This is a genomic window from Bacillus cereus, assembly GCF_007678085.1.
GTDB lineage: Bacteria > Bacillota > Bacilli > Bacillales > Bacillaceae_G > Bacillus_A > Bacillus_A cereus_BE.
Genome location: NZ_VEDW01000001.1, coordinates 749728 through 865070, shown reverse-complemented (window position 1 = coordinate 865070; position 115343 = coordinate 749728). Strand labels below are relative to the sequence as shown.

The window sequence follows — 115343 nt, the reverse complement described above, 5'->3', positions numbered from 1 at the left end:
TCGAAGTTGAAGACGGTAACCGTGGACCTCAAGCTAAAAACGTTGTAAAGCTATAATTTAAACAATAAAAAGGTTGTTACCAGCACGGTTAACAACCTTTTTAATATATAACTAAAATTTTTTACATAAAAGGAGTGGTTATATGTATCGCAATCGAAAGAACGATGTAGCAGAAGTACCACCAGAACAAACCCCTGTCTGGGAATGTGAAGCAGAGGATTGTTTAGGATGGATGAGAAAGAACTTTTCATTTGAAGAAGAGCCTAAATGTCCTTTATGTAAAAGTAGCATGAAAAGCGGAGAACGTTTATTACCTAAATTAGGTTAATTTTTACTTAACCCCTCTTTTATAAGAGGGGTTTTTTATTATAAATTTATATTCTCTACATCCGTTCGAATTATAGAATACAGCAGTGCATCATGTTGCTTATTTCCCTGATGAATATATCCACGTAATAACCCTTCCTTATGAAACCCTATTTTAGATAACATTTTACAAGAAGTAACATTTTCAGGGTATGTAATAGCTCCAATTCTAAATAAGCCTAAATCTTGAAATCCATAATGAATAATTTCCCCGGCCGCTTCTGACGCATAACCATTTCCCCAATAACGAGGATGTAAGTCATATCCAATTTCAGATCGTTTACTCCATAATTGTAAATTATTTAATCCAATTGTACCTACTAAAGTATTTGTTTCTTTTAATACAATCCCCCATCGTATTGCCTTTTTCTCGAAATAATTTTTTGAAAAAGATTCAATCATACGTGAGGCTTGTCCAAACTCTGTAAAAGAATTCATACCGTAATAACATGTTACTTCATCCAATGAAAAAATTTCATATATTTTTTGACAATAAGATTGTTCTATTTCAACTAAACGCAAACGTTCTGTTTCTAATATAGGAAATGCCACAGGATCACTCCTTTCTTTCTACTCATTCATTATAGCAGAAAAAGTATTTATAATTAGGAAAGTCCTCAATGTCCCATTAATCAATTATTTCTAGAGAATCTTATCCTCTTTATTCAATACGAACTAAGAGGAACCCTTCTTACTTTTTCATGAATAGAAAAAATAAAGAGATGATCAAAGTGCTATAATCATCTCTTTATACAATAAAAAATTAATTATATTACCTTCATCTCCATCACTCCGCTCGCAATAATATGTCTTATAAATTCGATTCCTTGCTCACCTTTCCCTTCTAAAACAACACCCTACCCCATACATTTATGGTAAAATATAGTTGAATATTATTTTGTTATGGAGGTGTATATTTTCTATGTATATATTCATCGGCTTATCCCTCTTACTCATATTACTCATATTTTTATTCGCAAAAAAGTTCGCTCCAAATTCATTCATGATGACTAGTTTTAAAGGCAATAGCTTTAAAACTTTTTCAATCGGCATTTTAATTGCAGCCACTCTTTCACTTTCATATGGAATCTATCACGCAGCAACATATCAACCGAAACATTTAGATATCACACTTCAAAATCAAAACTTTACTGTGTTCGGTAATGTTGGAGAGGTTGGATATTTCTCAGAAGAATTACTAAAAAAAGATACAGAAGTTAAACTATATTTTGCCTCTTGGAAACAAATGCAATTAAATAATCCAGAAATAACAGTAAACTATCCTTCCGGTAAACAGGAAACATGGAAACCGAACATTACATTAATTCCTGCCAATAAATTAAAAGAGCAACATAATATTAAAGAACTCTATCAGCTCTCATCATATTCATTTAAAGAATCTGGGAACATAACATTAGCGATTACCGAGAATAATACAACTAATAAAAAAGTCTCAATTCAAGTAAAATAAATAAAATGTCCCTCCGCTATGCTGGAGGGACATTTTATTTATTTATTTATTTATTTATTTATTCTATATTAATTTGACGGTTCCTTTAATGTTTCCATTATTTCATTTGCAGTGTTCTTTCCATTTCCAATGCACGCACCAATTCCGACACCGTAATATGAAGCACCAGCTAAGTATACATTAGGATAAAGATCTATCATTTTTTCTTGTAATGTTTGAACCGCTTGATTATGTTCTAAATGATATTTCGGCATTAAGTCTTTCCAATTTGTAACTTCAACTACTTCTGGTTCACCTTTAATTCCGAGACTCTTTTCGATATCATATAAAGCGACTCGTACTAATTCTTCCTCACTATAATTTTTAATCGTTTCATATGCTGGATTGGTACTCTTATAAAACATTCTTACTAATAGTTTTTGTTTTCCAGATGTATGTTTCCACTTCCTGCTTGTCCATGTACAAGCATCACAATGTAAATCACTGTTTTCCGTTACGATAAATCCTGTGCCGTCCGCCGGTAATTGTTCATCTAATATGTCAAATCCTAAGTAAATACTTATTAAAGATGAGTTTTTAAATGTATGAAACTGCTCGTTTAACTTATTAGACTGTAATAAAGTTTGTGCGATATCATGGGGAGCTGCTAAAACAACATAATCCGCTTGGATTGATTCCTCATTTGCAAAGGAGATTTCATAGCGATTACCTTGTTTCCTTACAGCTGTCGTTACAGAACCTTTTTTAACAACCGTCTCAGTCAGCACTTCTTCTAAACGATCAATAATTGTAGATAGTCCATTTTTAAATGATACGAACTTTTTGTTTCCTGCTGTTTGAAACTGTTTTTTATTCTCTTCAAAACCTTTAATAATACTTCCATATTTATTTTTATAATCCAGTAAATACGGTAATGTCGATGCCATAGTAAGTTCATTCAATTTACCCGAATATACACCTGAAAGCACTGGGGCGATTTGTCTTTCCACTAACTCTTTCCCTAAAAAACTTTCTAGAAATACAGCAAGTGAAGTATCTTTCGTAAACTCTTTATTTTTCGTGATGAAATCTTTTAAAGCAACAATTTTCCCTTTCGTTGATACTAATGTACTGCTAAATAATGACTGGACGCTCATCGGTATCCCAAATATAGTATCAGAAGGGATTGGATGTAACGTATTATCAGAATATATGTAAGAAATACCCGTTTCGTTATACACCATTTCTTCTTCTAAATTTAAATCTTTCACAAGCGGCATAACATATTCATTACGAGCAACGATTGAATCTGCTCCTGACTCCATAATAAAATCCTTTTCTTCTACACTATGGATCTTACCACCTAAGTACTCTTCTTTTTCTACAAGGATTAAATTTAATTCTATATTATTATCCTTTTTGAATTTTTCTAAATAAAACATAGTAGAAAGTCCCGTTATACCTCCACCGATAACAACAACTGTTTTCATATGTGCTGCGCTCCTAACCGATACAATTAATAATTCCTTTCTTATTATACCCAAAAGTCCTTATATTCGACTAGCAGCTTGCGCATTCTGTAAGAAATTAGACAATATATTCGAATAAACTCCTGCTTGATCATTATGTACTAAATGACCGGCAAACGGAATAACAGCAATATGAATATTGTTATTTAATTGTTTGAACGTTGTAGCAGCTACAACTTCATCTTCTGAATCTCCCCCAGCAATACAAAGTGTAGGTACTTGAAGATTAGCTACATCACCAGTTTCGTCGAATGGGTACCAATCTTTAACTTGCCACGATTCAAGCAATGCTTTCCAATCACTTTTTTCATGAATTTGATTCATATACGTTACTACTTCTTCATTTTCCATCAGTTGCTGATGACAATTCGCTTCATACTCCTGAGACTCCTCCCAATTTTCTCTCTTAACTGGAAAGATACCTGAAAAAGTTAATGTTCTCAGTCTATCTGGATATTTTTTGGCAAATAGTAAAGCGATTAATCCTCCTAGTGAAACACCAGCTATATGACATCTATCAATTTGTAAATGCATTAACGTATCATGTAAATCCTTTACGGAACTTAAGAAATAATTCTCCAATGTCCCCCCTGACTTTCCATGCCCTCTTAAATCTGGACGAATGACTTGATAATTTTTTTCTCGAAAAAATGCTACCTGCTCTTCATATTCTACTAAACCTGTCATACCACCAGAGTGTAAAAGTACCATTGGTTCCCCTTCACCTGAAATGTGCGTATGTAATATCATATATCCCCCTCCTTAGAAACAGAACATTCTATCTATTATTAGTATATAGAATATACATTTGAATTTCCAAATAAAAAAGAACTATAACATTTTCACATCATGTCATAGTTCTTTCTATTTTAAAAACATAAAGTAATTAATCAGTTTGTCTAATTCTTGGCTTAATTCCAATACTTTTTCATGTTGAATTCCGTAATCCGATACTAAATATAAAAGTTCTTCTTTCTTTATTTCAATTACTTTTTCCAATTTCACTAATTCCATGTCGTTTTACTTCTCTCTCCAATACTAAAATGTATGTATTTTAGTATTGCCTATTTACATAATTAGTAAAAGTAAAATACGTATGTAAAATCTTACAAATATAAAAATAATATACTATCAACAAAAAAATTTAAATTGAGCCCTTTATATATCATTAAACTTCACTACATATTAATAATAAATCGGAATTTCTCTAATGTTATATCTTTATATTTTGGAGCTCTCTTAATATGATCAAAGTAACTATATGAAAATTTAAAGACATGTCCGAAATCCCAATCAAATGCACTATAGTCTTTTAGCCAAAATTGATTTTCTGTTGGTAATATATGAGCACGTTTAGATTCGATTAAAGGTAAACGATCTATAGGTGAGTGCAAGTTTATTTCAGTATTCGGCATAAGATTTTGACTAGCACGTAACACGTATACTAGTTTTAAAAGTGGTCGTATCGCTCGGTGGAATATATCTCTATGCCCTAAGTCATACATTATATTTATTGCATGAGAAAAAGTAAGTAAATGACCAATTAAATCATGGTGTGCTTCCGCTCTATAAATAATATTAAATTGCAAGAGCTCCTTTAAAATTAACTTAGATAATTGTTTCGGATTTCTTAATTCATTTACTATCTCATCATTTATATGTAATTGTTTTACTTCCTTTGTTGTAAAACCAATCCACGATCTACCTGGAATTGTTTTTCGAAACGATAATATAAGATTAGTAATCCCTTCAATCCCTTGATTATCTCCCCATTTTTGTAACTCTTTTACAGCTAATAAACTTAATGCAGCATAAATGACATTATGCCCCACCCAATGAAGTTCATCAATTGTTTGTTCCAACGATTTTATAATCATTCTTTCAGCACTTTGAAAATCCATTTCTTCTTTTTTATCGATGACTTCACCTAGATTTTGCTTGATCAGCATTAATTTTGTTTGGGAATACATATTACGAGTTATTTCTTCTTCCAGATAGTTATCTTTTATGAAAAAATAACTAGCAATTGCAGCTGCTCCGAAATGTGCATGCCAAATATCATTTGTTTGTCTTTTACATTGAGAAATAATTGAAAGGCCATCTCTTAAAACAGTTTTATTTTCCATCTTTTTATCCCTCATCACTTTATACTCATCCTAAAGATGGCGTCAATACAAATAAAATATGATTAGATTCATCACTTTTATTTAAAAAACGATGTTTCACATTTGGCGGAATACGTACAACATCACCTTCTTCTAAAAAATACTCTTTTCCTTCTAATTCCACATACACTTCCCCTTTCATAACAACAGCAATCTCTTCCTTATCTTCATGTGAATAGTGACTTTCCGTTGTATTTGCTTTTTTATTTAAATCCATCATTAACATTTCAATACGCGCTTTCATAAAATCTGGAGTTAATACATCATATACAATGTGATCATTATTTTCTCGATATACTTTTTTTCGATCTTTTTTCTTAGATATGAGTGAATCTGTATCGATTTCATTAATAAAAAGTGTAAATAGTGGTACATTTAATGCTTTCGCAATTAATTCCAATACACTTAAAGAAGGATTCGCATATCCTCGTTCAATTTGACTAATTAATGAAGTACTAATCCCGGCATAATCAGCAAATTCACGAATCGTCATATTATTTTTCTTGCGATAACTTAATACAGTTTGTCCGAGTCTATCATGTATCATTGTAAAAACTTCCTTTCGTCCATCATATTGCATGTTTCATTACATTTGTGCTGACATAGTAAACAAAGGCAAATAATCCTTTCCTAACTTCTCAGGTACTTATATACTAACCTTTGTACATTATATCGTATCAATTTCATTATAATAAACATTCTATTGGAGGGACAAACTGTGAAATCACCTATTCTTTCATATTGCATCTTATTTTTCGGCGTATTCGCCCTATCAACTTCAGCAATTTTTGTAAAATTAGCAGATGCTCCTGCGGCTATCAGTGCTTTTTATCGATTATTCTTTGCTGCACTCATTCTGTTACCGTTGTTACTTTTCAATAAAAATAATCGAAACGAGCTAAAAATAGTAACAAGAAGACAATGGGGGTTCGGATTCATATCTGGATTATTTTTAGCTGCACATTATGTACTTTGGTTTGAATCATTACTATATACTTCTGTAGCAAGTTCTACAGTAATCGTAACGTTACAACCTTTATTTTCAATGGTTGGTGGTTACTTTCTATTTAAAGAGAGATTTACAAAAGGAGCAGTTATCGGTTGCCTCATCGCAATTTCAGGAAGTATCATCATTGGATGGCAAGACTTCCAAATTAGCGGAGAAGCTTTATACGGGGACATTTTAGCATTTATTGCGGCCGGAATTATTACAGCTTACTTTTTCATTAGCCAACATGTTCGTAAAGATGTATCACTTATTCCGTATTCGGTAATTAGTTATGGAAGTAGCGCCTGTTTTCTTGGTATATTTGCTTATATGCAAAATGAATCTTTCATTCACTACTCTACACAAACTTGGCTATGCTTTATTGGCTTAGCGTTTGTTGCAACGATTTTAGGTCAAACAATATTCAATTGGTTATTAAAATGGATGAGCGCTACTGTAATCTCTATGAGCATTTTAGGAGAAACAATTGGAACTTGTATATTAGCGTACTTTATATTAAATGAGACTATTTCTATACAACAAGCACTAGGTATTTCAATTATTTTCATTGGTTTAGCATTATTTTTATTACAGCCAAAATCTAATAAAAAAGCATGACAGTATAATGTCATGCTTTTCACTATCCATTATGTACGATTAAACCATCCGGTCTAAAACGGCTCATCATAATTTCATTAATAAACTTTCCGTGAGCTTTCAAATTCCCTATCTTTACTCCCTCTTCTACAAATCCAAATTTTTCATATAGCGATTTTGCTTTCGGATTCGTTTCTAAAACACCTAGTTCCACACGCTCTAACATTAACCAATTATCAGCTAAATCAAGCATTTTTGTAAGAAGCGCTTTCCCAATACCTTTATTATGAAATTCACTATCTACTCCTATAAACAAATCACCAGAATGAGATCTACGTCCTGGACTTTGGGTTAACCCAACAAATCCAACAACTTCTCCATCATACTCTGCAACAAATTCAAATTGATTTGGCGCTAAATTTCGAATTCTATTTTCCATCGCATCTACTCGCATGCTAGGTAAGAAAACCATATAAGGTAAAACATCATCTTGTATGCATATACGATGAATGGCTCTAGCATCTTGAATTTCTACCGCCCTCACTTTGACCCCCATAATTTCTTCCCTCCATATTCATAACAATACATATTCATTCTAGATACCTACACGAAACCCCTTCTACACTGTATTTCTTTATGTTATTTTTACATATTTATTTCCGTATTTCATCCATTTCACGAACATCTCATCTACACAAAGCCAAAGCAAGTTAACTTTTTATTTTATTATATAACTCAAATAGGTTTCCAATTAGAATACCATTTATTTTCATACCGGTTATATCACAATTTTCTATTTCAATATTTTTTAAATTACTATTACTAATCGTACTACCCTCTAAATCGCATCTATTAAATAAAATAGGATGTTTATCTTCTCCAAGACTTGTATCTTTAAATTGAACCCCACCTAAAGTCACAAAATTAAATGTACTACCCGAAAGATTTAAATCGGCATATAAAGAACTTCTAAAATTTATATTTCTAAATTTTGATTGACTTACATTACAATTACTCATATTCAAATACATTATATTACTCCCAATGAATGAGCTGCTTTTTGCATTCACTTGATAATACTCTGTATTTGCTAGATTACAGTTTTCGTATTGGCTATTTTTCAAATCTTTATTTTTAATTTGGTTCTCTTCAGCTGACTTTACAGTGATTCTTTTTGCATAACAATACTCATCATCAGATTTAAAAATGATTTCATAGCCCAATTTTTTATAAAAATGATGATTACTTATTTGTCTACTAGATGTTTCGAGATCCCAAATCCGTATGCTCGGATATACCTCTTCTATTAATTTAATAACATGTGATCCAATTCCATTTCCTTGATAAACAGGATCTACAAAAATACGATCAACTCGGCCATATGACTTACCAGAGATTGTTACTATAATTCCCCCGATTATTTTTTCATCCATTATCACTTTGTAACAATCCAATTCTTCAATCGAATATTTCATCATTTCAACTGAAGAATATCCTGGTGGTTGGATGTTATAGTCAATAACATCATCTTGACCACATAACCATCGTTTTGCTTCTTCATCAAATGTTCTTCTCATTATTTCTGTTAACTTTTCGGCATCTAAAATTGTAGCTTTTTCTATAGATATTATTGTCATTTTTGTTTTCCCCTTCATTGTTAAAAACCAATAACTTTTGTGAACGAAATAGTTATTCATTTACTTTTATTTTTAAATATTTCCCCATTATTACATATAGAACACCATTTTTACTTGGATGAAATGTTTCTAATACATCCACCCAATCTAATCTTTCATATAATGAACGCGCCTTTTTATTGTTTATTTGTGTTGTTAAAACACTCGTTCTATTTGAAATCCCTTCTAATAATTCATTATGTAATCTTGTTCCAAGTCCTTCATTTTGATATTGCGGGTGCACTGCTAACTCTACAAATTCAAAACAGTCTTGCAGCCACAGATTTACTTGCTCCAAATTTAACGCTTCTCTCATTAATTGATTATAGTACTGTCCTTCTAATGAGCGATAACCATAAGTAAAACCAACGACTTCATTTTCCTTATTTATTGCTACTATACCTTTAAAATCTGCATATTCTATATGTCTATTAATTCGCTCAATCATTTCAGTAAAATTTGTTTTCTCAAATACTTCACAATATAACTGTGCCATATTATTGATTAAAACCTCATCCTTTTCAATACGTAAAAATTTCATTCTACCTCCCCCTTCTATTAAAACCGATAAATCATTTAACACATATAGTTATTTAAAAATAGAGAAATTTTAAATTAATCATCTCTTTTCTATTAAACTACGAATCTACCTATATTTTCCACAAAAAATAATATAAAAGTATAAAAAGAAGAGCATCTGTAAAATATACAGATGCTCTTCTTTTTTATTTTCAACTTTATCTATTAAATAACAAAACCTATTCTCGCTAAAGAATAAAAATTACTTAAGCCATTCGTTACAATTACTAATTAGCTGCTGTAAATCCTCTAGGAATCGACTCGCATGATATCCATCACAAACCGAATGATGTACTTGTAATGAAACTGGTAGCATAACCTTATTCTCTCCATTAAAATATTTTCCACAAGTTATGATCGGTAATAGAAAATCACCATCATTATTAATATTTAGATTAAATCCAGTAAAACTAGCCCAAGGTATGCTAGAAATTGGAAAAACATTTGGCGGAATATTATCTTTCGTGAAGAGACCATGAACATTAGTATACCACCTCATGTCCTCTTCATAGTTTTTATAGAAAATGCGAAAATCACTAGAATAATCCGTCCATATACTTGAAAAAGATTTATCATCTTTATGGAAGATTGTATAACTTGGGATCATTTCTTCCCAATATCCTAAAGCTCCTTCATCGTTAAAACATGTTCGAAATTCTTTATGATTATTTACTACTCTAGAAATTAAATATATAAAAACGGGATAAAATTTTATTTCCTTTTTATGTAATTCCTTTAATAACCTCGTGATATCAACATTCACAGTCATACTAAATGTACATTTCAACTTTAGATAATGTTCAAAATACTGCTCTCTATTCCAATTTTCTCTGTCAATTATATGAAACCTCATTTTAATAGCCTCCTAAAATGTCATTTTATTTTAGAAGGCTAACTTTCTTGTTTTCACCACACCTATTCACTCCTTACAATTTAAATTTATCCTCAAGTTTTTATTTAATTATATAACATCTGCAAAAATCTATTCACATATTTCTAGAAATACAACCACATACTATACATAAATCAAATGGAATTTGGAGGATGCCTACATGGATAATAAAAATGTAAATAAAAAAGAAAATGTTACCCAAAACGCTACACCTATTCAAAATGATAATACTGCAAATCTTAATATCGAAGAACAAGCAATGAACGGCTTATATGGAATGCCAGAAACTGCTATTGAAGATGCTGATCACACTGAAACTGAAGATTTGACTTCAAAAAATTAAGAAACTACATAGAAAAAAGCCAAGGGAAATTTCCTTGGCTTTTTTAACTATGCATCCACCTTTTGTACTTCTTCACTCTTTCTTGAAAGCTTTCCTGGCCAAAAAGCAAAGCGTCCTAGAACAACTGTAATTGCTGGCACAAGTAATGGTCTAACAATAAAGGTATCTAGTAATACGCCAATTGCTGTTACAATACCAAATTGAACGAGCACTTGAATTGGAAGTGTACCTAACACTGCAAAAGTTCCTGCTAAAATTAAACCTGCTGATGTAATGACACTACCTGTTTGTATAACACCATTTTTTACTGCATCCAAATGATTTTGTGTCTTTCTGTTCTTCCATATTTCTGAGACCATAAAGATATTATAATCTTCCCCTAAAGCAACTAAAAATACGAATGCGTATAACGGTATTGCGCCTTGAATGGCCGGCGCTCCCATACCATAATGAAGTAATAGCCACCCTGCTCCTAGTGCCGAGAAGAACGATAATACAACAGTTACAATTAAATAAATCATCGCAACAATTGATCGTAAGTAAACAAGTAATAATAAAGCTATAATACTAATCATTACTGGAATGATAACTGCTTCATCACGTTCCGTAATTTGCTTTGTATCATATAATGACGCTGTTTCTCCTCCAATCCATAGTTGATCTTCTGCATTACTAACCCCAGCGTCTTTTAATACTTTTTCTACACTGTTTTTCAATTTAGGGATTTGATCTAACGCTTCAATTGAATATGGATTTTCAGCTAAAGAAACCTCATACATTTTAATTTGCTTATTCTCTTTTCCCTCTTTTGGGTCTTTCACTGTTTTTACGAAAGAAAATTTCTCTAGTTCTTGTTTAATAGGAAGCTCTTTTCCTTTCGTGTCAACAACAACTTTTACTGGCGCTAGTTCACCAGCTGAGAAATGATCACTAATTAACGTAAACCCTTCACGGGAAGGCATATCTTTAGGAAACGATTCTAATAAGTCATATGTGTATTGAATACGTGGTACAAATGATGCCAATCCACCTAATACAAATACAGTGAGCATAATGATTGTCCACGGTCTTCGTACTACAACATCACCAAGTTTTTTACTAAAGGCACCTTTTGATTTTTTAACTTTTACTACTTTCTTTTTCTTTCTTGCTAATTCCTCATTCATCGAAGTTGTTCTCGGTATAAACGGGAAGAATGCCGCTCTACCGAAAATTAATAAAAATGCAGGAAGAATTGTTAAAGCAGCAATTCCCATTATGAATACAGCAACACTAAATGGTACTGCAAATCGATGAAAGGCACCATAATGAGCAAGTAATAATGTTCCTAATCCAAGTACAACAGTTAATGCACTCATTATAATTGCTCCGCCAGAAGCTTTAATTGCAAGTTGCAATGCCTTATATTTATTTTCTTCTTCTAACAAGTACTCCCGATATCTCGAAATTAAAAATAGACAATAATCCGTTCCAGCACCAAACAATAATACTGTCATGATTGATATCGCTTGGGCATCGACTTTAATCCATCCGTGATCAGCTAAAAATCCAAGTGTAGGACTAATAATACCGTATGCAAAGCCTACAACAAGTAAAGGTAAAATCGCTAATATTGGTGAGCGGTACAATAAGATTAATAAAACCAATACAAGTAATACAGTAGCAACTAACAATTTCACATCTGCTTGACTAAATAAACTAACTGCATCCGTTTGAATACCTACAGGTCCAGATAATCGAACATGTAAACCAGAATCACTTATTTTTTGTTTGAATGGATCTTCATCGACCTTACTATTCACTATCTTTCTTAAATCTTCAAGATTTCCTTTTAATATATCTGTTCCAGCTGACTTATTAAAGAATACTGGTGTAACAAATGATGTACCATCTTTTGATGCACTTTTTGATAATACTTGTTCCGGGATTGTATCAAATGGCGGTAATGTTGATTGTTCTTTTAAAGGACTAGCCTTTAACTCTTTATAAACGTCTTGTATGAGTTTATAATCCTGTGACTGTAATCCACCATCTCTATACCATACTACTAATAAAGGATTTCCTGCATTATTCGGAAATTCTTTTTTCATAAGTGCTTCTGCTTGCTGTGACATAGCTGTTTCAGGTAAATTTTTCGGATTCGGTTCCTTCGTACTGTTTACTTGTGGCAACGTAAATGAAAGTACTAATGTAATAAGAATCCATACCGATAAAGTTATCCATTGTGTATGCTTCCCTGCTACAAGCCTCCCTAACATATGTAACGGGTGCTTTTTCATAAAAACCCACCTTCCTTTTCTCTTCCACTATTAATTATATATACTGGTCGGTTAATTAATCAAGAATGAATAAAAATTTATGTTATAATTAACTTAACAATACATGTCAGGAGCGAATGGATTTGGAACAAAAACAACGTCCCCTCGGAAGGCCTCGTCAAAATAAAAATACAAAATCTACAAAAGAAACTATTTTAGAAGTGGCAACTCGGCTATTTCTTACTCAAAATTATCAAGTCGTTTCCATGGATGAAGTCGCAAAAGTTTGTGGTGTTACGAAAGCAACCGTCTACTATTACTATTCAACAAAAGCAGATTTATTTACCGCTACTATGATTCAAATGATGGTACGTATACGCGAGAATATGTCTCAAATCCTTTCTACAAATAAAACTTTAAAAGAAAGATTATTGGACTTCGCTAAAGTCTACTTACACGCAACAATGGATATTGATATGAAAAATTTTATGAAAGATGCAAAACTATCGTTATCTGAAGAACAATTGAAACAATTAAAAAATGCTGAAGATAGCATGTATGAAGTGCTAGAAAAAGCACTCGATAACGCGATGCAAATTGGAGAAATCCCAAAAGGAAATGCTAAGTTTGCGGCTCATGCTTTCGTATCTTTATTATCAATTGGGAACTTTAAAGATGAAAATCACAATCCTATTCTTACAAATATAGATGAATTAGCGCAAGAAATCGTTTCTTTTTATTGGAACGGATTAGGATGTTAATATTACTAAATTTCATTTAATAAAAAAGCATGTGTGAAAAAATTCAAACATGCTTTTTTTATTATTTATATACTCGTAATTAAATTATATTTTAGCACTATTTAACAAAAAAATTTCCCTTCACACCTTTACAACTTTTGAATTTGAACATTTATATTCTCCTTACTTAATCCACCATGATAACAAACTACAGATTCAATATCTAAATTTAAATACTTTTTCAAAGACTGCTGTGCTTCTTTAATATTTAAAGTTGTTGGGGTGTGAATTCCTCCTAACTTTCCATTCACACTATACATCGAGTCTCCTGCAATAAGAGTTTTACTTTGTTTCAAATATAAACTAATATGCCCCGGCGTATGCCCTGGAGTATGTAGAATTAGTATCCCACCGCAATACGAAAGTTCTTGCCCGTCAATCACAGTATTACTCACTTTTCCTTTTGGTGGATTCTCAATTTTTCCATCCTTCAATAAAGGTAAATCTCCCTCAATATATGGCTTATCTAACTCGTGCGCATAAACTTTAATATTACTTCCACAGCGTTGCAATAACTCCGGAAGACTACCTATATGATCTATATCCTGATGCGTCAAAATCACCACTTTTAACTTATCAAATGATACCCCAACCTTTTCCATCCCTACTTGTATATCTTCAAATTGTCCAGGAAAACCAGTATCTATTAAAACTGCCATTTCATCATCCCATAAAAGAATTGGGTGAATAATAAATTCTTGAAACTCAAGTTGTAACATTTCTACCCCTTTAGCAATCTCCATATAGCAACTCTCCTTTATACTGAAGTTTGAAGATATATACGATTAAACTGGAAATATAAAGCTCTACTATCTTATAATATGTTTTGTCATGCCAACAGAAAACGCCTGAAACCCTATAGATTCATAATAAGATTGCAATTTTTCCACACACATAAGTTGGGGAATAACCTTGTTTTGTTCACAGTGCTGGATTAATCGTTCTACTATTTCTTTTCCAATACCAATGTACTGATACTCTGGCAATACACAAACACCACAAATAACGCCCGTAATTACACCATCTGATATAATACGCCCCATCCCTACTAGCTTCTTATCATCAAAAGCATACATTGCATACCAACTTTGTTTACACATTTGTTCTAATTCGTTAACCGTTAATTGAAGAGAATTCCAACCTAAAGATTCATATACAGTTAATAATCCATTGAAATTTGTTGGGTGTTCTATTGTGTAATTTATACTATTATTCATGTAAATACTCCTAACTCTATCGATTGTTTATATTTTATAAAAAGGGTAATTTTATAAAATATAAACAAACTTCCATAACAACAATATAATTCCTTCTCAACATAAAATAAAAAGAAGCTAACTTCTCCTCAGTTAACTTCTTTTATATAAATCCATCATTATATTATTAACCAAAAATCATACAACTACAGACGATCAGGACAAACAACACTAATAAACTGTTTGAGAAATAACCCATATAATACTACCCCTTTATTTCATTATGTTTTAGATTTTACCATAAATTTTTTTACAGCATAATAACTGAAAAAGACATTGTATTCATTAGTTAAATATACTAGGTAATATTTAATTTTAATCATAGACTACTTTATAGATACTTATCCTATTACGATAGTTCACATAACTTCAAAAGAATAAGTGCATATATAAGATCACAATTTATCTAAGGCTTCTTTACTTATTTTTCAACTGTGCTAATTGATAACTTACGATTTCCTCAAATAAATGTAATACCTTCACAAAAAGAGTATTCACTACTATTACTCTAATCATTCAAAACTCTCCCTGTAATGTATTTAAGCTCTATCCTCATTTATATTAATATCTTTCTTATTCGAAAATAGATTTTTAAAAATCCCTACCCCTACAATTAATAGAACAATTCCAATTAATTTATTTATTTGTAAGGGAACCCTCTCTATTCCAAATAATCCAAATGTATCAATGCATAGAGCAACAACTAATTGAGTAATAAGACTAATGAGCACCGTATACGCTGGTCCTAAACTCTTGATTGCACCCATGATACAAATAATTAAACCGATGCCAAACAATCCACTTACATAAAACAAGTAATTTGTAGTATACACTTTAATGCTAATACTGTTTTCTGCAATAATATAAAATAGAATAGAACTTATGAGACCTATTCCAAGAACACATGTTGTTGTTAACCACTGTCCTACACTTTCATTTACCTTTGCGTTAAGAACAGATTGTACGCTAATTAATATTCCTGCTACTATAGCTAAACTAAATCCAATCATACTCCCTCTCCCCTTTTCATTGCTCATATATATTATTTTTAGCAACTTCCTTCATTCTCAAAAAATCTTTAATTACAATAACTCCATTGTTCTTTTCAATTAATTTCTCTTTATAAAATTTTTGTAAAACCCGAATTACATGCCTATAACTTACACCTATAAAATCCGCAATACTTGATACAGAAGTCGCATCCAAATCTTCTTTATACATATTCCCGTTACTGTCAGTGGAAATAGAAAGTAAATAACTTGCTACACGTACTTCTACTGGATAAAGTAAATTAAGAGCTGTAAAACGAGTCGATATTTTTAATGTGTTCGCAATGTTTTCAAGTAAGAAATTCATTAATTTAGGATGTTGTAATAACTTATTTCTAATAACCATATGAGAAATAGAGATTGCTACAACTTCTGAACAAGCTTCAACAGCATTATGCGCTTTACTATTTTGTATGAATTCAATATCACCAACAACCGCCAATGGATTAATAAAACGAAGGATCAGTTTCTTTCCCTCTGGTGTAATCGTGTAAACTTTTACTTTACCTTTAACAACAAAATATAAACGATCCATTTCATCATCTATATTGCAAATAAGCTCACCTTTTTCATAATGATTTAATTGAAAATAAGCTGTATCTATTTCTGAAAAAGCCTCAAGCTTTTTATTTGTTTTTAAATAAGGAATAATTAAATCTGATCTATTCTCCACTTTCGTTTCCCCCTTTTATTTACATATTAAATACAACAATACCTATAATCATTACTATTGTTCCCACAATATGATATCTCTCCATCTGTATCTTTTTCATTTGAAATAATCCTTTCATCTCAATAAAAGTTGCTGTTAACAATTGTGCAACCATAAGTGTACCTGCTGTCAATGTAACTCCTAGTGAATATATCGCCAGCGTTTCCGCACAAATAATTAATACACCAAATGCACCCGCTGCTAAATATATTTTTTTCACACGCTTTAAATCCGTTACTTTCTCTTCTTTCTTTAACAAAAATATTGTTGTTGCAATAAGGAATCCAATAAAATGCGTAATAATACTCGTCGACCATATACCAATATGTGAACTAAGTTTCGCATTAAATGTGCCTTGAAGTGTAATAAATACGCCAGCAAATACAGCAAATACAATGCCTTTCAAAAAATCATCTCCTAATCTTTTATTTCTGACTTAATTAAAAGCTATAATCCTATATAAGCAAAAGGACAAATGTCACAACAACTAAGAAAATAACTGCGAATGCCCACAAAAAAACACACCTCAAAATATTTGAGATGCGCTTTTATTTTTTATTTATATATATAATTTTAGTAATTACAACTACGCTACATTAACAGATTTCTTCTTCAAAACAAACTTTCCAAATAAGAAACGCACAAGCGGCCCCATAATAATTAATTGTAATGGATACGCCATAATGAAATTTTTAATAAAAATCTTGAAATACATTGAAACGAATGATTCACCATGTAACCCATTATGAAAATACGTTATAGCCATTCCATAAAATGACATGAAGAAAACCATTCCAATAACCATAGCTGTCGCCATCGCAATAATAATATTTACTTTTTTCGATTTATCAAATGGTAACGTGAAGACAAGTTTTTTCGCACAAGGTCCAACGATACATATTTCAATTAATAGCGCAATAATAAATCCAATTAGTAGTTCTAATGCAATCTCCTTAATATAAATTGGTCCTCCTGATCCATTCATTAGTAAATTGTAAAACGTCATTACGATAACCATCCCAAGGCACATCATCATACCAAATTGGAGATTTTCCTTTCTTGTTGTTGGCAAAATTCATCATCCTTTCTCTTTGAGTCTTTGTCATTATATCGATATTGGAAACCTCTTCGTAAGTGAACATTTTGTGAACAAATTTAAAACGTTTTCATATATTTTCTTTACTTTCAACTCAAATTCTTACTTTTACTTATAAAGGTTTTATATATTCCAATGTTGAATTACTAAATTTAAACATTACTACTTGGAGGAGAACCATGAATGAACAAGGATTTTTCGTATATCATATCGTAACAAGGAAAAAAGTGAAGATCGGACAAAGCATTCAATTTAATAAAAATCAAACTAATACGCTATTCCACTTCTTTTTTGAAAGAGAACATTTGAATTCTAGTGGTGAGGATTCTATACAAATTTTAAAAGAACATTATAAAAATGAAGAATTACATATAAAGAATGAAAATGCTACAGTAGTTATGAATTACATGGATCAAACAATTAGAGCCATTAGAGAAACGATTGTGGAAATGGTTAGGCTGCAAGAATATCCTGATTATCCATCAAGGTTGTCTTGTTTATATGCCGCTAAAAGCTATGAAGATGCTTTAAAATGGAAAGCATTATTTGATTCTTACAATCGAGAAGTTTTGCAGATTGTTAAACTACGAGTAATCGGAAGTTCTTTTGAAGGTGACGGGAATCTTTTACCGACAGAAGATGCTATTCCTTTTTCTCAAAAAATGGAACAAGCTAGAGAATATTGGAAAGGAAATGTGAATAACGAACTCCCTGAACTACTCATTAATGGCGAAATTGAAGTAGTTGAAATTATTGATGACTTTTCCTCAATTCATGTTTAATTTCTAACTAAATCAAATAGGATGGAGATTACAATGATGAAAAAAGTGTACTTCAATCATGATGGTGGTGTAGATGATTTAATTTCACTATTTTTATTACTTCAGATGGATAATGTCAAACTTGCAGGTGTTTCAGTTATCCCTGCTGATTGCTATTTGGAACCAGCAATGTCTGCAAGTCGCAAAATTATTGATCGCTTCAGCAAAGAATATATTGAAGTAGCCGCATCAAATTCCCGTGCGAAAAATCCATTTCCAAAAGACTGGCGGATGCATGCATTTTATGTAGATGCTTTACCAATTTTAAATGAGGCTGGAAAAGTTATAACACCTGTAGCAGCAAAGCCTGCACATCATCACTTAATAGAAACGCTTCTACAAACAGAAGGAAAAACAACTTTATTATTTACGGGACCCCTAACTGACCTTGCTCGTGCATTATATGAAGCTCCCATAGTCGAAGATAAAATTGAACGTCTCGTTTGGATGGGGGGTACATTTCTTACCGCAGGCAATGTGCATGAACCAGAGCATGATGGAACAGCTGAGTGGAATTCATTTTGGGACCCTGAAGCAGTAGCTCGTGTATGGGAATCAAAAATTGAAATCGACTTAGTGACACTAGAAAGTACAAACCAAGTTCCATTAACTATAGACATACGTGAACGTTGGGCAAAAGAACGAAAGTATATTGGTTTAGATTTCCTTGGCCAATGCTATGCGATGGTTCCTCCCCTCGTTCACTTTTCAACGAACTCTACTTACTACTTGTGGGATGTACTAACAACTGCGCTTGTCGGAAACACTAACCTCGCAAAAACTCAAACGATTAATAGTATCGTTCATACATACGGACCAAGCCAGGGGCGTACAGTGGAATTTGATGGTGGGCGACCTGTAAATGTAGTATATGATGTAAACCACAATGGATTTTTCAACTATATAACTGAATTAGCAAAGAAAGGTTCTACTTGAACCACTATCTATACGAAAAATAAATAGAATGACACCCCTCCAGATAATGATTCCCCATTTAGAATTTGGTTGAAACTACATATTTAACTATTGAAAAGAGTATTGAATTAAATTTCAATACTCTTTTTGTGCAAATTAATTATATTGGATTCATGTCGTGTCTTATTGATTATTCATTTCATAACCATTTACAAAAAACGTTATTGTTTCTAGTTCATCTTCATTTAATTCTCTATCTATGTCTCGTTTATACGCTTCCTTTATCTTTCCTTCATCGCCTTTATGTATTTCAGTATAAGTTCCTACTGTTTTTAACATACGAATCTCTTGTAAAAACTCCTCTCGATTTATCGCTTCCCCATGAGAGAGAATATATGTCTCAGCATCAAATTTTTCTAATTCATCTATTAATGCAAACGTTCTTTTCGTCGTATAGTTCCACTTCGAAGAAAAAATATCTGCATATATACAGTCTCCTAAAAACAATATCTTTTCTTCTTTTATGTACATAACAACTGAATCATGTGCATGATCTCCGCCCACATGTTTTAACACGCAGGTCACCTCGCCAAGGTCTAATTCAATTTGATCCTGGAACGTTAAGGTTGGAAGAATAATTTTAATATTTCTCGCTTTTTCTTCAAACTCTTTTTTGATGCAATCCGCACAAAATGCAATTTCCGTACCCTCTTTTACGCGTGCGTCCAACGCTTCATCTGTCCATTCATAAGATACTATTGCCTGCATTTCTTTTTTCGTTTCAGCGTGTGAAATAGTTAATGCATTCTGTAATACAGATAATCCAAAAATATGATCCCAATGCCAATGCGTTAGTGCTACAAAATCAGGATTCGATACGTTTTTTTCTTTTAACATTTCTAAAAATAATTGTGCATGTTCCTCTGAATTCCCTGCATCGATCATTAACGTTTTTTCTTGTCCAACAACCATTCCTAATATAGGTCTATCTGTTTCAGAAACTGGTGTCATATACCAAAATGAGTTTCCTATTTTTTTAATTTGTTGCATCATTTGTTCCTCCATTTACTATTACTCTCTTGAATTATTATCTGTAGAACCTTTATCAAGCACATAGGGTGAAATTATATTGCTTTCTTTAAAACGTAATAACTTTTTCTATCCATTTAAATAAGTATCCCAATCATAGTCTTCAATCTTATAAAAACTACCTTTATCATTCCTTTCATATGCACATAAAGGTGGTTCCTCAAGAAATTTCAAAATAGTATCATCTATATTCAATATGACTTCAATTGAAATAATTTGAAAGTTTTTAGGATCATTCACATAGTCATCACTTTCATAGCCACTTAAAATTGACCAACCAGAGTCACCTTTTTCTCTTGAATCTTCTTTAAGCATAAAGTTAAATTCTCTTTTTTCAAGTACATCATTACTAACAATTACCTTCGTATCAAAATAAAAATCCCAATCTTTTGAAGATGAATCGTTATATTCCGTATCACATATATTTTCAATCCCAAATGAAATTTTATCACCTATTTTTAAATCTAAGCGATATGGTTCATTGCTCAGTTCCCCTACAAACTTCTTCTCATTTCTTTCAATGATTTCAACCCACATTCTTTCACCATTAAATCCATCTTCTTCCTCATTTTTAGATACAAAAATTAGCTTTACCAAATCTCCAACCTTTAATTTCTCCAAAACTTCTGAGCTAGGAAGGTAGAATGTATAGGGCGCTTCTTTATTTAATTCATAAACATTATCTAAGTACCAAGTCATTTTTTCCTCTCCTTAAAGGCTTTTCACATTCATATTTTTAAAATAATACTATTTTTTCTTCCGGCAGACTACTACCATAGAATAGCAATCTTCCCCTAACTCATTGCCTTCCCAATCATTATATATATGTAATAATTCAAAGCCATTCGCTACTAATAATCTTTCTAACTCCTGCGGGTACGTATAACGCAGATCTATCGTTGTTTTTATTTCCTCTACTAGAGCATCGCCCTCATAAAACCTTCTTGTTGTTATGTAATGCTGTATTTGCTGAATTGAATCGTATATCATTTCAGTATATAAATCACATTTTCTTCCCTTTTCATCACTAATAGTTGTCCAATATTCTTCTGTAGATGGCTGTATTAATTCTTCTTTTGAAGGAAAACGTGTATCGAATATGAATATACCATTTTCAGCTAATACGTGATGAATAGATGTTAATAATTGACCTTGATCTGTATTTGTAAGGAAATGCTGGAATCCGTGCCCCACCATAAATGCTAACGGAATTGTTTCATTCATGCTTAATTGTAAACAGTCTTGTTGTAACCATTTTACCTTCTTACAATCCGTGGTTTTTGTCTTTGCTTCAGCAAGCATGCCTTCATGTATATCTACACCAATCATTTGATATCCATTTTCTATAAATGGAATTGTAACCCTTCCTGTACCACAGGCAAGATCTAGAATCCATTCATTTTGTATATTTAGTTTTTGTGCCCATGATAGTAAAAACGGAAAATCTGACAGACTTTTATTTTCTATATCATATCGTTTTGGATTTTCGTATTCAGATAGACTCCATTTTGTTTGCAAACGTATTCCCCATTTCATTTTCCACTTATATTTAATATATAAATTATAACGAATTATTAGTTTTTTCTCTATAATCAAACACAATTACTTGGACTAATCTAACTTTCCTTTTCGTAAGCTAAAAATAAGTGGACGAATCGGAGTGTGATACGATGGAACGATTATGGATTCCTATGATAGTTACATTTTTTTCATTCGGTGGATTACTATTAGGTGGTGCGGTCGGCATTGCTACCCGTCAGCTAATTGAAGAAAAAATGCATCGTTTATACGCATTATGCGGCGGAATTTTACTTGGACTTTTATCACTTGAAATTATTCCTGAAACATTTGCAAGCTATGAAATAATCGGCCCTATACTCGGTATAGCTATCGGTATTTTAGTTATGAGCCTATTAGATAACTATTGTCATCATCCAATGATACGTAAAAAAGATCAACAAGCGTGGCAAACTTTCCTTTTTCTTTCTTTTGCTATATTTATTCATAATTTGCCGAGTGGCTTTGCTTTAGGTGCAGCTTTTATTAATCATGCTGACTCTGCCATTCCTTTTTTAATAGCAATTGTCGTTCACCATATTCCTGAAGGATTAGCTTTAATTATCCCCTTTCTCTTTACAAAGCATAAATATATTTCATTTTTACTAACGACTTTATTACTTTCACTTATTCTCGGTACCGGTACTGTTTTTGGCATTTTGATGGAAGGCAAAGCCATACATTTACAAGGGCTTATTATGGGAAGTGCTATCGGTTCACTTGGCTATGTTACAATTCATGAAATGCTTTGGAAAGCAAAGAAGCAGCTCTCTTTCCTTACATTTTTCATGTGGGCAACTAGTGGATTTTTACTAATAATAATGTTTACTCTATTTGCTGGACACCACTAAATGAAACGAAAAAAGATAGCTGAAAACGATGTGTCTTCAGCTATCTTTTTTATTTTTGTATATCTCTATAGAAAGAAAAATCAGGCACAGTAGTAGATTTTACTTGTTTCTCTTCCTTTACTTCTTTATCCTTGCTCTTAGGTATTTTTACATTTCCTAATTTAATCGCATCTTGCATACTATTACTAATTAGATTGCCTGACAAGATCGTCATACTATAGAAAGCAATTGGTATAAGTACTATCCATGTATGTGTAGTTAAATGGCGGAAGTTTTGACCAATTAGGCCAGTCCATTCTTTTGTTACACTATCTGCATCTAATCCAAATAATATCGTTCCTCCAAAAAATAACTTAAGTAATCCAAGATGCAAAAGAAGCAATAGTACACTCACAAATTGTTGGGCTACTAATAAAAGAAATGATGGTAACATATGCGGCCATATATGTCGCTTCAACCTATGCCACTTACTTCCGCCGAGCACAGTAGTTGCCAACATAAATTCTTCTTTTTTAATACGTTTTACTTCTTGTGCTACATACAACATAACCGTTGGTACAGCAAGACATACAAGAACTATAATTTGAAATGTCACACGCAAATACAACGGCACAACTTCTGCTCCACTATCAAACGTTAAAACTTCATTTAACATAAAATAAGAAATCATAACCATCGGTACAATGCTAAAAGGATCAAAAAAGGATGAAATAACTGGAAAAGAACGTTTACTATACATACCAAGAAGTAAACCAATTCCCCCTCCAACTATAACTCGTAAAATCGCTATAATTATACTCGCTCCAACTGTCCATTTTGCACCTTCTATTATTAATTGAACAAGATCGCGGCCTTTCACATCACTTCCAAACCAAAATTTACTTGATGGTGAAAATGGAGCTGCCTTTAGTTCCCCTTTTTCGTTATACATCATCGTAAGTTCACGAATATTCCCATCAAAAAACACCGTATATCCAATACTAATAATCATTAGTACACTTAAAAAAGTAATACCTATCCAAAATCTCACATCTCTTTTCACAACTTGCCACATGTTACACACGCTCCTTTATCACATTTTGTAAGAGCGTATGTAATATGCGAAATAGTATAAAAAGCGGTACGTATAATATAACTAGACTCACTGTAAATATTTCTAATTTCGAATTTTCTTTTACAAAAACAAACATACCATATGTATTGAAAATCCATTCGATAATATATAAGTTTGAAAGCATAAATAAAATATTTGTTTTCGCATAATAGATTGTTGTTAACAAAACATTTCTTGAAATATGATGTGTCAAAATATGCCGTAAGCTTAACCCTTTACTCTTAGCAAACAAACTATATTCTTTCTCTAATTCTTCTTTAAATCGTAATAACAATAGTTTAATAAACAATAATGTTGTTGGTATTGTAAGACATATAATCGGTAACAAACGTATTTTTTCTTCCCCTAATCCAGCTAGTTTGACCGGCATAAATCCTGTTTTTTGAAAAAGAATTACGACAAGAAGTTGTGATAATAAAATAAGTAATATATCTGGTATACTCTCAAGCGTAAGAAAAACCCCGTTCCATATTCTTTGTTTCATATGAGAACGCTGCAATACCCAAACGACAATTATATATGCTATAAGCAAAGATAGTAAAAACGCTGATAGAAATACAATCATCGTTTCAATGTAATGAATCCATATTTGCGGAAATAATTTTCTTGAGTCCCGAAATCCATATGTAATTTCACCTGGTTGAAGTAACTTCCCTCCAAGAAATACAATCGTGTTCCAAAAACCGATTAAATCAATTTGCAATCCCTTAAATAAACGTGGCAGTGCACCTAGGCAGATTATGCATAAAACTGCAGCTACTAGTTGTAAACAAGTAACCCCACACCATTTAGCAACTCGCATCAACATAAAGATTTCCCCTTACCCCTCGATAGAATATTCAGAAACAAAAAAACAGATATATTACATCTCTTCAGCTATACCTTGAACCTGCTTCTTCCCACTAGGTAAAATAGCTTGATATAAACAAGTAACAAAAAATAATAAACCAAATAAAATAATATATAACGTATCTGCACGAATCCATTTCGGGAACAACATCGCTATCGCACCGAGGGATAACAGCTGGAATCCTGTCGTTAATGGACTAAGTAAACTTTGAACACGTCCCATGAATGATTCTTCTACAATTTCATACATCCACCCCATTATTGCAACATTAATAAACGGTAAAAAGAAAGTTGCAAAAGCTATACATACATAAAAAGACCATACGTGGTTTACAAAGTAACACATACCGAAAAAGACTCCTGAGCCCGCCATACCAAAGACAATAATAGGCTTGGGTGCATATTTCTTCCCTACACTTGTCGCTACTATACTTCCAATTAGTAATGAAATCCCTCCAACTACACCGCCCACCATCGCTAAACTTTCATACGTTGCTGGTGCTAATTTATATTTTAAAATGTAAGTTGTGGATACGCTTAAAATACCATTTAATAGTCCAAACACGATAAATCCTAAAAGTAATTTTTTTAAAGTATCATTTTGATATATATACTTGATCCCTTCTTGAAACTCTGTTACTAACATCTTCAAATTAACTTCTTTCCATTTTGTTATACCGTTTGGCAAACGTACTTTTTCTGGAATAGATATCGTTTGAATTAAAATACCACTCATAATAAAAGTGAGCGTATTTACTAAAATACTCCCGTATATTCCAAAAGTCCAGTACACCATCGTTGCAATTCCTACACCAAACAAAGCATACAAACTATTCACCATTTGATTCACACCTGCTGCTGCACCGTATTGGTCGGATTCAACTACTCCCTGTATCATCGACTGTTCTGATGGAGAGAAAAATTGTATACATGCATTTTCTAAAAATAAAAATATAAAGACGAGTATAATCATCCCGTAATAAAGCGAAATTAGAATTCCGATATTACAGAGCGAACAACATATGTTACTTACCGTGCATATACGCTGTCTATCAAAACGATCCACTACTGTCCCTACTAATAGAAAAAAGATTAATGCAGGTAATGCCATCATAATTTGTGTCATCGTTGCGTAAACTGGTTGTTCTCCGTATTGATCTAGCAAATAAAACATTAAAGAAACTCCAGCAATCATAGAACCGAGTCGCTCTAAAATATTTGCTAGAAAAAAACGTGCATACACTTTATTGCGAAATAACTGTAGCATTTCTTTCATACTTCGTATCCTTTCTCTCGACAAAATAGTCTTGTTTTAGTCATTTCTTGGAAGTTACATTATATTTTTCGACCATTATCCAATCTTTTCCTTCTGCATAGAGAACATTATAAAAAAGACACTTGTTTTTTATACAAGTGTCTTTTTTATTTAACTTCGCTTTTTGTAATGATATATCTCGCAACTTTTTTAATTCTCTATAGTTTGGATACACTTTATTTATTTTACAAATGTATCGGACATCCACTCATAAAACTTTTCCTTCTCTTCAAATTGCGGATAATGCGCGGATTTTTCAAAAGTAATAAATTCTTTTTTCCCTGCTTCAATCGTATTAAAATATGTTTTTGCCGCCTGTAATGAAGTGTTATAATCATATTTCCCCATAAGAAAATAAAACGGTATCTTCATTTTAGTCACCTTATTAGGCAATGGATTCTTTAAATCCTTTTCTAATAAGACCGTTTGAGAATGTGTTAATCCAACGTTATAACGAATTACGTCTAACAAGTTATATTCATTACTGAGTAACATTCCGATGTTATCACCATCTGGATTTTCAATGCCTCTTGATGTTCCACCATATTTCGCAACATAATTTCTTGGAGTGTATGTATCACCATTTTTAATTTTTTCAGTCAACCCATTTAAATAGGAAAGCTCATCTGTATTCCGGGCATTTTGTGCCCGTTCAATCACATAATTTAAACTATCCATTTCACTTTCTGCTGTATCACTCATTTGCCCAATGCCAACATAAGCTTCATATTTTTCAGGAGCTTTATTGGCAGCTTGCATTCCAATATATGTACCGTAAGAATGACCAACCAATATTACTTTTTCTTTACCTAGACGTTTTGAAATATAATCTGTCATGGCTAATACATCTTCTACTAGAAGATCTGATGTAAGATTCGAATAGTCTTCAAAGAAATGATACGACTTCCCGCTCGCTCTTTGATCGTAATTAACAACTATGAATTTCTCTTCCAATAAGTTTTGGTATTTTTGCGCATATGGTATTTCTGAAGTACCTGGTCCACCATGTACAAAAAGAATTACCGGATTGTTCTTATCTTTGCCGCGTATCATAATTTCATGACCACTTCCATTTATCTCTACTTGCTCTAATGTACTTATACTGTTTTTTCCTTTTATTTGCGAGGTCCATGTAGGAAATATCAGTGCTACGATTAATAATAGTATAGTGATGACACCAATGAGTTTAATTAATTTTTTTATCTTCTTCATAAGTAGTTTCCTTTCTTTTAAATTTATAAAAACATCAATTTAGTTCAGTAAAACTATCTCAAAAAAATATAAATGTACAACAATTTCACCTTGATCTTTTGCACATTCTAAATATCCCATATACTTCTTAACTTTCTGCTATAAAACCCCTTAATATTTTCTTAATTTTCAATATAAAATTCATAGAAAGACTCAATTACAATGTATTAAAAATAAAGAAAAAAGCCCTTGTTTTCTCAACAAAGACTCTGTTCTTAAACTATTTAGCTACCTCTTCTTTCGGCATTACCATACCTTTATAAAGTTGAACTGTTATCCAGTAATAGATGAAATAAATGACTAAGAAAATCCCAATTGGCACCCACACCTTTACAAACGGATCAACTAATATGAAGCTAAATAAGTTTAGCCCTACTAATACGTGGGAAATCCCAATGATTGCCGGGAAGATAAATAAATATGAAATTTCTTTATATATACTTTTCGTTAACATACTACGTCTCACACCGATTTTTCGTAACATTTCATAACGTCGTACGTCACGAGAAGCACCTGTTAATATTTTGAACATAAGCGAACTTGCCATCATTGCTAAAAAGGCAATTCCGAGGAAAAATCCCATAAACATTGTTCCACTCATGAAACTGTTCATAAATTGATAAATTGTCATTTTCGTAAATAAGTCTACTTTTGTACCTGTCGTTTTTTCAATTTGTTCTTTTTGTCTCTTGTCTATTTCAATTAACAACGGTTTATATTTTTTCATATCATCTACTTTTGCTAATGTTACACTATGTTCTGTTCCTTGAATCCCTTTATAATGCTCTTCATCTGCAATTCTTACTGGTTTTCCATTAAATTGATTATGTGTAATTTGTATTTCTCGTACAATCGCATCTTCCCAATCCCTTGGCATATGAGGAAACTTATTCGCTACTTCAGGAGCTTCCAAAGCAGTATAAACCGGTTCCGTTAAAGGTTCAGCAACACGTTTACGAGCAGGCTCTTTTAAAGTTTTTGTATCAAAGTGATCGGAAACAAGTGGTGGTTTCGCAGTTAAGTCGTTACGTAAATAATAAACTGCTTCTCCATCTACTTTATACTTATACTTGCTTTCTTCCACAATTTCCATTTCTTTTAACGCTGCTTCATCTTGATCATTTGGATCATGAATTACGACATCATATACACGTGAGAAGTCTGTCATAATACCTACATTTTTTTGAAACGCCATACCTGCTGTCATTGCACCTGCGCCTAATGCAATTAACATCGCTACCGTACCTAATACTCTCGATAAGCTATTTACTCGAAAGCGTAGCTGTGCATATGTAAAACTATTTAAACCCGTTTCATTTCGTTTTTTATTCCCTTTAATTTTCATCACAAAAAATGGGAGCAATGAACTAAAGATAAAATATGTTCCAAGCGTTGTAACAATTGTCGCTATTATAAAGCCTAATTCAGCATATATTTTTACATTGATCATAAAGTAGTATCCTATACTTACTAGCAGTACACCAAGTACAGTCATTATAATAATACGAGTTTTACTTTTCTTCACTTCATCTAGTGTTTCATCTTCACGAATTAACTCTAGTTCTGTTTTACGTAATAATCGGATGCTATTCATTAAACCAGTAATAAAAAATAGTATTAAGAAGAAAATAGCTGTAACTAAGATTGCTGGTGTATATATAGATGAATAACTACCTTTTGCAGAAATCTCCATACCATTCATTAAAAAGTTTCCTGCTACACTAGCAAGTAACATCCCTACTAAAATACCGATAATAATGCTGACAATACCCATACCGAACGTTTCAATAAATAATAACTGCGCTACTTTTTTCTTTTTCGCGCCGAGCATCATATACATACCGAGTTCTTTCCTTCTTAATGTGAGTAAGAACGAATTAGCATATATAATATAAAATATAGTAATGAAAGATAATAGTATTGCCCCTACCCAAAATACGAGTCTAATACTACTAATAAGACTATTATCTTTCGTAAATTCACTATTCATCGCCATCGTTTGGAACATGTAAAAAATACTAATACTAATAACGAGACCAATAAGTAAAACCATATAATCTTTTAACATCTTTTTCATACTATGACGTGATAATTTAAATAACATAGTCTCGCCCCCTTACTTAGACTCAGCAGCTGAGCCCATATGAGCGAGCACACCTAAAATATCTTGATAGAAATTTTCTCGCGTTCCTTGACGCTTTAGCTCTTTATATAAAAGACCATCTTGAATAAATAATATACGCTCACAATAACTCGCACTAAATGCATCATGCGTTACCATTAAAATACTTACATTGTGATTTTCATGTAAATCTTGCATCGCTTCTAATAAGCTTTTTGCATTTTTACTATCAAGCGCTCCTGTCGGTTCATCTGCTAATACGATTGCTGGATTATGTACTAAAGCTCGTGCTGCCGCTGTTCTTTGCTTTTGTCCCCCAGAAACAGCAGTTGGATATTTCGTTAAAATTTCAGTAATCCCTAACTTCTTTGCAACCTCATTCACCTTTCCAGTAATCTCACTTGAAGGTACGCCTTGCAAAGAAAGTGGTAAAGCGATATTTTCATAAATTGATAAGTTTTCAAGTAAGTTAAAATCTTGAAAAATGAAACCTAATTTTTGAGAGCGAAAATCTGACAATGCATTCCCCTTCATAGAAGTAATATTTGTACCAGCTATTGTCACACTCCCACCTGTCGCTTGATCCAGTGTACTAATTACATTAAGTAGTGTCGTTTTTCCAGATCCAGAAGGACCCATAATCCCAACAAATTCCCCTTCTTTAATATTTAATGATACGCCCCTTAATGCTTTTGACTGATTTTCATTTCTTTTCCCATACGTTTTTTCTACACTTTCTACAGTAACTACGTTTGTTGTCATCTCTTTCACTCCATCCCTTTTGTATAAAATTAATTTCTCACATATTTCTTATCTTTTTCTCATGTAAATTCTTAAGAGTTTTTAAATTTTTCAAACAAAAAGAGTTACACGGGGAACATGAACCTTTTTCCTACTTCATATTCTCATTTTTCTACAAATTGTTCCTTCGATTTCGCTTACATTTACCTTACATTTTTGTAAGGTAAAAAAGAAAACACACCATTTTGAATTGGTGTGTTTTCTTTTTAAACTCTATTTCTTATTTTTTATTTCCTCTTTTACACTTTCCACAAACCCATCTAGTTCAATCACTTCTGACTGCTCTTCACCATATTTACGTACATTTACAGCTTTACTTTCCATTTCCTTATCCCCAATAACAAGAATATAAGGAACTTTTTGCATTTGTGCTTCTCTTATTTTATATCCTAACTTTTCATCCCGTACATCTCGTTCTACACGAACGCCAGCTTGTTCTAATTTATCTGCAACTTCATCTGCATATTGTACATGGACTGCATTCGAAACTGGAATGACTTTCACTTGAACTGGTGCCACCCATGCCGGGAACGCACCTCCAAAGTGCTCAATTAATATGGCTAAGAAACGATCTAAAGATCCTAATACTGCCCTGTGAATGACAACTGGTCTTTTCTTTTCATTCTTCTCATCTATATAATTTAAATCAAACTTCTCTGGCATTTGGAAATCTAGCTGGATTGTTCCGCACTGATGACTTCTATTTAAAGCATCTTTTATATGAAAATCAATTTTTGGTCCGTAAAATGCACCGTCACCTTCATTTAGTCTATATTTATAATTCAATGAATGTAATACATTTTCTAATGACGCCTCTGCTTGCTCCCATAACTTATCATCCCCCATTGAATCTTCTGGACGAGTAGAAAGCTCTACTTCATATTCGAATCCGAAAGTTTTATAAACGTAATCAATTTGCGCCATTACGGATTTAATTTCATCTTCAATTTGTTCTGGTGTAACAAATAAATGAGCATCATCTTGGCAGAAAGTACGAACTCTTAATAATCCGTTTAATGCTCCGCTAAATTCATGTCGGTGTACTTGGCCGAACTCACACATACGAATTGGCAATTCGCGATAAGAGTGTAATTTATTTTTGAACATTAACATATGTCCTGGGCAGTTCATCGGTTTTAATGCGAAGCTTTTATTATCTACTTCAGAAAAATACATGTTGTCTTTGTAATGTCCCCAGTGTCCTGATTTCTCCCATAATTCTTGGTTCATCATAAAAGGAGTACGTACTTCTTGATACTTATACTCTTTTTGAATTTCTCTTAAAAATGCTTCTAATTCATTTCGGATAATCTGTCCTTTCGGTAAATAAAATGGCATTCCCGGAGCCTCTTCTGAAAACATAAATAACTCTAGCTCACTACCTAATTTACGATGATTTCTTTTTGCTGCTTCTTCAACGAAATGTAAATACTCTTCTAATTTTTTTTGAGAAGAGTACGCAACACCATATATACGCTGAAGCACTTGATTGTTACTATCACCTCGCCAATATGCACCAGAAACGTGAGTTAATTGGAAAGCTTTCAAATAGCCTGTTGACGGTAAATGTGGTCCTCTACATAAATCTACAAATTCACCTTGTTTATATAGTGTTACACTTTCCCCACTAGGAATTGCTTCTAACAATTCTAATTTCAGGTGATCATTCATTTCTTGAAACAGTTTTTTTGCCTCTTCCCGTGAGACCTCAACTCGCTCTATTTTTACATCTTCATTTATAATCTTTTTCATTTCTTTTTCGATTTTCGGTAAATCTTCTACGTTCACACTACTCGGAAGATCCATATCATAATAAAATCCATTTTCAATAACAGGCCCTACACCAAGGTTTACATTACCATACATTCTCTTTACAGCTTGCGCTAAAATATGTGCCGCAGAATGTCTAGCAATTTCTACCACTTCATTAGAATCTATAGTAATGATTTCTACTTCCGCATTGCCTTCAATAATTCGGCGTAAATCATATAACTGATCATTTACTTTCCCTGCGACTGCTTTCTTTTTCAAACTACTGCTAATGGATCCAGCAATTTCTTCTAAAGTAATTCCTTTTACAAATTCTTTAACGCTACCATCTGGAAATTTAATTTCAATCATTTGTTCTTTCATTTTTCATCTCTCCATTTCATAATAAAAAGCACACTCATCCCTAAAATAGGGACGAGCGTGCTTTTACCCGTGGTTCCACCCAGATTCCCATCGTAAACAAACAATGGCTTCTTTTACGGTAACGTCGTTTACACGGCACTAGATACTGTATTTCCCTAGTGCAGCTCTAAGGTGGTAAGTTATTTTTCTGCGTTAGGAAGTTCTCAGCTTTCCTTCCTTCTCTGTATAACCGGGTAAAATAACTCGTGTCCTTTTCTTCGCTTATTATGAAATTGAATGCAAAAAAGCACATTCATCCCTAAAAATTAGGGACGAATATGCTTATATTCGTGGTTCCACCCAGATTCCCATCACAAAAAACATAATGGCTTCTTTTGCGATAACGTCGCTTACACGGCACTAGATACTTAATTTCCCTAGTGCAGCTCTAAGGTGGTAAGTTATTTTTCTGCGTTAGGAAGTTCTCAGCTTTCCTTCCCTCTCTGTATAACCGGGTAAAATAACTCGTGTCCTTTTCTTTGCTTTTATAAGTACATCCATTAATTGTTATTTACTATATCCTATTCATTTTATTTTTGCAAGTGTTTAAAAAAGTTTTTTTATTTAATAAAAAAAGAAACCAAAAATAGATTTTTGGTTTCCCCTTCTCACTTTTACCAATCTTGTGGTTCGTAATTTAAGTCTGAAAATAGACGTCGTTTCTCTTTCTTCGATAAATCTCTCCACTGTCCAACAGGTAAATTATTCAATTCGATATTCATAATTCTCGTACGTTTTAACGTGTATACTTGATAACCTAAAGCTTCACACATACGACGAATTTGACGATTTAACCCTTGTGTTAAAATAATTTTGAACTCATATTTTGATAACTGTGTGATCTCACAAGGAAGCGTTTTTGTTCCTAAAATTTTCACACCAGCTGCCATTTTTTCTAAGAAATCAGGTGTAATTGGCTTATCTACTGAAACAATATATTCTTTCTCATGTTTGTTTTCAGCACGTAAAATTTCATTAACGATATCACCATCATTCGTTAACAAAATTAAACCGTCTGAGTCTTTATCAAGACGCCCAATATGACTAATTCGTAAAGGATGATTCACTAAATCGATAATGTTACCTTTTACAGCTTTTTCACTCGTACATGTAATACCTACTGGTTTATTTAAAGCAATATATACGTGATCTCGAGCAATACGAAGTTGCTCTCCATTTACGCGCACATCATCACCTGGATTTACTTGGTCACCAATTTTTGCAACCTTACCGTTAATAATTACTCTTCTCTCATTAATTAATTTATCTGCTCCACGTCGAGACGCTTTTCCAGCTTCACTAATAAATTTATTGATACGCAAATTAGGCACATCCTTTTCTAAACAAAATTTCAAGCTCACACTGCTTCTACCGTACAATACAAAAGGGTAAGCCTTCTATTATAACTTAAATATATTAACATGAAAGGGTATATAACGTCTTCTATTAATTGCTCTTTTATAAGAAAATATCTTTATTATACATTCATTTATGCACGTTTTGAACACTTAATATACAAGCCACTCTTCCTTACATACAGCTTGTTTACCTCTTATATCTTCTAAATCTTCATGGATATTAGCTAGTTTATACAGCTCTGGGAAAATCTCTTCTACATAATTTTGATGCGCCATTTCATTTTTCCAATAAGTTAACACTATGTAACGATTTTCATTTTTTAAAGACTTCCCAATAACTCCAGCTAGCATCCCTTTTGCTTTTTCCATTCCTTTATTCCAAATTGTTTCTTGTTTATGTAAAAAACACTTTTCCTTTCCTACCTTTACATCACATATAGCAACTCTAACAAATAATCCTTCTGTAACAACATCTTTCAAAGGCATATCAGTTATATCATACAACGTTTGAAACAGTTCAATTTCACATGAAAGAAACGTATCCTCTTGATTGCTATTTACATAAATTGTATCGTGAGCACCATTCATAAATGATTGATATGCTCTTCTATCTTCCCATAAAGTAAATACACACGCCTCATTTTCATTCCAACCACCAAATTGTCCATGAAATCCATCTAGATGTTGTATATCTTGCCATTTTTCTTGTGCTTTTGAAAATAACTCTTTTTTCTCTTCTTCCACTCTACAGTAGATTGTTTTTAATAACATTTTCAATTCCCCCTTAGGCTATAATTTATCTTCCACTTACAACTTTTAGTTTACATAATAATTTTATGATCTCTTTAGTGCTCCTTATCCACATATAAAATGAATCATATTTATCACTACATCTATCAAACCATCTATCTGATTTTATTTCAAATAATTCAGAATAAAAAAAGATGTAACTCATAATGAATTACATCTTTAGCTAGTCTCCCTTATTCATCTTTTTCTCAAATAAATAATACGTTAGTTCTCCCGGATAATGTAATACAGTTACATTTCTCTCCCCTTTTTTAAAACTAACAGTATGCCCGTTTTCCCCTAAGTTCTCCCATCCACTGGCCTTTGTAATAGGCATTACACTTATATATTTATAATCCTCTTCCTTTTCATCGTTAATATGGATTGCTGAAATTGGTACTGGAAAATCTTCAATTTTAGATTCTTTGTCTAAATATATTAGTGTAAATAAACCAACTAATAACACAGCCGTTGAAATATTTGAAACTAGTTTTCTTCTATTCATTTTCACTAAAAACCCTCTTTTCTCACATATTACTTTCATCATTTTACTAATCTTGATTATTTATGTATAGAAAAAATATAATTAAAATCAATTCCAAACTATTTTCTCTATCATTAAAAATATTATTGTTGTATATTACAATTAAAAGATTTTTATTTTTGGAGGTATTACCCGTTGAAGAAATTATTTTTTAATAAATGGACAATAGTTATTTCTATTTTTATTATTACCTGTACGATTTTCTACGCAACTAAAGATAAAAATAATAACGCAAAAACTACCGTAGAAACAGTTGATACAAAAAGTTTTAAAACTAAATTACAACCAAAAATTGATGAATTAACTACAAATTATAATGACATCATCGAAAAAGATTGGTTGCCTGCCTGGGAAGAAATTAACACGAACGGAGATTCAGTAGACAGAGATAAACTATTAGTCACAATGACTGCTATTTCCAAACAATACGAAAAAATTATGAACGAAATAGACACTGTGAAAATTAAAGAAAACATATCGGAAGTACAAATACAAGAACAACTAATTTATTTCACAACTGAATTTAAGACTGCTTCTAAATTTATGAAAAACGCAGCAGATTTAATTATCGATGGAGCAAATAACTCTACTCCATCCAATGAAACAATTGAAAATACTAAACATGCTTTAGGACTTGCAGACCAACATATTGTTCTCTCTTTATCTACGTTAAATGAAGTTGAAGTTAAGTTAAGACTTGCAAAAAAATAAAACTGGTTACTATTTTAAAATAAAAAAAGATTGCATTTCACATTTTGTCTGTCTATAATGTTTTTATTGATTTACAATCAATGTTCTTATAAATTTTATAATTCGGATGAACCATTCAGGAGAAGATCTATTGATCTACCGACGGGGCAAAAAGTTGTAAAACCAACTTTGAAACTCTCAGGTCTTGGTTACAAGTAGAACTGCATGGGGACGAATCTCTGGAGAGACTCCCTCTCGCTTTATATAGCGCGGAGGAAAACGAGCACCGAAGGAGCAAATCCGCTACTATAGCGGATAATCTCTCAGGTAAAAGGACAGAGACAAGCGAAAGAAAAAGCCGATTTGTATCGGTTTATTTTTCTATCCCTTGTTTCTCCAGAGACCATTTCATTTACTTGAAGTGGTTTTTATTTTTTCTAAAAAAGGAGAATACAGATGGAGACAGTAAGTAAAGTATTAGAACAAATCAATCACTATGTGTGGGGATTACCAACATTGCTGTTACTCGTTGGTACTGGTATCATTCTCACAGTGCGTTTAAAAGGTTTACAATTTAGTAAACTATTATACGCTCACAAACTAGCATTTAAAAAATCAGAAGATACATCTTCCTCTGGAGATATTAGCCACTTCCAAGCACTTATGACAGCTATGGCGGCAACGATTGGTATGGGAAATATAGCCGGTGTTGCAACTGCTGTGACAATCGGTGGACCCGGTGCAATCTTTTGGATGTGGATTACTGCTTTGTTCGGTATGGCAACAAAATATGCTGAAGCAATTCTTGCAGTGAAATACCGTGTTAGTAATGAAAATGGTGAATATTCAGGTGGACCAATGTATTATTTAGAACGTGGTTTAGGTAAGAAATGGCTTGCGGTTTTATTTGCGATATTCGGTACAACTGCTTCTTTCGGTATCGGTAATATGGTGCAATCTAACTCAGTAGCAGAGGCAATGCGAATTAATTTCGCTTTCCCTCCTGCTTTAACTGGTATATTAATGTCGTTTTTAATCGCCATTGTTATTTTAGGTGGTGTGAAAAAAATCGGGAAAGTGACAGGATACATCGTTCCTATTAAAGCTTTCTTTTATATCATTGCTGGTCTTATTATTATTTTCTATCACTACGATCAAATTCCAGAAGCATTCTCACTTATTTTTTCTGGTGCATTTAATGGTACTGCAGCTGCTGGTGGCTTTATCGGTGCAACAGTTGCATCAGCTATTCAAATCGGAATGGCGCGCGGTGTGTTTGCAAACGAAGCTGGTTTAGGTAGTGCGCCTATTGCCGCGGCAGCTGCAAAAACAGATTCCCCTGCAAAGCAAGCTTTAGTTTCAATGACTGGTACTTTTCTAGATACGTTTATTGTATGTACCATTACAGGACTTGTATTAATTACTACAGGTGCATGGAAGTCAGGAAAAACCGGTGTTGAAGCTACAACATTAGCATTCCAATCTGTATTTGGTACTGCAGGTAGTATGATTCTCGGTATCGCCATTATATTATTTGCCTACTCTACTATTTTAGGATGGTCGTATTACGGTGAGAAATGTGTTGCTTATTTATTTGGAGAAGGTGCTGTTAAATATTATAAAGCAATCTTTATCGTCATGATTGCTATTGGTGCGAATTTAAAATTAGGCATCGTATGGACATTTGCGGATATTGCAAATGGACTTATGGCGATTCCAAACTTAATTGGTCTTATTGGGTTAAGTGGTATTGTTGTTGCTGAAACAAATCGCTTTTTACAAGCAGAGAAATTGAAAGAAAATAATAAAAAACAGGCAAGTTAATCTATGAAAGTAGGAATGACTCATACATGATGAGCATTCCTTTTTTCATCCCCTCTTTTACTTAATTACTATCATTAAAAATATATTTATATCAATGTTTACTCCTTTTTATTCCTCCAAAAGTTTTTCACATAAATGTCATAAATCGTATGGTCTAACTATATAGTTGAAAAGGAATGCGGCATTAAAGTGTCGCTGAAAAACTCATCCAAGAAAAGGGAGGAAAAATCTTTTGAAAAACAAAATCATTGTTTTCCTATCTGTTTTGTCATTTATTATTGGTGGTTTCTTCTTTAACACAAATACTTCAAGCGCTGAAACATCATCTACTGATTACGTTCCTAACCAATTAATCGTTAAGTTCAAGCAAAATGCATCTTTAAGTAATGTGCAATCTTTTCATAAATCTGTCGGAGCTAATGTCGTATCTAAAGATGATAAGTTAGGTTTTGAAGTCGTTCAATTTTCAAAAGGTACTGTAAAAGAAAAAATAAAGAGTTATAAAAATAATCCAGATGTGGAGTATGCAGAACCGAATTATTACGTTCACGCCTTTTGGGCTCCAAACGACCCATATTTTAAAAATCAATATGGATTACAAAAGATTCAAGCTCCACAAGCTTGGGATAGCCAACGAAGTGATCCTGGTGTAAAAGTAGCCATTATTGATACAGGAGTTCAAGGCTCACACCCGGATTTGGCTTCGAAAGTAATTTACGGGCATGATTATGTTGATAACGACAATACATCTGATGATGGTAATGGTCATGGTACACATTGCGCTGGAATTACTGGAGCACTTACGAATAACAGCGTCGGAATTGCTGGTGTTGCCCCACAAACTTCCATTTATGCTGTTCGCGTATTAGATAATCAAGGAAGTGGTACTCTCGATGCTGTAGCGCAAGGTATTCGAGAAGCTGCTGATTCGGGTGCAAAAGTAATTAGTTTAAGTTTAGGAGCTCCAAATGGTGGTACTGCATTACAACAAGCCGTTCAATATGCATGGAATAAAGGCTCTGTTATAGTTGCAGCTGCTGGAAATGCTGGAAATACAAAAGCTAATTACCCTGCTTATTACAGCGAAGTGATTGCAGTTGCTTCTACAGATCAATCAGATAAGAAATCTTCATTTTCTACTTATGGTAGCTGGGTAGATGTTGCAGCACCAGGTTCAAATATATATTCCACATATAAAGGAAGCACGTATCAATCATTAAGTGGTACATCTATGGCAACACCTCATGTCGCAGGAGTTGCTGCTCTTTTAGCAAATCAAGGATATAGCAATACACAAATTCGTCAAATTATTGAGTCTACTACAGATAAAATTAGTGGTACAGGTACGTACTGGAAAAACGGTAGAGTCAATGCATATAAGGCTGTACAATATGCGAAGCAATTACAAGAAAATAAAGCTTCTTAAGAAATAAAGTAAAACTTTAATCAGTCGATCTACCATTAATGCGGAATAAAATAGAAGGAGAGACTTCTACAACTAAAGCCTCTCCTTCTTATAAACTATATTACTCTCCCTGCTTTTTAACCATATGTAAATACAGCACAAAATCAGTCATTGTTGATGAATGACCAAGTTGACGAATCATTGCTGTTATATTTCCTCTATGATATGTCCCATGATTTACGACATGTTGTACTAACTCAAAAATTGAAGTTTCTAATTTCCCTACATATGGATTCTCGATAACAAATACAGCATTCACGTCTTGTATTGTAATTAAAAAGTCTTTATATTGTTTTACCATGTTTTCAAACATTTTTTCTAATTCATGTAACGATTTAGTTTCGATTTGTTTTCGTAAGCTTTCTCGGTCTTGTATTGCTTCATTCATACTTTTACCATGCAATATATGCAACCACACTTGATCTGTAATATAAATATGCGCAAAAGTATCCTTAATTGATGGGAATACGCTCTGTATCTGTTCCGTAAAAATCGTCTCATAGTTTGGTAATTCTTTTAGTCGATTGAACAATTGTATATTAGCCCAAGCATGGTAATTAACCTGTTTTAACATGTACTCTTTCAATCGAAATCGCCCCCCTATTATATGAAATGAATGGTTTGTTTCTTCATTTCTGATTCTCTATCAGCTTTTGCAATTCCTTTTTCTTCAATTTCTTGTTTATTTATAGTTTTATATTTTACATACGTATGAAATTCCGTTTGAAATGGAAACGGTGTAATCCGAATTGTTTCCTTATTCACCCATTCAGCTTGAATAGGTTTCTCCTCCTTACTATTAAACATTTCTGTTCCTTCAAAACCATCTTTAAACAAATCAATTTCATCTTTCTTTTCTACCCCTGGTTTATTCATACAGACATATAAAGAAAGTTCATCGCAAAACTTTAATAATCTATAATGTTTATCGAACATCGCAAATTGTTCTTTTGTTAGTGTTTTCAATATTCTTTTTTGTCGTTCCAATTCCCCTGTATAAAATGACATCATCTCTTCATCTTCCTCATTTAATGGAAATGATAAAAAATGTTTACTACAAAGTAATGCGCCGTATGGATTGGAATCTTCAATTTCATTCAAACCAATCGTATAAAAGACAAAGCGTAATGAACTTGGACAATCCATAAATGTATATGGGATATTTTTAGCGTCATTCAAAATTGGTACTTTATCAAGTTCTATCCATCCTCTATCATGCTCATATATTGCATCAATTGTCTCTTTTAAATATGTGTCATTTTCAAAAAAAACTTCTTTTATATACTTTGCAATCTCTCCAGCTAAAAAACCATGATCATGTTGACGAATTAATATACTTTCTTTCTCATCCTTTTCACGAAAAATCATACGTATACTCCCCCTCATCCTCATTTTACAGCGTTTTCTATGCATCAATTCATAATTAATCCCTAAATATTAGCAGGGATTCAGTTTCTTACAACGAAATTAACATAACTATATAGCATTCTTTCTAACAATATAAATAGCTTTATCTTTACTATCTATTATACTAAATCATTCATTCTAAAAAAATTTTTTATGAGGTGAAAACATGAACAAAACAGAATTAATTAAAAATGTAGCACAATCAGCTGATATTTCTCAAAAGGATGCTTCTGCAGCTGTACAATCTGTATTTGACACAATTGCTACTGCATTACAGTCTGGCGATAAAGTTCAATTAATCGGCTTTGGAACTTTTGAAGTACGCGAAAGATCTGCTCGTACAGGACGTAACCCGCAAACTGGCGAAGAAATTCAAATCGCTGCTGGTAAAGTTCCTGCATTTAAAGCAGGTAAAGAGTTAAAAGAAGCTGTGAAATAAACAAGAAACCAGCCATTTTATAGGCTGGTTTCTTGTTTATTTCAGTAATTCCTTTATATTCTCAGCATGATACACTTCACAAATATAAAATATACATTTGCAGTTACTTACAATTTGATATTTTCTAGTTGGATACACATTCGCCGTAACAGAGCATCCATCAAACAATTCAATAATATTTCCAGATGGCTGATATCCTTCATATAATACATTTCTTCTTACTTCCATCTTTTCTATAAGTTTTTCAACTGGAATGTTTCCACTCTCTAATTCATTCTTAATTGAATTTGGTAAAAACGAAGTGTCCGCAAAAATGAGATTTTCAGATAATACTTTTCCTTTATAACTAACATGAGATACACGGTAAAGAAATGTTCCGTTTTTATCAAAGAAATTCTTTGCTTCTTTCGGGATATACTGTCTATCAATTGCCTCTTGTTCGAGAACATCAAACTGGACTGTATCATTCAAAAGCTTTTCTAAAGCATGAATAGATGATGTATCTCTAGAAAATAAAATACTTTTAATTGCTTGTACATTATAAGTGAATTCATTTGTTCTATTTTCTGCTACTAACATGAGTAACACCTCTTCTATAAAATATTTTATTAAACCTATTTATAATTTAAAAGCGCTACTGCGTCTAACTGTGTGATTTTAGTCACTTCTTTACTAAATATTGCAATGGAAGCCAAATAATCTATACTTGGTCTTATATCTTCCATCATTGTATGTTCTACTAACTCTTCTCTATCCTTAAAAACCAACAAATTTGGAGGATCATTTGGAGCTGACACGGTAATATCCATTGGTGCAATCATTAGTCCTTCACCTGTTGCTTTTAACACTGCTTCTTTTCGAGTCCAATATGTTAAAAAACCTTCAATTTTCTGTTCATCTCGTAATTTCATAATTTGCGCTATTTCAATGTCCGTTAATACACCCTCTGCCATTTTCATAACATCTACATTTGGATTTATTTGTTCAACATCAACGCCTACAGGTGCAGATTTTGTAAATGCAACAACAACCCACTCACCCGAATGAGAAACAGATAACTGCGGCATGCCTTCTGGTAATTGTGGTCTGCCATGTTGTAACTTACATACTGGGCACATTCGATCAATCGGTACTTGAACTGGCGACATAGAAAGTATCTTTCCAAGAACTAATCTACTAATTACACAACCTATTATAAATCGTGCACGATCTGCCGAATGGTGATATGAATTTGCTTTCTCTCGTTCAACGTCATTTAGTAAATTGTAATGCCATGATTGTAAATCTGAAATTCTTCCCCACCATATTTGACAATCATTCTCATTAAGAGTTGGTATAGAATCTACAACTTTACTTTCTATCATGTAAACTCTCCTTTATACAACGAATATCAATTGTTATTCATTGACAAGTGCTTTCTCTTTTTTTGATACGGATAACATTTTTTCTTTCTTCTTTGACATTACCTCTTTATCAGAAATACGTAAAGAAAATAGTAATGCTACGAGTAAAAACATTGCTGATCCAATTAATGCAGCTTGATATGGTAAGAAATCTGACTGTGTATTATTCTGTATTTCATTACTTCCAAACCCAGATAATATGCTAGCTAAAACAGCAACTCCTATCGCTGAACCTAATCGATTTTGCACATTAAATATAGTCGTCGCTCTCCCCATAGAAGGTGGCGTAATATTGTTAAATGCAGAAAATTGGACTGCTCCAACAGACTGACCTAAGAAAATACCTATGCCAAACAATAATGCCCGTATTTGCCATGGATTCGTATCATGATTTACAAAACTTAATAAAACGAAGATAATCGCCGTACAAATTAAGCCAATAGAAATTACTTTACGAGCTCCTAATTTCTTATATGACCATGGTACAATCTGTGACGATATCATTAACCCAATCGCCTCCGGGAATGTCGTAAGACCTGATTCCAATGCGGAAACTCCTATTACATTTTGATACATAAGCGGAAAAATAAATAACATTCCTAGTAAACCAGCTGATGAAAACAATGAAATAAGACTCATTTTTCTAAAGACTGGCTCTTTTAATAAGCGTAAATCTAACATCGGTTGCTTTACTCGAAGTTCTACAATGATAAACAATATAATGAATACAATCCCAACTATTCCAGTACTTATAATCTCTGGAGAACCCCAGCCTTTTGAGGGTCCTTGACTAAGTGCATAGATAAGCATCGCAAATCCTGGTGCTGAAAGTACAAAACCGAGAGAATCAAAGCGACCAGCTGATTTTTCAATATGCTCTTTTAAAAATAGTAGACCGAATAGTAACACTACGATTCCAAATGGTAAATTAATATAAAATGCCCAGCGCCAAGACATTTGGTCTACAAAGAAACCGCCAATAATTGGTCCTACTGCTGGTGCCACAGCAATTGGTAACACAATAAACCGAGAAATTTTCGGTCTTTCCTCTGGTGAAAATGTTCGAAATAACATCGCCATCCCAACTGGTGTTAAAAGCCCCCCACCAGCACCTTGCATAACACGAAAAATATTCAATGAAGTAATATCGTTCGCTACTCCGCATAATGCTGACGCAGTTGTAAATACGAAAAGAGCAATTAAAAATACCCTTTTCGTACCGATACGATCTCCTAACCAACCGGAAATTGGAAGGAAAACAGCTAGGCTAACTAAATACCCAACATTAACTGTCCCCATCGCGGATGGCGGCACTTGTAGTTCTTTACTTATCGTTTGTAGTGCTACGTTCACAATTGTTGCATCCATCGCAGCCATAAACATCGCTGTTATATATACGACACTTACAACTACTTTCGGATTTATTTTTGCCTTCATTATCGTTTTCCTACTAATATTTTTTCGCCAACTTGATTACTTTTTGGATTCAAATCTGTCCAGTTATTCTCAACATATTGTAAGCAATCATGCCTACTAGCTTCTTCATGTACGATATTCCATCCAATAGGTACATCAAGAAAGACAGGCCAGAGAGAATACTGGCCCTCCTCATTTTTTAATACTTTATATTTGTAATTATCATTTTCAAACGGATTCGTCATACTGTACTTACCCCTTTCTTATTCTGCAAATATTTCGCTAATACTTGTCCAATTTCTGTAAGCGGACCTGGCTGACATAAATCTTTATGTCTACAATCAATATCGTGTTGCACTATTTCCCCGTCTAAATAATTTAGCCACGTATTTGGAGAAATAGGATCAAACCATTCTGGTATAACAGTAGATCTAAAGAATAATATATCTCCGTTATAAACTTTCGGTACATATTTCCCTAACAACCCTACCGAATTTACATACGTTTCTTTCAAATTTAAAATCGTCTCTTCTTCAAGACTTGCTAATGCACTTCCATCTTTACGGAGTATTTCTACTGCACTTTCCATCGTAAGTGGTTTACCATCCATGTTATCTGGATCATATCCACCTAAAGCAAGTAATGCGATTAACGCTTCTTCTTCAGTAGGTGCTTCCGTATTCGGTAAGAAATGACCTGGATAAGAATCCAGCATAACGAGTAATTCTACTTCTTCTCCTTCATTTTGTAGTTGCGACGCCATTGCATGAACAACATTTCCCCCGAGCGACCAGCCAAGTAAACGATATGGTCCGTGGGGCTGTACTTCACGAACGTGTTTTAAATAATCCTTCGCCATTTCCTCCAAACTTTTTGGAAGTTCTTCATTTTTAGCGATTCCACGTGCTTGGACACCGTAGATTGGATAATCTGTTCCTAAAGATTTCATAAGTCCGGCATAGCACCAACTTAATCCACCTGCTGGATGTACACAAAATAGTGGTAATTGGTCTCCGCTTGCTCGTAATGGAAGCAACACATCAAGTGCACTTTGACCATTTCCCATTTCAAGTCTCTCAGCTAATCCCGCAACGGTTGGTGCTGCAAATAAAGTTCCAATATTTAATTCCACTCCAAGCGCTTCTTTAATTCGGCTCATAAGCTGCACCGCAAGAAGTGAATGACCACCTAAATCAAAGAATCCGTCATCAATTCCAATTTGAGGTACACTTAAAATCTCTGTAAATAAGTCACATAACATTTCTTCTTGCGGTGTTCTTGGTCCACGACTAGAAGATGATGCAATAAATTCTGGAACTGGCAATGCCTTTCTATCTAATTTACCGTTTGGAGTTAAAGGCAACTCATTTACTACTACAAAAGCATATGGAACCATGTAATCTGGTAAACTACATCCAGCATACTGACGCATTTCATTCGTATCAATCATTTCATTATTAGATGCGACGATATAAGAAACTAACCGTTTATCCCCTGGTTGATCTTCCCGTACAATAACGGCTACTTGCTGAACTTTAGGGTGTTTCATTATGACCGCTTCTATTTCCCCTAATTCAATTCGGAATCCACGAATTTTTATTTGGTGATCTGCACGCCCTATATAATCTAGCGTCCCATCTTTACGCCAACGCGCTAAGTCTCCAGTACGATACATTCTTGTACCTGGCTTACCAAATGGATCTGCGATAAACCGTTCTGCAGTTAAGCCTGCTCTTCCTAAATATCCACGAGCAAGCCCTGCACCTGCAACATACATTTCTCCAACTACTCCAGGTGGCACTGGTTGTAAATAGTTGTCTAACACATACACCTTAAGATCAGGTATACTACACCCAATTAAACTGTTTGCTCGTAAAGAGACGATTGTTTCATCTAATTCAATATAACTAACATGTACTGTCGTCTCCGTAATACCGTACATATTTATAAGCTTTGGTGCGTTATGAGAATGTCGACTATACCAATCTTCTAATCGACTTAGCTCAAGTGCTTCTCCTCCAAAAACAACATATCGTAAAGATAATTTTTGGCCAATCTCTTCATTTTCACGATCTGCTTGCATCAATTGATAGAACGCTGATGGAGTTTGGTTTAAAACAGTAACCTTTTCTTTAACAAGAAGTTGTAAAAATTCTTTCGGCGACCGACTTACAGTATGCGGTACTACGACTAGACGTCCTCCATATAATAAAGGCCCCCAAATTTCCCAAACCGAGAAATCAAAAGCGTATGAATGGAACATCGTCCAAACATCGTCTGCGTCAAATTGGAACCAATGATCAGTTGCTCCTAAAAGTCTTACTACGTTTTGATGAGGTATCATAACGCCTTTCGGTCTACCTGTTGAACCTGACGTATAAATAACGTAAGCAATATGTGATGGAGTTAACGGCTTCACACGCTCCATTTCATCAATATTATCTTCACTATATTTCTCAATTTCTTTTATTACTTTTTCATCATCAACTAAAATTTTCAGTTCTTCATCACATTCAACTTCCACATCTGAATTTGTTAAAACACATGATGGTTTCGCATCGTGGAGCATAAATGAAATACGATCAGACGGGTAATCTGGATCTAATGGAAGATAACCTGCCCCTGCTTTAAGAACCGCGAGTAAACTCACAACCATATTTAAAGATCTCGGCATTGCTAAAGCAACGAGTTGATCAGGACCAATTCCTTTTGCTATTAACAAACGAGCTATTTTATTCGCTTTTTTATTTAACTTTTCATAAGTTAACTTTTCATCTTCAAAGACGACAGCAATAGAATTCGGACTTATATGAGCCTGCTTTTCAAATAATTGTGGCAATGTCATTTCTGGTACAATTTGAAAACCACCATTCCACTTTTCTAACATTGTATTTTTCTCTGCTAAAGTTAATATTTCTAATGTGCCAATTGATTGATCAGGATTTTCCGCTGCATCATCTAATAATAGAATGTATCGTTCAACTAATTTTTGAATCGTTTCACGTTTATATAAATCCGTACTAAACTCTAGTAACCCGTTTAAGCCGTCTGGAGTACCATCAACTCCGTTACTCTCGCTAATTTCAAAGGTTAAATCAAATTTCGCAGAACCAACGCTTTGAATTTCAAGGTTCGCTTCTATATCCGGAGCATCAAAAGTTGCTTCTGGCGTATTTTGAAAAGCTAACATAACTTGAAACAGCGGATGACTATTTCGAGTACGTACTGGATTTAACACTTCAACGAGTCGTTCAAATGGAACATCTTGATTTTCATAAGCTGCCAGATTTGACTGCTTCACTCTATTCAATAATTCTTTAAAGCTTGGATCTCCAGATGTATTTGTACGCAACACTAATGTATTTACAAATAGACCGACTATGTCAGAGAGTGCATCATCGTTTCTACCAGCAATCGGACTACCGATTGGTATATCTGTCCCCGCACCTAACCTTGTAAATAGCGCACTAAGTCCTGCTTGCAACACCATAAACAAACTAACCCCGTTTTTCCGTGCAAGCTCTACTAACCTACTATGCATACCCGCATCTATTTGAAAGTGAATTGTTTCTCCTTGGTAACTCGTTTCAATTGGACGCTGGTAATCTGTAGGTAACTCAAGTTGATCTGGTAAACCTTCTAGCTCTTTCTTCCAGAAATCTAATTGTGTTGAAATAAGACTTTCTGGTGTAGTTTCATTACCGAGCAGTTGCTGTTGCCAAAGTGCATAATCTGCGTATTGAATTGGAAGTGTTTCCAGCTGTGCTCTGTCACCTTGACATCGCGCTTTATATGCCGCTGTAAAATCTCTCGTTAACGGTTGTAATGACCAGCCATCCCCTACAATATGGTGCAATAGAATTAGTAATACATGTTCGTTTTCATTCACTGTAAATAGTTGCAAACGAACTGCTGGTTCAACATCGAGGTTAAAGCTATATCTTACCGCCTCTGCAAGCACATTTTCTAATTCCTCTTTACATGTTTTTATTTTAATCATTTCTAGATTTAAATTTTCCATATTTAAAATTTTCTGATAGGAACTACCTAATACGTTAGGGAAAATTGTTCTTAGTGTTTCATGTTTCTCGACTACATCATAAAAAGCACCTTGCAATGCTTCCTCGTTCAACTTTCCATACAAACGAATGACTAACGGGATATTATATGTAGGGCTTGGACCTTCTAAACAATTTAAGAACCATAACCTACGCTGTGCAAATGAAAGTGGAACTTCACTTGGTCTACTTACTTTCTGAATAGATGGGCGTGCATTTTTTGCTCCATCCAGTTGCTTCCCTAGTTCAGCGACAGTTGGCGACTCGAATAGTTTTCCAATTCCTAATTCGATACTTAACGTTTCACGAATTCTTGCCATTAAACGAGATGCAAGAAGCGAATGGCCTCCCATTTCAAAGAAATTATCATCAATGCTAATACGAGAAACACCAAGTACTTCTGCAAATAAATCACATAATATTTCTTCTTTCGGATTTCTAGCAACTCTCTCCTTATTCATTTCATTAAAATCAGGAGCTGGTAATTTCTTTCTATCAACTTTTCCATTTGGTGTTAATGGTAATTCTTCTAACAACACAAACGCTGATGGTACCATATAATTCGCTAAACTTTCTGAAACATAAGAACGAATTTCGGAAAGATTAATCGTTTCCTTCTCTTCGGCAACGATATACGCAATGATTCGTTTATCATTTGGGCGGTCTTCTCGTACCATTACTACTGCTTGCTTAATATTTTCATGTCGTTGTAATACCATTTCAATTTCAGCTAATTCAATTCGGAAACCACGAATTTTAATTTGATGATCTGCGCGGCTCACATATTCTAACACACCATCATTGCGCCATTTTACTAGATCACCTGTACGGTACATGCGCTGCCCTCGTTCTCCATAAGGATTTGCAACAAAACGTTCAGCCGTTAACTCTGTTTTTCCTAAATATCCGCTTGCAAGCCCTTCCCCTGCAATATATAATTCACCAATTACTCCAGGTGGTACTGGTTGTAAACCTGCATCTAATACATATACAGCTGTACTCCAAATCGGTTTTCCGATAGGAGGTATACCACTTTCTCTTTCATCGATGTTCATGACAGTAGACCAAATCGTCGTTTCAGTTGGTCCATATAAGTTTGTAATAGTACAACTTAATTCTTTTAATGTTTTTGCTAAATGAGATGGAAGTGCTTCACCACCAACAAGCACTTTTAGCCCTTGTAGCTTCTCTGGATATTCCGTTACTAACGCCTGCCAAAGCGTCGGTGTAGCTTGCATAATTGTCGCTCTTTCTTCTTGCAACAATGCCGTTAACGCAGAAGGTTCTTGAATTACTTCTTTTTGTGCGATTGTTAAACTTGCCCCACTAATAAGAGGTAAATAAATTTCGAGAGCTGAAATATCAAACGCAAATGTTGTAACTGCTACTAAATGGTCGTTTTCATGTAATGAAAACATATCATCCATAGCCAATAAAAAATTACTTAAAGCTTTCATAGGAACAATTACACCTTTTGGATTGCCGGTTGAGCCTGAAGTGTAAATTGTATAAGCTGGGTTTAAAAGTGATTCATCATTTCTAAATGGTAGATTCATATGAGAATATGCTTTTAATACTATTTTTGTTTCTTCGCTATCTAATTCGATTTTTTTTATATCATTTTCTATAACTAATGAAGATGAATGTGTGATGATACACACTGGTTTTGCATCATTTACAACATAATTGATTCGTTCAGCTGGATATTCAGGATCTATCGGTAAATACGCTGCACCAGCCTTTAAAACTGCTAGCATACTAACTACCATTTCTATTGATCTTGGAAATACTAAAGCTACAAACTGATTTGGACCTATTCCTTCTTCTACTAAATAGTGCGCTAGTTCATTTGCTCGTTCATTTAGCTCATTATACGTAAAGTCTACTCCGTTACACGTAACCGCTATTTTACTTGGATTTTTTTGTACTTGTTTTTCAAATAATATAGGTAAAGGGATTAACTCTTCAGCTTCTTTAGTTTCATTCCATTCGAATAAAAATTTTTGATTTTCTTCAGGAAGAGTAATGTTTATGCTTCCAATCGATGCATCTTTTTCATAATCATTTATCACTAATTCTAATACATTCATAAATCTTTCTTTATGCACTGCTAGTTCCGCGCCATTATATACTTCTGGGTTCGCATCAAAATGAATCATTAACTCATTTTCATCGAAACGTTTATATACATTTATCGATAAATCATCGACAGGTCCTGCTGATAAATTATGTGTAATACCACGATTCCCAGCAAAATTAAGTCCATAATCAAAAGGCATAACATTCACTAACGGTCCAAATAATCTTTGGTTTTCACCTAGTAATTTTAAGTCTCTTCTTAATTCCTCATGACGGTATTTATGATGACGACGTACATCTCGAATTTCTTTTGAAACTTGCTGTAATAATTCCGCAAGAGTTATATTTGGATTTACAGTGAGACGAAGTGGTACTAAATTCATTATCATACTCGGTGTATGAATAGATGTAGAACCTAGACGCCCCATCATCGGTAAACCTAATACAATATCATTTTCTCCTGTTAACTTATGCATATAAATACTTGTTACAGCGACAATGAATTCCGGCCAACTTGTTAACGAAATATTGATATCTTCTAGTAAAGTTTTCGTGCTAGAACTAGATAAATACGCTGTTTCTCGTAAAAATCCATTTGATGTTCTCGGCGCTCTTTCTGCTAAGCTTACAACTTCTGGTTCATCTGCAAACTTCTCTAACCAAAAAATACGATCTTCCTGAAATTGTTTCGACTCACGATATTCAATATCTTCTTGTACAATCTTTGAAAGAGAACCAAATGGCTTCTCTTTCTTATTTGTTTCTTCTATAAGTGTTGTATACTCTTTCGCTACCTGTTGGCTAAGAAGTGAAAATCCATAGCCATCCATCACAATGTGATGAATGCGCTGATACCAAAAGAAACGATTATTTTCAACTTGAATAAGTGCTTCAGTAAATAATGTATCTTTTTTCAAATCGACTGGCATAGATAAATCATTTTTCATCCATACTTTAGCAGCTTCTTCAGAATTTTCTTCTTTACGAACGTCAATAAAATGCATTTGAAACTGTAATTCTTCAATAACTTGCCATGGACCAATTTCATCCTCTTCGAAGCGAACATGCAGCGCTTCTGCTTCCATTACAACTTTACGTACTGCTAATTCAAAAATATCTTGATTAATATTTCCGTTTATTTCAACATACTCCCCAGTATTATAAATCGGATTAAGCGGATCTAATTGCTGCGCAAACCACATACCAGTCTGCGCAGATGATAACGAATAACGAACCTTTTGACTATTAGGCATTCTTTACTACCCCTTTATTATGTAGTCTATATTAAAGTACATGTTCTGTTTGCGGAGATAATAAGCGGTACCAATCAACAACGGTTGGGTTCTCTGCTAAATCCGCAAAAGTGATTTCTTTCCCTTCGCGACGCCACTTCTCTACTAAACTCATAATTCTTACCGAATCAAGTCCTCTATTTAATAAATCTTCATCAGTCTCAACACTTTCTACTGGTTCACGAAGTAATTGTGCAACTAGTTCATGTACTTCCTGTAAAGTAATTCCTTCAATCTCATCACCTTTAACACTTTGTAAATCTTTTAACAGTAAATTGGTTGATGTCGTTACTGCACATCTATTAGATGCATACTCTAACGCTTGTTTATGATGCTCTAATGAAAAATCAGCAACTGCATCTGCTACAAAGAACGGTTCTATACCATCCATAAACGCTTCACAAGCTGTTAAAAGGCAGCCAATATGCGCATAAATACCGCAAATTATTAGTTGATCTCTTCCCTGTTCATTTAAAATTTCTAATAGATTTGTCTTTTTAAATGCACTATATCTCCATTTTGTTAAGAATATATCATCCTCATTAGGAGTAAGTTCATCGACAATCTTCTTTTTATCTGGTCCAGCAGGAATACCGTCACCCCAGAAGTCTTGTAATAATCCTCGTTGTTCTAGTGTTTGTCCACCTGGCTGTGCTGTATAAACAACTGGTATACCAAGTTCCTTACATTTTTCTCTTATTACCTTAATATTTGAAATGAGTTCTACTTTTGGTGATTCTTTATCGCTATATGCATCAAGAAAATATTCTTGCATGTCGTGGATTAGAAGAACCGCACGTTTTGGATCTGGCGTCCAGTTCACTTTATTTTTTGGTAGTTCGGATTCAACTGGCATTTTGTATACTGAAATAGATGGGATAGCCATCTAATCACTTCCTTCCAATTTTTATATTTTTATCGTTTTACCGTAATAAGTTTTTCAGCAATGACTTTACGTAATTCTTTTTTGCTTACTTTTCCAACACCTGTTTGCGGGAATGAATCAATAAATTCAATTCGATCTGGAATCTTATATGCTGCTATACCACGTTCCCTTAAAAACAATTTTAATTCACTTACTGCCGGAGCTTGTCCGCGTGCTATTACAAATGCACAAGTCCGTTCTCCTAAATAATCATCAGGCATAGATACAATTGCTGCATCATGTACTGCATCATGTGCTAATAGATGGTTTTCAACTTCTTCCGCAGCAACTTTCTCACCACCACGGTTAATTTGATCTTTATCTCTTCCTTCTACAATGATGTAACCTTGTTTATTTACTTTCACAAGATCACCTGTGCGATAAAATCCATCCTTTGTAAATGATCGTGCATTATGCTCTTCTGCTTTATAATAACCACGAATTGTATAGGGCCCTCGTGTTAATAAACTACCTACTTCACCGGGTTTTACATCGTTATCATTCTCATCAACGACCCTTACCTCATCGAATGTAGACATCGGTCTCCCTTGCGTATGAATAATGATTTCTTCAGGATCATTTAATCTTGTGTAATTTACTAACCCTTCTGCCATACCGAACACTTGCTGTAACGTACATCCAAATGTAGGGCGTATACGCTTTGCAACCTCAGCACTAAATTTCGCTCCACCTACTTGAATCACTTCTAGGCTCGATAAATCATTATTACGAGAGGATGCAGCATCAAGCCATATCATTGCTAATGGTGGAACGAGAGCAGTAATCGTAACTTTTTCTTTTTCAATAAGTGCAAATGCCTCATCTGGACTACCTCCAGTTGCCAGCACAACTTTTCCACCCGCATAGAAAGTCCCAAATGTACCTGGAGAACTCATTGGGTAATTGTGCGCTACTGGTAGAACTGCCATATAGACGCTTTCTGCATTCAAATTACAAATTTCAGCGCTAACACGTAAACTATAAATATAGTCATCATGTGTTCTAGGAATTAATTTAGAAAGTCCTGTTGTCCCTCCTGATAATTGGAGAAACGCCACATCACTTGGCTGAACTTCTGGTAATGGAACGGGATCTATATACAGATCATTTATGTTTAGGAACTCTTCTTCTTCTCCCACTACAACTACATGTTGTAAAGTTGGCACTTTCTCTTTCACTTCTCTTGCTAGTTTTCGATAATCAAAGCCGAGAGCCTTATCTGAAATAACGTAAGCACTCGCCTCACCAAACTCACAAAAATAACTAATTTCACTGCTTCGATGTGAAGGTAGTGCAAAGACAGGAAGTGCTCCAATTCGAAATAGTGCAAAACATATTTCGAAAAACTCGATAACGTTAGGTAATTGGATTACAACTCGATCTTCTGGCTTTATTCCTAAATTCAGTAAACCTGACGCTAAGCGATCTACTTTTTTATCAAGCTCACTATACGTTATATGCGTATTACCACTTACAACTGCAATTTGATCTCCATATTTTTCAGCACGCTCTCTTAATAACGAACCAAATGTTTCTCCAAGCCAACATCCTTCTTCTCGATAACGATTTACAAATTCTTCTGGCCATTCCGTTAAACCTGTTACCATTCTTTCTTCCCCCTATTTTTCATTTAGCGAATTATCTTTTAGTCCTAAAGCCTTCAGCATTGTTTGGAACTTAGCTGATGTTTCTGCCAACTCATCTTCTGGCTTTGACTCAGCAACAACCCCCGCTCCTGCAAATAAACGAAGTGTATTTTCTTGCACTTCAGCACAGCGAATTGTAACAATCCATTCACCATCTCCATTTAAATCGCTCCATCCTAGCATTCCTGTAAAGAATTCACGGTCAAATGGCTCAATTTTTTGAATCGCCTCTCTTGCTTCTTCCATCGGCGTTCCGCATACTGCTGGCGTAGGATGAAGAGCAATTGCTAATTCTAAAGAAGTAGTATTTGGATCCTTTAGTTCCCCTTTCACTTCAGTAGATAAATGCCACATCGCTTCACTATGAATAACGGATGGCTTTTCTGGAACATGTAATGTATGACAGTACGGACGAAGTGCTGCGGCAACCGCTTCCACTACTACCGCATGTTCATGTAAATCTTTTGGAGAAGAAAGTAATTCCTCTACCCTTCTTTTATCTTCTACTGGGTCTTCACTACGAGGCCTTGATCCAGCTAACGGATTAGAAATAACTTGCATACCATTACGTGAAACGAGTAATTCAGGGCTTGCTCCAATTAATGTCTTACCATCCTCGTTTTTCTCTTTCGGTAAATTCACAGCAAATGTATAACCGTGCTTATTATGCTCAGCTAATTCTCGAAGCAGTTTTTGCTTATCAATCTTTTCGGAAGATTTAACATCTAATGATCTGGATAGAACGATTTTCTTTAAATCACCGTCTTGTATTTTTTGAATTCCTTGCTTCACACCATTCATATAGACTCCAGGATCTGGTACAGGCGTCATTTCAAAAGTTAAGTTCTCGTTTGTTTCAAACTGATTTGTTGTTTCCAATTGTAAACGCTCAGAAATTCTGCTATCTTCTGGTATGATAAGTTGAACTTCTTTTCTACGATCAAATGGCAAGGCACCAACAACGATGGGATTCGGATTTCCAGCTTGTTTTGCATTACTTAATAACGCCAGTACTAGTTCTGGAAGACTTTCAATTTCACGATGCTTTACTGTAGTAAACTTTCCTTCTGTCAATATCGTTCGCGTTGGTGAAGCGAAAAAGAATGAAGATTCAGTCTTATAATCTTCTAGTAATTTTTCTGACAGTTCCTTTACAGCCGTAAATTCATTCATAGTATAGTAACCCCCTGAATTTTTTATTAAATGCCTAATGTAGCTCCGCCATCGACACATAAATTATGCATTGTAATATGGCTCGCTTTATCTGAAGCTAAAAACAATACCGCTTCAGCAACTTCTGAAGGCTGTGCAATTTTTTGTAACGGGATACCGAGTCTATATGTACTTTGAGAACCAGCAATTATATTTTTAGCTCCATTCTCATCAGCCCATAGTAACCTTTGCATTTCAGTTTCAGTAGAACCTGGAGAAACTAAGTTACAGCGAATGTTATACGCTGCAAGTTCTAACCCTAAACATTTCATAAACATCGTCGTTGCAGCTTTTGATGCAGCATACGCAGCCATCTCCATTCTCGGAGTATTTGCTGCATTTGAACCAACTGTTACAATTGCCCCAGACTTTCTTTGCATCATACGTTTACTTACTGCACGGGACATATAGAAAACGCCTGTAGAATTTACAGAGAATGTTTTATTCCAATCTTCATCACTTAAAGAGTGAATCGCTCCCATACGTAAAATCCCTGCAACATTTACTAATATATCTATTGGTGCTATATCATTTTCAATACGGTTTACTATATCTTCAACAGCGTTACTATCACTCACATCCAAACGAAACATTTTCATACGTGTTTCATTTAAGAGTTCGTTTAGCCCTTCTTCATTTTGATCAACAGCAATAACTGTAGCTCCTCTTTCTAAAAACATTTTGGCAACAACACTACCTATGCCTCGGGCTGCACCTGTTACTAAAACCGTTTTTCCAACAAATTCCCCTAAGTTCATTTCCTCTATCCTTTCATTTGAAAATTAATCTAATTAAACAAATAATGATAATGATTATCATTATTGATGTAAAAAATAATACACTTACTAAACTAATTGGTCAAGTGTACTTTTCATTAAAATATTATTCATTGATAATGTTTTTCATTTAATATTCTTACAACGAAATGATAATCTTTCTCAATAAACTTGTCAACCTATTTTTATTTTTCAGATAAAGAACTTTAGTGATTCTCAATACAATTACATCTAAAAGCATTAATAAGTACTTATCTTACACATTTAATTTATACTCCCCTTTTTAAACTTATAGAAGACTAACAGTAGATACCTTCATTTACATATCATTATCAAAAACTCAAGTATATATTTTCTCAATATTTTTCTGAAAATACCGAGAAAATATATCTTGCAATAACTGCTGTATGTCTTGTTTATTATTTAAGATTTAATACGTATTTCGAATATAATTTTTCTTTTTTAATATTCCAATATAATCCAAATGAGTATTTCACTCAATTTTTTGTTTCACAAAACTCCAAAGATTATATAACCTCGTTACAATAATTCATAAAAAAAAGCACCCTATTTAATAGGGTGCTTTTTCGTATTTATAGTGTGATAGAAGATTTATATTTTTATGCTACGCTGCGATACTCTTCTTCTTGTTCTTTTTTCTGCTTAGGTGCTTGAATTAAAATTGCGATAATAAATGATACGACACATAGTACGCCGATCACCATGAATGTTGGTTTGAATCCACCTAGAAGTGCACCGATAAAGGAACCTGCAAGTGCTCCAAATCCAAATCCTTGATACACAATTCCGTAGTTCTTACTATGGTTTTTCATACCGTAGAAATCACCAACGATAGCTGGGAAAATAGTGATATTTCCACCAAAGCAAAACGCTACACTTGCTACACATACGAAGTAGATACCATAATTTAAATCTACAAAACTTAAAACTAGGACTGAACTCGCCATAACAACAAAAGTACCAGTAACGATTTTTAAACGGCCAATTTTATCTGATAACGGTCCTAAAATAATACGACCTAATGTGTTGAAGATTGCAACCATAGCCACCGCATTAGCTGCTGTTGCTGCGCTAAGCCCTACAAGTTGAACACCAATGTCTTTTACCATACCAATTAAGTATAAGCCACTCATACATGATGTAAATAACATTATAAATAATAAGTATACTTGTTTTGTGCCTAACATTTCTTTCGTTGTATATTCATAAGTTTTTGTTTCATGAACTGCACCCTGTTCAGCAGCTTGATGGATTAAACAAGCTCCAAGAACAATCATAGCTGTAACAATTAAACCCCAGTATATAAATGCTTGTGATACACCAACTGATTCAATTAACTGTGCGTTAACATATTTAAAGATTAAGCTACCCGAACCATATGCAGAGACAGAAATCCCAGCAATTAAACCTTTACGCTTTGGAAACCACTTTATTAAATTGGATAATGAAGTAATATATGCTGTTCCATCTGCATAACCTACTACAACTCCTGCTAGTACATACAGCAATATTAATGAGGAAGCTTGTGAACTAAGTACTAATCCAAGTCCTAATGCTAGTCCAGCTATCATAATAAGTTTACGAAGTCCCCATTTTTCTTGCAATTTACTCGCAAATAAAGTAGAAAATGCTAAGGAAAGACTAGTAATTGAGAAAGTTATAGCAACTGCGTTAAGACTCCAACCGTATTTACTAACTAAAGGCTGATTGAATAAACTCCATGTATATATCGTTCCAAGCCCCATTTGTACGATGACTGTACCAAGGACAACAAGCCATGGATTAACATTTGATTTTTTCATACCTTTCCGCCTCCTCTTTCTATTTCAATGCTTTTCGCTAAGTTTTCTTTTTTTATGTTCATATTGACCACCTCTTTTGATTTAACACCTTCATTGTATAAGATGTTTCCGTTCATGTAAGCACTTACAAGATAGAGCGTCAAAAATATGGAATCAGTTACAGAAAACGAAGGACGAAATACAAAAAACTAATTACTAAATACGTAAATAGCTATTATTATGTTTTGCATCCATATGACTTACAGTTGTTTTATCACCCTCTTTTATAAAATAAAAAATATTTTATTGATAAACAAAACTAAATATTCACTAATATATCTATACGTGGTTTAATATATATAATAAAAAAATATTTCTGTTTTTAATGAGGAGGTACTATGAAAGCAAACGTAGGGGATACTATACTTTTTCAACGAAATAATTTAAAGATTACAGGATCTGTACTAAAACTTTATACTGAATCGGTCTTAGTTGAAATTACAAATGTAAGCGGTGGTACTTTTGAGTTTGATCGAACAATTGTAAATCATAAAAACTATAAAGTTTTAAATGCGAATACATAAAACAACACAAAATAGCCCCTGCTCATCAGCAGCGGCTATTTTATATGAAAATACTTCATTAGTTTATATATCCTAAAACACTTACAATCTTACTCGCTTTTAAATTATTAATGTGATAATAAATTTCTAATCCTCTTCGCTCAGCTCGTAACACTTTACCTTTCATTTTTGATAAATGTTGTGAAACAGTCGATTGTGGAATATTCAGTAATTCTGTTAATTGTGTTACATTACAAGTTTTTCTCGTACTTAATTCATTTACAATTTGTAAGCGGATTGGGTGCGCCATAATTTTTAAAATATCTACATCTTCTTCTGAAACTAAACTTTTTCTCATTTCACTCGTATATGTTGTCATAAGACATTCCCCTTTTATATGAATTCCTCTTATTTAGTTCTATTTCCAAAATATTTAAAACTCCGATGTGAAACCTTTATATAAAAATAATAGAATTTTAAATTTTTAAAAACAGAACGAAATACAATTCACTTTATTTATTTGGTACATATACATAATACAATGTTAATATGTGCTCTATGTGAAGTTAGCATAAATTTATAATGAAGATTTTTCAAACAATTCACATCTAACTATATACTTCCTCAAAACACTATCCAGTGATTTTAACATATTTTAGGCACTTGTATATACTATCTACAAAATAAATGTTGTTTAGGAGGAGTTCAAATGCCAATAATATTACAAGAAGAAGTTGAAGAAGCGAGCGAAACATATGTCAGTCATATCATGTTAGTCAGTGGGTTAGCTCTATTTTTAGTAGATGGTGTTATATCGGCAATTTCGGCCTTTAAAACTTATAATCGCTCGGAAAATACACCGCCTTCTCCAGATAACTTGTGGGTGAATTGTCTAATTCTGAATAACAAATAAATGCCACCTCTATAAAGAGATGGCATTTGTGTTTTATAAGTTCTATACTAGAAAATCGCAAACAATACTTTGAGCATGAATTATAATTGAACTTACTTCACCACAAACCTCGTCTGACTACATCCATCCTTCTGCTTCGTTACTTCTAATACAGCTGGCATTGCGTTTTTCAGCTCTTGTACGTGTGAAATGACACCGATAAATCGGCCTGATTTTTGCAAGTCTATTAAGGCGTCAACTGCTTTTGTTAATGACTCCTCATCTAGTGAACCGAATCCTTCGTCGATAAACATCGTTTCGATGGAAATACCACCTTCATACGCTTGAATGACGTCTGCCATTCCGAGCGCTAAGCAAAGCGATGCATTAAATTTCTCACCGCCAGATAATGTTTTTACATCACGTGTTTGGCCAGTGTATGCGTCGTATACATCTAAGCCTAATCCACTTTGACGATTTCTCTTTTCAACTCGCTCACTTCGTTTTAAATAAAATTGTCCATTTGATAATTTACGTAATCGTTCGTTCGCAATTTGAACAATTTGTTCTAAATACTCAATTAAGATGTAACGTTCAAATGATATACGGCTTTCGTTATCACCTTTCATTACTTCATATAAATCAACAAGTTCTCGGAAAGCTTTTTCTTCCTCATGAATTTGCTCATCGATACGTCTAATATTTTCATGTAAATCATAAATATATGCTACCGCATTTTGCGCACGTTGACGTTTTTCTTTAATGATATCAAGATTAATTTCTAAATCTTTTATATGTTCACCTAACGCTGTAATGTCCATATACTCTTTATCTTTTAATTCAGCATGTAACTCTTCAATTTGTTTTGCAAGTACTTCAAGAGATGAATAATAACTTTGAATTTCTTTTTGTAATGTATCCATCTCGATATCACTTAATTTAGCTTCTTTATACGTAGTTTGATCTGTAAATCCGCTCTGCTCAAGCTCTTTCATAAAGCGCGTAAAAGTCTCTTCTTTCTTCAATTTTGCACTTTCAAATTGATTAGAAGCACCTTTCTGTTCTGCTTGAATACGTATATTTTCATTTTGCCAATGTTGATACGCTTCCTGCACTTTCTTCCATTCGTCCTCCATTAACTTGAGTTCATGCATAGCTTGGTCAAACTGTACTTTCCAAGCTTGGACTGTTTGTAAGCTTTCAGGAATATTTTTCTTATCATGTTCATATGACGTACGAAGCTGCATACACTCTATTTCTGTACGGTGCTGCTCTGCTTCTACCTCACGCTTTTGTTTCTGAAGTACATCTACTTTTTCTTCTACGTTTTTTATATTCACAGCAGTTTGCTTACGCGTTTCTTCGCTTTCTTTTAGTGTATTCACTTCAGTTGCTAATTGTTTTCCCTTTTGAACAAGCGCACTATATGTTTCAGCTAATTCTTCCGAGCGATAGCCTCGCTTCTTAACCTCTTCTATTACCTGTTCATATTGAAGATGATAGAAATTCCATTTCTCCTCTAATTGAACATGTAATTTTTCAGCACTATTCTTCTTGTCTCTTAAATCATTTAACTCTTGTTCATCGATCGCATCACTTTGCTCTGTAGCTTTTTTCGGATGGTTCGTACTACCGCATACTGGACAAGATTCGCCATCATGAAGATGAAGAGCTAATATACCAGCTTGCTCACTTAACCAGCGGCGTTCCATATTTTCATATGCATTTACTGCCAATTGCATCTTATTATATGCCGCTTCTTTTTCTTGCTCGAATTTTTGTTTTTCTTGCCAAACATCATATGCTTGCTTTAAAACTTTTGCATCTTCTCGCATATTCGTTAGTTCTTCTACTTTAGCTACATATTGCTCAAGTGCTCGTTCTAATCGCTGTAATTCACCAGACATTAACTGCTTTTGATTTGTATGCACTTCTAATTGTTGCTCTAAGTTTTGCATACTTTCTTTTAATTTTACTACTTGAACTTCTGCATTTTGCAAATTCAACTGTTTCTCAGCTAATGATGCAATAATTGGTTGTAACTCTTCTAATCTTTGAACGAGTTTTTTTGCATTTTCTCTCTCAGGTTCTTTATTCTTTACTGCTTCATATTTCACCTGAGCGAGTTCAAAGCTACTCGTTATATTTTCTTTTTTGGCGATTATTTGTTTTAACAAACTTTCAATCTTCTGCTCATTTTGCATTGCTTCTTCGTACCATTGTTCAAATGGTAATAAGCGCTTCGCTTGTTCCGCACGTTTAAAAGATGTTTCTTTCATTTCAATTACTGGACGGTTTTCTTGTAAAGTATTATATTTCTCATTCTTTTGTTGTAAATCTATAAATTTCTCATTTACAGATTTCGCTGCATGAAAACGTGTTTCAGCATCCTTTAATTGCTTCGTTTGAACATCTTGTTCTAGTTGTAATTGCTTAACTTCGGCCTTATACGCAGCTGTTTCTTGTTCTAATGCTTCTACTACTTGATGCGTGTTTACATGTTCTTGTTCCACTAATGTCTCTAATAATGATCCATCGCGGATTGGTAATTTAAAAACATTACGGAAGTATAACTCTCGCTCTTTCTGCTTTTCTTGTAAGACGTCTTTCCATTGTTTTCGTTTTTGATCAAGTAACTCACGCATTAACTTATAACGATCTGTTTTGAAAATACGACGTAAAATTTCTTCTTTGTTTTCTGTCTCAGATGTTAATAGTTTACGAAATTCCCCTTGCGGTAACATAACAATTTGACTAAATTGATGTTTACTTAAACCAATTAAATCTTCCACTTTTTTATTTACATCCGTTACATGGAAACGGTCAACAGATGGAACCTTCTCTTCATCAATCACTTCATATAATTCTACTGCATGTCCCGTAATCGTCTTGTTCCCTTGTTTTTTATGTCCAAGTTGGCGTTTTATTTCATAACGCTTCCCTTTTAGTTGAAAGGTTAGTTCTACACTTGTATACATATTGTCATCCGCAAATTGACTGCGAAGCATACTTGTATCACTACGTTCTTCTCCACTTGCCTCACCGTATAACACATAACAAATCGCATCAAAAATCGTTGTCTTTCCAGCACCTGTATTACCAGAAATGGCGAAGATACGATGATCTCCAAGATCGTTAAAATCGATTACTTCTTTCTGTTTATATGGGCCAAATGCTGTCATAATTAGCTGAATCGGTCTCATCCTCGTTCACCTTCCCGTTCTTGCACTGTTTGTAGTACTTCTACAAATAGACGTTCTTTCTCTTCTGATAAATCTAAGCCTTTCATTTCTTTATAAAAAGCCTTTAATAACGATAAATCATCCGTTTTATGTCTTGAAACAGTTACTTCATTTGACTCTGTGAACTCTCGTCTTTGAATCGATCTTTCAACATGCATTGCATTTGGATATACAGAGCGTATTTTTTCCATTGGCTGCAAGACAGGATTTTCATCTAATAATTTTACAAATACGTAATCTTCACTTATTGGATGTTGTAACAAATCATCTATTTTCGCTTCTACTGTTCGCATTTTACGGCGTGGTGTAAGTAACCTTTTTTCAATTGTTACTTCCCCTTGCTCGTCCAACTCCACAATATAATATCCTTTTTTATGTTTTTCTTCAGAAATAGAATATGCAAGTGGAGAACCTGAATATCGAATTGTCTCATTACGTACGAAATGCGCTTGATGTAAATGTCCAAGCGCTGTGTAATGAAACTTATCAAAATAATGACTATTTACGTATTCAGCACCACCAATTGAAAGTGGTCGTTCTGCGTCACTTGTATTCTCCTCTGCTTCACCCGCAGAAGTTACAAATGCATGACCAACAAATACGTGTCTTGCTTCTTTATCCATCGTTTCAGAAAGCTCATTCATAAAAATACGCATTGCATCATCATGAGAACGTACGTCTTCATTTTTCAATATATGTCTCACTATGCTTGGATCCGCATATGGAACAAGATGGAAGTGAACCTCACCATGTTCATCATTTAATATAATTGGTTCATATGGAAATTGAAATTGTCCCACAATATATAATCCTTGTTTCTTCATTAAACTACTGCCAAAATGAATACGATCTGGACTATCATGGTTTCCTGCAACTGCAATAACTGGCGTTTGTAAATCAATCACTATTTTTTGTAAAACATCATTTAATAAGTCTACTGCTTCTGTAGGTGGAATTGCTCGGTCGTATAAATCTCCTGCAATAATTACGGCATCTGGTTTTTCTTCCTCAACAGCTTGCACAAACTGATCTAATACAATCTTTTGATCTTCAGTCATATACACGCCATGAACGAGCTTTCCTAAATGCCAATCCGCTGTATGAAATAACTTCATATTTCCCTGCTCCTTTTAATTTACTGAATTTAGTGAAACGAGTTGATAGTTTAATGTAGTTCTTCCGTTCTCCCACTCTAACTTTTGTATCATTGCACTACCAATTCTTTCTTCATTTGATTTATATAAAGGTAATATTTCTTGAACTGTAAATAAGTGATAACCATCTAATTTTAATTGAAATATGTTTTCTTCTATATGTAACCTTACTTCTTTTTCATTTGAAATAATTTTTGTGTGCATCTCAAATTTCATGATAGATACAACCCCTTTTTCTAATCTCTACATTATTAATAGTATATTGGCTATGCAAGATTGACAAGTAAATACACGGTGAAGTGCTTACTTTTCTATCGCTATATGTTTTTTATTTTTTTTATATAATACGGTATGTGAAATTTTAATCGTTTCAAAAATAAAAATGTCTCATGTGACATCCTTATTTTTGTATAAAGTCTTTCATTACATAATATAAAACTGTAATTAAAACAATCGCTACAAAAAATGAAAATACTGCGACAATGTACCCATCTTTATTTAATAGAATGCAAAAAGAAATAGATATGATAAAAATCGGAAATACAAGTCGTACTTTATCCTTCACTTCCTCTGTCGTATCTGTATGATGAAAATACTGCGTTATCCCTATCATTAAAGAAGACAAAATAATCACCGACAATAGTAAAGGTCCTGGCATTCCGATTTCTCCTTTCTCTATTTCTAATAAAAAGCAATTTTTCTTTCATCATAATACTCTTTTTGAAGTGATTATGCACAGTTTACACATATATAATAGCGTGTTTATCATGATAACTTCAAATAATTACAATTACAGTAATGTTGTAATATTCATTTTCAACCTCCAAAATCCTGCAAATATAACTCGTCAAAATATGCAGTGACCAAATTAACATGTACCGCCAACTTTAGACAAAATTTATAAAGGACATTTCAATACGTATCAAGAATTAAGAATAAGAAGATATGTAAGGGAGGATGAATTATGACTGAACACGTTTTATTTTCTGTTAGTGAAAACGGCGTTGCATCAATTACTTTAAACCGCCCAAAAGCACTTAATTCTTTATCTTATGACATGCTACAACCAATTGGGCAAAAACTGAAAGAGTGGGAACAAGATGAGCGAATTGCGCTTATCATATTAAAAGGAGCTGGCACAAAAGGTTTTTGTGCAGGCGGCGACATTAAAACTCTTTATGAAGCGCGTTCGAATGAAGCTGCATTGCAGCATGCGGAACGTTTTTTTGAAGAAGAGTATAAAATTGATACATATATTTATCAATATAAAAAACCGATCATCGCTTGTTTAGATGGAATTGTAATGGGTGGTGGTGTCGGTCTTACAAATGGCGCGAAATATCGAATTGTAACTGAGCGTACGAAATGGGCAATGCCAGAGATGAATATCGGCTTCTTCCCAGACGTCGGTGCTGCTTATTTCTTAAATAAAGCTCCAGGATTCGCTGGCCGATATGTTGCTTTAACAGCATCTATTTTAAAAGCTTCTGACGTATTATTTATAAACGCTGCTGATTACTTTATGACATCTGATTCATTACCAAATTTCATTACTGAACTTGAAAGTGTAAATTGGCATAAAGAAGATGATGTACATACTAATATAAAAGAAGTTATTCGTACATTTGCAACTGCTCCAAACTTAGAAAGCGAGCTTGCTCCTTCATTAGAAGAAATTAATTCATATTTTGCATTTGATACAATTGAAGAAATCATCCATTCATTAGAAAAAGATCAAAGTTCCTTTGCTTTAAAAACGAAAGAAACGTTATTATCAAAATCGCCTGTTTCATTAAAAGTAACATTAAAACAGTTTATTGATGGACAAGATAAGTCCGTTGAAGAATGTTTCGCTACCGACCTTGTACTTGCTAAAAATTTCATGAGACATGCAGATTTCTTCGAAGGAGTACGCTCTGTTGTCGTTGATAAAGATCAAAATCCGAATTATAAATATAAGCTGTTAAGTGATGTTTCAGAAGAAGATGTAAATCGATTCTTTAACTTACTTAACGCATAAAGTGAAAATTTAATAAGTGGGAAACATCCCCATTCATACGGGATAAACTTGAGGCTAAATATTCGTGTAATGACACGGCTATTTAGCCTCTTTACCATTTAATAATTTTTAATAAAATTTAATTTTATTAAATCAAAATATGTGCTACACTATTTTTAATCAAATATTCTAAAAATAAAAAGGAGGAGCGACTATGATTGAAAATTTTTTCCTTTTCATCATTATGTCTATTTGTCTTATTATTTTACCCGGTCCAGATACAGCAATGGCCACGAAAAACACATTAGTTGCCGGTAAGATGGGTGGAGTAAAAACAGTGTTCGGCACATGTATTGCACTTTTGATTCATACGTTAGCAGCAGTTATCGGACTTTCCGCACTTATTGTAAAGTCAGCTCTTTTATTTTCTATTTTCAAGTACGTTGGAGCTCTATATTTAATTTATATTGGTATTAAAGCCCTTTTAGCAGTAAGAAATAAAGAAGGCGTTGATACAACCGATATATCTCTAAATAGTGAAGACGAACACACTTCTTGTTTTCGTCAAGGGTTTCTTACGAATTTATTAAACCCTAAAGTCGCAGTCTTCTTTTTAACTTTTTTACCGCAATTTTTGGATCCAAATCATAATACGTTTATCCAACTACTCGTAATGGGCCTTACTTATCTCGTTTTAACAGTTATTTGGTTCGCTTTTTATATATTTTTAATTGATAAAATTAGCGCTTTTATGAAAAAACCGAAGACGCAACGTTATATTCAAGGGTTAACGGGAATCGTCTTAATTGGTTTTGGTATTAAACTAGCTTTTGAAAAAAGTAATTAACAAGATGAAAACCACCACTAGGAATAGTGGTGGTTTTCATTTAATAAATGATTTGGCTGCTTACTTTATATTAAAACCAGCGCTCAGTTACAACTTTTTTACGTGTATAGAATTGAACGCCATCTGTACCATTTGTACCTAAATCACCAAAGAATGAAGCTTTATTTCCTGCAAATGCGAAGAATGCCATTGGTGCTGGAACGTTTACGTTTACACCGATCATACCAGCATCGATGTTATCACGGAACGTTTGTGCATGCTTACCATTTGACGTATAAATAACCGCGCCATTTGCAAATTTAGATTGATTTGTTATTTTAATACCTTCTTCTAAATCTTTAACACGTACAATACTTAATACTGGAGCAAAAATCTCATCTTGCCAAATTTTCATTTCTTGATTTACACCATCAAAGATTGTCGCACCTACAAAGTAACCTTCTCCAACTTCTTCCTTAATTTTGCGACCATCTACTAATAAAGTAGCTCCATCTGCTACACCGCTATTAATATAGCCTAATACACGCTCTTTATGAGATTCACGAATTAATGGTCCAACATAATTATCTTCGTGGAAACCGTCACCTACTTTTAACTTCTTCGTCTCAGCTACTAGTACGTCGATGAATTCATCAGCAATTTCATCTACTACCGCTACTACTGAACATGCCATGCAGCGCTCTCCACTACTTGCAAATGCAGACCCAATTACACCTTGCACTGTTTTCTCAAGATTGCAATCTGGCATTACAATCGCATGGTTTTTCGCACCAGCTAACGCTTGTACACGTTTTCCATGTTTCGTACCTGTTTCATATACGTAACGAGCTACCGGCTCAGAGCCAACGAACGAAACAGCTTGAATATCTTTATTTTCTAAAATACTATTTACAACATCTTTTCCGCCTTGTACTAAATTTAATACTCCTTTTGGAAAACCAGCTTCATAGAATAACTCTACAAGTCGCTCTGCTAAAAGTGGCGTTCTTTCAGATGTTTTTAATACGAATGTATTACCGCAAGCAATTGCAAGTGGGAACATCCATAATGGAATCATCATTGGGAAGTTAAATGGCGTAATACCAGCAACAACTCCAATTGGATAGCGCCAAATCGATCCGTCAATGCCGCTAGCGATATTCGGTAGAGCTTGTCCCATCATTAAATTTGGTGCTGATGTTGCAAGTTCTACTGCTTCAATACCACGCTGTACCTCACCAGTTGCATCCGTTAATGTTTTACCATTTTCAAGCGTAATGATTTTAGCAAGCTCTTCTTTGTTTTCTTGTAAAAGCTGTAAATATTTATACAATTGTCTTGAACGATTTGGAACTGGTACTTTAGACCATGTTTCGTATGCTGCTTTTGCCGCTTCAACAGCTTTTTCAACATCTTCTTTCGGAGATAGCGGAACGTAAGCGATAATTTTTCCAGTCGCCGGATTTGGAACTGCTTCTACTTCTGTACCAGTAGATTCTACCCACTCACCATTAATATGATTTTTTACTCGTTTAATTTCAGTTGTAATCATTATATTCTCTCCTTTTTTATGATGTTTATAAGTCTATTATTTTTGATTAGAAATTAATTGTTCACTAACTTTCTTATATAAAGCAGCCATATCGTTTTCACCATACCCAGCTTCACTTGCTTCTTCATATACATTCAATAGCATTTCGCTTACCGGTAAGTGAATTTCGCTTTCTTTCGCTAAATCTACTGCAAATCCTAAATCTTTCTTTAATAAATTCACAGTAAATCCTGGCTCGTAGTTTTCTGATGCAATGAAACTTTTATAATTGCGCTCATAAATTCTACTTTGACCGTAACTTACATTTAAAATATCAAACATTTTATCTAAATCCATATTATTCTTTTTCGCCAATGTTAAAGCTTCACTCACACCAGCTGTATAAAAACCAATTAACAGGTTATTAATTAATTTAACAGTTGTACCACTATCAATTTGCTCACTAACATGGAAAATGTTCGCGCCTAGTACGCCCATGATAGATTCCGTTTTCTCATATACCCCTTTTGATCCACCAACCATAAACGTTAATGTACGGTTTTCGGCTCCAATTACACCACCACTAACAGGTGCTGCTAAAAAGTCTACTTTCTTTTCCTTTGCAGCTTCCTCTAACTGTTTGTTTAATTGTGGAGATACAGTACTTGTATCAATTAAAACTACATTCGAGTGACTATTTTCAAATAATCCTTCTTCTCCAAAATATACCGCTTCAACAGCTCGAGGTGAAGGTAAACTTGTAAAAATCACATCACATGTTTCTGCTAGCTTTGAGATTGATAAACCTATAATTCCTCCTTCACTTTCAAAGGAAGCTTCAGCCTCTTTATTTAAATCCACACCATATACTGTGTAACTTGATTTAACTAAATTTTTAGACATCGGAAGACCCATGTTACCTAAACCGATAAAACCAATCTTTTTCATATCGCTTTCCTCCTATTTACACAATATACTTTCCACGATTTATTATAGCTTTCGCAATTTCTCTCTTTTTTGTAAATACGTTCGTGTATAAAGGCACTAATAATTGACGAATTTCAGTTAAAATCACATGTCTATCTTGTTCTTCTGTGACAGCCGCTGAAAGTATAGAAACCGCTGCTTCTTCTACTTTGCGATAGCCTTCTTCACAAATAACGTCAGTTATCATTTGTTTCGTGCGCTCTTTCTCTTCACCATTTTTACTAATTGCTTTACTTGTACGTAAAAATGCTGATTCCATGACGTAGACGTCCGTTAACATATTTGATAATACACGTGAATATTCTTGTTCTTGATCAATTTTTAAATCCGGAGTTTTAGAGAGCGTTTTCAAAGATTGTTTCAACAATTTTTTCGCTAATAAAATGTAACGATGGTTTCTTTCAACATTTGCTACATCCACTTCTACTTCAGTATCTTCAATTTGTTCCATTTGCTTCATTAACATTTTAGCAACTGTTAATCTATTAATTTCGTTCGTTCCTTCAAAAATACGACTAATTCTAGCATCACGATATAATCGTTCTACTTCGTACTCTTGCATATAACCGTAACCACCATGAATTTGTACAGCTTCATCTACGATATGCCCAAGTGTTTCAGAAGCATTTACTTTATTAAGTGCACATTCAATTGCAAATTGAGACATCTTCTTCATAAGATCCTCATCACTCTCATGAATTGCTTCATCAATTACACCTGCTGTACGGTAGGCTGCACTTTCTGCTCCATATGTAGCAATGATCATATTTGCAATTTTCTCTTGAATCATCGTAAAGTCTACTAATTCCGTTTGGAACTGTTTTCTCTCTTTTCCATATTGAACCGACAAACCAATTGCTTGTTTTGCTGTTCCAATATTTCCAAAAGCAAGCTTTAATCTAGCGAAGTTTAAAATATTTAGAGCAACATGATGCCCTTTCCCAACTTCCCCTAAAACATTTTCAGCAGGTATGACAACATCTTCTAAAATAAGGGTAGCCGTTGAAGAACCTTTAATCCCCATTTTCTTTTCTTCTAGTCCAATAGATACACCTTCACATGTTCTTTCGACAATAAACGCTGTCATTCCTTTATTTGTCTTCGCAAAAACAACGTATACATCTGCCATATGAGCATTTGTAATCCACTGCTTTTCACCATTTAACTTCCAAGCAGTACCATCTTCATTTAATACTGCGCTCGTTTTTGCACTTAAAGCATCAGAACCAGCATTTGGTTCAGTTAAAGCATAAGCCCCAATCCATTCTCCAGACGCAATTTTTGGCAAATATTTTTCTTTTTGTTCTTTCGTTCCGTAATATATGTAAGGCAATGTACCTACACCTGCGTGTATATTAAATGAAACGCTAAATGCACCAGCGTATCCCATTTTTTCTGCTACAAGCCCTGAAACTGCCTTCCCTAACTCAAATCCGCCATACTCTTCTGGGACCTCGATACTTAATAATCCAAGTTCTCCAGCTTTCTCAAATAGTTGACGAGATACTTTATAGTTATGTTGTTCAATATTCTCCATTTGTGGAACAATTTCTTGTTTAACGAATTGTTCTGTCGTTTTTGCGATTAAATCTTCATCTCCTGAAAAATCTTCTGGCGTAAAGAAACTATGATTCACATCTTTATTAAGTGAAAAAAATTCATCCCACGGTAACTTCGTTTTCTCCATCTGAATCCCCCTATCATTTCGGCCTTACTTGCTACTACTTATGCACGTCTACGATGAGTGGAATATCTTATTTTTGAAAACAGAAGGCGATGAATTTTCACATCAAGCAGTTCGTTTTGCCAAAGATGTATTCTCATCGCCTTAGTTGTTTTATCTATTGATCCTCTGATAATACTGTTTTTGCAATTCCAGTATCTAGTTCTTCAAAGTCATGATATGAAATTGTTTCATATAACTCACTTCTCGTTTGCATATCTGAAAGTGCATCTTTTTGAGAACCTGTTTCTTTAATTAAAGTAAACACATTTTCATACGCTTTCGCTGCAACACGAAGTGAAGTTACAGGATAAATAACCATTTGGAAGCCCATATTCGCAAATTCCTCTGCACTATAATACGGCGTTTTCCCAAATTCAGTCATATTCGCAAGTAAAGGCGCATTTACTTTACTATTAAATAGACGGAACTCTTCTTCTGATTGAAGTGCTTCAGGGAATATCGCATCTGCACCTGCTTTTACATAAGCGTTCGCTCTATCGATTGCTTCATCTAAGCCTTCTACACCGCGAGCATCTGTGCGCGCTACAATATATAAGCTTGGTGCAACTTCTTTAATCGCTTTAATCTTTTGAACTAACTCTTCTGTCGTAACGAGTTTCTTACCATTTAAATGACCACATTTCTTTGGTAATTGTTGATCTTCAATTTGAACAGCTGCAACTTTCGCTTCTACCATTTCTACCGCTGTTCTCGCTACGTTCAATACACCGCCAAATCCTGTATCAATATCAACAAGTACTGGTAAGTCTGTAGCTCTTACTAGATCCCTTGCTCTCTCTGCTACTTCAGTAGACGTCACGATTCCTAAATCAGGTAGTCCTTTACTTGCAGTATAAGCAGCTCCTGATAAATAAAGAGCTGAGAATCCTGTATTTCTTGCAACTAAAGCTGCCATTGCGTCATGAGCACCTGGAATTTGCAAAATTTCATTTGCTTCTACTAAAGCTCGGAAGCGATTCGCAAGCTCCTCTTGTGTTGACTGTTTATTCACAACCCAAGCCATTCTAAATTCCCCCTATCATTAAATTAAGAATAGATCTACAAATTCGTTTACATTCATACTTTCTAGCTTCTCTTCATTTAAACAAGCTTCATGAATTTGTTCTTGTTGCTTATTAGAATAATGCCCTGCCATATTTGCAGTGAATTTTTGAACAACTTTTGGAATTGCTTCGTCTCTACGGAAACGGTGACCAAGTGGATATTCACATTCCACGTTTTCTGTTACAGTGCCATCTTTGAAATGAACTTGAACAGCGTTGGCGATTGAGCGCTTGTTCGGGTCAAGATAGTCTAAACTGTACTGTTTGTTTTCAACAACAACCATCTTATTACGTAATTCATCTACACGTGGATCATTTGCTACTACATCCTCGTAATCGTCCGCAACGATATCTCCTTTTAATAAACCAATTGCCGTAATGTACTGTAAACAATGATCACGATCAGCTGGGTTATTTAATGGACCTTCTTTATCAATAATACGAATTGCTGATTCATGCGTTGTAATTGTAATACGGTCAATTTCATCTAATCTTTCTTTAATTTCCGGATGCAATTTTACAGCACATTCTGCAGCTGTTTGTGCATGGAATTCTGCTGGATATGAAACTTTAAATAATACATTTTCCATTACATAAGACTCTAGTGGTCTAGCTAATTTTAATTCTTGTTTATTGAATAATACATCTTGGAATCCCCAACCTGGTGCAGATAAAGCTGTTGGATAACCCATTTCACCTTTTAGAGCAGTCATCGCAAGATGAACACCGCGGCTTGTTGCATCACCAGCTGCCCATGATTTACGTGATCCCGTATTTGGAGCATGACGATATGTACGAAGACTAGAATTATCAATCCACGCATGTGATAACGCATTAAAGATTTCTTCACGTGTTCCGCCAAGCATTTTTGCAACTACAGCAGTTGTTGCTACTTTTACGTATAATACGTGGTCAAGACCAACACGGTTTAAGCTGTTTTCTAAAGCAAGTACACCTTGAATTTCATGTGCTTTAATCATCATTTCTAATACTTCACGTACTTTTAACGGCTCTTTTCCTTCTGAAATACGAACACGGCTAATATAATCTGCCACAGCTAAAATTCCGCCTAAGTTATCAGATGGATGTCCCCACTCTGCTGCAAGCCAAGTATCGTTATAGTCTAACCAACGGATCATACATCCGATATTAAATGCACCTTTCACTGGATCAAGTACATATGACGTACCTGGTACACGTGTACCATTTGGCACGATTGTTCCTGGTACAACTGGTCCTAATAATTTCGTACACTCTGGATATTGTAGTGCTAAAATTCCGCATCCAAGCGTATCAAGTAATACGTAACGAGCAGTACTGAATGCTTCTGCGCTAGTTACCTCTTTATTTAATACATAATCCGCAATTTCTTCTAATAATGCATCTTTTTGTTTAATTTCATTTGTTTTAATCATGCTATTCTTCCCTTTCTGTCGAAAATTCGTTATTATTAATGATGGGTGTCGGTCAAACACCCATCCGGCGGGCGGCGCTAACAACTCCCCAGTTGTTCTTATTTACTAAGTACATGTCGCTCGCCAATGTAATTTACACGTGGACGGAACAATCGATTGTTCGTATGTTGTTCAATTACGTGAGCACATAGTCCTACTGTTCTAGAGCTAAAGAAGATTGGTGTATACAGTTGAATTGGAATACCAAGCATCCAATATACTGGAGCAGCGTAATAATCAAGATTCGGATAAATTCCTTTTTCCTTCTCCATAATTTTTTCTCCAGCTTCACACATTTCATATAGTGTATAATCACCTTTTACATCACATAACTGCTTTAAAGCTTCCTTCATCATAAGTGCTCTTGGATCCATCTTCTTCATATACACTCGATGTCCAAAGCCCATAATTTTTTCTTTGTTATATAGTTTCTTCTGTAACAACTCCTCAAACTTCTCAACATTACCAGCTTCTAAAAGCATGTACATAACTGCTTCGTTCGCACCGCCGTGTAAGCTGCCTTTTAAAGATGCAACCGCACCTGTTAAAGCACCATATAAGTCGGATTGCGTTGATGCGATTACTCGCGCTGTAAATGTAGAGTTTGGCATTTCATGTTCACTATATAAAACAAGGGAACGATCAAAGATCTTTTCCTCAAGTTCAGTTGGTTTTTTACCTGTTAACATATAGAAGAAATTCGCACTATATGTTAATTCTTTAAGTGGTTCGATTGGCTCTTCATTATTTAAAATATGATAGCTATTTGCTACAATGTTTGGTACTTTACTCAATAATTTGTACCCGCGGCTTTTATTTACTTCTAATGAACGGTTTTCAATATCATTATCGTAACCAGCTAATGCGGACACACCTGTACGCAATCCATCCATAGGATGTGTTTCTTTCGGCAATGCTTTTAATACGTTAAATACACCTTCTGGTACTGCGTATTCTTCTTTTAATTTCTTTTCAAGTGTTACTTTTTCATCCTCATTTGGTAGATGTTCTTCCAATAAAAGGTGCACAATGTCTAAATACTCTTTTGTTTTTGAGAGTTCGATTAAATCATACCCTTGAATTACAATTTCACCTTTCACTGTGTCAAGAAACGATATCTTAGTCTCCGCTGCCACTATACCATCTAATCCCGGGGAAAATTTTTCTTCAGCTTTCATCATTATTTCCTCCAATCCTAATAGATCTTCGTGCACATAACTGTAAGCCTTTACAATACTATGAAACTACATTTCTATTTCAATGTATCAGAGTTTTTAGAAGATTTCAATTTATTTTATAATGATAAGTTTCCTATACTTTTACCGATGTAACAATACAATTTTTCAAAAATAATTTTCATATTTTATAAAGAAAGGACAGACTTCTTTTCGATTTTTATTAAAACAAAATATAAGGATGGTTCAAAAAACCCACTAAATATATCATTCTCTCAATTTTCTTAAGAAAATAAAAAAAACGAGTTGTACACATATACAACTCGTTTCTACATGATATTTATTTCACTATCTCTTCAATATAATTTTCATATAAAACTTATTTATTTTTAAAAAAGTTATTATTTTACATAATTAAATTAAATTTCTTTCATTTTCTCGAAGTAACCTTCAACTAAATGATAGTTTTGAAAGTACCAAAGTTCATCAACATCCACAAAAAATAGACTGATTTCTTACTCAACTGACACAATTTCCCCATCTGGTTTCTTAGAAATTATCCCTAAAGAATATCCATGCTGCATTGAATTACAATCATGTTATATTCGTAATTCTTCCTTAAACCATTGTAGATCGTCATGTTCAATTTGAATTTCCATATTGTTACTCCCGTTTACGCAAATTCTTTTTTATCTAATCGCTGTTTTACAAAAAAGACAAAAATAATTAAAGCAAGTAATCCTGAACTTGCACTACCTGCAAATAAAATACGGTAACCAAACATTTGCGAAACAACTCCAAGTAAAATCGCACCAAGTCCAATCCCTAAATCAAATGCGGTAAAGAATGAAGCGTTAGCAACTCCTCTTTTACTCGGATCAACAATTGTAAGCATCGCTGCTTGCAATGCGGGCTGTGCTGAACCGAATCCAACACCGTATAATGCAGCTGCGATAACCACACCCATTAAACTATTTGAACTCGTTAATACAACTATCGCTATAATAGTAATACATAGTGCCGGGAGTATAATAAATACTTCTCCATACTTATCTAATAGTTTTCCTGAAATTGGCCTTACAATTGTTAAAGCAATTGCATATACAAGAAAGAATGTCCCAGGATTCACATCAATTGAAGATGCAAATAGCGGTAAAAACGTCGTAATCCCTCCATATGCAAATGATAAAAAGAAAACAACAATCGTAATGGATAGAACGGACTTTTCAAACAGTTGTATTTTTCCTTTTTCTTTTTGTGGTGTGAATGGCATTTTCGTCATGAACGATAATAAGACTGCCATAAAGGATAAAAGGGTTGCTAACAAGAATAAGCCGTGAAATGAATAATGTTGTACAACCGATAATCCAATCATCGGGCCGATCGCCATTGCAATTGTCATAGCCATCCCGTACCATCCCATACCTTCACCACGGCGTGAATCTGGAATAATATCAGTTATCGCTGTTCCAACGGCTGTTGTAGAAACAGCCCATGTTACCCCGTGAATAACACGTAAAACGACTAAAAGGGTAATAGTTGACGCTAAATTGTAGGAATACATCGTTAATCCAAAAAAGATAAGTCCGAAAATAATAAAAGATCTTCTACCGTATTGATCTAACATTCCTCCGATAATCGGTCGTATTACAACTGCTGCTATTGTAAACATCCCCATCATAAGTCCAACTTGCGATTCATTACCACCTATCTCTTTAATAAAAAGAGGGAGCGTTGGTACAAGTAAATAAAATCCTGTAAATAAAAATAACATTGCGAAAGTCATTTGAATAAATGATTTCGTCCATAATCGTTCCATTAAAATTCCTCCATAAACACGTAAGTTATTGCAATTAACACCTCCATTTTACATTTTCTCAGTCCTTTTTCCCTCCGTAAATAGACGTATCTTTTTATAATAAATGGTCCACCATCAATCTAAATTGGTCTTACGACTTTATATGTGTGTTTTAGCCTAAAGTCCTATCTATATGTACCTTTATATGTGTGAATAGAATATACTATTTGATTATTGAAACTTAGAAATGATTGTTACTATGTGGGTATTACCAAGAATAACTGCAGCGATTCCATCCGTTCCCTCCATACACGTTCCAGCGGTCCATACGGCAAGTTCGGATGTTGGCATTGAACCTCCCAGCAACTTGGCAACAATATCAAATTCCCAGTCAAGTTACTCTCTCATTTTGGCATCGTGGCGCACATCCAAGTAGTACTACCTTTTACACCCCAGTTATACTCCATTGCCTCAGGCTCAAGTCTTTTATCATTTTCCATCAATTTATTTTCAAAAATTCTACGGTACCTTTAACATTTAAATTCATCATTGCATAGCTGCTGCATTATAACGAAAATAATACTTCAAATAAAAAATATTTAGTAATTTCACATTACAACTATTTAATCCTAATCCCCTATAAACTGCTTACAATAAAATTTTCTGTAGGAAATCAATAATTAACATGTTAATTTTCTAATTTAAACGAATAAAAAAGCACTTAAGATTGTAATTTTTTACAAATCTTAAGTGCTTTTTAATATTTTTATAAAATCTTCTTATTGCCCATTATTAGCAGGAGCTTCTCCTACATTCCCGCCAGTATCTGGTTGTGTGGTCGCTGGTGGAGTTGTATTCCCTTGACCTCCTCCGTTATTTGCTGGAGGCGTTGTATTTCCTTGACCTCCTCCGTTATTTGCTGGAGGTGTCGTATTTCCTTGACCTCCTCCGTTATTTGCTGGAGGTGTCGTATTTCCTTGACCCTCTCCGTTATTTGCTGGAGGCGTTGTATTTCCTTGACCTCCTCCGTTATTTGCTGGAGGTGTCGTTCCTTGGCCATTTCCGTTATTTTGTTTCTTTTCTTCTTCTTGTTTCTTTTGCTCTTCTAGTTTCTTTTGTTCTTCTTGCTTCTTAAGTTCCTCTTGTTGCTTTTGTTCTTCTTGTTTTTTAAGCTCTTCTTGTTTCTTTAATTCTTCTTGCTTTTTCTCTTCTTCAGTCTTTTGCTGTTGATCTTGTTTAGGTTGTTCTGTTGTATCCTGTACGCTCGTATTTGGAGAAGAATCACGTTTTTCCCCTTTTATACGTAGCTCACTACCTTCTTGAATAACACTACTTGGCATTTTAAAGCGTGATTTGTCAGTAGCCATCTCGCTCATCATTTCTTTAAAGATTAATTGTGCAATTTTCGTATTTTTACTACTAATATACTCGTCTTTACCATCTTTCATATATCCAGTCCATACTGCCATCGTATATTGCGGCGTATAACCTGCAAACCAACTATCACGAGTTGCACTTTCTGGAATTTTATATTGAGCTAATTGTTTTGAAGCATAGTTTGTTGTACCTGTTTTACCAGCTACATCTAAAGAACCTATATTTGCTGCTGTACCAGTACCTGACTGCACTACTGAACGAAGCATATCAGTAATCATATATGCTGTAGAGTCAGCTATAACTTGTTTTGGTTTTTGCTCAAAACTTTGTGACTTACCATCTGGATAAACTACTTTCTTAACAAAATGCGGTTTTGCATACTTTCCACCATTACCAAATGTCGCATAAGCACCCGCCATTTCAGTTGGTGATACTTCGTTTGTACCTATAGCTGTTGATTCTGCCGGCGGTTTATTAAATGTAATACCTAATTTCTCAGAGAACTCCTTTGATTTACTAAGTCCTACTTCTTTTGCAGTTTTAACTGCTGGAACGTTACGTGACATTTTTAACGCTTCACGCATCGTAATTGGGCCTAAATGAGTTCTGTCCGCATTTCGAAGTTCTTGTCCAGTTGAATATTTAAATGGAGAATCATCAATTTGATGATACGTAGCCCATTTTAAGTATTCGATTGCAGGACCGTAATCAAAGATTGGCTTCATAGTTGAACCAGCTGCACGATCTAATTCAATTGCCATATTATGCCCTTTAAATACTGCTTTATTTTCACCGCGACCACTACCTATAGCACGAACCTCACCTGTTTTCGTATCCATAAATGTGAAAGCACCTTGGAATTTATCATTTGGATAATTAATAATATTTGTATTCAAAATATTATCAGCTAATTTCTGTGCTTTTGGATCCAAAGTTGTATGAATTTCTAAACCATCAGATCCAATATTAGCATCGGGCAATTCTTTTTCTACTTCTTTTACAACTGCATCCATAAATGCAGGGTATGGCATTGCTTGAAGTTCAGTTGCAGGTTTAAGACCATCTGTTACTGAAACTTTCGATGCTTCTTCCATTTCTGCTTTTGTTATATAACCATGTCGATTCATTAATCCTAGTACAACATTTCTTCTTTCTGTTGCCCTTTGAACATTTTCCTTTTTTGTTGGATCATAGTTATTCGGCGCTTTCGGTAAACCTGCAAGCATCGCAACTTCTGGTAATGTTAATTCTTTCAATTCTTTATCATAGTAGTTTTGTGCTGCTGTTGCGATACCATATGAACGGTTTCCTAAGTTAATTTTATTTAAATACATTTCTAAAATTTCATGTTTAGAATATTGTTGTTCTAGCTTATACGCTAAATATATTTCCTGAACTTTACGTTTTGATGTTTTTTCCATCGATAAGAAGTAGTTTTTAATAACCTGTTGCGTTATTGTACTTCCACCTTGAGAACCGTAATCTCCTTTAAGACTCACCAAAACTGCACGGGCAGTACCTTTAAAGTCTACTCCGCTATGCTCATAAAAACGTGCATCTTCTGTTGCTAAAAATGCATTTTCTACTAATTTAGGAATTTGATCATACGTAACATTCGTCCGTTTCTCTTTCCCGTATTCATATACCAAATCGCCATTTTTATCATAAATTTTTGAGGATAACGGATTAACAAGTTTTGCTTTCTCAAGTTTAGGCGCGTCCTTAATCATTACAAAGAAGGTAGCAACCCCCGCCACTAAACCAACAATACCAAGTAATAAACAAGTAATTAAAAACTTACGAAAGAATGAAGTTTTACCTTTTGGTTTTTGTGTTTTAGATGCTGGCTGTTTTTTCTTTTTAACTTGTCGTCGCTCCTCTCGAGAACGATAATTTTCTGACATGTTACTTTCTCCTGCCTTTCAATTCTCCCGTTGATTTACTTAAAAATATTGAGGTCACTTTCTAAAATGAATTTAATTAAGAAAGTATATTGACCTGGAGCATTCAATATTTTCCTAATTCACAGATTATAAATTTTAGAATACTTCTTATACAAACTATTTTCACTTCTAATTTTCCTAATAATGCTGCCCCTTTAAGCATAGGATGTAAAAAGTGAATTTTTCATACCTCGTATAAATAATATACCTTTTTTTCAAATGGTCAATATTTTCTTATTTATAAATCAAAGGTGAAATAAAAATAGCACAACGATATGTACTTCGTGTGAACTTCCTTATAATTACGTATAACTAACATTTAATATATTGCATATAAGTATAATACCTCTTTAATTATAAGGATTTCAACACTACAACCTCAACATCTACAAGAAATAATAAAAAATGAAAAGTGAGGAGTTGCGTAATAATGGAGCTATCTCCCTTGATTTCAAAAAATATAGTTGCTGTTGGTTATAATCCTTTTTCTATGATTTTACGCATTCAATTAAAGAATGGAATGTATGATTTCTTCAACGTGCCTGAAAATATTTACACCGGTTTATTAAGCGCACAATCTAAAACTAATTATCACAATACTTATATTAAAAATTCTTACCGCTATACTAAAATTTAAACTTAAACATTATGAAAAAAAGAAAGGAGGTAACCCCCCTTTCTTTTTAAAATCATTTCACGACTTAGCTATCTTCTATCCCTCTTATTCATTTGATCATACGCTTGAATTTGTTTTTTTAATCTCCGGTCTGCTTTTTTATCATGTACAACTAATATCGCATGTATAACTCCTGGAACCCAAAATATTAATGTTAATATGAAGTTAATGATTGCTTGAAATGGTTTTCCGCAAAATAATACGGCTACAGGTGGTAGTAGAATTGCCAATAAATACATCATCTCTGGAAAACTCCTTGTTTTGTATTTTTTATCTCTCTTCTTTTCATACGCTCACAAAACCAATTATTTTTATATTTCATACATTCTAATTAAGCATGAAAAACTTTTCTACTCTTATATATTCTATTCAAATGCCTAAAAACCTACTACTTCAATCTTACCACGTATGTAAAATTGAAATTCCCCTTCCTTTATCAAATGTGTATTTTCATATTTTTATTTTTTCTAACCTTTCTTCTTTCTCTATTATAGTTAATCCAATCGCAGAAATAGCAGTTCCTATCGCTTGTATCCAAACACCAATGAGTGCTATTATTCTCTCATTTTTCTTATCAACCGTACTGTCTGCCTTTTCTATTTCATTATTTGATATATTAATAATACCTTGATATGCTTGAAGTCCAGCACCTAAACTTTGCAGAGAATTACCTAATATTATAATTCTCTGTATTGCTTTCATCTGAAGCAAAGCTGCTTCTACTCCTAAAAAAGCTCCAATCGATTGTAAACTGTTCCCGACAATTATGAGATAATCATTCTCTTTCAATTGTTCATTTATATTAAAATATGTTCCTATTACATTTGATATATTCCCTAATGCTAATAACTCAATGCCCATTTTATCGAGCATTTCACTTTTATTCTCCAAACACATATTTTGGTTTTCTCTTTCATCTTCATCTCCGATATCATTACTCGCTATAATTTGCAATATATACCCGAGGGCTTGTAATGAGCTTCCTACAATTACAAGATCCGATTCAACTTTCTCTTCTCCAATAAATCCTCTTGTCGTCCCAATAGCCGCTGTAAGATTTCCTCCTACTTGAAACCATGCTCCTGTCACTTTTAAACCACTTGGATTCATTCTTATCACCTATTTAGAAATTTTCTAGTGCTTTCGACATATACAAATAGCATCCTTAATCTCATATTTATTTTCTATGTGTAATTTTGTGCATTCTAAAATGTGTTAATCATACAAAAAAGCACCTTTAAGGTACCTTTTTAGACAAAGCGTGTAACACTTAAAATATGCCAATTCAATAAATATTTACATACATTCTAGGCATGTCAATGAAGCTCCATTTTTATCTATTGTTATATTTAATATATATTTAATTGCATTACGTGACCACATTTCAGGTGTGGGTGATTCATTTACATACTGTGGTGCACATGAATACAGCATTGGGGTACTAATACTTCCGCCGGGATCTAAAGCAACAACAGCCATACCGTAGGGCAATTCAAGTGCCATAGATTTCGTGATACCTTCAATTGCAAACTTTGAGGCACAATATGGCGCCAGCTCAGCTTCTCCCTCCCGGCCCCAACTAGAACTCATATTAATAATCATACCTTCTTTCCTAGCTACCATCGCTGGGACAAATGCCCTAATTACATTTACTACACCATTTACGTTTACATTCATTACATTTTCGAATTCTTGAGCTGTTACTTTCCACAGTGGCGCATTTTTATTAACAATTGATGCATTATTTATTAACAAATCAGGTGCTCTATGTCTATGCAGTACATGATTTGCCCAACTACTTACTTGCTGGGAGTCTGAAACATCAATTATTTGAAAATCATGTATATTACCGTAATATTTTTTCAATTCTTCAATTTTATCTTTTGAACGCCCACAGCCATATATAGTCCATCCCAATTCATGAAATCGATCAACCATTGCACGACCTAACCCTTGCGTCACTCCTGTAATCATTACAATTTTTCCAATTTCGTTTCGCTTCAAATATCTCTCCTCCTTTACAACATTTTACACTCTTCCTTTTCATTCAGCCATTTACTAAAGTATCAACTCATTTCATACTTTAGAAGGAATTTTTATGTAAATAAAAAGAGTAACCGTAACAGTTACTCTTTTTTATATATCAAAAAAATCATTATTTATTTCGTTATTACTTTTAAATTTCAGCTTCTCTTTTCCGCATTTCCCACACCGATACACATAAGCTACACCTAGCTTACCCCTTTTAAAATCTTCATTATCCTGCATCTTAATTAAACTATACTTATGTTTACAGTGAGATTCATCTAAAAAACTTTCAACCCATTTTTTCAACATAGAACTGTTCACCTCTATGAAAGAATTTTCATTTATTCTTATTACATACTTTTATATAAATTCTCAATCTCATGTTGCAACTTTTTAAATTGCTCAAAATGCATAGTGATAGATTGACTGTTACCATAATCAACACTATGCTTCACAAATAAAACACCAGTGTCATGAAAAATTGCTTCCAGTTCTTTTCTGATGGATACTTTCATTATATGTGCTGTTTTAATGGCAGATAAAATTGCAATCTCATTAAACTTTAATTTTATTTCATTTGGACAAAATGCTTCTTCAACCAAAATAACTTCATTGCTATAAATAAGCGCAACAAGATTACTTGATTTTGCATCTGTTAAATCTACTTTTTTTATAACATTATTCATTACATTTTACCTCCCTTTATTTCACATATATCAATTATACAATTTTTTCAAAAAATTAATCGACCTTACATTAATTTTAACATACTTTTAATGCAGGATTAAGCTACACTTCAAACGTTTTACTATCCCACAATTTTTGCTACATGAACCATTTGGACTATAAGACCATATAGTAGTGTTAACAAATGATTGTAAAGCGGGTGAAAACTATGCCCTCAGTTGTAGGGAATTTAGTTGTACAAAATAGTAACGGTTCATTTAACTTAGGTGATTTCTACAACGTTTCTCCGAAAGAAAATACGAAGGCTTATAATGGATCTGGTGCTTCAAACGTTGGTTTTGTTGTTAATACTTTTAATGGCGTGAGCGCGACTAATACGTTTGATTCTGACCTTGCAGATCAAAACCAAGTGGGTACAGCCTAATCCTATTTTTTCATCGTTCTGTTTAGGAATTTTAAATCTGTCTATACTATAATCAGGCTGTTACACAGCTATTATTGATTTTTGGAGTACCCTATCTTTTTCTCCCTTTCCCTGGGGCTAAGCAGCTAGTATGAAGCTAGCTGCTTTTTCGTTTCATTTTTTATATCCCTCATCTAACATAACGCAAAGGAAGCAAAAATTAAAATTTCAGCTTCCTTTACGTTATTTCAATAATATCCGAAGTATTAAATACGTAAGTTTTATAAAATGCGTCAGTACATATTACAATGCTCTTTAGCGGGTTTATATGCACAACTGTCATATAGCTTGTAAGTATGTATCCATCTTCAAAATATGTCACCAATATTTCTTTCTCAGACAATAATGACGTTAATAATTTATCAGAAATTCTCTCTTTTGCTTCGTTTGTTACGAGCGGTTTTTGTACTTTAAACTTCTCTCCAACAACCTTTCGCATACTTAACAACTGTTCCGACATTACTGTAAATGGAACCCATTCTCTTTCTACTTTCTGCACCTTTACATCATTCATTTCTTTATCTCCTTGATGATTTATCCATTCAATTTCACACATAATATTTCTCAATTATTCTTTCATAATTGTTAGGCTCATATTTATCTCGCATTAACAAGCAGTAGGGCTCCCTCCTCAATATTCGGCACACGAGAAGAAGGTAAGACGAAAATCAACTGCCCGTAAACGCTTAATTGGTGAAAGCTAATAATTAGCGGAAGATGAACATCCTGCTAATTAAAGTTTCACTTTATTTCTTACTCGTATACTATCTGCACCTATAAGAACATTCGTTCTAATTATACACGAACTTACGTTCTTTTTAAATGATTTATATTATATTTTTATCCATCATTTATTTTTTCTTCATCAAATGAGCTTTTCACTTCTTATTTAATAGGACGTTCACATATCAACAAAAAAGCGACTTCATACAAAGTGAAGTCGCTTTTTTCTAATAACGTATATTCCTATATTTATTTTTCTATCCTCACAAGAGTTCTTTCCGGAATACAAATCTCATCTATATTAAAATGATTTATTTTTAATTTTAATTCTCACACTCGTTCCTTATCTTCATCACCAACCCAACAACTGAATAATTCAAAATAGTCCCCATCATTTAAATAGCCTTCCATAATCGAGCATAAAGCTAATAGTTTTTTTTTAGCTTCTTTCTTCTCCTTTTCAGTTTGCCACTCATCAAGTTCAATGCCCCAACTCGTTGAAACTTCATACGTGTAACTTGTTTGGAATTGAAACTCTTGTACAATTTCAAGCATACTTTCATCTGAAAAACACGATCCAAAAACAATTACATCATTAGAATCTGGATCTGTTAACGGAATTTCTACATTGCAGCCTATATAACTTGCTAAACTCATTTTTACCCCTCCAATATTCGTATAAAATATTTTATACGAATATTTATCTACTCAAATATAAAATCCCTGCCTAAACCAAAAAGTTTTAATTTTCAAGTTTATTAACCATCTATAAATGAAAGCATATATTATAAAGAACGAACTCACAAAATTTCTATGAAAAGAGAGCAATGTAAACACTCTCTTTTCGTACATACGATATAAGACTATCTATAAATAATTACCCATAATTATTAAATATATTTTGGTTGTACTATTATATGTAACTCCCTCTCTGTTACTGCTTTTTTGGGATTACGAAAATACTCTAATTCGTATTTTAATACTTCATAGTCAACCATCCCAATCTTAATCCCTTTCGTTTCTTTTAAAATGGCTAATAAGTTACTTATATTTTCATCATGTGATTCAAAAATTTTTCCTCCGTCTTCTCTTTGAAAAATTACTTTCATATTTTCTCCTCCTACGTAATATATTTATCTATTAAATAATTCGTTTAAAAGAATTATTTTTTATCCTAAAAATTTCATACTAAAAAGAACATCCTTTTTTAGTGGAATGTTCTGCTTTTCACTTCATTTAGCATCAATATTTTTTCAATAATATTGTATGTTTCATTATGCAAATTATGTTTATCCACTTCAATATAGTAAAACTTAAATTAATTAGGATGTTGTTTATCCCCCACTAAAAATTAGCCCACGCCACTCAAACTACCCGCAAATAGTGGGATGAAATTAATAAATTCACTTTATATTTAATAAAATTAAGCAAACAAAACATTATAATATCAACATTATATGAACCATTAATCATTCCAATTTTTAAAAATACATAAATTCCCATTGTAATTCTTAATATTTATATGTAATATTGTATTGTCTTACTATCTATTTATAACTCACACACTAACTAGAAAAGGGAACCTATATAGGTTCCCTTTTCTAGTTACAGTCATTATTTCTTTTCTAGAAATTCAAATGTATTTTTAAATTCTTTATCATTCACCTTAATATCAGCATCTTTCAATAAATCATTGACTACTTGTTGTTTCCATTTCCCTGTCGTATCTTGTAGTCTTTGCTGTTCTAAGTCTTTACGAATGCTATCTTTCACTTCATCAAATGGCTTCAATTCTTTTTTATCTGTCACTTTAATAATATGATAACCGTAAGTTGTCTTTACCGGATCACTTACTTGTCCTGCATCTAATTTATATGCAGCTTCCTCAAATTCTTTCACCGTTTGCCCTGGAGCAAAACCAGTTATTTCCCCGCCTTGTTCTTTTGAACCAGTATCCTCTGAATATTGCTTCGCTAAAGCCGCAAATTCTTCACCGTTACTTACTTTCTCTTTCACTTCTTTAGCAGTCTTTTCATCTTTCACTAAAATGTGACTTACTTTCATTTCTGGTTTATAGTTATCTTTTACATCTTTTTCTGTGACAGTCGCTTTAATCGCTTTCTCAAATGCAATTTCTGGCTTCATTTTTTCTTTTAATTCATCTTCATTTTTCAATCCAACTTGCTCTAAAGTCGATTTGAAGTTGTCACCCATTTTATCTTTTGCTTCTTCTACTTGTTTTTTTGCTTCCTCATCTGAAACTTTATATTTATCTAGCAATGCCTTACTTAACACCATTTGATATAAAGTACTTTCCCCATATTTTTGTCTTAACTCTTTACTTAACTCTTTCTCTGTAACATTTCCTACTTTTGATGTTACTACGTTGCCTGAGGAGCCACATGCAGATAATGCCAGTACTACGCATGAAATAATCGTTCCTAAAAATAGCTTTTTCTTTTTCAATCCCAAATACCTCACTTTTATTATTATATAAGAATAACTATACAATGTTGTTGTGTAAACAATGTGTTTTCCACATGTAATTCATTTCATTTGAATAAACTAAGTATCATATTCCTTTTGTTCAAATATTAAAGGTCATCTTACTATGTATCTGTAATATGACCTTTTACGTATTCTTAAAAACATGCAACTACTTATTGCGAATTAATAGTTACATGTTCTTCAAGTATCCAATTATTTTGCCCGATATCTACCGCATTTTTCGCTCTGCCCCACACCCGAAAAGATTTTGATCCATCAATATTCCCTTTATAATTTATACATTCAGGCTCTGCATAGTAGTTAACTCCATACCCAACGGGATATTTTGAAGATACATAAAACCATTTCACATCAAAATGTTTTACATAGACCCACTGTTTATCATTGCCTAAGCAAATCATATCTTTCTCTGCGCCTTCCCAATAACCATGTAAGACTACATATGGAGTTTTTGGAGTGATTGTACCTGTAAACTGAGGATTCGCAGGATTTTCATATACGTTTATACTATATCCATCAGGATATTTTGAAACTGCAATACCTATACCATTTGAATGCTCTGCATCCTCATTACCGGATTGAATAGATTGATTTACTTGATCCAAACCTATAAACCAAGAAAGCGACTTACTTCCTATTAATTGATTTAAATCACATTTCCCAATACCAAGAACATTTCCCGAATCAGTATATTGCCAAATATCACACGGATATGCTGGTTTATTCCCTCCATAACGAGGAATCCAAACAAAATCTACTTCAATATTACGTGCTCCAAATGATACATACGTATGATGCCCCACATATAACCCTACCTTTTTCGCACCTAGACGGCGTAATTCGTCTATAAACGCTTGTGTTCCTCCTTGCATATCCATCATCGTTTGAATTTCTACGTCTACCACCCAAAACTTAGCAGATTTATCGCCACGATTCCAAAAATCTTGTGCCTCTTTCCTTGCATCAGCAATAGATATAAAGCGACAAAATGCATAATTACCAAATGGGATACTACGTTTCTTCATTTCATTCACATAATTTCGATACATAAAATCTACCGTATTCGAACCATCTTGAACTCTAGCAATAACTAAATCTAGCTGAGATGCTGCAATATCCCACTCAATAGTTCCATTCCATTTTGAAATATCGATAATATACCCCAATACAATTCATCTCCTTTTTATTATCATATTTAAAGCTTGTTTTATTGAAAGTCCCTTATACCTATTACTAGCTGCCTATAATATAAATAAAGAAAATCTATATTGTTTTTCAAAACATATAATCTTTTAATTAATTTTCTACTAATTTTTTATAATCTGATCACACCATAAAACTCCATATCATTATCAACTCAACTAAAAATTTCATATTATATATTCATACGCCTTTACAAACTAAATAAAAAACGCAGTATACAATACTGCGTTTTAGGAGATGATTTCATGGAAAAAAAACCTATCGTGGTCAAAGTTCCACCAAACTCAAAACTAAAAATTACATTTTTCGGCCCTTGTAACGAGGTAATTACAAATGTTTCTATAATTAATCAACTTTCCACACCTAAGTGTCAAACTATTACGCAATATCCAGACTATAAGAAATACGAAACTGAAGTGCGATCATTATCCGGTTGTTAATCTGTTCTATTCATAATCCTAGCTATTTAGTTAGCTAAACAACTTCGGTAAAAGACTAAAATTACTCATTTCATGATATTTCATTGATAATCTATTGATTTTTTACACGTTTTTATTAACCGAGCATATATTATCGTATGGAGATTATCCACTCATAAAACCTATCTTTCTTTAGAGCGTACCATTTGTGTATGCTCTTTTTTTATTTATCCCTCATCCTCTACATATAAACCTGTTCACTTTTATATTTCATTAGTGGTAAACCCACCTGCTACTTATAAGCAATCTAATCAATGTGTACTGAACAATACTCCTGTATTTATTGTACTTTCACTTCTCTGTTACATTAGTGTATTCATTCAAGCATGATTCATCTAATATATTTCCCTTCTAAATTGACCATAGATGTATTAAAATCTTTATATACTCAAGGAGGTCAAATATGTTCAAGTTACATCCAATACTACTCATCTTAGGATTTATTTTATTTTTATATAGTGTAATCGCCTTAATGTTATTCCTTTCCATTCAATAGCATTCCCTACACAAACCAATGTTAAATATGTAATTTCTATATAGTAAAGAAAAAGCCCGTTATTATACGGACATAAATTAAGATATTTTTTCTATTCCGTTAGACTGCTAGCAAATGTAATACCAAAGAACTTTTACAACCATCTTACTCGTTTCGTTGTACGCTTTTTATTACTTGCAGAATATCTAATACTCATAATAAGCTAGCACTTTCAACTTTACTTCCTAGCATGTGAAATTCTCATGAGATAAACTATAAGTTTAGAAAAACAATAATAATCCCCCACCATTTGGTAAAGGGGATTAACTAAACCTACTGAAAAGTATTTTATTCTATTCGTTATTTAATTGGAGAAGGAAATCTTGCAGCTTCAAAATGAACAGTATTCAAACCATTAACATTTTGAACAATTACTCCAGCAACACTGCTCTCAGCAAAAACTTCAACTGAATCTCCTGCTTCTAATTGAAGAATAGACGTTACTGAAACATCATTATTAAAAAACACCCCGGTCCCAAAGAAATCATTATCTATTGCTATTGCTGGATTTCCATTCACACGAATTTCAACTCTAGCTCTGTAATTTACATTAAAATCATTTGGAGAGAATGTTATATTCCCTAATACACTATATACCCCTTTCGTCTTTGGAATAAAAATAGATGTTGCTGGATTATATTCATTCGCTAAATCAAACTGTTCATTTTGAAATAATACTTTAACAGGAGTATTTTCCGGAACAGGTTGATTCATTGAATTTACAGCTCTAAATGCAGACGCTCTTACAAGCTTTTCTTTTGTATCATCACAACAATGCACTTTTACATACTTTCTATCACATTGACTATTTTCTCTAAAGCAATCATGACTTTTCTTTTTGTAATCTTTACAATACTTACAGTAATAATAAGACGTAGTAAGTCCCCCTTTAAACTTATTATTGCATACTATGCTACATAGATTAGAATAGCTTGGACAAACAGTTACTATTTTCAATAGAATAAAACATCCCCACCATTTTGGTGAGGATTAACCTATATATTCGGTATACTGGACTTTATTTAATTGGAGAAGGGAATCTTGCAGCTTCAAAATGTGAACCGTCTTCTGAAGGACTTAAAACTCCATCTACGCTACTTTGTGCATAAATCTCAACTTGATCCCCTTCATTCAATTCAATAATCGTCGAAACACTTACTACATTTCCAAAACTTATTGGACCAAAAAAGTCATTATCTATAGCTATTGCTGCGTTTCCATTCACACGAATTTCTACACGAGCTCTATAATTTAAGCTAGGATCGTTTGGAAAGAAACCAATCGTTCCAATAATAGAGTAAACTCCCCTAGTCTTCGGAATAAAAATAGACGTTACTGGATTATACTCATTTGCTAAATCAAATTGTTTATTTTGAAACAATACCTTTACAAAAGTATTGGCAGGAACCGTTTGATTCACCGTATTTCTAGCCCTAAATGCTGATGCCCTAACAAGGTTATCCTTGTTGTCATTACACTTACTCGTGTACTTACAACAATCATGCTGTTTCTTTTTATATTCTTTACAATACTTACAGTAGTAATAACAAGACATACTAGTTCCCCTTTCATGCTTATTACTATATATTATGTAAGGGGGATTCTTAATGTTTGGACGAGCTATTGTTTTAGTCCAAAATTTGCGCCTATTTATATATACGTGGGCGGAAAACATATCAATAAAACTTCAACCTAGATGTATAATGCTTAATTCAAATTTCATAAGTTCTTCTCTTATCTAGTTTACTTTTATGGCCCAAAGCTTATCATCCAACCTAGCATAAATCCAAATACAGAAAACAGCAGCATAAAAATAAATAAACTACATGCCCACAATGCATATTTTCGACTTTTGCTTTTTGTGATCATACCTATGACTGAGCACACCACTCCAATACCAACTATTTGCAGAAAACCTTTACCTATAAATGTTTCTTGAATAAGCAATATAATGTTCAAATACAATAACGCTAGAAAGGCAATAATTAATGAAATAGTCCCCATCCACGTTTCCTGTTTATAAATATGATTCTTTCTTTTTTTTAAGAATGCCAATTCCATAACCTCGCTTCACCTACTTTCAATTTTCTAACTTTTTCGTGGCTCATCAATTTTTCAATTTCTACTTTAGGCCCAGTTACAACCGCCCCGTATGTTTTCACCCCATTTTTTTCAAGGAAAGAAATACGCTTTGACAACTCTAATACTTTCGCTCTAGATAGCTTCACTGCTAAATTTTCATGCTTCTGTAATGACTTTAACACATCAATAAATTGTGCCTCATGAGGTGAATCACTTACAAAAGCACCACTTGGCCTTGAAATTATATCTGCTGGAAAACCAATCGGAGCTACATACATCCCATCATCATTCATTTGCTTCTCTTCTAACCCTGTATTAACGGCATACCAAACGATATCAATAGTAGGAAACATATTTGTTACCTCTTGTACACTTAATAATTCTCTAAAAGACACAAATGCTTCTACAACAGATTCTTGCGGCAGACCCTTTAATACCTGCGCTTCTTCGCTACTATTATAGGACGCATTATAATTATTAGGATGAGACAACACTTCGTTATCTACATATGGGACTTCTGGAATTTTTTCATCTGTTGTATATTCACGGCTTACTTTCGTTGCACTACTAAATACATAATCTGTTTTCTCTTCTCCTATTCGAATATCTTTCTTTCCTACCCTTTTATACAAATCAAAATGTAATTGCAAACTAAGCGGTAACAACGTTTGCTCCATGTCCCTATCTTTCAAAAATACATTTGGTTCTGTTACACTTAACGTTTGATTTACTACATTCCGTATCTCCATTGCGTTTGTAGGTGCCACTGTATAATATAAGAGTGTAGATATATATATAATAGGTTGAATAAGCAATAAAAAAGTAAATACAATTAATACATTCGTAATACGTGCTCTTTTTTTACCTATTTTCAATACTTGCTCCTGTTTTCCATCAGGAAGTGAAGCCGGTCTTTGATGAAGAGCTTCTTGTAACAATTCTTTATAATCATCTTGTTCAGAATGAGATTTATCATTTGTCATTTTGACTCTTTTCCTCCTTTAACAATTCTTTTAATCTCTTTCTCCCACGAAATATGTGACTTTTATACGTATTTAACTTTAAGTCTAGTACAGAAGCACCCTCTTCGTACGTTAATTGATGTACGTCACATAATAAAATAGCTTGTGCCTCTACCACTGGTAAAGTATGAATAATCTGAATTAACTTTTCATAACTATTTTTTGCGACTACATACTCTTCTGTAGATTCCCCTGCTTGTATTGTCTCTAATTCCTCCGTTCCTACAAAGGTTATTTTTTTCTCTTTCCTAACAAAATCAATAAACGTATGATATGCGACTTTAAAAAGCCATGATTTTACCTTTTGGTTTTCATAGTCTTCTAAATAAAGATATGCTCGATAAAAAGTCTCCTGCACCAAGTCCTCCGCTACATGATGGCTACGAGAAAGGGAAAATAAATACCGATACAAATCGTTTATATAAACCTTATATATTTCTTCAATCTCCATCCCCCTCCTCCTTTCATATATAACACGAATAAACAAATTATAAAGTTGCATTATTTTTCCTTTTTATTTTTTTATTTATAAAAAGGAAACATCATTTATACATTTTAATAACTATTTACAATTATAAACGAAATATATGATGTTACGACTGTAAATATCCTTCAAAAATAGTCAAAGGTGGTTCTGATCTTCTCTTGTTCTTGTAGGTTGATAATCATAGGACAATCGTACTTTACGATATAACCACAGATAGCACTTGGTTCGAGTAAATAAATGTTCATGTATCCTTACATAAATAGCCACTAACCATCATTTGTCATGATAAGATATTTCTCATACTTTCTTTAGTCGGTATCTTCTCATCAAAAAACTTAACTTGTAGTATGTACAGAGATTATCTCATTCGTTATTTACAAATTGTAGGTGGGGACTATTTGAAGCTTACATATACACAATTTCATCCCTCTCAATTGTTCCCACCATTTACGGGCAATAAGACTCTACCAAAAAAATTCGGCATATGCGAGAAAGTTAGGTAGGAGCCATGTTGTCCGTATATGTCCGATTGGTGAGGGCTAATAATAGGTTTGGAATACTTGCCCTACTGATTAAACTTTCAATTTATAGATTAAATACAGTTCCATATGGGATAGTAAGAAAAGAACTTCCATACGGTGTGATTTGATGCACTGGATAAAAATAATCCATGGATGAATAATACGGTTGAATACCTTGTTGCTGCATTTGCATTTGTTGTTGCATTTGTAACGCTTGTTGAACAGCTTGAACTGTACTTTGTGCTCCACTAAACGTTATTGATGTACCATACGCTGGTCGCATACCAACTTGATTAGCAAAATACGAATAAAACATTATTTTCATCTCACTTCCGTAAAAGTAATTACAATTTATGTTATGATTCTTTATTTCAGTGGGTGCGGAGAGTTAATCTATTAGCCTTGATTAGGGTTAAAGATTTTTATTATCTGTGACACTTTCATATTTCATTTACAATGATAATTACTTTTTAAATTCGAATACTTTTGAAATGATGGAAATGAATGTTCGAGATTACTAAAAGTAGATTACTTTTCTATACACCCTCCACAAAATAAAAACACCCTAAACGGGTGCTTTATTTTTCACTATTTTTATTCATTAACAATAATTCAATTGTCCTCGTATTTCACCATTAGGATGTTGTACTGTATGAACATTAATATATATGTTTCCAGAGATGATTTCATTTACAAGGTTACCTAATGTTTGACCCGCTAACGGCCCAATCAAATCATCTTGAGTAATCATTCCTGTGAGAGTCGCACACTCTATTGAAACTGGATTTGTTATAGGTCCAAATAAAAAAGCTACAACAGGACCGTTAATTCCTTTTGCTCCAAGATGCAGATGTGCAACTACTACATTTTCTATATCAAATAAATCAAACTTAAATTTTAGACTAAGCTTGTCCGGACTTAATTTAAAGAAAGCCTCTCCTCGAGCATCTGTTTCTACTGGTGGAACTTCATTTCTACCACGTAACTTTGCAAAGAACATATTTACCACTCCTACGTTTTTATATACTCCTAATATATTCTTGCCCTTCATATATGGTGTTAATAAATGAGCAGTTAGTCAAATTAAATTTTTTTATACCATAGGTTAAATTATCAATTCTATCAAATTCATTAATCCGACTATTACGAATTGCAATTCCGTTCATATACTATATTAGATTACTCGAAAGGAGGCGTAAGTATGGAAAGTTGTGTTTTGTTCGTTAATGGACAACCTCTTTTAGTGGTCTCAGTCGCTGGAATCGAAATTGCTAGATTAGAGCTTTCTCTTCAAGTAGCATTGACCTTAATAGCATTAGGAATTCCAATCTGTGCATAAACGTTAGGTATGTATTCAAAAGAGAGCTTAGGCTCTCTTTTTTTATATCTTTCTTTCACAATAAAAAAAGACGCCATTAAAATCACGGCATCGCGTAAAATAATTGCTATTTGTTTAATCATTACTTCACTAGCAACCCTAATTCATGTAGAATTTCTGAGAACGAATAGCCATATGCAAAACCTACAATACGAACCCCTGGAATCCATCTATGTTCTAAATTTTCATTGTATGTTTTCTTATAATACTTTAATTTAGAATCTATACTGTATTTGTCGTTAATAATTACTTCATCGCTATGAAATCCATCCATCTCAATCTGAACAGCTACGTACTCTGCTCCTTCAATAAAGGCTTTATTATAACACTTTTCTAATTCTTCTAATGTCATCCCCATTATTAACCTCCTATCCAAATGGGTGTTTTGTTCGATAAAAAGAGCATCTAGATTAGTAGATGCGAAGATATATAAAAGGTAATCTCTTTAAGTATTTAATATATTGTAAGCTGGTTGCTTGTCCTATAACATATTATATGATTTTTATATAAAAATGGTTCATCAAAAAAATAAGGTGAAAATTAACCTTTTTCATTTTAGGAATTTTTTACTTTATTAAAAATTATTTAAGCTATTCTATTAATCGCTCCCTTCCAACTCCTCACCTTCTTCACGTATTTGTCCAATTAATGAAATTACAGAACCTACCGCTTGTATCCAACTTCCTGCAATATCTATTAGCTGTCCTTCTTTCTCTTCATCTGATTCGCTATTAACTTGAGTGTCTAAATTTTCTTCCATATCATTTGATCTACCTTCTTTACTATACTGACGCACTTCTCTTTTACTTTTTAGTTCGTAAACCCCTCCAATCGCCTGCATTGAATTCCCTATAGCTTGCAATAAGTTTCCTACAATATTTAAAGATTCATCTTTATCTGAAGTATCCTCGAATTCATCTGCTAATGCTGTAAGTCCTCCTAAAGCCTGCGTCCAATTCCCAGCAATCACTAATTTAATTTTCGTTTCCTCTTTAAACTCGATAACCAATCCAGATATTACAGTAACATTACCAATTGATTGAATTTCATTTCCGATTTTTTCAAGAGATATTTCCCCTTGACCATCAGCTTCTAAAGCATTTCCGACTGCTTGTAATACATTCCCATACACATTTAAATCTTTCCTTATATTACTGCTTATAAAATCAAAGGGTGTACTTCCAATAGCGGAAGTTATTGTACCTATAGCTGCTATCAATGCACCAAATATTTCTTTTAGTTGGTTCTCCATTTATAACCTATCCCAACATTAAGTAATTATTTTCATCCTATTCAATTACACATCTACTCGTTAAAAATTCAAACTGTCTCTTAGCGTTTTTCTTCCTTTATTGGTGATCTTATACAAGTAAATCTCCTTATTAATCACACTCATATGTTGAGCGTAACTCTGTATTATTTTTATACATCTTGCTAACACTGCCTTGTTAATTACTATACATTTGTAAGGTATTAATATCCCCACTTTCTTTCTACAAAATAAAAAAGCAACTTTTAAGCTGCTTTACATTCGTTTTATCACCAAGAGAAATGATATATATATTCTCCCGTTACACTTTGATTTATTCCAATAATTCTTGCAAACCTCATCAAGTCCGCTCCTTGAAGAAAATACATTGTGAGCATAACTGGTACTTGTGACCACATAAACTGATAAAGCTCCTCGATTCTCAAGTTGGTCGAAACGATTAAATCATTTACAGGTCCTTGATTCCATACAGAAGTTCTAACTGAAATAAACGGAAGATCTTTCCCATTAACCACTATTCGTGCCATACTTTGAGTTATATCCACATCAATTCCCTCCATCATTACAAAAATCGGACCTGTATTTTTACTCCTATGGTTATAAATATTCTTGACTTTCATAAATGACTAAGGCAAACCTCTATTTTTCGCTTCTATTCGAATAAAATTATTTCATACAGTAAACAGGTAAATGAAAATTTAGTGTTACTCTCCATCAACTTCCGTAACATTAAGATATTTTATAACCTTGTTACTATTCACAAACTAGTATGCAAAATTGCATATCTTGTTATCTCAATATTACTTTATTAACTACAATTCAATAGAAATCCTTTTCAATCACCTGATAAATCAACGTTTGTAATTTAATTCCTTATTTAAAATTTCACCATTTATTTTTAAACACTATATTCAAATAATTATATTGGAATTTCTTGTTGTATACACATCTATCTTTTTCGGGTATTATATACGAGAAGGGTAAGGTAAGAGTTACTCTTTGCCATTTTAGGAAAGGTCCTGTTGGAAACAACAGGACCTTTTTTCGTATAATTGCAATAACTATTTTATTATTTATCAAAAACATTATGCTTACGTAACACATATCTGGAAATCAATGAATATGCATGCGCTTTATAAAGAAAATAAAAAAGCACATTATTCGTCATTTTAACGATAGCGCGCTTCATTCATCTTCATTATTTTGGTTCTTTGGTTTTTCGTTCTCTTCTTCCAAGGCTTTATCAACTGCTTTTAACAAACCATCCAATGCTTCTTGCGTATTATTATCATCTAGTGGATGCAGATCGTTTAGTCGTTTTGAGCCCATTGCAAGTTACCTCCCTTTAGAAAGTATTTCATGCTTACTCGTCCTTAAAAATGCAGGAATTCCCTTTCCAATATCGAATTGGTAATGTTTAGAAAGGGGGTGTAACATGGCGGAAATTAAAGTGGGACTTACACAATTTTTAGACTTCACACTGAAAAGTAGTGCAGCTAAAACAAATTTTGTAAAGAATCTAAAATCTCAACCTGAATATCACCCGGTTTTTGATTACTGGAAACAATTACGAGAAACTGTTATTAAATTTCATAAAAATGAACTACCTTTTGACTGTTTTGAAACATTAGTACAAACTGTTGACCAGAAGAAAAAGCAAAACTACATTGATGTTATAAAGCAGTACAAAAAATTTATTAAAAACAAAGACATTTCTTGGTTTGATCCAGGTAAATCACATTGGTTATCAGATAATTTAATCGTCCGCTCATCACCTGAACTCGGTTTGCTCATTAATGATGTGCCGCATCTTATTAAACTGTTTTTCAAAGGAAAAAAAGAGCGAATTGATAAATATAACATCAACTCCACACTGACATTACTAAATGAATCAACATTTTCAAATGAATATAAAGATGTGAATTATACAGTCCTTAACATCCAAAAGAACAGAATGTATACGAATAACTCTATTAATAATGATCATTTAATAGCTCTTGAATCAGAAGCCCACCAACTTTCCTATTTATGGAATAAGGTATAAAAGAGTATAGGTATCTCTTTCAATACCTTATTCATGCGTAATTTGGGCACAATTTTCACAAATCCAATTCGTTTCTTTTAAGTGTAGCTCACCTTCTTGTTTCTCACAAACAATGCAAGGTGGGCGTTTTTTGAACACAGTTTCTTTACCTATTTCAGCATCCTAATTCTCCCCCTCTGAAAGAATAATATAATGGTCTTTTTTTACCACATCTGCATCCTCTCTTGTTAGTCACGCTTCTTTCACCCACATTACTTTATTTGATTGTGATTATTACCGGAACTTAGATAACACCGCCCTAATCTCTTCTCTCACAACTTCACGAATAAGTTCTTATAACAATTCCTCTAAATTCATACATGCATCCCCTACATCATTTTTTGAATTTCCTGCTTGTTGTTTAATTCACTCATAAAATTTATGAATAATGATCATCCACCGTTTACCTTCTCTAAGTACCGGAAAGAGATTGCTTGTTTTATCCGACATTACATTACAGACGCTTCATAAACATCTCATAAAAATATGTGAGGAAAAGAACGTTATAGCAATGGCTATCATGAATACAATTTAATTTACCCTGTTTATAATAGTAACCTTATAATTCAGAAGTTTGACACAGCTCATGAAAAAGCTTATAAAGAAAAGTGAGGTTCCTAATATTCGTTTCTAGGTTTTAATGTGTATATCTCAATAATCTTAAATGAACGATTAGGACATAAAGAGTGGGATCACACTAGATACCTACTTACATGGTATATCAGAACTTCAAGAAACTTCGGTGAATCAATTTGCAAACGAATTATTCGGAAAGAAAACTCAGGTTAGAATTTCGTTAGAAGTTTTCATTTCATAGCAAATACACCAACTAAACAACCAAAAATATTGATAGTGAAAAAGGAGAAACAAACATGAAAGAAATCAAATCAGAACAGGAATTCAAAGACATCATCGCAAGTGAGGAGCCAGTAGTTGTTAAGTTCTTTACTACATGGTGCCCAGATTGCGTGCGTATGGACAACTTTATCGGAGATGTAATGGAAGAGTTCAATAAGTTTGAATGGTATTCTATTAATAAAGATGAGTTCCCAAGTATCGCTGAAGAGTATCAAGTAATGGGTATTCCAAGTTTACTTGTATATCAAAATGGCGAGAAGCTAGGCCACTTACATAGTGCTAATGCAAAAACTGAAGAGCAAGTTACTGAGTTTTTAGAAGCATACTAAGATTAAAACCCTCTGAAAAATATTTTTTAGAGGGTTTTTATTTTACCTAATCATCTTTCAGCAGTGTAGTATACAGGTTCATCATAATTCATATGTCCTTTCCCCTACCCCCTCGATTAAAATCGCGTTCACACCCTAACTTTGCACTTTACAACATATTTTTCCTTCACGAAACTTTGTTATCCCCTTCTTAAAAACCTAAAAAACGTCAACAATGTTTGTATAGACCCACACGAGTTTCGTTTGATACTCTATTTATAGAAAGAAATTCCTTGTAGAAAGGTGAGTGATTAAAATGGATACTCTTTCTCATAAAGAAGCTGATAAAGGTGCGATTGTCAGCATTATGGCCTACATATTTTTATCCTCTATGAAAATCATCATCAGTTATATTACCCTCTCTAGCGCATTACGTGCTGATGGTTTAAATAACTTAACGGATATCGGTGCTTCTTTAGCGATATTAATTGGTCTAAAAATCTCTCGTAAACCTCGTGACCCAGATCATCCTTATGGACACTCGCGCGCAGAACAAATTGCATCACTTGTTGCTTCTTTTATTATGGCAACAGTCGGTTTAGAAGTTGTTATTAGTGCCATACAATCTTTTTTAAATCCGAAACAAGCAGCGCCTAATGTACTTGCTGCATGGGTAGCCTTATTTTCTGCTGTCGTTATGTACTTTGTGTATTTGTATACGAAAAAGATTGCAGCGCGCACAAAAAGTAAATCATTAGAAGCTGCTGCAAAGGATAATTTATCAGATGCTCTCGTAAGTATTGGTACAGTCGTAGGTATTGTCGGTTCACAGTTCCAAATGCCTATTTTAGACCCTATTGCAGCTTTAATTGTCGGCCTAATTATTTGTAAAACTGCATGGGAGATTTTCGTAGAAGCTTCTCATATGTTAACTGATGGAATCGATCCAGATAAGATGGAAGAGTATGCTGATGCTATTGAGCATATTGGTGGTGTAGAAAACATCGTAGATATTCGCGCTCGTATGTACGGGAATCAAACGTACGTTGATATTACAATTGAGGTAGATGCTCGTATGGATGTTGGTGAAAGTCATTGTATTACTGACAACATCGAGGCTATGCTTCGGAAGAAGTTTGGCATTTACCATGCACACATTCATGTTGAACCAATGGAAAAAGAACCTATTATGACATAGGTTCTTTTTTAATGAACGTTTTATGAAATATAACACATAAAACGAGCCAGCTACCGCCAGCTGCCCATCCTGCTAATATGTCAGATGGATAGTGAACGCCAAGATATATTCGGCTAACTGAAATAGATAATACAACAAAGCTCGCTATAAAAATAATCAACAATTTTTTATGCAATGTAATACGTTCTTCAGTAATTGTGACGTATGCAATAAATCCTAAGAAAGCAGTAGCATTCATCGTATGACCGCTCGGAAAACTATATCCAGTTGCCGTAACAAGTTGCGTTACATCCGGTCTTGCTCGTTCGTACCATAGTTTAAGCATACTGTTTAAATAACGAGATCCATAATAATTAACTGTTAGAAGTAATGCACTAAGCAACTTTTTTCTAACGAGAAAATACATTACAAGAATGATGAGTAACGGAAAATATATTCTTTTGGAACCGATAAAAGACACCCAAGTAAAGTAAGCTGTCAAGTAATCGTTTCGAAAACTTTGAATAAAATGCGCGACTATATTGTCAAATTTCTCAATACAAGCGGTATGATACGAAAGTGATAATACGACAAAACAAATGAGTAGCGTAAAACTTAACAAGTATAAATGTCGATATCGTTTCACATACATAACCTCACTATGCAAAAAAATGGAGCGGTTGTTTTAGTTTTCCTCTCCATTTCTTTTTTATGCATAGTTTATTAAAAAATATAATTGTTAATTTTTTCTTTCATTTCCGGAATATCTTCATTCGTTACTGTAAAGCGAATCACTTTCTCGTCAAGATCAAGCGCTTCTGCAAATAAACCTGCTAATCCGCGAGATTTTCTGTCTACTTCCATAATAATCTCTAGTCGATCGTAAGCGCTTGGCAAGATTAATAATTCTAGTTCATCTAATTTCCCATAATACTCTCCGGAAACAGGAACAAACTCAAATTCTTGTGCAAATGGAACTTGCTTACGTAAGCGATACGGTAATTCTTCACATTCTATATGACGCGCTTTAAAACCTAATTGTTGTACACTCTCTAACACACTATTTAATAGTCCATTGGGCAACACTTGAATGTAATCACGATCACTTGGATCTATACTGCGTTGAATTTCAAGGCCTGTATGCACCCAAACTGTTTTCATTCCAAGTGTAAGCGGCGTTTCAACTGGCATTATAAATGAAAATGGAATTTCTTTTTTTTCATTCGGCTCAACAGTAAAAGGTTCTGTTAAACGAACTCGCTCTAAATCATATGTTGCTGTTACTTTTTTATCATCCACTTCTCGTACATACGATGTTGATAACGTTAAGTAAATGCTTTCAATTTGTTGGCTAACTGAACCACCAGTTATATGAACCTTTCCTAGTATCTCTTCTCCAACAATATACTTATCTTTTTCAAGAACTGTATCTACTTTTGCATTCCCAATACCAACGCTTGCTAAAAACTTTTGAAACATGGATCCTCCATCCTTTCTAAAGAAAAAGCTATATCTTTTTTTAACTCTTGTACATTCTCATAGTACGGCGTTTTTATTTGTAACATTCGCATAAGCATTTCACGATTATAACTTTCCAAAGTTAATTCGTCATACCATGGTTTTTCATGTTTTTCATTAGATTCATAGCCTGCATATAATAAAAATAACGAGAAATGACCAAGCGCATAAAAATCACTACGAAAGTGAACTTCTCGCATCAAAGCTTGTTCACCTTCATAAGTTGTAGCTCGTTCATCACCCTCACCCTTTAATTTAGCTAATCCAAAATCAATAATACTAATTTCATTTTCTTTCATTAATATATTAGGAATGCGTAAATCTCGGTGAATAATACCTTTACTATGAAACACCGATACAATTTCTAATATTTCATATAAAATTTTTAAAACTTCACGTTCTGTATATACATGCCCATCTGAGAAAATATAATCTTCAAAATTTTCACCAGGCATATATTCCATCACAAAAAAGCTTTTTTTCTCCCATACGAAATGATCATATAAACTAGGAATTGCATGATGATTTAATGTTTGTAAAATCATTTTCTCTTGTTCAAATGATTTTCTACCAGATTCATATCGTTGTTTACTTTGTCTTAATTGTTTTAAGACTTTATATCTATTTATTTGTAAGTCATTAACGACATATGTAACCCCATAACTGCCCATTCCAATTACTGATTCAATTTTATAACGTTCTGCAACGATTGTATTTTTTCGCAGTGGTCTATCAAATAAAGCTAGTATACGACGCAATTTCATCAGCTACTTGAAAAGAAGCTACGGCTTTTACGCTTTCTTTTATAATGCTGATGCCCATAACCAGATGAACGTCGTTTATAATCGCTACTTGAATAAGAGCGACCTCTATGACGATAATCACTACTAGAATACGAACGATATTTTTTCCTACCTAATAAAGAATCAATAATTTTTTTGAACATCCCTTCACCTCTTGAGTAAAATTTTATTTTAATTATACCAATAATTGCCGTCTATATTTGTGACAAGTTTGTAAAGAGTAAAAAACGACGAGTTAAGCCCGTCGTTACTTTCACTCATCCTCTTCATCAAACACTTCATCAATCATACATTTCTCCAATAAGTACTCGAATGTAATGTCTGCGAGATCTTCAATTTCTTCTCGTTTTGGGACGTATCCTCTTTCAATTAGTTGCTCATAAAAAAACTCCGCAATCTCTTCTGTATCAATTACGACTTCAATTTCCTTCATGAGCATCACTCCTTTATTTCTGTTTTATGAAAAAATCTCAAAAATATGTATATGAGATTAGAAAAATAGTTTTTCTTTTTTATAGGTCATATCCTTTGGACGAGATGCATACGATGGTAGTACAAGCTATCAAAAAGGGGGCTTTTATTATGGAATACCAAAATGAGGTAAAGCAAGAAGTAGGGCAAACAAAAGAAGAGTTCATGCATGAAGATCAATGGGCAGACTCTCTTATTAAATGGCTTTTTATTTTTTTAATAATTGTAGGCATACCTTATACTGCATATGTTGTTGTTCAATTCATTCTCTCTTTCTAGTTAACTATTTTTTCTCTGTCAATTTAACTAAATAATTATGAACAACATCCATAACAATTTTGTACTCTTCATCTTTAAATGTATCGAATAACAATTGATAATCGTTATAAATATCAAGTAATCCATCAATGATTTCTTGACGATTTGTCTTAACACTCACTTTTTTCGAGTTGTTAATTGACTTTAATTTTCCTAAATCTAATTTATTCATACCAGCTTTATCTTGTTTCATTTTCTTCAAAATTGCATTTGCCGTTTGAGCGTTGGCAAGTAACGTTAAATCTGACTCATCCGCTTCTAGCCATTCACCATCCGTAATTCGTGACAATTCGTATATTGTATCTTCCCATGCGTCATTTTTATATCTCCATACTTCTGTACGAAAACCAACAATTCGAAACACATCTTTATCGTATCCTGTTACTTGCACGAGATCACCAAATGTGAAATTATAATTTAATTCAATCCACTCAGTTTCACCTTTTTTCATATCTTGCTCTGAAACGTGCTGCAACGTTTGCTCTACGTAAAACCCATCGTGATTATTGACTTCGTAAACGTAAACTCCATCTAAAACCTTCATATTTGTGATTTTACCAACGGTTCCATATAGCGTAATCACGACTATGTCCCCTACGTTATATTTAGGTTGCTTTTTCCTTGCCATCTATATCTCTCCTTTTTTTGACGTCGTGATTTTGATAACAGTATATGCAACCTACATAAAAACGCTTATCACAGAAGCGTATATTCATAAATTTTTTCAATAAAAAATATCACCATATGAAAATTTATTTACAACGTAAAAAAAGCTAGCAAATAGACTAGCTTCACGTCAAAATTTTCATATAGTTTTTATCTCTCTTGTATGTATAAATCCCAAGCTTCATCAAATATAGACATACTTTCTAGCATTCCGCTTAATTCTAAGTATGAACTAATTTCATCATAGTCTTCAGATTGCTTCGGAAAGCTTAAATCATCGTACATTGCCTCTGCTAAATTCGAAATTTCATTACTAAATAAAGCGGCACGATGCTTCATCATATAGTGGTAAAATGTCTTTTTCAAAAATATTCCCTACCTTTCTAACTTGGATACATTATACAAGGCAAAAAAGAAAAAAACCAGCATAAAAGCTGGTTAAAAGTCGAAATAATTTCTTTTTAATAGACGTGGTCTTCCCATTAATTCTTCATATGTTAGTTGTTTTGGTAAATCTTTCGTATAAATTAGAAACAATTGGTCTTCTATTTCTTTCACTGTTTGATCTGCTTGATAGTCCATACCACATGAGGAACAAGAAATACATGGTGTCTCTTGGATTTCAATGGCTTTCGTACCATCTGGTAATTCCCAATATACAGTATTCAAGCTTTCTTTCGCTTCTGTACTGTCACACCACATACAATTCATACTGCATCACCCTCAGTTTTTTTGTCGTTTTCTTCTAATTTAGCCATTTGTGCTTGATATTTTTTATCTTTTAATTGGTCGCGCTTATCACGTTTATCTTTTAATGATGCATGAGTGTCATTATCTTCATAGTCTTTACGACGGCTCATACGCTGTAAGTCGTCTGGAACGAGGTTAAATTTCTTATCACTCATAAGACCTGCGATACCAACATCTGAACGTTTTTCTTCATAGTTTGGATAGATTTCTTTAAAGTACCCTTCTGCTCTTCCAGGGATGTAGCTTTCTGGCTCTGGATACGTTGTAATAACACCTTCAAAGTTACGAAGTACAACTTTATCTGCACTTTGTGAGATTAAATAGTTTGGCTGAAGGGCAATCTTGCCGCCTCCTCCTGGTGCATCAACAACGAATGTTGGTACTGCATAACCAGACGTATGTCCGCGTAAACCTTCAATAATTTCAAGACCTTTAGATACTGGTGCACGGAAGTGACCAATACCTTCAGATAAGTCACATTGATAAATGTAGTATGGGCGTACACGGATTTTTACTAAATCATGCATAAGTTTTTTCATAATTGGAACGCTGTCGTTAATACCAGCTAAAATTACAGCTTGGTTTCCGACTGGAACACCAGCATTCGCTAACATTTCACAAGCCTTTTTCGACTCTTCAGTAATTTCAATAGAAGTATTGAAATGTGTATTTAACCATACTGGATGGTATTTTTTAATAATGTTACATAAGTTTTCTGTAATACGCTGCGGGAACACTACTGGTGCTCTCGTTCCGATACGAATAATCTCAACGTGCGGAATCTCGCGTAAATTTTTTAATACATATTCTAAAATTTTATCGTTAATAAGAAGACCATCACCACCAGAGATTAATACATCTCGTACTTGTGGTGTATCACGAATGTAAGCAATTGCATCATCTAATTGTTTCTTCGGCACACCCATTCCAATTTGTCCACTAAAACGACGGCGTGTACAGTAACGACAATACATAGAACATTGATTCGTTACTAAGAATAATACGCGGTCAGGATAACGATGTGTTAAGCCTGGAACTGGTGAATCTTCATCTTCATGAAGCGGATCTTCTAAATCATATTTTGTTTTATATAACTCTTCCGAAATCGGTACAGATTGCATCCGAATCGGACAGCGTGGATCATCAGGATTCATTAGCCAAGCATAGTACGGTGTAATATTTAACGGGATCGTTTTTGTTGAAATTTTAACGCCTTCTTCTTCTTCAGGTGTTAAATTAATCACTTTCTTTAAATCATCCAAAGTTTTGATCGTATTCGTTAATTGCCAAACCCAATCATTCCATTGTTCTTCAGTAACATCCTTCCACAACTCGATATCCTTCCAGTGACGATTTGGTTTGTATACATCATGTAACATTGCTATTCCCCCTTTTTATACGCTCATCCTTTATATAAGCAATAGTTATGCCAACTTTACTTTATTGATAAGTAAATGTACGGAAAACCCTATTGCATAAGCGAAAAAATATTTTTGAGCACTGTATGAAATCCATACATACTATCATATTCATTACTTTTTATATATGTAAACGCTCTTTTATTGGTGCAAACACACAAAAACCGCCAATTATTCGGCGGTTTTGTCGTACTTACTCAGTTTATATTGAAGCGTCTGACGAGGGATACCTAACATTTTTGCAGCTTGTAATATATTCCCTTCCGTTTCAATTAACGCTTGATCTATTAATTCTTTTTCCGTTTGATGAAGTGCTTCTCTAAGTGGCAATATACTCTTCCTCTTCGGAAGATTCTCTTTCCGAAATATACGTGGTAAACAATTAGCTGTTAATGTATTTCCTTCTGTAATTATGACAGCGTGTTCAATCGTATGTTTTAGCTCCCGAACATTTCCAGGCCATTGGTAAGCTTGAAGTCTTTCTTTCGCTTCCTTATCCATTTGAAGTACACCTTTTTTATAACTTTTATTATATTCGTTCAAAAAATAAGTCGCTAATAATAATACATCCTCAGTTCTTTCACGCAGCGGCGGAATATATAATGAAAAGACATTTAATCGATAATATAAATCAGTGCGAATTTTATTCTCTCTTAAACATACTTCTGGTGGCTGATTCATTGCTGTAATAACGCGAACATCTACTTTTCTCGTCTTATTGTCGCCAATTCGACGAATAACACCATCTTCTAATACACGTAGCATTTTCGCTTGTAAATCGAGAGGCATTGAATTCAGTTCGTCTAAAAACAATGTCCCACCATCTACAAGTTCAAATAATCCCGCTCGTTCAATTGCTCCAGTATAGCTACCTTTCGTCGTTCCGAACAATAAACTTTCTAATAGCGACTCTGGCAAAGCTGCGCAGTTTTGTGCAATAAATGGCTTGTTCTTTCTTTTAGAAGCTTCATGAATCGCTTGTACAAATAGCTCTTTCCCTGTTCCTGTTTCCCCATATATTAAAACATTTGCATCAGTTGGCGCTACTTTTTGTGCTAATTCCTTCGTCTGTTTAAACCGAGCATCGTCCGTCACGATCGTCTCAAATGCAACATGCTTTTTGATTGCTTTTTTTCTAGATGACCGCTTTATTTTCGACTGCAAATCGACAATTGTATCCGTAAGTTTTTGAACTGTGGAATAATCCTTAGCAATTTCAACAGCCCCAGCAATATTTCCATCTATAAAAATAGGTAACGTCGTATTTACTGTACAAATATCTTCCCCATTTAAATTTTGATAATGTTGCACTTGATGAACGATTGGCTTTTTTGTATCTAACACTTTCATCAACGTACTTGTTTCCCTAGATAAAGAAGGAAACGCTTCTAATAAATGTTTACCTAACACTTTTTCAATTTTTGACCCATCGTGTTTTGCAGCTACGGTATTATAAAAAATTGTAATACCATTTTCATCTACTGCATGTATTGCCTCATCAATACTGCCCAAAATCGCTTCAATGACTTCTTGTGTCGAAACTGCTAGCAATGTCATCCCCCCTTTTGCCGAAAATCCAGCAATCACGTGCCGAATTTCCGGCATACCTATATGCGATTATAAGCATGACGATTCCGTTCTATTTTTATACCGTACTATTTAGACAAATCTTTCACCCATATATTCATATCTTCCAGCTTATCGAAAATGTAGCAATTGTTCGCCAGTCTTCCTGTATACGTATAACCTAACTGATGAAAGGCCGCATTCATTCCGAAGGAAAGTGATCGAGCAATTGTATAGGAACAGAAAATCGACTTTTCTTGCAGTTCTTCTTCTAACTTAATTAGTAAACTTTTCATAAATCCATGCTTACGATATTCGGGTAACGTAGCACAATTCGTTAATTCTGCATTCCCTTCTTTTATATTCATTTCTGCAGATGCTGTACTAATTATTTTCCCCTCGAATTCATACACATAGTATATTGTATCGTCTTCTTTCATCGTTTGTTTTACATAACTTGCTTCGTTTAAAGGAGTCGGATAAACTTCAAATACTTTTCCAAAGACAACGGCTAATTCTTCCGCATCCTCTTCTGTCGCTTTTCTTAATAAAAATTTCTCTGGGACTATTTTTTCCTTTACTTCTTTTGCTTTAACACCGCTTAATATGGTATCTTCCTCAGCCCAATGAATACTATTTCGTCTTTCATCATTAATAAATTTCACGAAGAAGTATGCATCGTGACCTTGAAAATAATGCGGTATTGTTGCTTCCAATAAAAAACCGAAAGAGAGCCATGTAGAAACATGCTCTCCCTTTCCTTTAATAATACATTTAGTGAAAGAATGCTTCTCTGCTAATTCGTCAATTGTTTGGATAATCCTCTCAATATTTCCTGTGTAGTGGTCTACTCGAATACGTTTATTAAAATAGTCTAAAACGCCTTCAACTGTATAGCTATTCGTCTGCTCTCTAAAAGATTCATAGTATTTCATTTTTTCACCTCACACCAATCTAGTAATGTACATGCAATAATTTTTGCGGCAGCTATCATTTTATCAACTTCTATATATTCGTTTGGATAATGTGCTACTTTCGTTTCTCCTGGGCCAAATACTATCGTTGGTACACCTGCGATTTGTGTAAATAAACCTCCATCAGTCCCCCAAGGAGATGCTTCAATAATCGGTTTGTTCCCTTCGATTTCAACAAAGTTCTGCTCGAGTGTCGTAATTAACTCATGATTTTCTTCTAGTTCACCAGGAACCCATCTCGCACCAAACCATTCTACTTCTACGGGATTTTCAACAAACCAATTGTCCACATCATTTAATTCAGTGATCCAATTCCCAAACTCTTCTTTTGCTGCCTCTATAGTCTCATTCGGCGCAATACCGCATCTTCCTTCTAAAATTAACGAATCAGGAACAGAACTTGGCCAGCTCCCGCCTTCAATTTTCCCAATATTAATTGGAATTGGAATTGGGATTCCCTTAAATAATGGGTCTGTAATTCGGTCATTTCTCTTCTCTTCCAGCTTTCTCAAATGATTTATAACAAACATACTTTTTTCAATTGCACTTACTCCTTCATAACGCGTTCCACCGTGTGCTGCTTTCCCTTTCACATGTAGGCGAAACCACATAGAACCTTGTTGTTTCGGGAAAAACTTCATATTTGTCGGCTCTGGAATAATAACACCATCTGCCTTATATCCTCTTAATATAGTCGCTAATGTTCCTGCCCCGCCACTTTCTTCTTCTATTACACTTTGAAAATAAATATCTCCTTTTAATTCAATACCAGATTCAATAATTGCTTCCATCGCAAGCATAAGTGCGACATTGCCGCCTTTCATATCCGTTGTTCCACGACCATATATACGATTTCCTATTTTCTCACCACTATAAGGATGATGGTCCCATTGATTCACATCTCCTTCTGGTACAACATCAATATGGCCGTTTAATATCATAGATTTCCCGTCGCCGCTTCCTTTAAGGATCGCTACAATGTTCGGACTATCTGAAAAACTTGTACGCGGTGATACAAAATAAGGATGATCTTTCATTTTAGAAAATGAAGGTTCCCAAATATCAAGATCTAAACCTAGCTCACGCAATTTTTCAATCACAATTGCCTGTGCACCACTTTCATCACCAGATACGCTCTTTTCTTGAATTAATCGTTTTAAAAATTTTACGCTTTCTTCTTCTTGACTCTCAATATAATCACAAATTTGTTTTTTTAATTGCTCCATATATTACATCTCCCCTCATTCAATTACTAGTAAGTTAGAGCCAATTTCAAACTCCGCTTCCGTATGTTGTTTTATATCTTCCACTGTGTATGGCCTCATTAATTCTTGTAAAATAAGTCCACTCGGCGTCACTTCCATAACCGCCATATCCGTAATAATTAAATCTACACATTTCTTTGAAGTTAATGGTAATGTACACTCCGAAACAATTTTTGCATTTCCGTATTTATCGACATGATTCATGACAACAACGACACGCTTCGCTTTTTGTGCTAAATCCATCGCTCCCCCAATACCTGGAACGCGTTTTCCTGGTACGATCCAGTTCGCTAAATCACCATTCTCACTCACTTGTAATGAACCAAGAATCGTAATATCTAGTAAACCTTTCCGAATCATCCCAAACGCTGTACAGCTATCAAAATAACTCGCTCCAGTAATAAGTGATGTCGGTAAACCTGCTGCGTTACATAAATTTTCGTCTTCATTTCCTTTGCTTGGTGTAGGACCCATACCTACAATTCCATTTTCCGCATGAAACATAACGTTTATATCGTCAGGCAAATGGTTTGGCACAAGTGATGGTATACCAATACCTAAATTTACAATCATGCCATTTTGTATTTCTTTCGCCGCACGTCTAGCAATTTTATCTCTCACTTCTACGCCCATACCCATTTCCAATTCACTCCTTCCGACGGTACGATATAATTTACAAATACTCCTGGGACAACAATTTCTTCTGGATCTAAACTTCCAAGTGGAACAATTTCTTCTGCTTCTACAATCGTTATATCCCCGGCCATAGCAACGTGAGGATTCATGTTACGAGCGCTCTTATCAAACACAAGGTTACCAAATGGATCCGCTTTTTTCGCATATACAATCGCAACCTCAGCAGTTAATGCTGTTTCTACTAAATATGTCTTACCATTCATTTCAACAGTACGTTTTCCTTCTTCTACAATCGTATCAACACCCACATCAACTAATACACCACCAAGTCCTACACCACCGGCACGAATCCGCTCTGCTAATGTTCCTTGGGGAGAAAACTCAATTTGTAATCTTCCTTCGTTTAGCTGTCTTCCTGCATTTGGATTTGAACCAATATGAGAAGTAATTAATGATTTTACTCTTTCATTTGTAACAAGACGACCGATTCCTACATCAGGAAATCCCGTGTCATTCCCTATTAAATTTAAATTTGTAACTCCTTTTTCTAAAATCGCCTGTATTAAAGATGGAGGGGATCCGATCCCCCCAAATCCCCCAAACATTAATGTCATATCATCGTGGAACAAAGAAATTACTTCCTCTATCTCTTTTAATTTACCGAATGTATTTGTAATAGTTGTCATGCGATACTATGCCCTCCTTTTTGCATCATTTCTTCTACACTTTTTGCAAAAATTGAAAGTAATTCATCTAACTCGGAATATGTAGTTGTCATTGGCGGTGCTACAAGCAGTGCACTATCTTCTTTTCCTGCTTGCCCTGAAACAGCTTGGTATAAAAGAAGACCATTTTTAGCTGCAACCGAAATAAGTTCCGACGCTTTTGTAAACGGTTGCAATTCTACTCCAATCAGCAATCCTTTTCCGCGCACATCAGCAATGATTGTCGATTGTTGCTGAACTTTCTGTAGTCCTCTTATTAAATACTCTCCCTTTTCTGCTGTTTTCTCAGGTAAATTATGTTTCTCCATATATTCAATAACAGCTAGAGCTGTTGCTGCAGATAATGGATTTGCACTTAACGTATGCCCACTCATTACAGAACGAGACCCACGTAAAATTGGCTCCATAACACGGTCACTTACGATAGTCGCTGCCATCGGTGTATATCCAGCTCCTAAACCTTTACCAAGGGTCATAATATCTGGTTCTACACCCCAATGTTCCATCGCAAACCATGCGCCAGTACGACCAAGCCCAGTCATTACTTCATCAGCAATAAATAAAATATCGTAATGGCTACAAATATCTTTAATGACTTTATAATATTCTTTCGGCGGAACGACTGCGCCACCAGCTGCTCCGATAATTGGTTCAGCGATAAAAGCAGCGATATGTTCTGCACCAATTCTTTCAATTGATCTTTCTAGTTCAGTCGCACAAGCAAGCTGACAAGTTGGGTATACTTTTTGCACCGGACACCTAAAACAATATGGAGCTGGAATAGTTGGATAATCTTCCAAAATTGACACGAAACGTTGTCTGCGCAGTGGATGCCCAGACATTGATAAGGCTCCCATTGTAATACCGTGATAACTCATCCATCGTGACAAAATTTTATGCTTCCCTTGAATACCTCGCTCTTGAAAATGCTGAATTGCAATTTTCATAGCCGTTTCATTTGCTTCCGTACCACTATTCACAAAAAAGCTCCAGTTCAAATCTCCTACACTTAAATCACTTAATTTCTTAGCTAATTTTTCAGCTGGTTCACTCGTAAACTGTGATCTATAAACGAAAGCAATCTCCTCTGCTTGCTTTTTTATAACGTCCGCAATCTCCTTTACGCCATGCCCAATACCTGCCGTAATTGCCCCTGACGAGCCATCAAAATATTTATTTCCATTTTGATCATACAAATACACACCTTTTCCATGTGAAATCATTGGATACGGCTGACCAACAAGTGGTTTAATTAAGTAATCGCGCATAGCGCTCCCCCATTTCTCCAATTTGTATATATATATGAAGAAAATTGACGTTTCTTTCATAAAAAAGAACCCTCTGCGAAAGCAGTGATTTTATCAAAAAACTATTATAAAATATACAAATGAGTGCTAAATATTATTTTAAAAACAGAAAATTCAGAACTTAAAACAAAGACCAACCCTTATCTATACGCTCAAGTAACCCTCCCTTATATAAAATTAATGCTGCACTACATATTTTCTTAACATAATGTCAGCTTCCCTCAAATGCCGACATTGTGTAAACTTCGACGAAACTCCCTTTAAACTCCTTCCTATTCTCCTACTTTATATTGCATATTTTCAAACAAATATCGACAATTAATCCAACTAAATGCATAGCAATTATTTTTAAACAAACCAATATTCCACATACATTCCCCTCTGTTTTATACAATAAAAAAAGAACCGATTAACCACATTAATCAGTTCGGCACGACGCTCTTTTATCGGTTAATACCACCACTTGCTAACGTAAATAGAAAAAATAATGTTACAAATTCAAAATTCATCCTACAACTTAAAGCACAAATTCATCCATAACTCCATTCACAATTCCTTTCGGGATATCCCTATCCCAAGATTTCATTCCTTTCCACATTTTCAAACTACCTTTCCTTTATAATTTATGTAGGACAATTATCACTTTGTATGTGTATTTGCCCATAATTAAAAAAATCCCTAGTTTTCTAAGGATTTTGGGACATGTTTTCGATAAGTCAATTGATACGTTCTTAAGTTTTTTATATCGAAATATACATTGTAATCGTTACATCATCACCAATAAGGATGATCAATTGCTGTTTCCTCTAGAAATATATAACGCTCGTTTTCCTAAACGACACTTATCCATAAGCAATACTTTTTATTCACTTTCAACTTTCCTCCTTTAAAAAACAATTTTTTCGCATAACCTCTTTCTTGCTAAGCATATAGTTTTAATGATGACAAAGGAGGAATGTTTATGTCTCAATCTGAAATCGAAAAATATGGACAAGAAGCTGCACGTTACGAACAGCTCGCACGTTACTATCAATTTCATAATCCGAAAAAATATGTAGAACTATATATGAAATACTACGATGCGCTTACGAAACTTGTACAGGCATATGAAAAAAGAGATTCACAAGAAGCTGCTTTACCGTCACACATACGTTTTTTTCACTCTGCTTCAAATACACCTGCGGTTGACATTTTAGTAAACGGGCAAAAAGTTATTAAAAACATTTCTTTTAAACAATTTAGTCCCTATTTAACATTAATGCAAGGTAAATACCGTATTGATATTGTCCCTGTTGGAAATGAAACTCCCATTTTTTCAGCTTTAGTACCAATAATGGGGAATCACACTTATACTTTTGCCGCAATAAATAGTGACAATCATCTACAATTACAACCTATGCTTGATAATACACATCTACCAACTGGTCAAGCAAAAATACGTGTTGCACATTTTTCTCCAGATACCCCTGTTGTAAATTTAGATTTAAAAGGTGGAGATCATTTATTTGAAAATGTTCTCTTTAAACAAATAACAGATTTTTTAGAAGTTAGCCCTGGTACAGCAGATATTGAAGTTTCACTCGCAGATAATCCAAGCGTCTTGCTAACTATACCGAATTTCAAAGTCGAACCGAATATTATTTATACAATCTCACTTTTAGGTTATTCAACGAAAGATCCTAAATTAGAAGCCGTTATACTTACAAATTAAAACAGTCTACACCATTCATTTGGTGTAGACTGTTTATTTTTGAAATACAATTTGAAATTCTGTCCATTCGTTATCTGAACGGCACATGATGGATCCATTATGTTTTTCTACAATTTGTTTACATACAAACAATCCAATACCAGTTCCTAACTTTTTAGTAGTTACAAACGGTTCAAAAATCGTTTCTACATTTTCAGCTGGAATCATTGGCCCATTATTTTTTATCACAATTCGAATTGATTGATCTTCTTCAAATACATCAATGATAATTTTCCGTTCTTCTTTCATTGATTCAAGAGCGTCAATTGAGTTCATTAATATATTTAAAAATACTTGTCTCACTTCACTCCGATAACCAGTAAGCGGAATTGGATACGGCAAATTCTTTTCAATTGAAACATTTGCATTGACCAAACTCGGATATAAGAACTGTATAATATCTTGAAACAAATCATTAAGCCAAAATCGTTCTGATTCATTCCACATTTCTTTTTTCGATACGAGTAAAAATTGCGAAATACGAAAATTTAATTGGTCTAATTCATGCGAAATGATATCTAAATACGATAAACTAGGATGATCTGCCTTTAATAATTTGACAAATCCCATAATTGAAGTGAGCGGGTTACGAAATTCATGTACAAAACTAGCTGACATTTGCCCTAAAATCGTTAGCCTTTCTTTATGTGTTTCGTTAATATATTGCTGTTTTTCCTCTAAATTTCTTGAGATAATTTCCGAGTATTTTAAAACAGTATAATATATTAATTTGTCAAAACAAGTATGTATTTGGGCCATAATTGGTTTCAATTCACGTGCGCTTACATCTAATTCACACATCGCTTCGAAAAGTTCATTTCTTCCCACATTTGCATTATAAACAAAATCACCTATATTCGCATCTGCTCCTGCACGTTCAATAGCAATTTTCTCGCATAATGGCTGAAGATAATCTATATCTTTTTCTTCCATAGTAAGTTCGATAATTAACTCTAATAAATCCTCTCCATTTTGAACTGCTTCTAGTCTAAATGGATCTTTATCGGAAATTATCATTTTGTTTTTCCAGTTCTCAACGAATTGGTGCCTGTTGTTTTTCAAGTGCGAACAAAATACTTCTTTAATATCCTTATCGATTGGAAAAACCTCCATTCCCTCCATTTCCATGCGACGAACACCCTTTATATTTTGAATATTAACACAAAAATCGCAATTCGTTAATAGATTATTGTCACATTTTGTTAATATGTGTTGATAA

The 115343-nt window shown here is 33.7% G+C and carries 117 protein-coding genes, 4 pseudogenes, 1 riboswitch and 2 other annotated features (1 of these 124 running past the window's edge); of the genes and pseudogenes, 28 read left to right on the top strand and 93 right to left on the bottom strand.

The window, feature by feature from the left end; all coding sequences use genetic code 11:
- Both cspD and FS742_RS04335 read left to right on the top strand, forming a co-directional pair.
- Positions 1 to 56, top strand: the final stretch of a protein-coding gene (cspD, locus tag FS742_RS04340) for a cold-shock protein CspD (RefSeq protein WP_000176365.1). Its footprint begins 148 nt before the window's first position; only the last 56 of its 204 coding nucleotides appear in the window; its start codon lies off the left edge, out of view; the stop codon is at positions 54 to 56.
- Positions 57 to 142: 86 nt separating this feature from the next.
- On the top strand, positions 143 to 328 hold the full coding sequence (locus tag FS742_RS04335; protein WP_000286198.1) for a cold-shock protein: 186 nt from the start codon (positions 143 to 145) through the stop codon (positions 326 to 328).
- 38 nt (positions 329 to 366) lie between these two features.
- Here the strand turns inward: FS742_RS04335 and FS742_RS04330 are convergent, their stop codons facing one another.
- Positions 367 to 918, bottom strand: coding sequence for a GNAT family N-acetyltransferase (locus FS742_RS04330; RefSeq protein ID WP_144611338.1), 552 nt, complete (start codon positions 916 to 918; stop codon positions 367 to 369).
- Positions 919 to 1288: 370 nt separating this feature from the next.
- Here FS742_RS04330 and FS742_RS04325 point away from each other — a divergent pair, with 370 nt between their 5' ends.
- Entirely contained in the window at positions 1289 to 1837 is a 549-nt protein-coding gene (locus tag FS742_RS04325) for a hypothetical protein (RefSeq protein WP_144611337.1), read from the top strand.
- 68 nt (positions 1838 to 1905) lie between these two features.
- Here the strand turns inward: FS742_RS04325 and FS742_RS04320 are convergent, their stop codons facing one another.
- From FS742_RS04320 to FS742_RS04300, 5 genes are all read right to left on the bottom strand, one after another.
- On the bottom strand, positions 1906 to 3306 hold the full coding sequence (locus tag FS742_RS04320) for a protoporphyrinogen oxidase (RefSeq protein ID WP_144611336.1): 1401 nt from the start codon (positions 3304 to 3306) through the stop codon (positions 1906 to 1908).
- Between the two features lie 60 nt (positions 3307 to 3366).
- Positions 3367 to 4095 (bottom strand): alpha/beta fold hydrolase, encoded by a 729-nt coding sequence (locus tag FS742_RS04315; protein ID WP_144611335.1) that lies wholly within the window; start codon positions 4093 to 4095, stop codon positions 3367 to 3369.
- Between the two features lie 114 nt (positions 4096 to 4209).
- The gene (locus tag FS742_RS04310) at positions 4210 to 4359 is read right to left on the bottom strand and encodes an aspartyl-phosphate phosphatase Spo0E family protein (RefSeq protein ID WP_144611334.1); all 150 of its coding nucleotides are present in this window, start codon (positions 4357 to 4359) and stop codon (positions 4210 to 4212) included.
- A 164-nt stretch (positions 4360 to 4523) separates the two neighbouring features.
- Positions 4524 to 5471 carry a hypothetical protein gene (locus tag FS742_RS04305; protein ID WP_144611333.1) on the bottom strand — a complete coding sequence of 316 codons (948 nt, stop codon included), beginning with the start codon at positions 5469 to 5471 and terminating at the stop codon, positions 4524 to 4526.
- 25 nt (positions 5472 to 5496) lie between these two features.
- Entirely contained in the window at positions 5497 to 6057 is a 561-nt protein-coding gene (locus FS742_RS04300; RefSeq protein ID WP_144611332.1) for a helix-turn-helix domain-containing protein, read from the bottom strand.
- 171 nt (positions 6058 to 6228) lie between these two features.
- Here FS742_RS04300 and FS742_RS04295 point away from each other — a divergent pair, with 171 nt between their 5' ends.
- Positions 6229 to 7116, top strand: a complete 888-nt coding sequence (locus FS742_RS04295) for a DMT family transporter (RefSeq protein ID WP_144611331.1) — start codon at positions 6229 to 6231, stop codon at positions 7114 to 7116.
- Between the two features lie 22 nt (positions 7117 to 7138).
- Here FS742_RS04295 and FS742_RS04290 read toward each other — a convergent pair whose 3' ends face one another.
- From FS742_RS04290 to catA, 4 genes are all read right to left on the bottom strand, one after another.
- Positions 7139 to 7651, bottom strand: a complete 513-nt coding sequence (locus tag FS742_RS04290) for a GNAT family N-acetyltransferase (RefSeq protein ID WP_144611330.1) — start codon at positions 7649 to 7651, stop codon at positions 7139 to 7141.
- Positions 7652 to 7805: 154 nt separating this feature from the next.
- Positions 7806 to 8750, bottom strand: coding sequence for a GNAT family N-acetyltransferase (locus FS742_RS04285; RefSeq protein ID WP_144611329.1), 945 nt, complete (start codon positions 8748 to 8750; stop codon positions 7806 to 7808).
- A gap of 34 nt (positions 8751 to 8784) precedes the next feature.
- Positions 8785 to 9312, bottom strand: coding sequence for a GNAT family N-acetyltransferase (locus FS742_RS04280; RefSeq protein ID WP_144611328.1), 528 nt, complete (start codon positions 9310 to 9312; stop codon positions 8785 to 8787).
- A gap of 240 nt (positions 9313 to 9552) precedes the next feature.
- On the bottom strand, positions 9553 to 10203 hold the full coding sequence (gene catA / locus FS742_RS04275) for a type A chloramphenicol O-acetyltransferase (RefSeq protein ID WP_144611327.1): 651 nt from the start codon (positions 10201 to 10203) through the stop codon (positions 9553 to 9555).
- Between the two features lie 199 nt (positions 10204 to 10402).
- On the opposite strand from catA, the gene FS742_RS04270 reads away from it, so the two are divergent.
- Complete coding sequence (locus tag FS742_RS04270; protein WP_144611326.1) at positions 10403 to 10585, top strand: DUF4021 domain-containing protein; 183 nt, start codon at positions 10403 to 10405, stop codon at positions 10583 to 10585.
- A 47-nt stretch (positions 10586 to 10632) separates the two neighbouring features.
- On the opposite strand, the gene FS742_RS04265 is transcribed toward FS742_RS04270, so the two are convergent.
- Positions 10633 to 12864, bottom strand: a complete 2232-nt coding sequence (locus FS742_RS04265) for an MMPL family transporter (RefSeq protein WP_144611325.1) — start codon at positions 12862 to 12864, stop codon at positions 10633 to 10635.
- Between the two features lie 116 nt (positions 12865 to 12980).
- Between FS742_RS04265 and FS742_RS04260 the strand changes: the two genes are divergently transcribed.
- Complete coding sequence (locus tag FS742_RS04260) at positions 12981 to 13604, top strand: TetR/AcrR family transcriptional regulator (protein ID WP_087956643.1); 624 nt, start codon at positions 12981 to 12983, stop codon at positions 13602 to 13604.
- Positions 13605 to 13732: 128 nt separating this feature from the next.
- Here the strand turns inward: FS742_RS04260 and FS742_RS04255 are convergent, their stop codons facing one another.
- The 6 genes from FS742_RS04255 to FS742_RS04230 all read right to left on the bottom strand — a co-directional run bounded on the left by FS742_RS04255 (position 13733) and on the right by FS742_RS04230 (position 17732).
- The gene (locus tag FS742_RS04255) at positions 13733 to 14386 is read right to left on the bottom strand and encodes an MBL fold metallo-hydrolase (protein WP_144611324.1); all 654 of its coding nucleotides are present in this window, start codon (positions 14384 to 14386) and stop codon (positions 13733 to 13735) included.
- Between the two features lie 66 nt (positions 14387 to 14452).
- The gene (locus tag FS742_RS04250) at positions 14453 to 14860 is read right to left on the bottom strand and encodes a GNAT family N-acetyltransferase (RefSeq protein WP_087956437.1); all 408 of its coding nucleotides are present in this window, start codon (positions 14858 to 14860) and stop codon (positions 14453 to 14455) included.
- 578 nt (positions 14861 to 15438) lie between these two features.
- Complete coding sequence (locus tag FS742_RS04245) at positions 15439 to 15909, bottom strand: DMT family transporter (protein ID WP_144611323.1); 471 nt, start codon at positions 15907 to 15909, stop codon at positions 15439 to 15441.
- A gap of 16 nt (positions 15910 to 15925) precedes the next feature.
- Positions 15926 to 16621 (bottom strand): Crp/Fnr family transcriptional regulator, encoded by a 696-nt coding sequence (locus tag FS742_RS04240; protein WP_144611322.1) that lies wholly within the window; start codon positions 16619 to 16621, stop codon positions 15926 to 15928.
- Positions 16622 to 16640: 19 nt separating this feature from the next.
- Positions 16641 to 17066, bottom strand: coding sequence for a DMT family transporter (locus tag FS742_RS04235; RefSeq protein ID WP_144611321.1), 426 nt, complete (start codon positions 17064 to 17066; stop codon positions 16641 to 16643).
- A 180-nt stretch (positions 17067 to 17246) separates the two neighbouring features.
- Entirely contained in the window at positions 17247 to 17732 is a 486-nt protein-coding gene (locus FS742_RS04230) for a DUF2798 domain-containing protein (RefSeq protein ID WP_097840969.1), read from the bottom strand.
- Positions 17733 to 17935: 203 nt separating this feature from the next.
- Here FS742_RS04230 and FS742_RS04225 point away from each other — a divergent pair, with 203 nt between their 5' ends.
- Positions 17936 to 18538, top strand: coding sequence for a DUF2441 domain-containing protein (locus FS742_RS04225; protein ID WP_144611320.1), 603 nt, complete (start codon positions 17936 to 17938; stop codon positions 18536 to 18538).
- Between the two features lie 33 nt (positions 18539 to 18571).
- Complete coding sequence (locus FS742_RS04220; RefSeq protein WP_144611319.1) at positions 18572 to 19513, top strand: nucleoside hydrolase; 942 nt, start codon at positions 18572 to 18574, stop codon at positions 19511 to 19513.
- A gap of 162 nt (positions 19514 to 19675) precedes the next feature.
- Here the strand turns inward: FS742_RS04220 and FS742_RS04215 are convergent, their stop codons facing one another.
- The 3 genes from FS742_RS04215 to FS742_RS04205 form a co-directional block, all read right to left on the bottom strand.
- Positions 19676 to 20542, bottom strand: coding sequence for an MBL fold metallo-hydrolase (locus FS742_RS04215; protein WP_048552522.1), 867 nt, complete (start codon positions 20540 to 20542; stop codon positions 19676 to 19678).
- Between the two features lie 108 nt (positions 20543 to 20650).
- The gene (locus FS742_RS04210) at positions 20651 to 21280 is read right to left on the bottom strand and encodes an immunity protein Imm33 domain-containing protein (protein WP_144611318.1); all 630 of its coding nucleotides are present in this window, start codon (positions 21278 to 21280) and stop codon (positions 20651 to 20653) included.
- 48 nt (positions 21281 to 21328) lie between these two features.
- A complete protein-coding gene (locus FS742_RS04205; protein WP_144611317.1) occupies positions 21329 to 22117 on the bottom strand; it encodes a class I SAM-dependent methyltransferase in 789 nt (262 codons plus the stop codon).
- A 134-nt stretch (positions 22118 to 22251) separates the two neighbouring features.
- On the opposite strand from FS742_RS04205, the gene FS742_RS04200 reads away from it, so the two are divergent.
- Positions 22252 to 22989 carry a ZIP family metal transporter gene (locus FS742_RS04200; RefSeq protein ID WP_087956427.1) on the top strand — a complete coding sequence of 246 codons (738 nt, stop codon included), beginning with the start codon at positions 22252 to 22254 and terminating at the stop codon, positions 22987 to 22989.
- Between the two features lie 49 nt (positions 22990 to 23038).
- Here FS742_RS04200 and FS742_RS04195 read toward each other — a convergent pair whose 3' ends face one another.
- The 10 genes from FS742_RS04195 to FS742_RS04150 all read right to left on the bottom strand — a co-directional run bounded on the left by FS742_RS04195 (position 23039) and on the right by FS742_RS04150 (position 35307).
- Positions 23039 to 24043: an ABC transporter permease subunit gene (locus tag FS742_RS04195; RefSeq protein WP_087956426.1), complete on the bottom strand. Its 1005-nt coding sequence runs from the start codon at positions 24041 to 24043 to the stop codon at positions 23039 to 23041.
- Between the two features lies 1 nt (position 24044).
- Entirely contained in the window at positions 24045 to 24911 is an 867-nt protein-coding gene (locus tag FS742_RS04190; protein WP_144611316.1) for an ABC transporter permease subunit, read from the bottom strand.
- A gap of 54 nt (positions 24912 to 24965) precedes the next feature.
- Positions 24966 to 26228, bottom strand: coding sequence for an MFS transporter (locus tag FS742_RS04185; protein WP_253621554.1), 1263 nt, complete (start codon positions 26226 to 26228; stop codon positions 24966 to 24968).
- Positions 26229 to 26447: 219 nt separating this feature from the next.
- Positions 26448 to 27479, bottom strand: coding sequence for an alpha/beta fold hydrolase (locus tag FS742_RS04180; protein WP_087956424.1), 1032 nt, complete (start codon positions 27477 to 27479; stop codon positions 26448 to 26450).
- Positions 27480 to 27738: 259 nt separating this feature from the next.
- Entirely contained in the window at positions 27739 to 29622 is a 1884-nt protein-coding gene (locus FS742_RS04175) for an FtsX-like permease family protein (RefSeq protein ID WP_144611315.1), read from the bottom strand.
- Positions 29623 to 29634: 12 nt separating this feature from the next.
- On the bottom strand, positions 29635 to 30402 hold the full coding sequence (locus tag FS742_RS04170) for an ABC transporter ATP-binding protein (protein WP_144611314.1): 768 nt from the start codon (positions 30400 to 30402) through the stop codon (positions 29635 to 29637).
- A 252-nt stretch (positions 30403 to 30654) separates the two neighbouring features.
- Positions 30655 to 32574 carry a threonine--tRNA ligase gene (gene thrS, locus FS742_RS04165; protein WP_144611313.1) on the bottom strand — a complete coding sequence of 640 codons (1920 nt, stop codon included), beginning with the start codon at positions 32572 to 32574 and terminating at the stop codon, positions 30655 to 30657.
- A gap of 44 nt (positions 32575 to 32618) precedes the next feature.
- Positions 32619 to 32841: a binding site (T-box leader), on the bottom strand.
- Positions 32842 to 32878: 37 nt separating this feature from the next.
- Positions 32879 to 33102 (bottom strand) — a binding site (T-box leader).
- Positions 33103 to 33227: 125 nt separating this feature from the next.
- A complete protein-coding gene (locus FS742_RS04160; RefSeq protein WP_016087950.1) occupies positions 33228 to 33935 on the bottom strand; it encodes a pseudouridine synthase in 708 nt (235 codons plus the stop codon).
- Positions 33936 to 34121: 186 nt separating this feature from the next.
- Positions 34122 to 34742, bottom strand: a complete 621-nt coding sequence (locus tag FS742_RS04155; protein ID WP_144611312.1) for a YdbC family protein — start codon at positions 34740 to 34742, stop codon at positions 34122 to 34124.
- Positions 34743 to 34944: 202 nt separating this feature from the next.
- Complete coding sequence (locus FS742_RS04150; protein ID WP_142286510.1) at positions 34945 to 35307, bottom strand: hypothetical protein; 363 nt, start codon at positions 35305 to 35307, stop codon at positions 34945 to 34947.
- A gap of 132 nt (positions 35308 to 35439) precedes the next feature.
- Between FS742_RS04150 and FS742_RS04145 the strand changes: the two genes are divergently transcribed.
- From FS742_RS04145 to FS742_RS04135, 3 genes are all read left to right on the top strand, one after another.
- Positions 35440 to 36015: a hypothetical protein gene (locus tag FS742_RS04145; RefSeq protein ID WP_087956418.1), complete on the top strand. Its 576-nt coding sequence runs from the start codon at positions 35440 to 35442 to the stop codon at positions 36013 to 36015.
- A gap of 208 nt (positions 36016 to 36223) precedes the next feature.
- Positions 36224 to 36343, top strand: a riboswitch (glycine riboswitch).
- Between the two features lie 107 nt (positions 36344 to 36450).
- Positions 36451 to 37818 (top strand): alanine/glycine:cation symporter family protein, encoded by a 1368-nt coding sequence (locus FS742_RS04140; RefSeq protein ID WP_144611311.1) that lies wholly within the window; start codon positions 36451 to 36453, stop codon positions 37816 to 37818.
- A gap of 232 nt (positions 37819 to 38050) precedes the next feature.
- Entirely contained in the window at positions 38051 to 39244 is a 1194-nt protein-coding gene (locus tag FS742_RS04135) for a S8 family peptidase (RefSeq protein WP_144611310.1), read from the top strand.
- A 100-nt stretch (positions 39245 to 39344) separates the two neighbouring features.
- On the opposite strand, the gene FS742_RS04130 is transcribed toward FS742_RS04135, so the two are convergent.
- Together FS742_RS04130 and FS742_RS04125 are read right to left on the bottom strand one after the other, a co-directional pair.
- On the bottom strand, positions 39345 to 39869 hold the full coding sequence (locus FS742_RS04130; RefSeq protein ID WP_144611309.1) for a DinB family protein: 525 nt from the start codon (positions 39867 to 39869) through the stop codon (positions 39345 to 39347).
- A gap of 17 nt (positions 39870 to 39886) precedes the next feature.
- Entirely contained in the window at positions 39887 to 40651 is a 765-nt protein-coding gene (locus tag FS742_RS04125) for a DUF3891 family protein (protein ID WP_144611308.1), read from the bottom strand.
- Positions 40652 to 40856: 205 nt separating this feature from the next.
- Here FS742_RS04125 and FS742_RS04120 point away from each other — a divergent pair, with 205 nt between their 5' ends.
- Entirely contained in the window at positions 40857 to 41129 is a 273-nt protein-coding gene (locus FS742_RS04120) for an HU family DNA-binding protein (RefSeq protein ID WP_001043907.1), read from the top strand.
- A 36-nt stretch (positions 41130 to 41165) separates the two neighbouring features.
- Here the strand turns inward: FS742_RS04120 and FS742_RS04115 are convergent, their stop codons facing one another.
- The 10 genes from FS742_RS04115 to FS742_RS04070 form a co-directional block, all read right to left on the bottom strand.
- Positions 41166 to 41708 carry a chorismate pyruvate-lyase family protein gene (locus FS742_RS04115; protein ID WP_144611307.1) on the bottom strand — a complete coding sequence of 181 codons (543 nt, stop codon included), beginning with the start codon at positions 41706 to 41708 and terminating at the stop codon, positions 41166 to 41168.
- 35 nt (positions 41709 to 41743) lie between these two features.
- Complete coding sequence (gene sfp / locus FS742_RS04110; RefSeq protein WP_144611306.1) at positions 41744 to 42493, bottom strand: 4'-phosphopantetheinyl transferase Sfp; 750 nt, start codon at positions 42491 to 42493, stop codon at positions 41744 to 41746.
- Between the two features lie 33 nt (positions 42494 to 42526).
- The gene (locus FS742_RS04105) at positions 42527 to 43969 is read right to left on the bottom strand and encodes an MDR family MFS transporter (protein ID WP_144611305.1); all 1443 of its coding nucleotides are present in this window, start codon (positions 43967 to 43969) and stop codon (positions 42527 to 42529) included.
- Positions 43969 to 44193, bottom strand: a complete 225-nt coding sequence (locus FS742_RS04100) for an MbtH family protein (protein ID WP_144611304.1) — start codon at positions 44191 to 44193, stop codon at positions 43969 to 43971. The genes FS742_RS04105 and FS742_RS04100 overlap by 1 nt, the downstream gene beginning before the upstream one ends.
- Positions 44190 to 51338: a non-ribosomal peptide synthetase DhbF gene (dhbF, locus tag FS742_RS04095; RefSeq protein ID WP_144611303.1), complete on the bottom strand. Its 7149-nt coding sequence runs from the start codon at positions 51336 to 51338 to the stop codon at positions 44190 to 44192. The genes FS742_RS04100 and dhbF overlap by 4 nt, the downstream gene beginning before the upstream one ends.
- 31 nt (positions 51339 to 51369) lie before the next feature.
- Entirely contained in the window at positions 51370 to 52263 is an 894-nt protein-coding gene (gene dhbB / locus FS742_RS04090; protein WP_087956408.1) for an isochorismatase, read from the bottom strand.
- 29 nt (positions 52264 to 52292) lie between these two features.
- Positions 52293 to 53909, bottom strand: a complete 1617-nt coding sequence (locus FS742_RS04085) for a (2,3-dihydroxybenzoyl)adenylate synthase (RefSeq protein WP_087956407.1) — start codon at positions 53907 to 53909, stop codon at positions 52293 to 52295.
- Between the two features lie 12 nt (positions 53910 to 53921).
- Positions 53922 to 55121 carry an isochorismate synthase DhbC gene (dhbC, locus tag FS742_RS04080; RefSeq protein WP_144611302.1) on the bottom strand — a complete coding sequence of 400 codons (1200 nt, stop codon included), beginning with the start codon at positions 55119 to 55121 and terminating at the stop codon, positions 53922 to 53924.
- Positions 55122 to 55147: 26 nt separating this feature from the next.
- Positions 55148 to 55918, bottom strand: coding sequence for a 2,3-dihydro-2,3-dihydroxybenzoate dehydrogenase (gene dhbA / locus FS742_RS04075; protein ID WP_087956405.1), 771 nt, complete (start codon positions 55916 to 55918; stop codon positions 55148 to 55150).
- 638 nt (positions 55919 to 56556) lie between these two features.
- The gene (locus FS742_RS04070) at positions 56557 to 57759 is read right to left on the bottom strand and encodes an L-lactate MFS transporter (protein WP_087956404.1); all 1203 of its coding nucleotides are present in this window, start codon (positions 57757 to 57759) and stop codon (positions 56557 to 56559) included.
- Positions 57760 to 58136: 377 nt separating this feature from the next.
- Here FS742_RS04070 and FS742_RS04065 point away from each other — a divergent pair, with 377 nt between their 5' ends.
- A complete protein-coding gene (locus FS742_RS04065) occupies positions 58137 to 58322 on the top strand; it encodes a YkvS family protein (protein ID WP_000646792.1) in 186 nt (61 codons plus the stop codon).
- A gap of 58 nt (positions 58323 to 58380) precedes the next feature.
- Here the strand turns inward: FS742_RS04065 and FS742_RS04060 are convergent, their stop codons facing one another.
- Complete coding sequence (locus FS742_RS04060) at positions 58381 to 58680, bottom strand: ArsR/SmtB family transcription factor (RefSeq protein ID WP_000214798.1); 300 nt, start codon at positions 58678 to 58680, stop codon at positions 58381 to 58383.
- 330 nt (positions 58681 to 59010) lie between these two features.
- Between FS742_RS04060 and FS742_RS04055 the strand changes: the two genes are divergently transcribed.
- The gene (locus tag FS742_RS04055) at positions 59011 to 59214 is read left to right on the top strand and encodes a hypothetical protein (protein ID WP_087956402.1); all 204 of its coding nucleotides are present in this window, start codon (positions 59011 to 59013) and stop codon (positions 59212 to 59214) included.
- A 92-nt stretch (positions 59215 to 59306) separates the two neighbouring features.
- Here the strand turns inward: FS742_RS04055 and FS742_RS04050 are convergent, their stop codons facing one another.
- The 4 genes from FS742_RS04050 to FS742_RS04035 all read right to left on the bottom strand — a co-directional run bounded on the left by FS742_RS04050 (position 59307) and on the right by FS742_RS04035 (position 64247).
- Positions 59307 to 62396, bottom strand: coding sequence for an AAA family ATPase (locus FS742_RS04050; RefSeq protein ID WP_144611301.1), 3090 nt, complete (start codon positions 62394 to 62396; stop codon positions 59307 to 59309).
- Positions 62393 to 63550 carry an exonuclease SbcCD subunit D gene (locus tag FS742_RS04045; protein ID WP_144611300.1) on the bottom strand — a complete coding sequence of 386 codons (1158 nt, stop codon included), beginning with the start codon at positions 63548 to 63550 and terminating at the stop codon, positions 62393 to 62395. Before FS742_RS04045 ends, FS742_RS04050 begins: the two co-directional genes overlap by 4 nt.
- A 15-nt stretch (positions 63551 to 63565) precedes the next feature.
- Entirely contained in the window at positions 63566 to 63805 is a 240-nt protein-coding gene (locus FS742_RS04040; protein WP_087956399.1) for a DUF2584 domain-containing protein, read from the bottom strand.
- Positions 63806 to 63989: 184 nt separating this feature from the next.
- Complete coding sequence (locus FS742_RS04035) at positions 63990 to 64247, bottom strand: hypothetical protein (protein WP_001119409.1); 258 nt, start codon at positions 64245 to 64247, stop codon at positions 63990 to 63992.
- A gap of 306 nt (positions 64248 to 64553) precedes the next feature.
- On the opposite strand from FS742_RS04035, the gene FS742_RS04030 reads away from it, so the two are divergent.
- Positions 64554 to 65609 carry an enoyl-CoA hydratase/isomerase family protein gene (locus FS742_RS04030; protein WP_144611299.1) on the top strand — a complete coding sequence of 352 codons (1056 nt, stop codon included), beginning with the start codon at positions 64554 to 64556 and terminating at the stop codon, positions 65607 to 65609.
- A 193-nt stretch (positions 65610 to 65802) separates the two neighbouring features.
- Positions 65803 to 66435: a LysE family translocator gene (locus tag FS742_RS04025; RefSeq protein WP_144611298.1), complete on the top strand. Its 633-nt coding sequence runs from the start codon at positions 65803 to 65805 to the stop codon at positions 66433 to 66435.
- 70 nt (positions 66436 to 66505) lie between these two features.
- Here FS742_RS04025 and FS742_RS04020 read toward each other — a convergent pair whose 3' ends face one another.
- From FS742_RS04020 to FS742_RS03985, 8 genes and pseudogenes are all read right to left on the bottom strand, one after another.
- Entirely contained in the window at positions 66506 to 67966 is a 1461-nt protein-coding gene (locus tag FS742_RS04020) for a CoA-acylating methylmalonate-semialdehyde dehydrogenase (RefSeq protein ID WP_144611297.1), read from the bottom strand.
- 36 nt (positions 67967 to 68002) lie between these two features.
- Positions 68003 to 68893, bottom strand: coding sequence for an NAD(P)-dependent oxidoreductase (locus FS742_RS04015; RefSeq protein WP_144611296.1), 891 nt, complete (start codon positions 68891 to 68893; stop codon positions 68003 to 68005).
- 16 nt (positions 68894 to 68909) lie between these two features.
- Positions 68910 to 70619: an acyl-CoA dehydrogenase family protein gene (locus tag FS742_RS04010; protein WP_144611295.1), complete on the bottom strand. Its 1710-nt coding sequence runs from the start codon at positions 70617 to 70619 to the stop codon at positions 68910 to 68912.
- 154 nt (positions 70620 to 70773) lie between these two features.
- Positions 70774 to 71682 (bottom strand): methylisocitrate lyase, encoded by a 909-nt coding sequence (gene prpB, locus FS742_RS04005; RefSeq protein ID WP_144611294.1) that lies wholly within the window; start codon positions 71680 to 71682, stop codon positions 70774 to 70776.
- An 18-nt stretch (positions 71683 to 71700) separates the two neighbouring features.
- Positions 71701 to 73137 (bottom strand): 2-methylcitrate dehydratase, encoded by a 1437-nt coding sequence (gene prpD, locus FS742_RS04000; protein WP_144611293.1) that lies wholly within the window; start codon positions 73135 to 73137, stop codon positions 71701 to 71703.
- Positions 73138 to 73235: 98 nt separating this feature from the next.
- The gene (gene mmgD, locus FS742_RS03995; RefSeq protein ID WP_144611292.1) at positions 73236 to 74357 is read right to left on the bottom strand and encodes a citrate synthase; all 1122 of its coding nucleotides are present in this window, start codon (positions 74355 to 74357) and stop codon (positions 73236 to 73238) included.
- Between the two features lie 413 nt (positions 74358 to 74770).
- Positions 74771 to 75010, bottom strand: a pseudogene (locus FS742_RS27875) (HesB/YadR/YfhF family protein).
- A 14-nt stretch (positions 75011 to 75024) separates the two neighbouring features.
- Positions 75025 to 76170, bottom strand: a complete 1146-nt coding sequence (locus FS742_RS03985) for an MFS transporter (protein ID WP_144611291.1) — start codon at positions 76168 to 76170, stop codon at positions 75025 to 75027.
- 286 nt (positions 76171 to 76456) lie between these two features.
- Here FS742_RS03985 and FS742_RS03980 point away from each other — a divergent pair.
- A pseudogene (locus FS742_RS03980) lies at positions 76457 to 76690 on the top strand (hypothetical protein).
- Positions 76691 to 76928: 238 nt separating this feature from the next.
- Here the strand turns inward: FS742_RS03980 and FS742_RS03975 are convergent.
- Positions 76929 to 79430, bottom strand: coding sequence for a transglycosylase domain-containing protein (locus FS742_RS03975; protein WP_144611290.1), 2502 nt, complete (start codon positions 79428 to 79430; stop codon positions 76929 to 76931).
- A 469-nt stretch (positions 79431 to 79899) separates the two neighbouring features.
- On the opposite strand from FS742_RS03975, the gene FS742_RS03970 reads away from it, so the two are divergent.
- Positions 79900 to 80106, top strand: coding sequence for a KTSC domain-containing protein (locus FS742_RS03970; RefSeq protein WP_186327140.1), 207 nt, complete (start codon positions 79900 to 79902; stop codon positions 80104 to 80106).
- 68 nt (positions 80107 to 80174) lie between these two features.
- Here the strand turns inward: FS742_RS03970 and FS742_RS03965 are convergent, their stop codons facing one another.
- The 5 genes from FS742_RS03965 to FS742_RS03945 form a co-directional block, all read right to left on the bottom strand.
- Positions 80175 to 80387 carry a YqaE/Pmp3 family membrane protein gene (locus FS742_RS03965; protein ID WP_144611289.1) on the bottom strand — a complete coding sequence of 71 codons (213 nt, stop codon included), beginning with the start codon at positions 80385 to 80387 and terminating at the stop codon, positions 80175 to 80177.
- Between the two features lie 208 nt (positions 80388 to 80595).
- Positions 80596 to 81255: a DUF6944 family repetitive protein gene (locus tag FS742_RS03960; RefSeq protein WP_144611288.1), complete on the bottom strand. Its 660-nt coding sequence runs from the start codon at positions 81253 to 81255 to the stop codon at positions 80596 to 80598.
- Between the two features lie 186 nt (positions 81256 to 81441).
- A complete protein-coding gene (locus FS742_RS03955) occupies positions 81442 to 82149 on the bottom strand; it encodes an SDR family oxidoreductase (protein WP_144611287.1) in 708 nt (235 codons plus the stop codon).
- Between the two features lie 132 nt (positions 82150 to 82281).
- Entirely contained in the window at positions 82282 to 82482 is a 201-nt protein-coding gene (locus FS742_RS03950) for a hypothetical protein (RefSeq protein WP_144611286.1), read from the bottom strand.
- 41 nt (positions 82483 to 82523) lie between these two features.
- Positions 82524 to 82859: a hypothetical protein gene (locus FS742_RS03945; RefSeq protein ID WP_144611285.1), complete on the bottom strand. Its 336-nt coding sequence runs from the start codon at positions 82857 to 82859 to the stop codon at positions 82524 to 82526.
- 209 nt (positions 82860 to 83068) lie between these two features.
- Here FS742_RS03945 and gerPF point away from each other — a divergent pair, with 209 nt between their 5' ends.
- A complete protein-coding gene (gerPF, locus tag FS742_RS03940; RefSeq protein WP_001141565.1) occupies positions 83069 to 83284 on the top strand; it encodes a spore germination protein GerPF in 216 nt (71 codons plus the stop codon).
- Positions 83285 to 83501: 217 nt separating this feature from the next.
- Here gerPF and FS742_RS03935 read toward each other — a convergent pair whose 3' ends face one another.
- The 5 genes and pseudogenes from FS742_RS03935 to FS742_RS03915 all read right to left on the bottom strand — a co-directional run bounded on the left by FS742_RS03935 (position 83502) and on the right by FS742_RS03915 (position 87720).
- Positions 83502 to 83837 (bottom strand): YolD-like family protein, encoded by a 336-nt coding sequence (locus tag FS742_RS03935; protein WP_144611284.1) that lies wholly within the window; start codon positions 83835 to 83837, stop codon positions 83502 to 83504.
- A gap of 458 nt (positions 83838 to 84295) precedes the next feature.
- A pseudogene (locus FS742_RS03930) lies at positions 84296 to 84703 on the bottom strand (hypothetical protein).
- 233 nt (positions 84704 to 84936) lie between these two features.
- A complete protein-coding gene (locus FS742_RS03925; protein WP_144611283.1) occupies positions 84937 to 85155 on the bottom strand; it encodes a hypothetical protein in 219 nt (72 codons plus the stop codon).
- A 505-nt stretch (positions 85156 to 85660) separates the two neighbouring features.
- Entirely contained in the window at positions 85661 to 86512 is an 852-nt protein-coding gene (locus FS742_RS03920; RefSeq protein WP_144611282.1) for a peptidylprolyl isomerase PrsA, read from the bottom strand.
- A gap of 194 nt (positions 86513 to 86706) precedes the next feature.
- Positions 86707 to 87720, bottom strand: coding sequence for a glycoside hydrolase family 25 protein (locus tag FS742_RS03915; RefSeq protein WP_144611281.1), 1014 nt, complete (start codon positions 87718 to 87720; stop codon positions 86707 to 86709).
- A gap of 282 nt (positions 87721 to 88002) precedes the next feature.
- Here FS742_RS03915 and FS742_RS03910 point away from each other — a divergent pair, with 282 nt between their 5' ends.
- On the top strand, positions 88003 to 88197 hold the full coding sequence (locus FS742_RS03910; RefSeq protein ID WP_144611280.1) for a hypothetical protein: 195 nt from the start codon (positions 88003 to 88005) through the stop codon (positions 88195 to 88197).
- An 874-nt stretch (positions 88198 to 89071) separates the two neighbouring features.
- On the opposite strand, the gene FS742_RS03905 is transcribed toward FS742_RS03910, so the two are convergent.
- The 7 genes from FS742_RS03905 to FS742_RS03870 all read right to left on the bottom strand — a co-directional run bounded on the left by FS742_RS03905 (position 89072) and on the right by FS742_RS03870 (position 93883).
- Positions 89072 to 89683 carry a complement C1q domain-containing protein gene (locus FS742_RS03905; RefSeq protein WP_144612056.1) on the bottom strand — a complete coding sequence of 204 codons (612 nt, stop codon included), beginning with the start codon at positions 89681 to 89683 and terminating at the stop codon, positions 89072 to 89074.
- 106 nt (positions 89684 to 89789) lie between these two features.
- A complete protein-coding gene (locus tag FS742_RS03900; protein WP_144611279.1) occupies positions 89790 to 90326 on the bottom strand; it encodes a C1q-like domain-containing protein in 537 nt (178 codons plus the stop codon).
- Positions 90327 to 90520: 194 nt separating this feature from the next.
- A complete protein-coding gene (locus FS742_RS03890; protein WP_144611277.1) occupies positions 90521 to 90832 on the bottom strand; it encodes a hypothetical protein in 312 nt (103 codons plus the stop codon).
- The gene (locus FS742_RS03885; protein WP_144611276.1) at positions 90814 to 91836 is read right to left on the bottom strand and encodes an anti-sigma factor; all 1023 of its coding nucleotides are present in this window, start codon (positions 91834 to 91836) and stop codon (positions 90814 to 90816) included. Before FS742_RS03885 ends, FS742_RS03890 begins: the two co-directional genes overlap by 19 nt.
- On the bottom strand, positions 91826 to 92326 hold the full coding sequence (locus FS742_RS03880; RefSeq protein ID WP_144611275.1) for a sigma-70 family RNA polymerase sigma factor: 501 nt from the start codon (positions 92324 to 92326) through the stop codon (positions 91826 to 91828). The genes FS742_RS03885 and FS742_RS03880 overlap by 11 nt, the downstream gene beginning before the upstream one ends.
- A 621-nt stretch (positions 92327 to 92947) precedes the next feature.
- The gene (locus FS742_RS03875) at positions 92948 to 93199 is read right to left on the bottom strand and encodes a DUF3947 family protein (RefSeq protein WP_144612055.1); all 252 of its coding nucleotides are present in this window, start codon (positions 93197 to 93199) and stop codon (positions 92948 to 92950) included.
- A gap of 285 nt (positions 93200 to 93484) precedes the next feature.
- A complete protein-coding gene (locus FS742_RS03870) occupies positions 93485 to 93883 on the bottom strand; it encodes a CHRD domain-containing protein (protein ID WP_144611274.1) in 399 nt (132 codons plus the stop codon).
- Between the two features lie 201 nt (positions 93884 to 94084).
- On the opposite strand from FS742_RS03870, the gene FS742_RS03865 reads away from it, so the two are divergent.
- A complete protein-coding gene (locus tag FS742_RS03865) occupies positions 94085 to 94222 on the top strand; it encodes a DUF3956 family protein (protein ID WP_000443219.1) in 138 nt (45 codons plus the stop codon).
- A gap of 121 nt (positions 94223 to 94343) precedes the next feature.
- On the opposite strand, the gene FS742_RS03860 is transcribed toward FS742_RS03865, so the two are convergent.
- The 4 genes from FS742_RS03860 to FS742_RS27445 all read right to left on the bottom strand — a co-directional run bounded on the left by FS742_RS03860 (position 94344) and on the right by FS742_RS27445 (position 96860).
- The gene (locus FS742_RS03860) at positions 94344 to 94619 is read right to left on the bottom strand and encodes a hypothetical protein (protein ID WP_144611273.1); all 276 of its coding nucleotides are present in this window, start codon (positions 94617 to 94619) and stop codon (positions 94344 to 94346) included.
- A 240-nt stretch (positions 94620 to 94859) separates the two neighbouring features.
- A complete protein-coding gene (locus FS742_RS03855; protein WP_144611272.1) occupies positions 94860 to 95513 on the bottom strand; it encodes a DUF6944 family repetitive protein in 654 nt (217 codons plus the stop codon).
- A 287-nt stretch (positions 95514 to 95800) separates the two neighbouring features.
- Positions 95801 to 96151, bottom strand: coding sequence for a hypothetical protein (locus tag FS742_RS03850; RefSeq protein WP_144611271.1), 351 nt, complete (start codon positions 96149 to 96151; stop codon positions 95801 to 95803).
- Positions 96152 to 96716: 565 nt separating this feature from the next.
- Positions 96717 to 96860 carry a hypothetical protein gene (locus tag FS742_RS27445; protein ID WP_186327139.1) on the bottom strand — a complete coding sequence of 48 codons (144 nt, stop codon included), beginning with the start codon at positions 96858 to 96860 and terminating at the stop codon, positions 96717 to 96719.
- A 106-nt stretch (positions 96861 to 96966) separates the two neighbouring features.
- On the opposite strand from FS742_RS27445, the gene FS742_RS03840 reads away from it, so the two are divergent.
- The 4 genes and pseudogenes from FS742_RS03840 (at position 96967) to FS742_RS03825 (ending at position 99978) form a co-directional block, all read left to right on the top strand.
- A complete protein-coding gene (locus FS742_RS03840) occupies positions 96967 to 97575 on the top strand; it encodes a hypothetical protein (protein WP_144611269.1) in 609 nt (202 codons plus the stop codon).
- A 469-nt stretch (positions 97576 to 98044) separates the two neighbouring features.
- A pseudogene (locus tag FS742_RS28245) lies at positions 98045 to 98431 on the top strand (site-specific integrase).
- A 55-nt stretch (positions 98432 to 98486) separates the two neighbouring features.
- Positions 98487 to 98801, top strand: coding sequence for a thioredoxin family protein (locus FS742_RS03830; protein WP_000658777.1), 315 nt, complete (start codon positions 98487 to 98489; stop codon positions 98799 to 98801).
- A gap of 295 nt (positions 98802 to 99096) precedes the next feature.
- Positions 99097 to 99978: a cation diffusion facilitator family transporter gene (locus tag FS742_RS03825; RefSeq protein ID WP_144611268.1), complete on the top strand. Its 882-nt coding sequence runs from the start codon at positions 99097 to 99099 to the stop codon at positions 99976 to 99978.
- Here the strand turns inward: FS742_RS03825 and FS742_RS03820 are convergent.
- The 5 genes from FS742_RS03820 to FS742_RS03800 all read right to left on the bottom strand — a co-directional run bounded on the left by FS742_RS03820 (position 99968) and on the right by FS742_RS03800 (position 102711).
- Positions 99968 to 100603, bottom strand: a complete 636-nt coding sequence (locus FS742_RS03820; protein ID WP_144611267.1) for a phosphatase PAP2 family protein — start codon at positions 100601 to 100603, stop codon at positions 99968 to 99970. The two genes, FS742_RS03825 and FS742_RS03820, sit on opposite strands and share 11 nt — an antisense overlap.
- A 77-nt stretch (positions 100604 to 100680) precedes the next feature.
- The gene (locus tag FS742_RS03815; protein WP_144611266.1) at positions 100681 to 101436 is read right to left on the bottom strand and encodes a sporulation protein; all 756 of its coding nucleotides are present in this window, start codon (positions 101434 to 101436) and stop codon (positions 100681 to 100683) included.
- Entirely contained in the window at positions 101418 to 102239 is an 822-nt protein-coding gene (locus FS742_RS03810; RefSeq protein WP_144611265.1) for a serine/threonine protein kinase, read from the bottom strand. The genes FS742_RS03815 and FS742_RS03810 overlap by 19 nt, the downstream gene beginning before the upstream one ends.
- Complete coding sequence (locus FS742_RS03805) at positions 102239 to 102421, bottom strand: hypothetical protein (RefSeq protein ID WP_000473374.1); 183 nt, start codon at positions 102419 to 102421, stop codon at positions 102239 to 102241. Before FS742_RS03805 ends, FS742_RS03810 begins: the two co-directional genes overlap by 1 nt.
- Before the next feature lie 110 nt (positions 102422 to 102531).
- Positions 102532 to 102711 carry a YozD family protein gene (locus FS742_RS03800; protein ID WP_000658451.1) on the bottom strand — a complete coding sequence of 60 codons (180 nt, stop codon included), beginning with the start codon at positions 102709 to 102711 and terminating at the stop codon, positions 102532 to 102534.
- 149 nt (positions 102712 to 102860) lie between these two features.
- Here FS742_RS03800 and FS742_RS03795 point away from each other — a divergent pair, with 149 nt between their 5' ends.
- Positions 102861 to 103028: a DUF3930 family protein gene (locus FS742_RS03795; protein WP_144611264.1), complete on the top strand. Its 168-nt coding sequence runs from the start codon at positions 102861 to 102863 to the stop codon at positions 103026 to 103028.
- Between the two features lie 4 nt (positions 103029 to 103032).
- Here FS742_RS03795 and FS742_RS03790 read toward each other — a convergent pair whose 3' ends face one another.
- The 10 genes from FS742_RS03790 to FS742_RS03745 all read right to left on the bottom strand — a co-directional run bounded on the left by FS742_RS03790 (position 103033) and on the right by FS742_RS03745 (position 112335).
- A complete protein-coding gene (locus tag FS742_RS03790; RefSeq protein ID WP_000101496.1) occupies positions 103033 to 103695 on the bottom strand; it encodes a hypothetical protein in 663 nt (220 codons plus the stop codon).
- Between the two features lie 188 nt (positions 103696 to 103883).
- On the bottom strand, positions 103884 to 104099 hold the full coding sequence (locus FS742_RS03785) for a YozE family protein (protein WP_000750725.1): 216 nt from the start codon (positions 104097 to 104099) through the stop codon (positions 103884 to 103886).
- A 72-nt stretch (positions 104100 to 104171) separates the two neighbouring features.
- Positions 104172 to 104444, bottom strand: coding sequence for a YokU family protein (locus FS742_RS03780; protein WP_000995761.1), 273 nt, complete (start codon positions 104442 to 104444; stop codon positions 104172 to 104174).
- Positions 104441 to 105862: a lysine 2,3-aminomutase gene (gene kamA, locus FS742_RS03775; RefSeq protein WP_144611263.1), complete on the bottom strand. Its 1422-nt coding sequence runs from the start codon at positions 105860 to 105862 to the stop codon at positions 104441 to 104443. The genes FS742_RS03780 and kamA overlap by 4 nt, the downstream gene beginning before the upstream one ends.
- A gap of 210 nt (positions 105863 to 106072) precedes the next feature.
- Complete coding sequence (gene rocR / locus FS742_RS03770; protein ID WP_144611262.1) at positions 106073 to 107458, bottom strand: arginine utilization transcriptional regulator RocR; 1386 nt, start codon at positions 107456 to 107458, stop codon at positions 106073 to 106075.
- Positions 107459 to 107556: 98 nt separating this feature from the next.
- Positions 107557 to 108402 carry a putative beta-lysine N-acetyltransferase gene (gene ablB / locus FS742_RS03765; protein ID WP_144611261.1) on the bottom strand — a complete coding sequence of 282 codons (846 nt, stop codon included), beginning with the start codon at positions 108400 to 108402 and terminating at the stop codon, positions 107557 to 107559.
- Positions 108399 to 109667 carry a peptidase gene (locus FS742_RS03760; RefSeq protein WP_144611260.1) on the bottom strand — a complete coding sequence of 423 codons (1269 nt, stop codon included), beginning with the start codon at positions 109665 to 109667 and terminating at the stop codon, positions 108399 to 108401. Before FS742_RS03760 ends, ablB begins: the two co-directional genes overlap by 4 nt.
- A gap of 15 nt (positions 109668 to 109682) precedes the next feature.
- Positions 109683 to 110345 carry a CoA transferase subunit B gene (locus tag FS742_RS03755; protein WP_144611259.1) on the bottom strand — a complete coding sequence of 221 codons (663 nt, stop codon included), beginning with the start codon at positions 110343 to 110345 and terminating at the stop codon, positions 109683 to 109685.
- Positions 110330 to 111028, bottom strand: coding sequence for an acetate CoA-transferase subunit alpha (gene atoD / locus FS742_RS03750; RefSeq protein WP_000208105.1), 699 nt, complete (start codon positions 111026 to 111028; stop codon positions 110330 to 110332). The genes FS742_RS03755 and atoD overlap by 16 nt, the downstream gene beginning before the upstream one ends.
- Positions 111025 to 112335: an aspartate aminotransferase family protein gene (locus FS742_RS03745; protein WP_001205891.1), complete on the bottom strand. Its 1311-nt coding sequence runs from the start codon at positions 112333 to 112335 to the stop codon at positions 111025 to 111027. Before FS742_RS03745 ends, atoD begins: the two co-directional genes overlap by 4 nt.
- 1000 nt (positions 112336 to 113335) lie before the next feature.
- On the opposite strand from FS742_RS03745, the gene FS742_RS03740 reads away from it, so the two are divergent.
- Positions 113336 to 114085 (top strand): DUF4397 domain-containing protein, encoded by a 750-nt coding sequence (locus FS742_RS03740; protein WP_144611258.1) that lies wholly within the window; start codon positions 113336 to 113338, stop codon positions 114083 to 114085.
- A gap of 33 nt (positions 114086 to 114118) precedes the next feature.
- On the opposite strand, the gene FS742_RS03735 is transcribed toward FS742_RS03740, so the two are convergent.
- Complete coding sequence (locus FS742_RS03735) at positions 114119 to 115252, bottom strand: BA2291 family sporulation histidine kinase (protein WP_395940388.1); 1134 nt, start codon at positions 115250 to 115252, stop codon at positions 114119 to 114121.
- Positions 115253 to 115343: the final 91 nt, after the last annotated feature.

Excerpts from the sequence above, each read along its gene's own strand:
- FS742_RS04335 (WP_000286198.1), top strand. The coding sequence starts at position 143 with ATGTATCGCAATCGAAAGAACGATGTAGCAGAAGTACCACCAGAACAA.
- FS742_RS04325 (WP_144611337.1), top strand. The coding sequence starts at position 1,289 with ATGTATATATTCATCGGCTTATCCCTCTTACTCATATTACTCATATTT.
- FS742_RS04320 (WP_144611336.1), bottom strand. The coding sequence starts at position 3,306 with ATGAAAACAGTTGTTGTTATCGGTGGAGGTATAACGGGACTTTCTACT.
- FS742_RS04315 (WP_144611335.1), bottom strand. The coding sequence starts at position 4,095 with ATGATATTACATACGCACATTTCAGGTGAAGGGGAACCAATGGTACTT.
- FS742_RS04310 (WP_144611334.1), bottom strand. The coding sequence starts at position 4,359 with ATGGAATTAGTGAAATTGGAAAAAGTAATTGAAATAAAGAAAGAAGAA.
- FS742_RS04305 (WP_144611333.1), bottom strand. The coding sequence starts at position 5,471 with ATGGAAAATAAAACTGTTTTAAGAGATGGCCTTTCAATTATTTCTCAA.
- FS742_RS04300 (WP_144611332.1), bottom strand. The coding sequence starts at position 6,057 with ATGATACATGATAGACTCGGACAAACTGTATTAAGTTATCGCAAGAAA.
- FS742_RS04290 (WP_144611330.1), bottom strand. The coding sequence starts at position 7,651 with ATGGGGGTCAAAGTGAGGGCGGTAGAAATTCAAGATGCTAGAGCCATT.
- FS742_RS04285 (WP_144611329.1), bottom strand. The coding sequence starts at position 8,750 with ATGAAGGGGAAAACAAAAATGACAATAATATCTATAGAAAAAGCTACA.
- FS742_RS04280 (WP_144611328.1), bottom strand. The coding sequence starts at position 9,312 with ATGAAATTTTTACGTATTGAAAAGGATGAGGTTTTAATCAATAATATG.
- catA (WP_144611327.1), bottom strand. The coding sequence starts at position 10,203 with ATGAGGTTTCATATAATTGACAGAGAAAATTGGAATAGAGAGCAGTAT.
- FS742_RS04270 (WP_144611326.1), top strand. The coding sequence starts at position 10,403 with ATGGATAATAAAAATGTAAATAAAAAAGAAAATGTTACCCAAAACGCT.
- FS742_RS04265 (WP_144611325.1), bottom strand. The coding sequence starts at position 12,864 with ATGAAAAAGCACCCGTTACATATGTTAGGGAGGCTTGTAGCAGGGAAG.
- FS742_RS04260 (WP_087956643.1), top strand. The coding sequence starts at position 12,981 with ATGGATTTGGAACAAAAACAACGTCCCCTCGGAAGGCCTCGTCAAAAT.
- FS742_RS04255 (WP_144611324.1), bottom strand. The coding sequence starts at position 14,386 with ATGGAGATTGCTAAAGGGGTAGAAATGTTACAACTTGAGTTTCAAGAA.
- FS742_RS04250 (WP_087956437.1), bottom strand. The coding sequence starts at position 14,860 with ATGAATAATAGTATAAATTACACAATAGAACACCCAACAAATTTCAAT.
- FS742_RS04245 (WP_144611323.1), bottom strand. The coding sequence starts at position 15,909 with ATGATTGGATTTAGTTTAGCTATAGTAGCAGGAATATTAATTAGCGTA.
- FS742_RS04225 (WP_144611320.1), top strand. The coding sequence starts at position 17,936 with ATGAATGAACAAGGATTTTTCGTATATCATATCGTAACAAGGAAAAAA.
- FS742_RS04220 (WP_144611319.1), top strand. The coding sequence starts at position 18,572 with ATGATGAAAAAAGTGTACTTCAATCATGATGGTGGTGTAGATGATTTA.
- FS742_RS04215 (WP_048552522.1), bottom strand. The coding sequence starts at position 20,542 with ATGCAACAAATTAAAAAAATAGGAAACTCATTTTGGTATATGACACCA.
- FS742_RS04210 (WP_144611318.1), bottom strand. The coding sequence starts at position 21,280 with ATGACTTGGTACTTAGATAATGTTTATGAATTAAATAAAGAAGCGCCC.
- FS742_RS04205 (WP_144611317.1), bottom strand. The coding sequence starts at position 22,117 with ATGAAATGGGGAATACGTTTGCAAACAAAATGGAGTCTATCTGAATAC.
- FS742_RS04200 (WP_087956427.1), top strand. The coding sequence starts at position 22,252 with ATGGAACGATTATGGATTCCTATGATAGTTACATTTTTTTCATTCGGT.
- FS742_RS04195 (WP_087956426.1), bottom strand. The coding sequence starts at position 24,043 with ATGTGGCAAGTTGTGAAAAGAGATGTGAGATTTTGGATAGGTATTACT.
- FS742_RS04190 (WP_144611316.1), bottom strand. The coding sequence starts at position 24,911 with ATGTTGATGCGAGTTGCTAAATGGTGTGGGGTTACTTGTTTACAACTA.
- FS742_RS04185 (WP_253621554.1), bottom strand. The coding sequence starts at position 26,228 with ATGAAAGAAATGCTACAGTTATTTCGCAATAAAGTGTATGCACGTTTT.
- FS742_RS04180 (WP_087956424.1), bottom strand. The coding sequence starts at position 27,479 with ATGAAGAAGATAAAAAAATTAATTAAACTCATTGGTGTCATCACTATA.
- FS742_RS04175 (WP_144611315.1), bottom strand. The coding sequence starts at position 29,622 with ATGTTATTTAAATTATCACGTCATAGTATGAAAAAGATGTTAAAAGAT.
- FS742_RS04170 (WP_144611314.1), bottom strand. The coding sequence starts at position 30,402 with ATGACAACAAACGTAGTTACTGTAGAAAGTGTAGAAAAAACGTATGGG.
- thrS (WP_144611313.1), bottom strand. The coding sequence starts at position 32,574 with ATGAAAGAACAAATGATTGAAATTAAATTTCCAGATGGTAGCGTTAAA.
- FS742_RS04155 (WP_144611312.1), bottom strand. The coding sequence starts at position 34,742 with ATGTTATTAAAAACAATCTACTGTAGAGTGGAAGAAGAGAAAAAAGAG.
- FS742_RS04150 (WP_142286510.1), bottom strand. The coding sequence starts at position 35,307 with ATGATGAAAGTAATATGTGAGAAAAGAGGGTTTTTAGTGAAAATGAAT.
- FS742_RS04140 (WP_144611311.1), top strand. The coding sequence starts at position 36,451 with ATGGAGACAGTAAGTAAAGTATTAGAACAAATCAATCACTATGTGTGG.
- FS742_RS04125 (WP_144611308.1), bottom strand. The coding sequence starts at position 40,651 with ATGATTTTTCGTGAAAAGGATGAGAAAGAAAGTATATTAATTCGTCAA.
- FS742_RS04120 (WP_001043907.1), top strand. The coding sequence starts at position 40,857 with ATGAACAAAACAGAATTAATTAAAAATGTAGCACAATCAGCTGATATT.
- FS742_RS04115 (WP_144611307.1), bottom strand. The coding sequence starts at position 41,708 with ATGTTAGTAGCAGAAAATAGAACAAATGAATTCACTTATAATGTACAA.
- sfp (WP_144611306.1), bottom strand. The coding sequence starts at position 42,493 with ATGATAGAAAGTAAAGTTGTAGATTCTATACCAACTCTTAATGAGAAT.
- FS742_RS04105 (WP_144611305.1), bottom strand. The coding sequence starts at position 43,969 with ATGAAGGCAAAAATAAATCCGAAAGTAGTTGTAAGTGTCGTATATATA.
- FS742_RS04100 (WP_144611304.1), bottom strand. The coding sequence starts at position 44,193 with ATGACGAATCCGTTTGAAAATGATAATTACAAATATAAAGTATTAAAA.
- dhbF (WP_144611303.1), bottom strand. The coding sequence starts at position 51,338 with ATGCCTAATAGTCAAAAGGTTCGTTATTCGTTATCATCTGCGCAGACT.
- dhbB (WP_087956408.1), bottom strand. The coding sequence starts at position 52,263 with ATGGCTATCCCATCTATTTCAGTATACAAAATGCCAGTTGAATCCGAA.
- FS742_RS04085 (WP_087956407.1), bottom strand. The coding sequence starts at position 53,909 with ATGGTAACAGGTTTAACGGAATGGCCAGAAGAATTTGTAAATCGTTAT.
- dhbC (WP_144611302.1), bottom strand. The coding sequence starts at position 55,121 with ATGAATGAATTTACGGCTGTAAAGGAACTGTCAGAAAAATTACTAGAA.
- dhbA (WP_087956405.1), bottom strand. The coding sequence starts at position 55,918 with ATGAACTTAGGGGAATTTGTTGGAAAAACGGTTTTAGTAACAGGTGCA.
- FS742_RS04070 (WP_087956404.1), bottom strand. The coding sequence starts at position 57,759 with ATGAAAAAATCAAATGTTAATCCATGGCTTGTTGTCCTTGGTACAGTC.
- FS742_RS04065 (WP_000646792.1), top strand. The coding sequence starts at position 58,137 with ATGAAAGCAAACGTAGGGGATACTATACTTTTTCAACGAAATAATTTA.
- FS742_RS04060 (WP_000214798.1), bottom strand. The coding sequence starts at position 58,680 with ATGACAACATATACGAGTGAAATGAGAAAAAGTTTAGTTTCAGAAGAA.
- FS742_RS04055 (WP_087956402.1), top strand. The coding sequence starts at position 59,011 with ATGCCAATAATATTACAAGAAGAAGTTGAAGAAGCGAGCGAAACATAT.
- FS742_RS04050 (WP_144611301.1), bottom strand. The coding sequence starts at position 62,396 with ATGAGACCGATTCAGCTAATTATGACAGCATTTGGCCCATATAAACAG.
- FS742_RS04045 (WP_144611300.1), bottom strand. The coding sequence starts at position 63,550 with ATGAAGTTATTTCATACAGCGGATTGGCATTTAGGAAAGCTCGTTCAT.
- FS742_RS04040 (WP_087956399.1), bottom strand. The coding sequence starts at position 63,805 with ATGAAATTTGAGATGCACACAAAAATTATTTCAAATGAAAAAGAAGTA.
- FS742_RS04035 (WP_001119409.1), bottom strand. The coding sequence starts at position 64,247 with ATGCCAGGACCTTTACTATTGTCGGTGATTATTTTGTCTTCTTTAATG.
- FS742_RS04030 (WP_144611299.1), top strand. The coding sequence starts at position 64,554 with ATGACTGAACACGTTTTATTTTCTGTTAGTGAAAACGGCGTTGCATCA.
- FS742_RS04025 (WP_144611298.1), top strand. The coding sequence starts at position 65,803 with ATGATTGAAAATTTTTTCCTTTTCATCATTATGTCTATTTGTCTTATT.
- FS742_RS04020 (WP_144611297.1), bottom strand. The coding sequence starts at position 67,966 with ATGATTACAACTGAAATTAAACGAGTAAAAAATCATATTAATGGTGAG.
- FS742_RS04015 (WP_144611296.1), bottom strand. The coding sequence starts at position 68,893 with ATGAAAAAGATTGGTTTTATCGGTTTAGGTAACATGGGTCTTCCGATG.
- FS742_RS04010 (WP_144611295.1), bottom strand. The coding sequence starts at position 70,619 with ATGGAGAAAACGAAGTTACCGTGGGATGAATTTTTTTCACTTAATAAA.
- prpB (WP_144611294.1), bottom strand. The coding sequence starts at position 71,682 with ATGGCTTGGGTTGTGAATAAACAGTCAACACAAGAGGAGCTTGCGAAT.
- prpD (WP_144611293.1), bottom strand. The coding sequence starts at position 73,137 with ATGATTAAAACAAATGAAATTAAACAAAAAGATGCATTATTAGAAGAA.
- mmgD (WP_144611292.1), bottom strand. The coding sequence starts at position 74,357 with ATGATGAAAGCTGAAGAAAAATTTTCCCCGGGATTAGATGGTATAGTG.
- FS742_RS03985 (WP_144611291.1), bottom strand. The coding sequence starts at position 76,170 with ATGGAACGATTATGGACGAAATCATTTATTCAAATGACTTTCGCAATG.
- FS742_RS03975 (WP_144611290.1), bottom strand. The coding sequence starts at position 79,430 with ATGTCAGAAAATTATCGTTCTCGAGAGGAGCGACGACAAGTTAAAAAG.
- FS742_RS03970 (WP_186327140.1), top strand. The coding sequence starts at position 79,900 with ATGGAGCTATCTCCCTTGATTTCAAAAAATATAGTTGCTGTTGGTTAT.
- FS742_RS03965 (WP_144611289.1), bottom strand. The coding sequence starts at position 80,387 with ATGATGTATTTATTGGCAATTCTACTACCACCTGTAGCCGTATTATTT.
- FS742_RS03960 (WP_144611288.1), bottom strand. The coding sequence starts at position 81,255 with ATGAATCCAAGTGGTTTAAAAGTGACAGGAGCATGGTTTCAAGTAGGA.
- FS742_RS03950 (WP_144611286.1), bottom strand. The coding sequence starts at position 82,482 with ATGTTGAAAAAATGGGTTGAAAGTTTTTTAGATGAATCTCACTGTAAA.
- FS742_RS03945 (WP_144611285.1), bottom strand. The coding sequence starts at position 82,859 with ATGAATAATGTTATAAAAAAAGTAGATTTAACAGATGCAAAATCAAGT.
- gerPF (WP_001141565.1), top strand. The coding sequence starts at position 83,069 with ATGCCCTCAGTTGTAGGGAATTTAGTTGTACAAAATAGTAACGGTTCA.
- FS742_RS03935 (WP_144611284.1), bottom strand. The coding sequence starts at position 83,837 with ATGAATGATGTAAAGGTGCAGAAAGTAGAAAGAGAATGGGTTCCATTT.
- FS742_RS03925 (WP_144611283.1), bottom strand. The coding sequence starts at position 85,155 with ATGAAAGTAATTTTTCAAAGAGAAGACGGAGGAAAAATTTTTGAATCA.
- FS742_RS03910 (WP_144611280.1), top strand. The coding sequence starts at position 88,003 with ATGGAAAAAAAACCTATCGTGGTCAAAGTTCCACCAAACTCAAAACTA.
- FS742_RS03900 (WP_144611279.1), bottom strand. The coding sequence starts at position 90,326 with ATGTCTTGTTATTACTACTGTAAGTATTGTAAAGAATATAAAAAGAAA.
- FS742_RS03890 (WP_144611277.1), bottom strand. The coding sequence starts at position 90,832 with ATGGAATTGGCATTCTTAAAAAAAAGAAAGAATCATATTTATAAACAG.
- FS742_RS03885 (WP_144611276.1), bottom strand. The coding sequence starts at position 91,836 with ATGACAAATGATAAATCTCATTCTGAACAAGATGATTATAAAGAATTG.
- FS742_RS03880 (WP_144611275.1), bottom strand. The coding sequence starts at position 92,326 with ATGGAGATTGAAGAAATATATAAGGTTTATATAAACGATTTGTATCGG.
- FS742_RS03875 (WP_144612055.1), bottom strand. The coding sequence starts at position 93,199 with ATGTTTTATTCGTATTTTGCTAATCAAGTTGGTATGCGACCAGCGTAT.
- FS742_RS03870 (WP_144611274.1), bottom strand. The coding sequence starts at position 93,883 with ATGTTCTTTGCAAAGTTACGTGGTAGAAATGAAGTTCCACCAGTAGAA.
- FS742_RS03865 (WP_000443219.1), top strand. The coding sequence starts at position 94,085 with ATGGAAAGTTGTGTTTTGTTCGTTAATGGACAACCTCTTTTAGTGGTC.
- FS742_RS03860 (WP_144611273.1), bottom strand. The coding sequence starts at position 94,619 with ATGGGGATGACATTAGAAGAATTAGAAAAGTGTTATAATAAAGCCTTT.
- FS742_RS03855 (WP_144611272.1), bottom strand. The coding sequence starts at position 95,513 with ATGGAGAACCAACTAAAAGAAATATTTGGTGCATTGATAGCAGCTATA.
- FS742_RS03850 (WP_144611271.1), bottom strand. The coding sequence starts at position 96,151 with ATGAAAGTCAAGAATATTTATAACCATAGGAGTAAAAATACAGGTCCG.
- FS742_RS27445 (WP_186327139.1), bottom strand. The coding sequence starts at position 96,860 with ATGGGCTCAAAACGACTAAACGATCTGCATCCACTAGATGATAATAAT.
- FS742_RS03840 (WP_144611269.1), top strand. The coding sequence starts at position 96,967 with ATGGCGGAAATTAAAGTGGGACTTACACAATTTTTAGACTTCACACTG.
- FS742_RS03830 (WP_000658777.1), top strand. The coding sequence starts at position 98,487 with ATGAAAGAAATCAAATCAGAACAGGAATTCAAAGACATCATCGCAAGT.
- FS742_RS03825 (WP_144611268.1), top strand. The coding sequence starts at position 99,097 with ATGGATACTCTTTCTCATAAAGAAGCTGATAAAGGTGCGATTGTCAGC.
- FS742_RS03815 (WP_144611266.1), bottom strand. The coding sequence starts at position 101,436 with ATGTTTCAAAAGTTTTTAGCAAGCGTTGGTATTGGGAATGCAAAAGTA.
- FS742_RS03810 (WP_144611265.1), bottom strand. The coding sequence starts at position 102,239 with ATGAAATTGCGTCGTATACTAGCTTTATTTGATAGACCACTGCGAAAA.
- FS742_RS03805 (WP_000473374.1), bottom strand. The coding sequence starts at position 102,421 with ATGTTCAAAAAAATTATTGATTCTTTATTAGGTAGGAAAAAATATCGT.
- FS742_RS03800 (WP_000658451.1), bottom strand. The coding sequence starts at position 102,711 with ATGAAGGAAATTGAAGTCGTAATTGATACAGAAGAGATTGCGGAGTTT.
- FS742_RS03795 (WP_144611264.1), top strand. The coding sequence starts at position 102,861 with ATGGAATACCAAAATGAGGTAAAGCAAGAAGTAGGGCAAACAAAAGAA.
- FS742_RS03790 (WP_000101496.1), bottom strand. The coding sequence starts at position 103,695 with ATGGCAAGGAAAAAGCAACCTAAATATAACGTAGGGGACATAGTCGTG.
- FS742_RS03780 (WP_000995761.1), bottom strand. The coding sequence starts at position 104,444 with ATGAATTGTATGTGGTGTGACAGTACAGAAGCGAAAGAAAGCTTGAAT.
- kamA (WP_144611263.1), bottom strand. The coding sequence starts at position 105,862 with ATGTTACATGATGTATACAAACCAAATCGTCACTGGAAGGATATCGAG.
- rocR (WP_144611262.1), bottom strand. The coding sequence starts at position 107,458 with ATGACATTGCTAGCAGTTTCGACACAAGAAGTCATTGAAGCGATTTTG.
- ablB (WP_144611261.1), bottom strand. The coding sequence starts at position 108,402 with ATGAAATACTATGAATCTTTTAGAGAGCAGACGAATAGCTATACAGTT.
- FS742_RS03760 (WP_144611260.1), bottom strand. The coding sequence starts at position 109,667 with ATGGAGCAATTAAAAAAACAAATTTGTGATTATATTGAGAGTCAAGAA.
- FS742_RS03755 (WP_144611259.1), bottom strand. The coding sequence starts at position 110,345 with ATGGGTATGGGCGTAGAAGTGAGAGATAAAATTGCTAGACGTGCGGCG.
- atoD (WP_000208105.1), bottom strand. The coding sequence starts at position 111,028 with ATGACAACTATTACAAATACATTCGGTAAATTAAAAGAGATAGAGGAA.
- FS742_RS03745 (WP_001205891.1), bottom strand. The coding sequence starts at position 112,335 with ATGCGCGATTACTTAATTAAACCACTTGTTGGTCAGCCGTATCCAATG.
- FS742_RS03740 (WP_144611258.1), top strand. The coding sequence starts at position 113,336 with ATGTCTCAATCTGAAATCGAAAAATATGGACAAGAAGCTGCACGTTAC.
- FS742_RS03735 (WP_395940388.1), bottom strand. The coding sequence starts at position 115,252 with ATGGAAATGGAGGGAATGGAGGTTTTTCCAATCGATAAGGATATTAAA.